The organism is Microcoleus sp. FACHB-SPT15, assembly GCF_014849525.1.
In the GTDB taxonomy this organism is placed as follows: Bacteria; Cyanobacteriota; Cyanobacteriia; order Cyanobacteriales; family Coleofasciculaceae; genus Symplocastrum; species Symplocastrum torsivum.
Genome location: NZ_JACJNU010000072.1, coordinates 1 through 115,114, shown reverse-complemented (window position 1 = coordinate 115,114; position 115,114 = coordinate 1). Strand labels below are relative to the sequence as shown.

The 115,114-nt window shown below is 46.3% G+C and carries 96 protein-coding genes and 2 pseudogenes; 46 read left to right on the top strand and 52 right to left on the bottom strand.

Annotation, left to right across the window (positions count from 1 at the left end):
* The 5 genes and pseudogenes from H6F98_RS32510 to cysK all read left to right on the top strand — a co-directional run.
* A pseudogene (locus H6F98_RS32510) lies at positions 1-261 on the top strand (photosystem II D2 protein (photosystem q(a) protein)); the annotation flags it as partial.
* 660 nt (positions 262-921) lie between these two features.
* Complete coding sequence (locus tag H6F98_RS32505; RefSeq protein ID WP_192222873.1) at positions 922-2,976, top strand: iron uptake porin; 2,055 nt, start codon at positions 922-924, stop codon at positions 2,974-2,976.
* 386 nt (positions 2,977-3,362) lie between these two features.
* The gene (locus H6F98_RS32500) at positions 3,363-5,420 is read left to right on the top strand and encodes an iron uptake porin (protein WP_192222872.1); all 2,058 of its coding nucleotides are present in this window, start codon (positions 3,363-3,365) and stop codon (positions 5,418-5,420) included.
* A gap of 168 nt (positions 5,421-5,588) precedes the next feature.
* Complete coding sequence (locus H6F98_RS32495; RefSeq protein WP_192222871.1) at positions 5,589-6,026, top strand: Rrf2 family transcriptional regulator; 438 nt, start codon at positions 5,589-5,591, stop codon at positions 6,024-6,026.
* A 90-nt stretch (positions 6,027-6,116) separates the two neighbouring features.
* A complete protein-coding gene (gene cysK, locus H6F98_RS32490; RefSeq protein ID WP_192222870.1) occupies positions 6,117-7,079 on the top strand; it encodes a cysteine synthase A in 963 nt (320 codons plus the stop codon).
* Between the two features lie 83 nt (positions 7,080-7,162).
* Here the strand turns inward: cysK and H6F98_RS32485 are convergent, their stop codons facing one another.
* Positions 7,163-11,206 carry a GAF domain-containing protein gene (locus H6F98_RS32485; protein WP_192222869.1) on the bottom strand — a complete coding sequence of 1,348 codons (4,044 nt, stop codon included), beginning with the start codon at positions 11,204-11,206 and terminating at the stop codon, positions 7,163-7,165.
* A 551-nt stretch (positions 11,207-11,757) separates the two neighbouring features.
* On the bottom strand, positions 11,758-12,621 hold the full coding sequence (locus tag H6F98_RS32480) for a ferritin-like domain-containing protein (RefSeq protein ID WP_242058800.1): 864 nt from the start codon (positions 12,619-12,621) through the stop codon (positions 11,758-11,760).
* 162 nt (positions 12,622-12,783) lie between these two features.
* Between H6F98_RS32480 and H6F98_RS32475 the strand changes: the two genes are divergently transcribed.
* Positions 12,784-13,602 (top strand): pentapeptide repeat-containing protein, encoded by an 819-nt coding sequence (locus H6F98_RS32475; RefSeq protein WP_242058799.1) that lies wholly within the window; start codon positions 12,784-12,786, stop codon positions 13,600-13,602.
* A 54-nt stretch (positions 13,603-13,656) separates the two neighbouring features.
* Here the strand turns inward: H6F98_RS32475 and H6F98_RS32470 are convergent, their stop codons facing one another.
* The 4 genes from H6F98_RS32470 to H6F98_RS32455 form a co-directional block, all read right to left on the bottom strand.
* The gene (locus H6F98_RS32470; RefSeq protein ID WP_192222868.1) at positions 13,657-15,186 is read right to left on the bottom strand and encodes a DNA phosphorothioation-associated putative methyltransferase; all 1,530 of its coding nucleotides are present in this window, start codon (positions 15,184-15,186) and stop codon (positions 13,657-13,659) included.
* 142 nt (positions 15,187-15,328) lie between these two features.
* Positions 15,329-16,408 (bottom strand): tetratricopeptide repeat protein, encoded by a 1,080-nt coding sequence (locus H6F98_RS32465; RefSeq protein WP_192222867.1) that lies wholly within the window; start codon positions 16,406-16,408, stop codon positions 15,329-15,331.
* 272 nt (positions 16,409-16,680) lie between these two features.
* Entirely contained in the window at positions 16,681-17,553 is an 873-nt protein-coding gene (locus H6F98_RS32460) for a 6-carboxytetrahydropterin synthase (protein ID WP_192222866.1), read from the bottom strand.
* Between the two features lie 127 nt (positions 17,554-17,680).
* Complete coding sequence (locus H6F98_RS32455; RefSeq protein ID WP_192222865.1) at positions 17,681-18,385, bottom strand: J domain-containing protein; 705 nt, start codon at positions 18,383-18,385, stop codon at positions 17,681-17,683.
* A 107-nt stretch (positions 18,386-18,492) separates the two neighbouring features.
* Between H6F98_RS32455 and H6F98_RS32450 the strand changes: the two genes are divergently transcribed.
* The 6 genes from H6F98_RS32450 (at position 18,493) to H6F98_RS32425 (ending at position 26,987) form a co-directional block, all read left to right on the top strand.
* Entirely contained in the window at positions 18,493-18,819 is a 327-nt protein-coding gene (locus H6F98_RS32450; protein ID WP_192222864.1) for a hypothetical protein, read from the top strand.
* Complete coding sequence (locus H6F98_RS32445; RefSeq protein ID WP_192222863.1) at positions 18,797-20,638, top strand: calcium-binding protein; 1,842 nt, start codon at positions 18,797-18,799, stop codon at positions 20,636-20,638. The genes H6F98_RS32450 and H6F98_RS32445 overlap by 23 nt, the downstream gene beginning before the upstream one ends.
* Positions 20,639-21,002: 364 nt before the next feature.
* Positions 21,003-21,263 (top strand): hypothetical protein, encoded by a 261-nt coding sequence (locus H6F98_RS32440; RefSeq protein ID WP_192222862.1) that lies wholly within the window; start codon positions 21,003-21,005, stop codon positions 21,261-21,263.
* Positions 21,264-22,028: 765 nt separating this feature from the next.
* The gene (locus tag H6F98_RS32435; RefSeq protein WP_192222861.1) at positions 22,029-25,196 is read left to right on the top strand and encodes an ATP-binding protein; all 3,168 of its coding nucleotides are present in this window, start codon (positions 22,029-22,031) and stop codon (positions 25,194-25,196) included.
* Positions 25,177-26,589, top strand: a complete 1,413-nt coding sequence (locus H6F98_RS32430; protein ID WP_192222860.1) for an adenylate/guanylate cyclase domain-containing protein — start codon at positions 25,177-25,179, stop codon at positions 26,587-26,589. The genes H6F98_RS32435 and H6F98_RS32430 overlap by 20 nt, the downstream gene beginning before the upstream one ends.
* Before the next feature lie 11 nt (positions 26,590-26,600).
* On the top strand, positions 26,601-26,987 hold the full coding sequence (locus tag H6F98_RS32425) for a response regulator transcription factor (RefSeq protein WP_192222859.1): 387 nt from the start codon (positions 26,601-26,603) through the stop codon (positions 26,985-26,987).
* A gap of 258 nt (positions 26,988-27,245) precedes the next feature.
* On the opposite strand, the gene H6F98_RS32420 is transcribed toward H6F98_RS32425, so the two are convergent.
* Positions 27,246-28,490, bottom strand: a complete 1,245-nt coding sequence (locus tag H6F98_RS32420; RefSeq protein WP_192222858.1) for an AIPR family protein — start codon at positions 28,488-28,490, stop codon at positions 27,246-27,248.
* Positions 28,491-28,874: 384 nt separating this feature from the next.
* Here H6F98_RS32420 and H6F98_RS32415 point away from each other — a divergent pair, with 384 nt between their 5' ends.
* Complete coding sequence (locus tag H6F98_RS32415; protein WP_192222880.1) at positions 28,875-29,576, top strand: Uma2 family endonuclease; 702 nt, start codon at positions 28,875-28,877, stop codon at positions 29,574-29,576.
* A 176-nt stretch (positions 29,577-29,752) separates the two neighbouring features.
* Here the strand turns inward: H6F98_RS32415 and metH are convergent, their stop codons facing one another.
* Complete coding sequence (gene metH / locus H6F98_RS32410) at positions 29,753-33,337, bottom strand: methionine synthase (RefSeq protein ID WP_192222857.1); 3,585 nt, start codon at positions 33,335-33,337, stop codon at positions 29,753-29,755.
* Positions 33,338-33,430: 93 nt separating this feature from the next.
* Between metH and H6F98_RS32405 the strand changes: the two genes are divergently transcribed.
* Positions 33,431-34,102, top strand: coding sequence for a Uma2 family endonuclease (locus H6F98_RS32405; RefSeq protein ID WP_192222856.1), 672 nt, complete (start codon positions 33,431-33,433; stop codon positions 34,100-34,102).
* Positions 34,103-34,167: 65 nt separating this feature from the next.
* Here the strand turns inward: H6F98_RS32405 and H6F98_RS32400 are convergent, their stop codons facing one another.
* On the bottom strand, positions 34,168-34,596 hold the full coding sequence (locus H6F98_RS32400; RefSeq protein WP_192222855.1) for a hypothetical protein: 429 nt from the start codon (positions 34,594-34,596) through the stop codon (positions 34,168-34,170).
* A 549-nt stretch (positions 34,597-35,145) separates the two neighbouring features.
* On the opposite strand from H6F98_RS32400, the gene H6F98_RS32395 reads away from it, so the two are divergent.
* From H6F98_RS32395 to H6F98_RS32380, 4 genes are all read left to right on the top strand, one after another.
* Positions 35,146-36,357 carry a M20 family metallopeptidase gene (locus H6F98_RS32395; RefSeq protein WP_192222854.1) on the top strand — a complete coding sequence of 404 codons (1,212 nt, stop codon included), beginning with the start codon at positions 35,146-35,148 and terminating at the stop codon, positions 36,355-36,357.
* Between the two features lie 86 nt (positions 36,358-36,443).
* Complete coding sequence (locus tag H6F98_RS33855; RefSeq protein ID WP_242058798.1) at positions 36,444-41,141, top strand: CHAT domain-containing protein; 4,698 nt, start codon at positions 36,444-36,446, stop codon at positions 41,139-41,141.
* Between the two features lie 148 nt (positions 41,142-41,289).
* Positions 41,290-41,634, top strand: a complete 345-nt coding sequence (locus H6F98_RS32385) for a hypothetical protein (RefSeq protein ID WP_192222853.1) — start codon at positions 41,290-41,292, stop codon at positions 41,632-41,634.
* Complete coding sequence (locus H6F98_RS32380; protein ID WP_199349155.1) at positions 41,624-42,076, top strand: hypothetical protein; 453 nt, start codon at positions 41,624-41,626, stop codon at positions 42,074-42,076. The genes H6F98_RS32385 and H6F98_RS32380 overlap by 11 nt, the downstream gene beginning before the upstream one ends.
* Before the next feature lie 19 nt (positions 42,077-42,095).
* Here the strand turns inward: H6F98_RS32380 and H6F98_RS32375 are convergent, their stop codons facing one another.
* The 3 genes from H6F98_RS32375 to H6F98_RS32365 all read right to left on the bottom strand — a co-directional run bounded on the left by H6F98_RS32375 (position 42,096) and on the right by H6F98_RS32365 (position 44,799).
* The gene (locus H6F98_RS32375; protein ID WP_192222852.1) at positions 42,096-42,881 is read right to left on the bottom strand and encodes a DUF3891 family protein; all 786 of its coding nucleotides are present in this window, start codon (positions 42,879-42,881) and stop codon (positions 42,096-42,098) included.
* 118 nt (positions 42,882-42,999) lie between these two features.
* Positions 43,000-44,406 carry a Rieske 2Fe-2S domain-containing protein gene (locus tag H6F98_RS32370; RefSeq protein ID WP_192222851.1) on the bottom strand — a complete coding sequence of 469 codons (1,407 nt, stop codon included), beginning with the start codon at positions 44,404-44,406 and terminating at the stop codon, positions 43,000-43,002.
* A 153-nt stretch (positions 44,407-44,559) separates the two neighbouring features.
* On the bottom strand, positions 44,560-44,799 hold the full coding sequence (locus H6F98_RS32365) for a hypothetical protein (protein ID WP_192222850.1): 240 nt from the start codon (positions 44,797-44,799) through the stop codon (positions 44,560-44,562).
* Positions 44,800-45,005: 206 nt separating this feature from the next.
* On the opposite strand from H6F98_RS32365, the gene H6F98_RS32360 reads away from it, so the two are divergent.
* On the top strand, positions 45,006-45,542 hold the full coding sequence (locus H6F98_RS32360; protein WP_192222849.1) for a nucleotidyltransferase family protein: 537 nt from the start codon (positions 45,006-45,008) through the stop codon (positions 45,540-45,542).
* 77 nt (positions 45,543-45,619) lie between these two features.
* Here the strand turns inward: H6F98_RS32360 and H6F98_RS32355 are convergent, their stop codons facing one another.
* Positions 45,620-46,714, bottom strand: coding sequence for a glutathione S-transferase family protein (locus H6F98_RS32355; RefSeq protein ID WP_192222848.1), 1,095 nt, complete (start codon positions 46,712-46,714; stop codon positions 45,620-45,622).
* 160 nt (positions 46,715-46,874) lie between these two features.
* On the opposite strand from H6F98_RS32355, the gene cax reads away from it, so the two are divergent.
* Positions 46,875-47,981 (top strand): calcium/proton exchanger, encoded by a 1,107-nt coding sequence (cax, locus tag H6F98_RS32350; protein ID WP_192222847.1) that lies wholly within the window; start codon positions 46,875-46,877, stop codon positions 47,979-47,981.
* 129 nt (positions 47,982-48,110) lie between these two features.
* Here the strand turns inward: cax and H6F98_RS32345 are convergent, their stop codons facing one another.
* From H6F98_RS32345 to H6F98_RS32310, 8 genes are all read right to left on the bottom strand, one after another.
* The gene (locus H6F98_RS32345) at positions 48,111-48,794 is read right to left on the bottom strand and encodes a Uma2 family endonuclease (protein ID WP_192222846.1); all 684 of its coding nucleotides are present in this window, start codon (positions 48,792-48,794) and stop codon (positions 48,111-48,113) included.
* A gap of 122 nt (positions 48,795-48,916) precedes the next feature.
* Positions 48,917-49,501 (bottom strand): DUF99 family protein, encoded by a 585-nt coding sequence (locus tag H6F98_RS32340; RefSeq protein WP_192222845.1) that lies wholly within the window; start codon positions 49,499-49,501, stop codon positions 48,917-48,919.
* A 29-nt stretch (positions 49,502-49,530) separates the two neighbouring features.
* The gene (locus tag H6F98_RS32335) at positions 49,531-50,733 is read right to left on the bottom strand and encodes a M28 family peptidase (protein WP_192222844.1); all 1,203 of its coding nucleotides are present in this window, start codon (positions 50,731-50,733) and stop codon (positions 49,531-49,533) included.
* Positions 50,734-50,759: 26 nt separating this feature from the next.
* On the bottom strand, positions 50,760-52,442 hold the full coding sequence (locus H6F98_RS32330) for an ATP-binding protein (protein WP_242058797.1): 1,683 nt from the start codon (positions 52,440-52,442) through the stop codon (positions 50,760-50,762).
* Positions 52,443-52,817: 375 nt separating this feature from the next.
* On the bottom strand, positions 52,818-54,200 hold the full coding sequence (gene mnmE, locus H6F98_RS32325) for a tRNA uridine-5-carboxymethylaminomethyl(34) synthesis GTPase MnmE (RefSeq protein WP_192222843.1): 1,383 nt from the start codon (positions 54,198-54,200) through the stop codon (positions 52,818-52,820).
* A gap of 79 nt (positions 54,201-54,279) precedes the next feature.
* Positions 54,280-54,975 (bottom strand): lecithin retinol acyltransferase family protein, encoded by a 696-nt coding sequence (locus H6F98_RS32320; RefSeq protein WP_192222842.1) that lies wholly within the window; start codon positions 54,973-54,975, stop codon positions 54,280-54,282.
* A gap of 601 nt (positions 54,976-55,576) precedes the next feature.
* Entirely contained in the window at positions 55,577-56,380 is an 804-nt protein-coding gene (locus tag H6F98_RS32315) for a PD-(D/E)XK nuclease family protein (RefSeq protein ID WP_192222841.1), read from the bottom strand.
* Positions 56,381-56,389: 9 nt separating this feature from the next.
* Entirely contained in the window at positions 56,390-56,974 is a 585-nt protein-coding gene (locus H6F98_RS32310; protein WP_192222840.1) for a PAP/fibrillin family protein, read from the bottom strand.
* A gap of 369 nt (positions 56,975-57,343) precedes the next feature.
* Here H6F98_RS32310 and H6F98_RS32305 point away from each other — a divergent pair, with 369 nt between their 5' ends.
* The 4 genes from H6F98_RS32305 (at position 57,344) to H6F98_RS32290 (ending at position 60,241) form a co-directional block, all read left to right on the top strand.
* Positions 57,344-58,549, top strand: coding sequence for an RNA-guided endonuclease TnpB family protein (locus H6F98_RS32305; protein WP_192222839.1), 1,206 nt, complete (start codon positions 57,344-57,346; stop codon positions 58,547-58,549).
* Positions 58,550-58,622: 73 nt separating this feature from the next.
* Positions 58,623-58,853, top strand: coding sequence for a DUF3134 domain-containing protein (locus H6F98_RS32300; protein ID WP_192222838.1), 231 nt, complete (start codon positions 58,623-58,625; stop codon positions 58,851-58,853).
* Positions 58,854-59,101: 248 nt separating this feature from the next.
* The gene (locus tag H6F98_RS32295; protein ID WP_192222837.1) at positions 59,102-59,611 is read left to right on the top strand and encodes a hypothetical protein; all 510 of its coding nucleotides are present in this window, start codon (positions 59,102-59,104) and stop codon (positions 59,609-59,611) included.
* A 207-nt stretch (positions 59,612-59,818) separates the two neighbouring features.
* The gene (locus H6F98_RS32290) at positions 59,819-60,241 is read left to right on the top strand and encodes a universal stress protein (protein ID WP_192222836.1); all 423 of its coding nucleotides are present in this window, start codon (positions 59,819-59,821) and stop codon (positions 60,239-60,241) included.
* Positions 60,242-60,405: 164 nt separating this feature from the next.
* Here the strand turns inward: H6F98_RS32290 and H6F98_RS32285 are convergent, their stop codons facing one another.
* From H6F98_RS32285 to purC, 8 genes are all read right to left on the bottom strand, one after another.
* On the bottom strand, positions 60,406-63,831 hold the full coding sequence (locus H6F98_RS32285; RefSeq protein WP_277927640.1) for an SMEK domain-containing protein: 3,426 nt from the start codon (positions 63,829-63,831) through the stop codon (positions 60,406-60,408).
* 191 nt (positions 63,832-64,022) lie between these two features.
* Positions 64,023-65,306, bottom strand: a complete 1,284-nt coding sequence (gene larA / locus H6F98_RS32280) for a nickel-dependent lactate racemase (RefSeq protein WP_192222834.1) — start codon at positions 65,304-65,306, stop codon at positions 64,023-64,025.
* Positions 65,307-65,429: 123 nt separating this feature from the next.
* Entirely contained in the window at positions 65,430-66,785 is a 1,356-nt protein-coding gene (gene lpxB, locus H6F98_RS32275; RefSeq protein ID WP_192222833.1) for a lipid-A-disaccharide synthase, read from the bottom strand.
* A 123-nt stretch (positions 66,786-66,908) separates the two neighbouring features.
* On the bottom strand, positions 66,909-67,718 hold the full coding sequence (lpxA, locus tag H6F98_RS32270; protein ID WP_192222832.1) for an acyl-ACP--UDP-N-acetylglucosamine O-acyltransferase: 810 nt from the start codon (positions 67,716-67,718) through the stop codon (positions 66,909-66,911).
* Positions 67,719-67,856: 138 nt separating this feature from the next.
* Positions 67,857-68,369 (bottom strand): 3-hydroxyacyl-ACP dehydratase FabZ, encoded by a 513-nt coding sequence (gene fabZ, locus H6F98_RS32265; RefSeq protein WP_192222831.1) that lies wholly within the window; start codon positions 68,367-68,369, stop codon positions 67,857-67,859.
* A gap of 114 nt (positions 68,370-68,483) precedes the next feature.
* Complete coding sequence (lpxC, locus tag H6F98_RS32260; protein WP_192222830.1) at positions 68,484-69,401, bottom strand: UDP-3-O-acyl-N-acetylglucosamine deacetylase; 918 nt, start codon at positions 69,399-69,401, stop codon at positions 68,484-68,486.
* A 126-nt stretch (positions 69,402-69,527) separates the two neighbouring features.
* Entirely contained in the window at positions 69,528-71,774 is a 2,247-nt protein-coding gene (locus H6F98_RS32255; protein WP_192222876.1) for a BamA/TamA family outer membrane protein, read from the bottom strand.
* A 130-nt stretch (positions 71,775-71,904) separates the two neighbouring features.
* Entirely contained in the window at positions 71,905-72,645 is a 741-nt protein-coding gene (gene purC, locus H6F98_RS32250) for a phosphoribosylaminoimidazolesuccinocarboxamide synthase (RefSeq protein WP_192222829.1), read from the bottom strand.
* Positions 72,646-73,219: 574 nt separating this feature from the next.
* On the opposite strand from purC, the gene H6F98_RS32245 reads away from it, so the two are divergent.
* On the top strand, positions 73,220-73,489 hold the full coding sequence (locus H6F98_RS32245; RefSeq protein ID WP_192222828.1) for a hypothetical protein: 270 nt from the start codon (positions 73,220-73,222) through the stop codon (positions 73,487-73,489).
* A gap of 69 nt (positions 73,490-73,558) precedes the next feature.
* On the opposite strand, the gene H6F98_RS33850 is transcribed toward H6F98_RS32245, so the two are convergent.
* The 4 genes from H6F98_RS33850 to H6F98_RS32225 form a co-directional block, all read right to left on the bottom strand.
* Positions 73,559-76,366 carry a GAF domain-containing protein gene (locus tag H6F98_RS33850; protein WP_192222827.1) on the bottom strand — a complete coding sequence of 936 codons (2,808 nt, stop codon included), beginning with the start codon at positions 76,364-76,366 and terminating at the stop codon, positions 73,559-73,561.
* Between the two features lie 448 nt (positions 76,367-76,814).
* A complete protein-coding gene (locus tag H6F98_RS32235) occupies positions 76,815-77,948 on the bottom strand; it encodes a glycosyltransferase (protein ID WP_192222826.1) in 1,134 nt (377 codons plus the stop codon).
* A gap of 31 nt (positions 77,949-77,979) precedes the next feature.
* Entirely contained in the window at positions 77,980-78,276 is a 297-nt protein-coding gene (locus tag H6F98_RS32230; protein WP_192222825.1) for a hypothetical protein, read from the bottom strand.
* A gap of 63 nt (positions 78,277-78,339) precedes the next feature.
* On the bottom strand, positions 78,340-79,491 hold the full coding sequence (locus H6F98_RS32225; RefSeq protein ID WP_192222824.1) for an NAD-dependent epimerase/dehydratase family protein: 1,152 nt from the start codon (positions 79,489-79,491) through the stop codon (positions 78,340-78,342).
* 206 nt (positions 79,492-79,697) lie between these two features.
* Here H6F98_RS32225 and H6F98_RS32220 point away from each other — a divergent pair, with 206 nt between their 5' ends.
* Both H6F98_RS32220 and H6F98_RS32215 read left to right on the top strand, forming a co-directional pair.
* A complete protein-coding gene (locus tag H6F98_RS32220) occupies positions 79,698-80,510 on the top strand; it encodes an AraC family transcriptional regulator (RefSeq protein WP_192222823.1) in 813 nt (270 codons plus the stop codon).
* Between the two features lie 188 nt (positions 80,511-80,698).
* Positions 80,699-82,807, top strand: coding sequence for a TIGR00300 family protein (locus tag H6F98_RS32215; protein ID WP_192222822.1), 2,109 nt, complete (start codon positions 80,699-80,701; stop codon positions 82,805-82,807).
* Positions 82,808-82,928: 121 nt separating this feature from the next.
* Here H6F98_RS32215 and H6F98_RS32210 read toward each other — a convergent pair whose 3' ends face one another.
* On the bottom strand, positions 82,929-83,195 hold the full coding sequence (locus tag H6F98_RS32210) for a hypothetical protein (RefSeq protein WP_192222821.1): 267 nt from the start codon (positions 83,193-83,195) through the stop codon (positions 82,929-82,931).
* Between the two features lie 597 nt (positions 83,196-83,792).
* Entirely contained in the window at positions 83,793-85,028 is a 1,236-nt protein-coding gene (locus tag H6F98_RS32205) for a tetratricopeptide repeat protein (protein ID WP_192222820.1), read from the bottom strand.
* A 117-nt stretch (positions 85,029-85,145) separates the two neighbouring features.
* Between H6F98_RS32205 and H6F98_RS32200 the strand changes: the two genes are divergently transcribed.
* Positions 85,146-86,369 (top strand): esterase-like activity of phytase family protein, encoded by a 1,224-nt coding sequence (locus H6F98_RS32200; protein WP_192222819.1) that lies wholly within the window; start codon positions 85,146-85,148, stop codon positions 86,367-86,369.
* Between the two features lie 10 nt (positions 86,370-86,379).
* Here H6F98_RS32200 and H6F98_RS34320 read toward each other — a convergent pair whose 3' ends face one another.
* The 3 genes and pseudogenes from H6F98_RS34320 to H6F98_RS34315 all read right to left on the bottom strand — a co-directional run bounded on the left by H6F98_RS34320 (position 86,380) and on the right by H6F98_RS34315 (position 87,288).
* The gene (locus H6F98_RS34320; RefSeq protein WP_277927639.1) at positions 86,380-86,511 is read right to left on the bottom strand and encodes a hypothetical protein; all 132 of its coding nucleotides are present in this window, start codon (positions 86,509-86,511) and stop codon (positions 86,380-86,382) included.
* 24 nt (positions 86,512-86,535) lie between these two features.
* Positions 86,536-87,138 (bottom strand): annotated as a pseudogene (locus H6F98_RS32195) (ADP-ribosylglycohydrolase family protein); the annotation flags it as partial.
* 15 nt (positions 87,139-87,153) lie between these two features.
* Positions 87,154-87,288, bottom strand: coding sequence for a hypothetical protein (locus tag H6F98_RS34315; protein WP_277927638.1), 135 nt, complete (start codon positions 87,286-87,288; stop codon positions 87,154-87,156).
* An 89-nt stretch (positions 87,289-87,377) separates the two neighbouring features.
* Here H6F98_RS34315 and H6F98_RS32190 point away from each other — a divergent pair, with 89 nt between their 5' ends.
* From H6F98_RS32190 to H6F98_RS34750, 3 genes are all read left to right on the top strand, one after another.
* Entirely contained in the window at positions 87,378-87,968 is a 591-nt protein-coding gene (locus tag H6F98_RS32190) for a chromophore lyase CpcT/CpeT (protein ID WP_192222818.1), read from the top strand.
* A 203-nt stretch (positions 87,969-88,171) separates the two neighbouring features.
* On the top strand, positions 88,172-88,909 hold the full coding sequence (locus H6F98_RS32185) for an IS4 family transposase (RefSeq protein ID WP_242058796.1): 738 nt from the start codon (positions 88,172-88,174) through the stop codon (positions 88,907-88,909).
* Positions 88,812-89,045 (top strand): IS4 family transposase, encoded by a 234-nt coding sequence (locus H6F98_RS34750; protein ID WP_396814319.1) that lies wholly within the window; start codon positions 88,812-88,814, stop codon positions 89,043-89,045. The genes H6F98_RS32185 and H6F98_RS34750 overlap by 98 nt, the downstream gene beginning before the upstream one ends.
* Before the next feature lie 23 nt (positions 89,046-89,068).
* Here H6F98_RS34750 and H6F98_RS32180 read toward each other — a convergent pair whose 3' ends face one another.
* From H6F98_RS32180 to H6F98_RS32160, 6 genes are all read right to left on the bottom strand, one after another.
* Positions 89,069-89,446 carry a PleD family two-component system response regulator gene (locus tag H6F98_RS32180; RefSeq protein ID WP_192222817.1) on the bottom strand — a complete coding sequence of 126 codons (378 nt, stop codon included), beginning with the start codon at positions 89,444-89,446 and terminating at the stop codon, positions 89,069-89,071.
* Between the two features lie 376 nt (positions 89,447-89,822).
* Entirely contained in the window at positions 89,823-89,999 is a 177-nt protein-coding gene (locus tag H6F98_RS33030; protein ID WP_199349151.1) for a type II toxin-antitoxin system RelE/ParE family toxin, read from the bottom strand.
* Positions 89,983-90,096 carry a type II toxin-antitoxin system RelE/ParE family toxin gene (locus tag H6F98_RS34745; protein WP_396814314.1) on the bottom strand — a complete coding sequence of 38 codons (114 nt, stop codon included), beginning with the start codon at positions 90,094-90,096 and terminating at the stop codon, positions 89,983-89,985. Before H6F98_RS34745 ends, H6F98_RS33030 begins: the two co-directional genes overlap by 17 nt.
* 1 nt (position 90,097) lies before the next feature.
* Positions 90,098-90,361 (bottom strand): hypothetical protein, encoded by a 264-nt coding sequence (locus H6F98_RS32170; protein ID WP_192222816.1) that lies wholly within the window; start codon positions 90,359-90,361, stop codon positions 90,098-90,100.
* Positions 90,362-90,549: 188 nt separating this feature from the next.
* On the bottom strand, positions 90,550-91,533 hold the full coding sequence (gene cofG / locus H6F98_RS32165) for a 7,8-didemethyl-8-hydroxy-5-deazariboflavin synthase subunit CofG (protein WP_192222815.1): 984 nt from the start codon (positions 91,531-91,533) through the stop codon (positions 90,550-90,552).
* A 72-nt stretch (positions 91,534-91,605) separates the two neighbouring features.
* Positions 91,606-92,241, bottom strand: a complete 636-nt coding sequence (locus H6F98_RS32160; RefSeq protein ID WP_192222814.1) for a helix-turn-helix transcriptional regulator — start codon at positions 92,239-92,241, stop codon at positions 91,606-91,608.
* A 462-nt stretch (positions 92,242-92,703) separates the two neighbouring features.
* On the opposite strand from H6F98_RS32160, the gene H6F98_RS32155 reads away from it, so the two are divergent.
* The 3 genes from H6F98_RS32155 (at position 92,704) to recR (ending at position 95,939) form a co-directional block, all read left to right on the top strand.
* Complete coding sequence (locus tag H6F98_RS32155; RefSeq protein ID WP_192222813.1) at positions 92,704-93,759, top strand: hypothetical protein; 1,056 nt, start codon at positions 92,704-92,706, stop codon at positions 93,757-93,759.
* 274 nt (positions 93,760-94,033) lie between these two features.
* Entirely contained in the window at positions 94,034-95,116 is a 1,083-nt protein-coding gene (psbA, locus tag H6F98_RS32150) for a photosystem II q(b) protein (RefSeq protein WP_192221405.1), read from the top strand.
* Positions 95,117-95,330: 214 nt separating this feature from the next.
* Entirely contained in the window at positions 95,331-95,939 is a 609-nt protein-coding gene (recR, locus tag H6F98_RS32145) for a recombination mediator RecR (RefSeq protein ID WP_192222812.1), read from the top strand.
* 80 nt (positions 95,940-96,019) lie between these two features.
* Here the strand turns inward: recR and H6F98_RS32140 are convergent, their stop codons facing one another.
* Complete coding sequence (locus H6F98_RS32140; protein WP_192222811.1) at positions 96,020-96,586, bottom strand: response regulator; 567 nt, start codon at positions 96,584-96,586, stop codon at positions 96,020-96,022.
* Between the two features lie 413 nt (positions 96,587-96,999).
* Between H6F98_RS32140 and lipA the strand changes: the two genes are divergently transcribed.
* The 3 genes from lipA to H6F98_RS32125 all read left to right on the top strand — a co-directional run bounded on the left by lipA (position 97,000) and on the right by H6F98_RS32125 (position 98,651).
* A complete protein-coding gene (gene lipA, locus H6F98_RS32135; RefSeq protein ID WP_192222810.1) occupies positions 97,000-97,950 on the top strand; it encodes a lipoyl synthase in 951 nt (316 codons plus the stop codon).
* Between the two features lie 130 nt (positions 97,951-98,080).
* Positions 98,081-98,272 (top strand): photosystem one PsaX, encoded by a 192-nt coding sequence (locus H6F98_RS32130; RefSeq protein ID WP_192222809.1) that lies wholly within the window; start codon positions 98,081-98,083, stop codon positions 98,270-98,272.
* A gap of 235 nt (positions 98,273-98,507) precedes the next feature.
* Positions 98,508-98,651, top strand: coding sequence for a photosystem I protein PsaX (locus H6F98_RS32125; protein WP_192222808.1), 144 nt, complete (start codon positions 98,508-98,510; stop codon positions 98,649-98,651).
* Positions 98,652-98,834: 183 nt separating this feature from the next.
* Here the strand turns inward: H6F98_RS32125 and H6F98_RS32120 are convergent, their stop codons facing one another.
* The 4 genes from H6F98_RS32120 to hydA form a co-directional block, all read right to left on the bottom strand.
* Positions 98,835-99,278 (bottom strand): SRPBCC family protein, encoded by a 444-nt coding sequence (locus H6F98_RS32120; RefSeq protein WP_192222807.1) that lies wholly within the window; start codon positions 99,276-99,278, stop codon positions 98,835-98,837.
* 99 nt (positions 99,279-99,377) lie between these two features.
* Entirely contained in the window at positions 99,378-100,847 is a 1,470-nt protein-coding gene (zds, locus tag H6F98_RS32115; RefSeq protein ID WP_192222806.1) for a 9,9'-di-cis-zeta-carotene desaturase, read from the bottom strand.
* 162 nt (positions 100,848-101,009) lie between these two features.
* The gene (locus tag H6F98_RS32110) at positions 101,010-101,576 is read right to left on the bottom strand and encodes a GNAT family N-acetyltransferase (RefSeq protein ID WP_313929981.1); all 567 of its coding nucleotides are present in this window, start codon (positions 101,574-101,576) and stop codon (positions 101,010-101,012) included.
* On the bottom strand, positions 101,566-102,975 hold the full coding sequence (gene hydA / locus H6F98_RS32105; RefSeq protein ID WP_192222804.1) for a dihydropyrimidinase: 1,410 nt from the start codon (positions 102,973-102,975) through the stop codon (positions 101,566-101,568). The genes H6F98_RS32110 and hydA overlap by 11 nt, the downstream gene beginning before the upstream one ends.
* Positions 102,976-103,505: 530 nt before the next feature.
* On the opposite strand from hydA, the gene H6F98_RS34310 reads away from it, so the two are divergent.
* The 6 genes from H6F98_RS34310 (at position 103,506) to H6F98_RS32080 (ending at position 108,711) form a co-directional block, all read left to right on the top strand.
* The gene (locus H6F98_RS34310; RefSeq protein ID WP_277927637.1) at positions 103,506-103,634 is read left to right on the top strand and encodes a hypothetical protein; all 129 of its coding nucleotides are present in this window, start codon (positions 103,506-103,508) and stop codon (positions 103,632-103,634) included.
* A gap of 380 nt (positions 103,635-104,014) precedes the next feature.
* The gene (locus H6F98_RS32100; RefSeq protein ID WP_192222803.1) at positions 104,015-105,184 is read left to right on the top strand and encodes an ABC transporter ATP-binding protein; all 1,170 of its coding nucleotides are present in this window, start codon (positions 104,015-104,017) and stop codon (positions 105,182-105,184) included.
* Positions 105,185-105,321: 137 nt separating this feature from the next.
* Positions 105,322-106,626: a PotD/PotF family extracellular solute-binding protein gene (locus H6F98_RS32095; protein ID WP_192222802.1), complete on the top strand. Its 1,305-nt coding sequence runs from the start codon at positions 105,322-105,324 to the stop codon at positions 106,624-106,626.
* A 124-nt stretch (positions 106,627-106,750) separates the two neighbouring features.
* Complete coding sequence (locus H6F98_RS32090; protein ID WP_192222801.1) at positions 106,751-107,599, top strand: ABC transporter permease; 849 nt, start codon at positions 106,751-106,753, stop codon at positions 107,597-107,599.
* A 3-nt stretch (positions 107,600-107,602) separates the two neighbouring features.
* Positions 107,603-108,418, top strand: coding sequence for an ABC transporter permease (locus tag H6F98_RS32085; RefSeq protein WP_192222800.1), 816 nt, complete (start codon positions 107,603-107,605; stop codon positions 108,416-108,418).
* A 107-nt stretch (positions 108,419-108,525) separates the two neighbouring features.
* A complete protein-coding gene (locus H6F98_RS32080; RefSeq protein ID WP_192222799.1) occupies positions 108,526-108,711 on the top strand; it encodes a PCP reductase family protein in 186 nt (61 codons plus the stop codon).
* A gap of 249 nt (positions 108,712-108,960) precedes the next feature.
* On the opposite strand, the gene cimA is transcribed toward H6F98_RS32080, so the two are convergent.
* On the bottom strand, positions 108,961-110,652 hold the full coding sequence (gene cimA, locus H6F98_RS32075; RefSeq protein ID WP_192222875.1) for a citramalate synthase: 1,692 nt from the start codon (positions 110,650-110,652) through the stop codon (positions 108,961-108,963).
* A gap of 140 nt (positions 110,653-110,792) precedes the next feature.
* Between cimA and H6F98_RS32070 the strand changes: the two genes are divergently transcribed.
* From H6F98_RS32070 to H6F98_RS32060, 3 genes are all read left to right on the top strand, one after another.
* Positions 110,793-111,131 carry a 2Fe-2S iron-sulfur cluster-binding protein gene (locus H6F98_RS32070; RefSeq protein WP_192222798.1) on the top strand — a complete coding sequence of 113 codons (339 nt, stop codon included), beginning with the start codon at positions 110,793-110,795 and terminating at the stop codon, positions 111,129-111,131.
* Between the two features lie 142 nt (positions 111,132-111,273).
* Positions 111,274-111,774, top strand: a complete 501-nt coding sequence (locus H6F98_RS32065; protein WP_396814362.1) for a hypothetical protein — start codon at positions 111,274-111,276, stop codon at positions 111,772-111,774.
* A complete protein-coding gene (locus tag H6F98_RS32060) occupies positions 111,732-112,538 on the top strand; it encodes an ATP-binding cassette domain-containing protein (protein WP_192222796.1) in 807 nt (268 codons plus the stop codon). The genes H6F98_RS32065 and H6F98_RS32060 overlap by 43 nt, the downstream gene beginning before the upstream one ends.
* Positions 112,539-112,713: 175 nt before the next feature.
* On the opposite strand, the gene H6F98_RS32055 is transcribed toward H6F98_RS32060, so the two are convergent.
* Together H6F98_RS32055 and H6F98_RS34740 are read right to left on the bottom strand one after the other, a co-directional pair.
* Positions 112,714-114,792 (bottom strand): FAD-dependent oxidoreductase, encoded by a 2,079-nt coding sequence (locus tag H6F98_RS32055; RefSeq protein WP_396814296.1) that lies wholly within the window; start codon positions 114,790-114,792, stop codon positions 112,714-112,716.
* Positions 114,793-114,922: 130 nt separating this feature from the next.
* Positions 114,923-115,015, bottom strand: coding sequence for a WG repeat-containing protein (locus tag H6F98_RS34740; RefSeq protein ID WP_396814293.1), 93 nt, complete (start codon positions 115,013-115,015; stop codon positions 114,923-114,925).
* Between the last annotated feature and the right edge of the window lie 99 nt (positions 115,016-115,114).

The window sequence follows — 115,114 nt, the reverse complement described above, 5'->3', positions numbered from 1 at the left end:
TTGCACTTCTTCATGCTGTTCGTGCCTGTAACGGGCTTGTGGATGGCATCAATTGGGATTATTGGCTTGGCGCTGAACTTGCGGGCGTATGACTTCGTCTCGCAGGAAATCCGAGCAGCAGAAGACCCTGAATTTGAGACGTTCTACACCAAGAATATTCTCTTGAACGAGGGCATTCGGGCTTGGATGGCTCCACAAGACCAGCCTCATGAGAACTTTGAGTTCCCTGAGGAAGTTCTTCCTCGTGGTAACGCTCTGTAAAAAAATAGCTGACTTTGACTTCAGGTTAGCGTTTAGTAAATTTGATACCTCTGCCGACTAGCAGGGGTATTTTTTCAACATCAGCCAACAACTTTTTACCTGTGCTATCTTGAATGAAGGTGACCGACATCTAATAAATAACGGGACAAAATGCTGTATAGGGATTATTAGGAGGTGATGCCCATGGTAGATAGTAGTAAATTCATGGGTCATCTGGTTGGAGTTAGCCGGCTGTGCGCCGGGGCTGTTCTCTAGCAGTCAGCTCGGTTCTCTTTCGAGAGAATCACGTTAGTTGATCTGCTGAGCTGGCTCGGAGATTCCTCCCGGCAGCCTGGTTTCAATCAGAAGACCCGCTAGACCGCTCCCACATTAAGTGTGATGGATGTAACCAAAGCACTTCCCGTGGGAGCGGATAGTTTTTTAGGGGCTTTTCTAAAAGTTTCTGTTTTGTTGAATGAGCTGGCTGAGCCACTGAGAAGCTTAATTTCTAAATTAATCGTCTGATCTTCAAAACCTTGCAGCTCATAGTCTTACTGACTTACGCATTTTTCAGCATCTACATTAAGTATAGATATGTAAGAGTTGCTACAGAAGACAAGGCACCATGTGTTGAAAAAAGAGATAAGAACTCTTTCTGCAAAGGTGTGAGGATAAGAGAAGATGTCGAAATTACTGTGGAAAACTCTGCTAGTCAGCCCAGCCATCTTGGGTGCAACCCTGGTAGTTTCTGTGGGTGCAGTACGTGCGGTGGATAGCACAAGTGTAAGCTCAGCGAATGAACTCAACCCAAAAGAAGCGGTACAACCTCTAACAGCCGAGGTTCAAAGTCCACAACCCCAATCAATTGCCATCCTGGAGGCACCAACCGTGCAACAAACACCAGAAGTGGCAACAACGGCAACAAAAGCTCCAGTGGAGGCAGGGACGGCTCAAGGTAATGTACCCGCTCAAGTGGTGATTCCTCAAAATCAGCAGCTAAATCTAGCAACTCCAGAAACGGAAGCGATCGCTCCTGTTTTGTCGGCACCAGCAGCTAACCCCACAATCGCTCAAGCCACGCCATCTGCTCCTACTGAATCCAACGTTTTAGAGCAGATCAACCGCTACAGCCGGGAAGGGAACAGTAATACCATCGATCAAGTGACCAACGTCACCCAATTAAGCGATGTCTCACCCGGAGACTGGGCGTATGAAGCGCTGCAATCGTTAGTTGAGCGCTATGGCTGTATCGCGGGTTATCCAGACGGAACTTATCGCGGCAATCGAGCTTTGACACGCTATGAATTTGCAGCCGGATTAAATGCGTGTTTGCAGCAAGTCGAGCGGTTGATAGCGGCAAGTGTGTCTGACTTTGTGACTCGTGAAGACTTAGAAACGCTACAACGGCTCGTTCAGGAATTTGAAGCGGAACTGGCAACATTAGGAACACGAGTCGATGACCTAGAAGGTCGTGTAGCGTTCTTGGAAGATAATCAGTTCTCCACCACAACAAAATTAGTTGGGGAAGCGATCTTTGCTGTCACTGACTCATTTGGGGATATCAATTTAGGCGGTCTAGTCGGTGACGATGATGTGCTTGATGATGATGATGACACAAACACAATCTTTGGCGATCGCGTTCGTTTAGAGCTACAAACCAGCTTTACGGGTCGAGATGTACTGCGGACTCGTCTGCAAGCGGGTAATCTTGAGGCGTTTAACGTCAGTCCCGGTTCTGCCGAGGGCACCCAGACCTTCAACCTCTTCGAGAATGGCAACGATATTACCCTAGACTGGCTGTCGTATACTTTCCCCTTCGGTAGCTCAAAAATTTATGTTGCTGCCTTTGGAGGGATTCATAGTGACTACGCTCCTACCCTGAATCCTTATTTTGAAGACTATGACGGGGGTAATGGTGCGCTTTCGACCTTTGCGACGGAAAGCCCGATCTATCGGATTGGCGGTGGTGCAGGTGCAGCCATCAGTCTTGGTGTCGGTCCCTTAGAAAGCATCTTGGGTCCAAGTACACTAACTGTTGGCTACTTGGCGGGAGATGCCGCTAACCCTGGCGAAGATGGTGGCTTGTTCAATGGTGACTACGGTGCCTTAGCGCAGCTCAATTTCAATATCGGTGATCGGATCGGCATTGGTGCCACCTATGTCCATGGTTATCACGACGCTTTTAGTCCCATATTTGGTCTTGGTGCTGTTGGGGATGCCTCAGCAACGGCTTTTAGCGATCAGTTCACAAATGGTGTCGTTGGTACCTTTTTTGCCAACAATCCAAGTGCAACGGGATCATTGCTATCAACAGGTGGTTTTGGCAACACCGTTCCTACGGTCAGTAACTCCTACGGGATTGAAGCCGCTTTCCGCTTGACTAACAATATTTCAATTAGTGGCTTTGGTTCTTACACCAATGCCATCCTACTTGGTCAAGGAGGTGCTGAAATCTGGAGTTATGGTGCTGGTGTCGCCTTCTCTGACTTCGGGAAAGAAGGCAACATTTTGGGCATTTTTGCGGGTGTACAACCCTATCTCGGTAGTGTTGATGCTCCCGGGGTCAATGATGTAGATATCCGTGACAGCGATCGCCCTTATCACATCGAAGCCTTCTACAAGTTCCAGGTATCGGAAAACATCTCAGTTACTCCTGGTGTTATCTGGCTGACGGCTCCTAACCAAGGTGATGATGATGCTGTCATTGGTACACTCAGAACCACCTTCCGGTTCTAGAGGGAACCATCGGCAGAAATTACCAAATAGCTAACCTCAAAAGAGGTTGATTGACTAGCCCTGCCTTTGGTGGGGCTATTTTATAAGAGCGAATATGTCTTTACCTATTGGGACTCTGAAAAAAGTGCCTCTTACCGTAATGTGAGTTTGGGATAACCTGGTGCAAGTACAATGACCAAAGCCGTAACATAGGTAGGCAGGCAACAGTAACCCCACAATAGGCATCCACTCGACGAAATTGAGTGCTTTCAGCTTATCTGTTCTGCCGCTTTTATTTGAACTCACATTAATTCGTAAATGTGTAAGAGTTGCTACAGCAGACAATGTACTATTGTTTAAGAAGGATGATAAGAACTCTTTCTGCAAAGGTGTGAGGATAAGAGAAGATGTCGAAATTACTGTGGAAAACTCTGCTTGTCAGCCCAGCGGTCTTGGGTGCAACACTGGTAGTTTCTGTGGGTGCAGTACGCGCTGTTGATAGCACAAGTGTAAACTCAGCGAATGAACTCAACCCAACAGAAGCAGTTCAACCTCTAACAGCCGAGGTTGAAATTCAACAACCGCAGCCAATTGCCAGCGTGACAGCCCCAACGGCTCAACAGACACAAGAATTGTCAACAACGGCAACAAAAGCTTTAGTGGAGCCAACGACGGCTCAAGTCAATGTACCCGCTCAAGTGGCGATTACTCAAAATCAGCAGCTAAATCCAGCAAGTCCAGAAACTGAAGCGCTTGCTCCGATTCCGTCTGTAACGCCAGGGGTTAACCCCACACTCGCTCAAGCTACGCCAGCCGCTCCCGCCGACTCGAATGTATTAGATCAGATCAACCGCTACAGCCGGGAAGGGAACAGTAATACCATCGATCAAGTGACCAACGTCACCCAGCTAAGTGATGTCTCACCGGGAGACTGGGCGTATGAAGCGCTGCAATCGTTAGTTGAGCGCTATGGCTGTATTGCGGGTTATCCAGATGGAACCTATCGCGGCAACAGAGCTTTAACTCGCTATGAATTTGCTGCCGGATTAAATGCTTGTTTGCAGCAAGTCGAGCGGTTAATTGCGGCGAGTGTGTCTGACTTTGTGACTCGTGAAGACTTAGAAACGCTACAACGCCTAGTTCAAGAATTTGAAGCAGAACTGGCAACATTAGGAACACGAGTGGATGATTTAGAAGGTCGTGTGGCGTTCTTGGAAGATAATCAGTTCTCCACCACAACAAAACTAGTCGGGGAAGCGATCTTTGCTGTCACTGATTCGTTTGGAGATATTAATTTAGGCAACGTGTTCGATGATGATGATGATGTGTTTGATGATGATGACACCAACACCATTTTCGGCGATCGCGTTCGTTTAGAGCTACAAACCAGCTTCACGGGTCGAGATGTACTGCGGACTCGTCTGCAAGCGGGTAATCTTGAGGCTTTTAACGTTAGTCCTGGTTCTGCCGAGGGCACTCAAACCTTCAACCTCTACGAGAATGGCAACGATATTACCCTAGACAAGCTAACGTATACCTTCCCCTTTGGCAGCTCAAGACTTTACGTTGCTGCCTTTGGAGGTCTTCATCATGACTACGCTCCTACCCTGAATCCTTACTTCCAAGACGAGGACGGAGGTAATGGTGCGCTTTCGACCTTTGCCTCAGAAAGCCCTATTTATCGGATCGGTGGTGGTGCAGGTGCCGCAATCAGTCTTGGTGTTGGCCCATTAGAAAGCATCTTGGGTCCAAGTACACTAACTGTTGGCTACTTGGCGGGAAATGCCGCTAACCCTGGTGAGGACGCTGGCTTATTCAATGGCGACTACGGTGCTTTGGCGCAGCTAAACTTCAACCTCGGCGACCGGATCGGCATTGGTGCCACCTATGTCCATGGTTATCACGATAGTTTGAACCCCATATTTGGTCTTGGTGGTAGTGGGAATTCCACACCAACAACCTTCAGCGATCAGTTAAGGAATGGTGTAGTCGGTACCTTCTTCGCAAATAATCCCAGTGCAACTGGGTCATTGCTATCAACAGGAGGTTTAGACAACGCGGTTCCTACGGTCAGTAACTCATATGGGATTGAAGCCGCTTTCCGCTTGACTAACAATATTTCAATTAGTGGCTTTGGTTCTTACACAAATGCCATCCTGCTCGATCAGGGCGGTGCTGAAATCTGGAGTTATGGAGCGGGTGTCGCCTTCTCTGACTTCGGTAAAGAAGGCAACATTTTGGGCATCTTTGCGGGTGTACAACCCTATCTCGGTAGTGTTGATGCTCCCGGTGTCAATGATGTAGATGTCCGTGACAGCGATCGCCCTTACCACATTGAAGCCTTCTACAAGTTCCAGGTATCGGAGAACATCTCAGTGACTCCTGGTGTAATTTGGCTGACGGCTCCTAACCAAGGTGATGATGACGCTGTCATTGGTACACTCAGAACCACCTTCCGGTTCTAAAGCGGTAGTTGTCAATCATTACTGAACAGCTAACGTTTATTACTCTACGTTGAGTCACTAGCCCTGCCTTTTGGTAGGGCGATTTTTTTTCTGATCCCAAATCTATCAATCACCAGTGGTTAACCGTAGTATAATAGCAAGAGTAGCCTTTCACACCTAATTAAACCTGTGGAACTTTCCTGCAAGACAGAGTACGCGCTTCTAGCCTTGTTAGAGCTAACTGGTCACTACAATGACGGAGAGCCACTACAAATTCGGCAAATTGCTGCCCAGCAGAATATTCCAGATCGATATCTTGAACAGCTCCTAGCTACATTAAGACGTGGTGGCTTGGTGCGTAGTCAACGGGGAGCTAAAGGAGGTTATGTCTTGGGGCGGGAACCCTGGAAAATCACACTTTTAGATATTATTAACTGTTTAGAAGGCTTAGACTCAAAAGCCTCTAAGAGCGATGCTCCACCAAAAACAGTAGAAAGCGCTGTCGTAGGCGAAGTTTGGCAGGAAGTTCACGATCGCGCTCACGATGTCTTGCAAGGATACACACTCCAAGATTTAAGTGAAAAGCGGGATGCCAGACGACAACTAGACATCATGTATTACATCTAGTCAATAGCCATTGGTTATTGGTCATTGACAAATGACAATAGCTCAAGGACAACTAACAACTAACAATTAACCTCTAACAATCAACAACTCATGCGAATTGCCCAAAACATTACAGAACTCGTCGGTCGGACACCCTTAGTACAGCTCAATCGTATTCCCCAAGCTGAAGGCTGTTTGGCTCGTATCCTCGTGAAACTAGAGGGAATGAACCCCTCTTCTTCCGTGAAAGACCGCATTGGTGTCAGTATGATTAATGTGGCAGAGCGGGAGGGTCAGATTACCCCTGGAAAAACGGTTTTGGTAGAACCGACTTCGGGAAACACAGGCATTGCTCTAGCGATGGCAGCGGCTGCCAAGGGCTACAAGCTCATTTTGACAATGCCCGATACCATGAGTACAGAGCGACGGGCGATGCTACGAGCTTATGGCGCTCAACTAGAACTGACACCAGGAATTCAGGGGATGAGTGGCTGTATTCAGCGGGCACAGGAGATTGTCGAAACGACACCTGATGCCTATATGCTGCAACAGTTTAACAATCCAGCTAACCCACAAATTCATTTTGAGACAACCGCTGAAGAAATCTGGGAAGACACCGATGGACAGGTGGACTTCCTCATCTCTGGTGTTGGTACAGGTGGCACTATTACAGGTGTCGCTGAGGTCATTAAACCAAGGAAGCCCAGTTTCCAAGTTGTTGCCGTCGAGCCTACTAGTAGCCCTGTTCTTTCAGGAGGGCGTCCAGGTCCCCACAAAATCCAGGGAATTGGAGCTGGATTTATTCCCCATGTTCTCAAAGTTGAGCTAATCGATGAAGTAATTGCAGTTACGGATGAAGATGCGATCGCGTATGGTCGTCGTCTTGCCCGTGAAGAAGGTCTACTTTCCGGTATTTCCACCGGAGCAGCCCTATGTGCCGCTATTCAAGTTGCACAACGCCCCCAAAACGAGGGGCGCCTGATTGTCATGGTTCAGCCTAGCTTTGGCGAACGCTACTTAAGCACGCCCCTGTTCCAAGACCCAGAACCACGAGTGCCTGCTGTCTTGAGTTAATGCAGCGATAAAAATGCCCTCTTAACATAAAGGGAGAGGGCATTTGAACTCAAATCGCAAGCTGACTTGTCGGCACAGGAGTGTCAACCTTCGCTTAGCTGCCTCAACGGAATCTGAATCACAAACTCTGTACCTTGCCCCAACTCACTCAAGCACTGTAGCTGCCCTTTGTGTTTTTCAACGACGATTTGATAGCTAATCGATAACCCTAAACCAGTCCCAACACCCACTGGTTTAGTTGTGAAAAAGGGATCGAATAGTCGTTGCTTAACCTGAGGTGTCATTCCAGGTCCATTATCCGCAATTCGGATGACCACAGAGTCGTCCTTGAGGAGTTCTGTATGGATTCGGATTGCACTAGGATTGGCTTCCATTTCTTCGAGTGTTCTTGCTTGGTCTCGCTCATCTAGAGCATCAACTGCGTTGGTGAGCAAATTCATAAATACCTGGTTGAGCTGTCCTGCAAAGCACTCCACTTTCGGGAGGTTACCGTATTTTTTAATTACCTCAGCCCCAGGATGCCCATGTACAGACTTCAGACGGTTTTGCAAAATTACTAACGTACTATCTAGACCTTCGTGAATATCGACTGCTTTTATTTCGGCTTCGGCAAGGCGAGAAAAATTACGCAAGCTACGCACAATTTCATAAATCCGCTCTGCTCCAACTTTCATTGAACAGAGGAGTTTGGGCAGGTCTTCACTCAGAAATTCCAGTTCAATTGCTTCAATCTCTGCCAGAATGTCTGACGTAGGATTGGGATATTGCTGCTGGTAAAGCTCGATTAAGCCCAGGAGATCTTGAGTGTATTCACTTGCATAGGTCAAGTTTGCATAGATAAAGTTGACAGGATTATTAATTTCGTGAGCCACCCCTGCAACCAACTGTCCAAGGCTGGACATTTTTTCACTTTGCACTAACTGCGCTTGCGCTGTTTGGAGTTCCTGTAAGGCAAGTTCCAGTTGCTGAGCCTGACTTAGGGCTTGTGCTGTCGCGGTACAACTTTGCTTGTAGAGTTCGGCTTGTTGAATTGCGATCGCAACTTGGTCAGCAACGGCACAGATTAACTCCACCTCCGAATCTTGCCAGCAATAAGGCCCGGTGTCCTTCCTTAGAGTAATACTTCCCCAAATTTCGGAGCCAAATTGTAGGGGAACCAGCAACCAAGCTCCTGGAAAAGCTTGCGCTAAGCCTTGATTAACCTCGTCTTCAAAAGTCTCGGTATTATCAATTCTGACAACTTCTAGGCACTTCAGTCGGTCGGTAATTGGATTATTTTCATCGGGAATTTCTCTTCCTAGTGCCGCTGGGAGGTCTGGGTATCTACCATACTCTGATACATGTAACCAAAGCTTTTGTTCTGGTAAATATTGCACGATGTGAGCGCGGTCTACTTGTAGAAGTTCGCCAATCTCACGCACAGTTGTGGAAAAAATCGTATTTAAGTCCAAAGAACTGCGAATCGCTTGAGTAACCTGATTGAGTGCCTGCTCTCGTTTTGCTAGGGATTGAGCTTGTTCATATAGCTGGCTTTGCTGAATTGCGATCGCAACTTGGGAGGCTAAGGAACAAAGTAAGTCTATTTCATAAGGCTGCCAATGTCGGGGTTCTGAGCAGTGATGGGCAATCAATAGCCCCCACAACTTCTCACCGTTCAAAATTGGTACCACCAAGTTGGCTCTAACCTGGAACCGAACTAGTAAATCAAGATGACACTGCCCTAACTTAGCCTTGTAAATATCCTCGATTGCCTTCACCCGACCCTGTTGGTAAGGCAAGACATACATTTCCTCAAAACAGGGGTCGTAAATGTTCGTTCCCAGAATGGAATCACAAGGAGAATCAACAGATTCCACAACTACGTTCCCACTCCAGTCTGGCTCAAAGCGAAAAATGATCACTCGGTCGGTAGCAAGGACTTGTCGCACTTCTGCCACAGTCGAGGTGAGAATGTCATCTAAATCCAGCGACTTGCGAATCCGTTGAGTAATTGCCCCAACTAGCTGTTCCCTCTGAAACTGCTGCTGTAGTGCCGCTTCTGCTTGCTGGCGTTGAATGATTTCAGTTTGTGCCTGCTGATACAACTCAGACTGATGAATTGCAATTCCCGCTTGCGTCGAGAGAGATTTGAGCAAATCAATGTCCAAGGGTTGCCATTTGCGTGTTTCCCCACACTGCTGAGCAACCAGCAGTCCCCATAATTTTTCCTCTTGTACAATCGGTACTACCAAGTTGGCTCTTGCCTGAAACTTAGCTAAAAGATCAACGTGACATTGGGTTAAACCAGCATTGTAAATATCCTCGACTGCCTGAACTCGCCCCTGTTGGTAAAGTTGAACATAGCTTTGTGCAAAGTAGCGGTCGTTGATAATGGTTCCTGTAATGGGTATCCAGTTTGAGTCAACCGACTCAACGACGACAACACCACTACCATCCCCATTGAGGCGGAAGATAACGACGCGATCGCAAGCGAGAAATTGCCGAACTTCCGCTACTGTAGTGTTTAGAATCTCCTCTAAATTCAAAGATTGGTGAATCCGTTGGGCAATTGCCCCGACTAGCTGCTCCCGGAGAAATTGCTGTCGCAGTGCTTCTTCTGCCTGCTGGCGCTCCATTTCTGCTTGATGAGCGCCGATAAAAATACCAATACTTTGAGCCATCAACTCAATCACTTCCTGTTCGTAAGCCTCGAATTCTGGGCTTCTTACTTGAGTTGAAGAAAAATTTATTGTTCCATAAACTTGACTATTTACAAATATAGGAGTGCCTATATAAGACTCTAGTTTCAGATTTTGATAGAGTGGATAGTTTCGTAATGATTCGATGGCGCCAACATGATTGTAGGCAATAGTCTTCTGTTCTTGAACGACTGCTGCACAATAGATATCTTTTAATTCCAGCTCCAATCCAGGAACTAACCAGTCAATATCAGATTGTACAGAACGAATGATGCACGACTGACCATCAAGTTGATTAACAATACCAATGGATAATTGTAAGATTTCACATCCTGTTTTAAGATAATCAGAAAACAGCGGCTCAAAACTGTTGTATCGTGTTGTGTTAAGCCGATGTAGTTCTTTGAGATTGGAACTGAAGTTTGCTAGCGCTTGGGTTTTGTGGAGTAATTCTTCTTCAGCAAGCTTGCGATCACTAATATCTTCAAGCACTGCCACCAAATGCTTTGGTTCACCTGTTGGCTCAGACACCAGCGATACAGTCTGATGTCCCCACAGGATAGTACCCTTCTTACAGACATAGCGCTTCTCTATCGAGTAATGGGCAGTCTCACCAGTAAGAAGCGATCGCACTCCATTAATACTAACTTCTAGATCATCTGGAAAAGTAATATCTTTAAAGGTTCGTGTTAGTAATTCTTCTGAGGTATAACCTAGAATCTCGCAAAATTTTTGGTTGACTCGGATAAATCGACCATTTAAATCGCAATGACTAATCCCAACAGCCGCTTGTTCAAAAGTGACACGAAAGCGTTCTTCACTCTCTCGTAGCGCAACTTCAGCTCGCTGATGGTCAGTTAAATCAGTAATATTAGTGCTATCTGTAATGAAAACTTCATCGGAAGTATTTCTAAACTTACTCCGAGGTAGCTCTTGTGAGTCCCGTTGTTCCTCCTCCATCCGTTTTAGGTCAGTAGTATCTTCACAAACTAGGAGGATGATTGGATTCGATTCCGTGTTTGGAACTAAACGTGCGATCGCTTTTACCCAGATAATCTTGCTATTTTTGTCAATAAGACGAGCTTCCCATTGACTCACTTGTATCGGCTGTTGCTGTAAGCCGATTAGCTGCGATTGAAAGTCGTCTCTATCTTCTACATAAACAATGTACTCAACTAATTGCTTAACTAAATCCAATGGGTCAAAACCTAAATAAGTCGCACCAAATTCGCTAACCGAAAGAATTACCCCCCTTACGTTAAGCGTCAAGCAAATGCAAGGAAGGCTTTCATATAGCGTGTGGAGATAATTTAATTTGGCTTGGTTATCTAGCGATTGACATTTTTCAATCTGTCCCTCTTCACCATGAGAATTAACCAATTGAGATTGTGTTAAGTTAGCTTTTTCTTGTCGTGACTCATGCAAATTAGGTATAGGATATGAGTTCATTTTTCAGCTCTTATCCCTCAATCAAGTATTTTTTGAGAGCTAGAGTAAGTATGTTTTATTTTTTCCCGGTTTCCTGTAGATGCAAAAGGCTACCGACAATAAGGTAGTATCAACTCAATCTTAACCCAATAGCTAAGGGAACCTTACCGCTAATTCCTTGAAAAAAGGTTTTTTTATCTAAGGTTTGCCTCTTTGAACGGTGCCTACAGGTTGCGCCTGAAGTTCTCAATGAACGAGCTGAAGTTGAGAGTTATTACTGAATCATGTTGACCTTTACAAATCTAAAAATAATCTAAAATTCTAAGTAATGTGACTAGTATGTCAAGAAATTAAAGATTTGTTTAAAAAATCAATACAAAGAGTATTGTCTACTTCAAGAGAATAAATCCTCCTTTACAAAGACTTAGGACAGATTAGAGGTAGCAATTCGCAAGCCCCTGGCTACTTCATGAGGAAGGGGATGAGAACCTGGGAAAATCTAGCGAGAACTCTCCTCAACTCCCCATTCCCCTACCAAATAGGTAAATCGGCAGCTAACCTAAACTAACGTTCTATGCCGCAACGGGTTCTGGAGCATCCTTTGGCATTTCTTCTGGAACACCATCTTGTACAAGTGAGGGAGATTTTCCGCCTTTCTGGACGAGATTACCAACCATAGCAAGCATTGCATTTACCTTACGAGTCCGCCACTCATCAATCAGTCGTTCGACAGCATCAGCAGGCAAACGACGTTCCAATGCCTCTCGAAGATAAGCAGCGTGTCCGGTTTCATCTTGAGCAACGCTGAGGATACTTTTTTTGAGGTTGCGGCTAGTGGGTTCGTCTTCGGGTAACACGTTAGCCATGCGAACAAAGTCTTTGCTAGCGTCTAGTTCCAGAATGTAGGTACTAGCCATGAACGCAATCCAGTCAATGTTCTGCGGTTTCAAGTATTCTTGGGAGTAGCCCTCAAAGTAAGTGGCAAAGAAGGGACTGCGTTGGCGTTCATTTGGCTTGCCATCTTCAGTGGTTTTGGGCAAGTTCTTGAAGTCAATGACTTGTTTGTTGAGCTGTTTCAATCCGTGGGCAAAAATTTGACCGTGGCGTTCTTCGTCTGACGCATGACGAGCCAGTTTTTCTGCAAGCCAGGTATCGCCTTCAGAAGCCGCTCGCTCACTCAGGGTTTTCAGGAAGGGAACCGAACCCGATTCTGCTAACTGAAACCCAGCAAGAACATTAGGGCGCGTTTTGGGGTCACGCAGACTGCTAGCAGAGTAGTAAGCAACGGCGCTTGACCCGACTAAGTGCAGAATGTGAGTTAAGAAGTTCATAAAATACCGATAAGCGTGTATAAAGCTTACAAATCTAATGCTAGCTTGGTTTTCTGGTTGCGATCGCCCAGACTGATACAGTTGAACAGCACGAAAATTAATCAAATTTCCGCTTTTACAGCAGAAAGCCGTCAGCTATCAGCTTTTTTGTTTTCCTTGGTTTCTACGCAAGTTTCACACACCTCTGCTGTCCCTAATCCAACTGAAAACCGCTATATTTCATTAAAACTTCGTAATACCCTATAAGTATTCACCCATGATGCTCTCATGGCAGCGCGTAGCTCATTCCTTTCTGTGATGGTTATGAATATTAAACGCACCCTCCTCACCACAACTGCTCTTTTAACCACAACCAGTCTGGGTACGACTGCCTATGCTGAAAATCTACAACATACCCAACAGTTACTTTCAATTAAGCAATGTTCCCAATGTGACCTTACTGGTGCTGGTTTAGTTTTGGCTAACTTAGCCGGGGCAGACTTGAGTGGAGCAGACTTAAGTCGTGCTAATCTCAGTGGTGCGAATTTGACAGGGGCTGACCTTAGCGGTGCAAACCTTACTGGTGCTTCTTTGAATGGGGCAAACCTCACTGGAGCGAATCTGAGTGGAGCAAACCTCACTAGCACCGACCTCAGAAATGCCTTGCTCGTCAATGCCCAGTTATTCGGTGTCAGTCTGAGTACCGCTTATGTGCAAGGAACCGTTGGCATCCCTCAATATGCTGGAACAGCGGAAGATTTCTATGCTTGGGGTGTCGTTGAAGCTGAACGAGGCAATTTCGCTGCTGCGATCGAGAATTATAATCAAGCGCTGATTATCAAACCCGACTTTGCTCCAGCATACCTCGGTCGTGGAGTTGCCTATTTCCGCCTCAGAGATGTAGCGAAAGCGACTGAAGATGCAAATAAAGCAGGTGAACTCTTTACTACCCAAGGCAATACAGAGGGCTACCAGACATCACAGAATGTGATTCAAGCGATTGAAGTTGCCCAGAACCCTCCCAAAGCCCGAAGAGGGGGCTTTTCTTTAGGGGGAGCTTTAGTCTCTATCGGTTCGCTGCTGTTTAAGTTAATTTCGCCCTTTTAAGCGTTCAGCTATCAGCAGTTACCTGATAGGAATACTCTCTTTGCTTCGCCTCCCCTACTCCCTACTCCCCTTATTCCGGTTACGGGCAGAGAGTAGAAGTTTGACTCGGTAAGGGTCAGCATCTTTACGCCAGTAAACGCGATGCCCCTTAAGTTCAGCGCAGTGTTCTTTTAAACATTTTTGCCAACCTTTACGGGTGCCAATCGTGCTGGTTTGGTTGAGTAGTCCCCAATTTTCTTCTTGATGAGTGAGTCGGGCAAACTTCTCATAGAGTGGGTAGTCGGGTGTTACAAAGGTTTCTTTGCGGTGCAAGATTGGGGGATTGTCTGATGTGTCGTAGTCACGATAGCTTACTTGTAAATCCCGCAGGTCAATCTGCATACTGGTTTGCAATGCCGGATGAGGGTCTGTGTCGAAGTCGGGATAGAACAAGTAAGAGATTTTCGGCACGTTGATGTTGAATTTGACTAAGGTTGCGCCATCCATTCTCCCAATCGTGCGGCTAGCGCAACCTTCATAAAGCCGCAGTTGAGGATTGAGGTTTTCTAGTGCTGAAATATGGACGTAGAGTGCGCTAGGTAGGAGTTTGCCGATATTGCTGCGTTTACAGCAGTTGGCAATGAGGCGGTTATCTCCCACACTAATTAGCATCAAGTCGGCAGCGGCGCAGGCTTGCTTGTAGTTGCCGAAGAGGGCTTTGATGTCATTTTGAACGGTACTGTCGAGATTGCTGAATCTGGGACGGCGGCTGAATTGTGTTAGTGCAAGGTAAACCAGGAGGTCTTGACGGCGTTTTTCGGCGATCGCATCCCATTCACTTTCGTCGGTAGCTTGTAAAATGACTTGAAACGCACGGCGCAGGGTGGAAAATTCCGAGAGAATGTCAGGAAAGTTCGCCAGTTCAGTGCTAACAGGGAGGCGTCCGCGTTCTGTCACAAATGCCATTAAGGGAGCAAGAAGTTCCTGGTAGTCCTCAAATCGTTTAATGTTGGCGCGGATTCTGGGAGTGGTAGTGCGGGAACGAAAGCGAGATGCCCGAAAGTTCTCCGCTTGCGCTTCGTCTCGAAAAACAAAGTAGATACCCAAAGCAACGGGAATTGCATCGACACCAAGAACTTGGTCAATATAGGCTTTGAGTTCTTCTTGTTCGTAATACTTCTGAAAGGTATTGCGACGGGTCACGATGCCATCACCATAGGCAATTTGACCGCTACTGCGTTCGTCAATCAAGACTTGGGCAGACACAATCAAGACTTTTTGAGTAAGTTCCCAAGCCTTGCAGAGGCTCTCACGACGCTCGGTAGGGTTTTCGATAACGTTGATGACGTAGCCCAGGTTGACGATATCGGCTGGACTTATACGAGTGTTTGGTTGGTAATAGGGGTCCCAACCTGCACTGATATAGCCTTGGTTTGCCGTGCGCTCAACATCACCACCGTGACCACAGCCATAGTCAAAAAACGTGGTATCTTTGCTTAAAATTGCACTTTCTATTGCCAATCGTACCGGCTTAGAAAGGTCAGTTCGGACGATTGCGGCTCTGTGGCGTTCGATTTCAGGGGCTTCTGGGAGTGGAGCAACCATAGCTGAATCCGAAGCATTTCAGATAATATACCTGCTAACAGAATTCATCGCTAGATGAATAGAGGCAGTGGGAAAAATATATTTTTTCACTGCCTCTATTGCTCGATTCATTTTTTGATTCTGTAACCCGTTGCCTTCTGTCTTAGCGGTTACGCATCGCTAAACCTTGCTCGTGGTATTGTATAACCTTGGCATAATCTCCAAGAGCATAGTAGGCGACCCTCAAACTGCCTAGTGCTTGCGCTTCTACCCTTTGGTCAGGAATAGCACGGGCAACATTGAGGCGTTGTTCATAGTATTCAATGGCTTGGGCGTAATCCTCCAAGGCATCATAAGCGACTCCTAGGCTACCTAGTGCTTGTTCTTCTGAGCGGCGATCGCCTACTTCTCTAGCCGTTAGCAGCCGTTGCTGACTATACTCAATTGCTTGAGGATAATCACCTAGGGCATAGCAAGCATTACTGAGGTTTCGGAGAATTTGTCGTTCTAGGCGGTAATCACCCAATTGGCGTGCGATCGCTAGTCGCTGCCTATAATACCTGATCGCTTTGGGATAATTCCCCATGGCATAGCAAGCATTACCAAGATTTCTGAGAATTTGTTCTTGAGTCTGATGGTCGCTCAACGTCTGAGCAATTTCCAAACTTTGCTCTTGATAAGCGATCGCGTTTGGCAAATCGCCCAACGCCTTATGAGCAAGCCCTATGTTGTTCAATGCCGCAACTTCTCCGGGTTGGTCTTGGAGTTGCCGCATAATTAGTAAGCTTTCTTCACCGAACGCGATCGCTTGTGGCAAGTTACCCAGATGACGGAAAGAATTGCCCAAAATCCCCAACACTTGCCCTTCTAAGCGTTTGTCATTCACTTCACGGGCAACCTCTAGGCTTCTTTCGGCATACGCGATCGCTTGGGAGAACTCGCTCAACGAATAAACCGTTAGACTCAAACTGCCTAACGCTCTTCCTATTCCTCGCTGGTTTTGTTGTTCCGTATAAACTTTTAGTGCGTTGTTAAACGATTCGAGTGCTACCTCAAACTGATGATTCTTTTGCTGCTCAATACCTTGCTCTAGTAGCTGTTCGGGTTGACTACCACAAGCTGGTATTTGCTTTAAGACTTCGTCCTGATTGTTGTTGTCTTGCAGAGGAACCACTGTTTGGCGCTCCTCTTTTAATAGACAACCGTCATGTTTGCCGTCATAGTACGGCAACCGGTTTTCCATACCTATTGCCTCTCATGCTCTTCGGATGTCTGGCTGCGATTTTGTTTAGATGCCAAGGGAGCTGTTTCTAGCGCCATGGCGCTAAATCTATCTCCCACTCGCGACTATTTCTTCACCAGCACCTGTTAGTGAAATGTCGCCAAAAGCTGCACACCCTGAAACAACAAATAGGTTGGCATTCCTAGAGCTTTTTTCCTAGCTCATCAAAACTCTAGCATTAGTAATACCGTTAGTGTCCATTACTAATACTGCTAGTGTTAGTCGCTATCCCTCTATACAGAGGTTAGGATCGGTTCGCCTACCTGCGTTGTTGCTGAATTAGAAGTCGTTTGGTTGCAGTAAACTTCGCAAGAATTATTAGGACTTTCAATTAATTTAACTTTATAAAGGCTTGCTCCTAGTTCTTGAATTGGCTGTTGCAACAAGTCACGAATGTGAATGGCAATGTTTTCAGCAGTCGGAACCACCTTCGCAAAGTAGGCAATATCCTTGTTAAGGAATGTATGATCAAACGGTTCTACAACATAATCATCGATGACCTTTTGCAAAGCCCCTAGATCAACAATCATGCCAGTGCGTGGATCAATTTCACCCTTAACGGTTACTTCCAGGTGGTAGTTGTGTCCATGACCGTTGGGACGAGCGCATTTCCCATAGATTTCGCTATTTTCTTCGTAGCTGAGGTCAGGATGAGCGAGCCGATGAGCGGCGCTAAAGTGAGTACTAATGGTGAGATGTGCTTCCATACCGTTTCCTTGATAGTCAGCCCAAAGTTCTGGATGTTCAAATAGCTGAATGTGTACGAGTGGCAGGTGAGGAGCAAGCCGTTGCCAAATCACCCGTGCCATGTTTTCTGTGGTGGGTAGGGTCTGTTGAAATTCTGGCCAAACATCGTTGAGATAGGCAAAGTCCAGTTGGCTAGTGACTTCCCGTTTAATCACCTGCTTGACTTCAGATAAGTTAAGCACCATGCCATACTCATCCAGCTCCCCCCCCAGAGAGACATACAGAACATAGTTATGTCCGTGTCCAGGGAACTGAGTGCAGGCACCAAATTGCTGAACATTCTCAGCTTCAGTCAACTCTGGTAACCAATAGCGGTGACTCGCTGAGAACTGAGAGCGGCGGTTAATGATGCATTCCATTAGTTCTATGGTTAATCAGAGAGTGTGAAGTTCCGTAAACTGAAGCTGTTTCCAGGATAAACGAATTTTGCTGGCAATTTCTAGTAGTTCACAAGAAGGAGAGGAGGTTTTAGGCTTTGATAGCTTACTAATAAGCGATGTCTCTAACCGCATCTTTAGCTTCATAGCGCAGACTTGCTGCGATTCGGAAGAGTTCTTGACCTGTGTGTAGATAATGGTCGTCGTAGTTGAGGGTGAATAGTGATAGATCTTCTATGCCATCTCCCAATTGATTAAGGCAGTAGTAGAGACTAGCTGCTACCCCTGCAACGGTGGGAGGATTGGGTTGAGAACGAAAAGTAAGCTGAGCCTGATTGAGGTAATGACGACACTCTTCTAGATAGGCTTGGAACTCTTCCATCAGCTCATCATCAAAGGGATCTGCGGACAGGTCATCGAGTTGAGCGTCTAGAGGATTAAGGATACGGCTTATCAGACGGTTGACGGGTTCATAAACCTCGTGTAACCACTCGTTGAGCTGTGCATCTGCATTTCTTGCGCGTTGCCGATGACGTTGATAGTGTTGTTGGGCCTTAGCCGTACGCTGTTGGCGATTTTGGAATTCTGTTTGGGGGTAAAAGTATTGTAGCTGTTGGTCGTAAGAGCGGCGGCGCGTCGGGTCACCTAGAACCTCGTAGGCAGCATTGACCTGAATAATTTTTTCGGGATCAGCAGTTTCACTCTTACTATCTGGATGAAAGCGCTTGGCTAGGCGTCGGTAAGCCTGTTTAATCTCCGATGGTGTAGCTTTGGGGCTGACATCCAGGGTGTGGTAGTGGTTAGAGTCTGACATTTGAATAGTCTTAAAACGTTCAAAGGATAAAGGTTTACCTGTAGCCAGGTTTATCAATTGTTCGCTGTACCTGCACTCCTATGTGCAGGCTACTGAGTGGAAACTAGTTGTCAACTTTCAAGCTAGCGCATTACCTGTTCTCACAACGGGTAAAACGTTTCGGTTCGGAAGGAAATGTAATAACGGGACAGCGATCGCGTTTCTCCCTAAATGCTCATGTCTCTAACTGTTCGTCTAGTTCGTTAGAAAAGCGATCGCTCTTTTTTTCAAAAAACTGCATAAGGGGTACTAAGTCAGGAGATACAGACATACAGCAGCACCGCCTAGAAGACTTTCCTCTTTATGAAAGCTCGCTCTTCAAGGCATTCTGCACAACCTCTCACCTCTACCTGAATTTAAGAGCAACTGAAAATGGCAATCTATCTTCTAACTGATTTCGACGACACCGTACAAGGCTCTGCTGCTGACGACTTCCTCGCTGGCTACGGGGGTAACGACACGATATATGGAGGTAGCGGGCTTGACTCCCTGCTCGGTGGAGATGGGGACGACTTTTTAGACGGTGGTCTTCCAGGTTCTTTTGTTGACGATCCTAACTATATTGATGGTGGTAATGGCAACGACACGCTGATTGGGAACAGTAGCAACGACGTTCTGCTAGGCGGTGATGGTGACGATACTATTTATGACTACGGTGCAGTTGGTACGAGTGACTATATTGATGGCGGCAATGGCAATGACTTCATAGACTACAGCTCATCTTCTGGTAGTGGCGTGATCTATGGCGGCTTAGGAGCTGATGTCCTGGTCGGTGGAAGTGGAAATGATTATATCAATGCCAATGCCGTGGATGTCGCGGACTTTTCCTCTAACGCTCTCGACGGTGGTGCTGGCGATGATTTGATGTACGGAGGTCTTAGCAGCGACTTCATGCTGGGCGGCAGTGGGAATGATAGCGTCTTTGGTTTCGGTGGTAACGACACCATCTATGGCGGCTTAGGAGCTGATGCCGTATACGGTGGAGATGGAGATGACTATATCAATAGTGATGCCCCAGATGCCGCAGATTTCTCCTCTAGCTATCTTGATGGAGGTAATGGGGATGACACCATACTCGGTGGATTTGGCATTGACACTCTGCTCGGTGGTGATGGCAACGATGGTATTTATGATGTGGGTACAGTCGGTACGCTTGAGTTCATTGATGCTGGTAATGGCAGTGACATCGTCAATGCTAGTTTGTCTTCTAGTAACTACGATATTTATGGCGGCTTAGGAGCTGATCTCCTGATCGGTGGCAGTGGAAATGACATTATCAATGCTAATGCTATTGATGTCGCAGACTTTTCCTCTAACACTCTCGATGGTGGCGCTGGCAATGATGTGCTGTTTGGGGCGATTGGCAGCGACTTCATGCTGGGCGGCAGTGGGAATGATAGCGTCTTTGGTTTCGGTGGTAACGACACCATCTATGGCGGCTTAGGAGCTGATGCCGTATACGGTGGAGATGGAGATGACTATATCAATAGTGATGCCCCAGATGCCGCAGATTTCTCCTCTAGCTATCTTGATGGAGGTAACGGGGATGACACCATACTCGGTGGATTTGGCATTGACACTCTGCTCGGTGGTGATGGCAACGATGGTATTTATGATGTGGGTACAGTCGGTACGCTTGAGTTCATTGATGCTGGTAATGGCAGTGACATCGTCAATGCTAGTTTGTCTTCTAGTAACTACGATATTTATGGCGGCTTAGGAGCTGATCTCCTGATCGGTGGCAGTGGAAATGACATTATCAATGCTAATGCTATTGATGTCGCAGACTTTTCCTCTAATTCTCTCGACGGTGGCGCTGGCAATGATGTGCTGTATGGGGGTCTTGGCAGTGACACCCTACTCGGCGGTACGGGTAACGACATCCTCTCAGGCTTTGAAGGATTTGACATCATGACAGGTGGAGCCGGAAGTGATTCTTTCGTTCTGGGTGGCTTAGGGAATGCTTTCTACCTGGGAGCTGGCTACGCTACGATCACAGATTGGAATCCGTTTGAGCAAGATACCATTACAGTTGATGCCGCTTTGTTCAATGCTAATGCCTACCAGTTTAGGGTTGGAGATTTTGGGACTGGCAGTTCGACTCTCGATACCGAAATTCTCTGCTTAGGTGACAGAGTGGCTGTGGTGTCAGACTCGGCTGACTTATTTGTGGCGTTAGCCTTTAGTACTAGTGTTTTACTAACCCCAGTCTAGTGAACGTACACCTTCTGCACTAGGACTGGAGTTTAGACTAGTTTCCGGTGCAAAACGCAGAAACTCTCACCCATCAAAGCTCCTAAAGAAACTGGATAGGTTGCCAATCGATAATCATTTGAGAGAGTGGGGAAGTAGCGCCTCAGGGCGCTACTTCCTTTTATTACACTGATTATCATTAGTTATTTCGTAATTAGAGCGCGGGACTTGCGAAATGCTATCACTATTGAACAAGCTAACGAGCAAATTACCCGTGCCGAGAAACTTTTGGAGTTAGCCCAAAACTTGATTGGGACGATACCACCCAACTCCTAATCAAGAGCGTTAATAATGAAATAAGTACATTTGCTTAAGAAAATAAAAGATGCCAAGACCCACACAAGCCCAGATGTCCCGAACCCTGAGAAAAAGCCAACCTGATGTAGCAAAGGACATGACAAAACGGCAGATGGAGTACTACATGGGTGCTAAGCTAATTGAGGTTGGGGTTAACCCGAACTCAGCTATTTATCGATGGTCGGTAGAGACAAAGGGTAACAACGAAGTCTGGACTTACAGTGCCTACTGGGGCGATTCCAAAGAGCAACTGCTAAAACAGGAGCAGGAATCACCAAACAATTCGTAACGCTCCTACATCACATAACAACAACTCATAAGTACCAGAGGAGCAGGGTACAACAACTGCCAGCCCTCATCTACCTGATAGCGATGGTCAACCAATAGCAGACTACTCTATTGCTTGCCAACGCCTCTAGCTATTTGTATTAGTCTTTTAGATTCGGACAAGCTGCATAGCCAAAACTATACATTAAGCTACGATTGAAGACCTCTTCAACCGCAAACTTGTCCGGATGCTCTCCTAAAAGCACCGTATAAACCAATAATAGCGACCTGATATTTAATTGGAGTCGCTAAACTCTGTGAAAAAATTAATAGCTCTCAGTCAGATAGAAAAAAGCACTTAATGATTGGGATTCTTTTGGTTTTATTCTCCAGTCAAGGGTGGTTCAGTAAAATCTAGAAAACTATATTTCTCTAATAAAAACAACACAATAAGTCTATAAAATAGCATTAAATTCTATTGATTGGCAACCTTAAATTTACAAGTGTAAGTAGCACTTGATGAGGTGATATTACCTAAGGCTGTAGTTCACATTAGGTGAAAATTTACTTAAGGGTGAAAAATCATCTACCTCATTTGTTTAATTAAATTTCTTTATTAATTCAATAATTTCAAACACCGAAATCCTGTGGATTAAAAACTCGAAAGCTGGGAGGGATAATAATGTTTAGTGAAAATCAGCCAATACGAATCGTTCGATCAAGTAGATTTGAACCGCAGAAAGTTCGGCGTTTTCCCAAAAAATTTATCTCCTTCCTGGTAGGAACTATGGTTCTGGCTGTAGGTGCTACTGCAATAACTAGTTATTGGGTTGTTCGTAGTTTGATCATTGACAGTTTGAAGGCAAATGCTCTCCTGCAAGTCGGGAATGCAGGGAATGAAATTGATCGGCAATTAGCAACCCTACTTGCTCAGGTGGAGGCTTTGGCTAGTACTGATAATGTCAGGAATCTGAATTGGTCAACGAGTGAACCCTACTTGCTGCGAGAACTGAATCGGCTGACAGACTTTCAGATGTTTGTCATGGCGAAATCTGATGGCTCCTACTACGCAACAAATACTGGTTTATCAAAAGCCAATCTCAGTCATCACACCCACTTTAAGCAAGCCCTAGAAGGAAAAACCTTTGTCGATGATCCAGTGGTTTTCCCCTCCACTGGAGAGCGGTTCGTTAATATCGTCGCTCCGATCTGGTCTATCCCTGGTAGCGATCGCACTCAACTGTCTTCAGAAGATAGCTCTGAAGTTTCTCCAGAAGATAGCTCTGAAATCTCTCCAGAGGATACTGCTCAAGGCACCGATAGCCTCACTTCTGAGCTTGACCAAAAGAGTCAACCGATTGGAGAATTTGCGGGTCCCGTTTCAGTGACGGAGCTATCAAATGTTGTGACCAAAACACGCTTGGGTCGTGAGAGTTACGCTTTTGCCCTTGATTCTAAAGGAACCCCCTTTGTCCATCCTGATCATGACCTTATTAAAAAGAGCAGAAGTTTCTTAGAATCTACAGACCCAGACTTAGTGAAAATTGCACAAGCAATGGTGAACCGTCAACAGGGGGTTCAGCAGGTGCAAATCGGGGGAGAGTCGGTTTACGTTGCCTACTCGCCACTGGATAAGGCTAATTGGTCTCTAGGTTTGGTTATTCCCCGTGCCAATTTGGAGGGGGAGCTAAGGGGGCTGAATCTGCTGGCATCGGTTGTGGGAGCGATCCTGGTGGTGACAGTGATTATCGCTTTGTGGCAAATGCAATCCCTTGAGCAACTCCGCATCCGCGTAGCGCAAGAGGCACTGCTTAATCGGATAACTGCTCGTATTCGGGAGTCTATCGAACTCGAAACCATCTGGCAAACTACTGTTGATGAATTTGCAGCTCTGTTGAATCTCGACCGAGCGATCTTCTGTTGGTATCACAGAGACCGACAGGAGTTGGAGGTAGTCTGCGAAAATCGGCGGGAAGACCTGCCAACACATCTAGGTTGTATCTCGATCGCATCCTTTGGCGACTTGGGCGATCGCCTCAACCGATGTGAATCAGTGCGCTTGGACAATGTTGCCAAAAACCGCAACTTACCTGCCGATGTCAAACAGGCGTATATCGAGATGGGGATAGCTAGCTATTTGGCTATGCCAGTGTTAGTTCAAGGTAATACTCCTGCCTATTTTATCTGTGTCTACAGCAAGCCCCGACGCTGGAGGGATCGAGAAATTGAATTGCTCGATTCCATCGCTGACCAGTTAGCGATCGCTATTCATCAGACTCGCCTACATACTCAAACCCAGGAACATCTCCAGACTGTCAGTGAGCAAGCTGGACATCTTGCAGAAGCTACTGTCCGACAGCAGGAGACTCTTGCTTATCTAAGTGCGATTATCAACAATCTCGCAGATGGCTTACTTGTCACTGACACTAGGGGCAAAATTAGTCACTGGAATCCTGCCTTGTCAGCCATGTTTAGTCTGGAAGGAATCAACCTGATTAATCTGGATTGCAAAGATATTTTTAGCCCTAAATTGGCAGAACTGGTAGTAACTACTAGGGAATACTTAACAGAAGTCTTCACCGCAGAAGTAGAGCTTGTTGGTAACCGATTTGGTAAAGCTGTAGCAACAGCAATCCTCAAAGAATCAACATCAAATGGTCTGGACAAAACCTGTATCGGTTCGGTCATTCTAATTCGAGATGTCACTTTAGAGAAAGAAGTTGACCAAGTGAAGACCGATTTCATCTCTACTGTCTCCCATGAGTTGAGGACACCCCTAACATCAATACTCGGATTTGCCAAAATTGTCAGCAAAAAACTTGAAGATACAATATTTCCCAAAGTTCAGGCTGAGGAGGCAAAAACTCAGCGCACCATCAAACAAATTGGTCAAAATATTGACATCATGGTGTCCGAGGGCGAGCGGCTGACAAAATTAATCAACGATGTCCTAGATATCGCCAAGATGGAAGCTGGACGGGTTGATTGGAATATGCAGTATTTTTCAGTTCATGAACTGATAAAACGGGCGACATCTGCTACGTTTGCACTGATTGAACAGAAGGGACTAGAACTGATTGTCGATGTGAACGAGGATTTGCCACAGATTCTAGGCGATCGCGATCGCTTGCTTCAGGTAGTGATTAACCTAATTTCTAATGCTCTCAAGTTCACTGACGAAGGCTCTGTAACCTGCAAAGCTACTTGTATCGATAATGAGATTACGATCAGCGTGATCGATACGGGAATCGGCATCCCTGAAGTTGACCAACCGAAGATCTTTGAGAAATTTAAGCAGGTAGGAAATCCTCTAACAGATAAACCCAAGGGTACAGGTTTAGGACTGTCCATCTGTCAACAAATTGTCAAGCATCATGGTGGCAAAATCTGGGTAGAGAGTGAGTTAGGTCAAGGGAGTACTTTCTCATTCACGCTACCCATTAGTTGCTCAGCAGTGGATGAAGTCAAAACTATTGATATAAGTATCCCTGGCAAGCAATTGCAATCGGTAGCCAGTATAGAATCATCTCCTGCTGACCTTAATAAAACCATCCTCGTCGTCGATGATGAAGCTCCTCTGCGCGAACTTCTCAGACAGCAACTTACTACAGAGGGGTATAAAGTCAGGGAGGCTAAAGATGGAAGAGATGCTATTGCACAAGTTAACCAAGAACTTCCTGATTTAGTGATTCTTGATGTGAAGATGCCAGAAATGAGTGGTTTTGATGTAGCAGCCGTGCTGAAAAATAACCCTCAGAGCATGAGTATACCGATCATCATGCTGTCCGTAGCAGAGGAACACGAAAGGGGTTATCGTCTTGGGATTGACAGATATTTGAACAAGCCGATCAACACACAAGAGCTGATCAATGAGATCAGATACCTCCTCTCCCAAGGAACTGCCACAAAAAAAGTCATAGTAGTTGATCGAGAAGATGGCAAAAATCAGTCTTAAGAGGCTTCTGGCTAAAAAAGAAGTTTCGTCTATTTTGAGTGACTTACTCAAGGCGATCGACACTTCTATAAATATTCAGGATGCAGAGGGCAAGCTACTCATAGATAATGACAAAACTCAACTCTTGGAGAAATATCCTGTTGAGCTTGCTGGTGAGGTAATTGGATGGGTAATTGGAGACGATAAAGCCTCTCCTGTCGCGTCCCTCCTTTCCCATTTAATCAAGAATGAGTTTGAGAAAAAGACCCTTGCTCGTGAAACCCTGGATAAATATAAGGAACTCAACCTCATATACAACATTTCTGAAAAGATAACTGCCAGTCTGGAACTCAAAGAGGTGGCGAAATTAGTTATTGATGAAGCCAGAAGGTTGATATCAGCAGACAGTGGGTCTCTTATGTTACTAAATAAAGAGACAGGAAAATTTGAAGTTATAGCAGCCTTTGGTCAAAAACATGAAACCAAAGCTCCTATAGAAATGGGTCAGGGTATAGCAGGCAATGTGGTACTTACACGTAGAGGAGAAATTATTAATGAAGTAAGCTCTGACTCTAGGTTTGTTAAAGGTCACAACAGAGTTAATTCCCTAATTTGTGTACCTTTGCAGATTCATGAGCAGGCGATTGGTGTAATTAATATCAGCAGCGAGGAACCCTTTAACTATACAGCCGCAGACCTTAAACTCTTCATGGCGCTAGCCTCTCAAGCCGCCTCTGCTATTGAAAATGCTATTCTCCATGAAAATAAGCTTAAGCAAGAACGGATTAAAAGTAATCTGGAACGATATGTAAATTCACAGTTAGTTGAAGCGATTTTAAATGAGCAAGGCGATATTTCCCTAGCTCCTGCCAAGATGGATATTACTATTCTTTTTTCTGATATTAGAAACTTTACCAGTAAATGTGAGGAACTCGAACCAGAGAAAATTGTCGAATATTTGAATGAGTATTTTACTCACATGGTAGAAGTGATTTTTAGCCATGGAGGAACAGTCAATAAGTTTGTTGGAGATATGATTGTTGCTATGTTTGGTGCGCCTTCAAGGCTGGTTGATAGTGAACGACGAGCTATCGAAACGGCTATTGAGATGCAAAACCGGATTAAGCAAATTCCTGTACCCTGGATTAGGCAGAATTTTATTACAGGCATTGGCATAAGTTCAGGAGAGGTGGTTGTTGGTAATGTTGGCTCTCCCCAGCACATGGACTATACAGCAATAGGAGATAAAGTGAATGTAGCGTCTAGACTGCAATCGATTGCCAAAGGTGAGCAGATTCTTGTCAGTCGTAGAATTTACGATGTCACGAAACACTTATTTGAATTTAAAGAAATTGGTAGTATTAAAGTTAAAGGTAAAAAAGAAGCTATAGAAGTTTTTGAAGTAGTTTATTAAAAAAAAAGTTCATGAATAAAAAAATATTGATTGTGGATGATGAACCTTATATAAGGCTTCTGTTGGAGCAAACCCTTGAAGATCTCGAAGATGAGGGAGTGGAATTACTGACGGCTGATAATGGGGAAGAGGCTCTTGATGCTATTAAGACAGAAAAACCAGATCTGGTTTTTCTTGACGTAATGATGCCTAAAATGAACGGATTTGATGTCTGCAATGCTGTGAAGAATGAACTCAGTATAAAGGGTGTTTACATCATCATGCTGACGGCTAAAGGTCAAGAGTTTGATAAGCTCAAAGGCAAGGAAGTTGGTGCTGATTTGTATATGACAAAGCCTTTTGACCCGGATGAAGTGGTTAAAAAATCAATGCAGGTTCTTGAGATTGCAGTCTCTTAATTCTCTTTTCACAGAGGCTTGAGGAATTTGGCATAAAAGCGATCGCACTGACTTTCATCCATGTGGAGGTTGATGCGATCGCTTAGTGTTGAACCCGATCTGGATGATGAGGTTTAGTAGTTTGAGGGGAAAGTGCGATCGCTGAGAAAAACGTCACAAACATCCATCAGGTCATTTTCACCATCTGTACAACATCAAGCTCTACCTGTATGAGAGGTTAACCCCTAATAACAGGTAGAGTGTAAAGGCTCAGGTGGATTAAGTTACGCTAGTTAGCTTCAATTGCATGGGAACTAAAAGAAGGTTAGACCATGTTGAAGCAGAACGACCAAAAGCAGCAGGATTTCCCCGCCCTTCATTTTTATAGGTGTTTAGCAATCTGTTAAGAAGGTTGCTTCCCATCTCATCCCATAATTGCTCGACAGGCTTCTCCCACGCTCCATCTTTTACAAAGACACGGAAGGCTGCGAGTATGGGGAATACGAAAGTGATAGGAAGGGTGTGATTGAATTGTCTACCTGTGATGAATGGATAGGGCTTTTTTTCAACACCGTTAAGCTTGCTAAGCCCTTTTTGCTGATCGTACTCCTCCCGGAGGCGCTCCTCAAGATAGAGGACATCCTTTAGTAAAGGCACAAACTCACTGAAGTCGTCTTTTGTCCAGTTTTTAATGAGACTGCCGTAGGCAGTGCATGTTGCACTGGGATTCTTAGGTGAACCGTCTGGTCCCGACCAAGGATACACCTTGTTGTTAATGCAAGCAAGACGACGAACTAAGTCAGTTACATCGTATGGCTTATTTTCTCCGTCCCGGAAAGCAACATAAGGTTTGCACTGGGGAGGAAGGTGTTCTGCAATGATGTCCCACTCGCCAGCGAGATTTTTTAAGCTAAACTCTTCAACTTTCTCGCTGGTATTACGATACCTGCTGATGTTTGAGATTTCTTCTTGGTTAATGTTGACCAGCACAAATATTTGTACGCTAGCCTTTTCAAACTCTAAGTAATCAGCCTTCCCTGTCTCCGGATTAATTTTTGGTTTAGCTCGTTTGGATTGAAGTTTCTCGTAATTATCGAGAGCTTTCATGATGGCGGTGTAGGTGTGTCCGCCATTCACAATACCGTTGCCGATAAACTTTTCTTCCTGATCTTCGTCAGGACTAACCAAGACAAGCTCAACATCGAATCCGCCACCAGAACCACGACCCTTGACCTGGATGGAGTCTGCAACAATTAGGATGCCATTGTTATAGAAAATGAACTCCTCTGGCTTCTCTGCTAGAGTCTTAACCATACTCTTGACAGTCCGCCGCGTTTCGTTCGCTAGTCGCGCATTAGGATCTAGAGGTAAGTCTTTGGGAACTTGGGAGACGGGAACTGTAAGATTCCAGATTACCCTACTTGTTTGTTTACTTTGCTTGTCTTCTTCTTTACTCTGCTTGTCTTCTGTGTATGCTTTACAAGCAGCCGTAGTAAAAAATGGAGCCTTAACAGTTGTAGGCATTTGTTTCTCCTGCGCTCTACAGAACGCTTAAATAGTTTACGTGCCCAACGGGACACCCTTCTAAGATACATCGGCAAAAGCCCGATAGCAAGCTATCGTCAAAAATTTACAGCCAGTAACAAAACCTGTGTCTGCTTGCTGATTTTGATAGAGGTATAGATATAGCCGCACTTCCACTTTCTGCCAAAATGTAATCGCCTCTACAGTGCAGTTGCTTTGTATGAGTGAGAAATTAAAGGCAATCCTAGCTGAATTGCGATAGCGAAGCGCTGCTGCAAAGCAGATCGCGCTTTGAGGAAATTTACAGCGCTCGCTTCTTCTATGTGATGAGATTGAAAGAGCGATCGCTACAATATGACCACTACTTTAGAAGCGGAGAGCAGCATGGTACAACAACTGCCAACCCTCATCTACCCAGACAGCGACGGTCAACCAATGGCAGACAACACCAAACAATTTCGCTGGATTGTCGTTATTAAGGAAAACTTAGAACTGTTATTTGCTGCTAACCCTGATGTATTTGTCGCGGGTGATTTACTTTGGTATCCCGTTGAAGGAGATAACAAGACTCGCCAAGCACCCGATGCGATGGTTGTCTTTGGTAGACCAAAAGGAGACAGGGGTTCCTACAAGCAATGGGAAGAAGATAATATTCCACCACAAGTGGTATTTGAAATCTTATCTCCTGGCAATCGCCTCAAAGGAATGGCTCATAAACTCAAATTTTATGAACGCTATGGCGTAGAAGAATATTACATTTATGACCCTGACAACCCAGAAATAATTGGCTGGCAGCGCTCTGGAGAGTATTTGGAGATAATCGACGAGATGAATGGTTGGGTTAGTCCTCGACTGGGAATAAGCTTTCACCCAACATCTGACAATCTAGAAATTTTCTCACCTTCAGGAGAAAGGTTCCTTACCTATGTTGAACTGGCTCAACTTATGGAGCAAGAACGCCAACGCGCCGAACAAGAACGCCAACGCGCAGATGAAGCACTTGCCCAGTTAGAACAGGAAAGACAGCGCTATCAAGCTTTAGAGGCGCTACTGCGAGAACGAGGGATTGCTCCAGAGCAGTTGTAAATTACAAATTACTCCTCAAGCACTGGAATAGACCTCTTGCAAAAGTCGATTTTTGCCCCCTAGCCCCCCAATTCTGGGGAAACCGGATTTCTCGCGTCCCCCAATGCAAGGGGGATTTAGGGGGCATTCCAGGATTTATGCAAGAGGTCTAATGTATGGTTGCCAATTCATATATCTCAAGCGCTGAAATACCTAGCCACTGGATGATAAGCAATAATTGCCGTTGTAGACTGTTCGGGATACAGTTGTTCGCTTTCATCCATGTGCAGGTTGATGCGATCGCTTCCCAACAACTCCAATTGTTTATACTGGTCTTGCATATTCGGACAAGCGGGATAGCCAAAGCTATACCGAGAACCCCGATACCGTTGCGCCAACACATCCCGAATATTATCCGGCTCCTCAGCACTAAATCCCAATTCCCGACGAATCCGGGCGTGTGTCCACTCCGCCAAAGCTTCTGCTATCTGCACTGCTAATCCGTGGAAGTAGAGATAATCTGTATACTGGTTGGAGTCAAAAAGCGACTTTGCATACTTAGTTGCAATCTCCCCTACCGTCACTGCCTGCATTGGGAAGACATCCACAATCCCAGACTCCTTCGGCGCATAAAAATCAGCAATGCACAAACGACGCATAGAGCGCTGTCGAGGGAAATCAAACGTTGCTATGGGTTTTTGTAGAGGCGCAAGGCCTTGCGCCCTAACATTGTCATCTATTGCAGCAGGATTGTAGATATACAACGAATTCCCCTCAGCCTGACAGGGGAAATAGCCATAAACTATTTGAGGATGCAGCAAGTTTTCTTGGATAATGCGCTGCTTCAAGTCTTCAAGAATTGGGTAAACCTTCTCTTGTAGAAACTCATCGTACTCTTCCCGCGATTGCCCTTGGGGTTTGCGGAACTGCCACTGTCCAGCAATCAAAGCTTGTAAATCCAGATACCCAAACACCTCTTCTATAGGGATATCCTCTGGTTGCAGTATCTTGGTTCCCCAGAAGGGAGGAGTCGGACGCTCAATATCTAACGTGACATCATTAGAACGGCGCGTATCTATGGGTGCTGGTTCAGCAACCTCCGCTTCTTGTACGGGTGCAAGGCTTTGTGTCCCTAAACCGTTTTCTTGATCACCATTCGTTGATACCTCAGAAATTTCATCTACTTCATTCAAAAAGCCCTTTATATCATCCCACTCACCTGCCGCTTTAGCAGGCATTAACTTATCCATAAAATGCAAATCAGAGAAGGCATCTTTGCCGTAGATTACCTTACCTTTGTAAGTATTTTGGCAATCCTCGTAAACAAACTTAGGTGTCAGCGCAGCACCCCCCAAAATCACGGGGACTCTTATGCCTCGCTCATTGAATGTCGCCAGATTATCTTTCATGAACGCTGTAGACTTCACCAGCAATCCACTCATTGCAATGCAATCTGCTTTGTGCTGTTCGTAAGCATCAATAATGTTATCCACTGGCTGCTTGATGCCTAGGTTAATCACCTTGTAGCCATTGTTGGAAAGGATAATATCGACAAGGTTTTTACCAATATCGTGAACGTCCCCTTTAACAGTGGCAATGAGAAATGTACCCTTGGCGTTATTACCGCTGTCTGCTTTTTCCATGAATGGCTCTAAATACGCCACTGCCGCTTTCATGGTTTCCGCTGATTGCAATACAAAGGGAAGTTGCATTTGCCCGGAACCGAATAGTTCCCCAACGACTTTCATGCCATCTAAGAGAAAGACGTTGATGATTTCGAGGGGTGGATGTGTTTCTAATGCTTTAGCTAGCTGTTCTTCCAAGCCAATCCGTTCGCCATCAATAATGTGGCGCTTGAGGCGTTCTTCGACGGGGAGTTGGTCATCTTGGGAGCGATCGCGTTTTGTCGTTTTCCCTTGAAACAGCGTGGTAAGCTCTCCTAATGGGTCATAGGTGCAAATATCCCCATCAAACTGCCGTTCATCAAAGATTAACTTCCGGCAGACTTCCTGATGTTCTGGCTCAATCTTCGCTAATGGCAGAATCTTGCTAGCGCTGACAATCGCAGCATCCATCCCCGCTTCCATTGCGAAGTGCAAAAACATCGAATTGAGGACTACCCGCGCTGCCGGGTTCAAGCCGAAGGAAACATTAGAGACACCCAAAATAACGTGACATCCCGGTAATTCTTCCCGGATGCGGCGAATCGATTCAATCGTCGCTTTACCATTTGCCCTGTCTTCTTCAATACCTGTGGAGATGGGGAGGGCTAGGGTGTCAAAGAATATTTCGTGGGGGGGGATGCCATATTCTACAGCTTGGCGATAGGCGCGTTGTGCGATCGCAAATTTCTTGTCTGCCGTTCGCGCCATCCCCTCTTCATCAATCGTACCGATGACTACACCCGCACCGTACTGCTTCGCCAACTCCAGCACCTTTAAGAAACGCTCCTCCCCATCTTCATAGTTCGTGGAGTTCAGTAGACACTTACCACCCGCAACCTTTAAACCGGCTTCCATCTTTTCCCATTCCGTGGAGTCCAGCATCAGCGGCAAAGTAACATTTGTTACCAAACGTGACACCACTTCGTGCATATCCCGCACGCCGTCACGTCCCACATAATCCACGTTCACGTCTAGAACGTGCGCCCCTTCTCGTACCTGCGACTTCGCTAGAGAAACCAGTCCATCCCAATCTTCCCCATTCAACAAATCGCGGCACTTCTTAGAACCACTGGCATTTAAGCGTTCCCCCACAATTAGGAACGAGTTATCCTGCTCATAAGGTTGGGCACTGTAAATCGATGCTGCCGACGGTTCAAACTGGGGATGCCGTTCTTTCGGCTTTAGAGTTTGACCAATCTCTGCTAATTGTTGAATATGCTCCGGGCGCGTACCGCAACAGCCACCAATCACCTGCACGCCCAAATCTTCTACAAAATGCATCAGCGCCATCCGCAGTTCCATCGGCGTCAGCTTGTAGTGGGCATGGCCCCCGACGTTTTCCGGTAGTCCGGCATTAGGGATACAGGAAACGACAAACGGCGAATGCTCTGACAAGTATTTAATATGGTCTACCATCCGGTCTGGGCCAGTAGCACAGTTAAGACCCAGGATGTCAATCGGATAACGCTCTAAAATCGTTAGCGCTGCATTAATTTCTGACCCCAACAGCATTGTGCCTTGGGCTTCCATCGTCACTGACACCATCAGCGGCAATCGTGCGCCTTTGTCTTGAAATACCTCTTCAACAGCATTCAGCGCTGCCTTAATTTGCAGAACATCCTGACACGTTTCGATAATCAACAAATCAGCCCCACCGTCATACAGCCCTGTGGCTTGCTCTGCAAACGAGGCTTTCATCGTGTCGTAGTCAATATGCCCTAGTGTCGGCAACTTAGTCGTTGGTCCAATCGAACCTGCAACAAATCGGGGCTTTTCGGGCGTGGAATACTCAGCCGCCACACGCTTTGCCAATTCGGCTGCTTTCTTATTCAGAATATAGGCTTGGTCTGCCAGGTCATACTCTGCCAGCACAATTGACGCACCACCAAAGGTATCCGTCTCGATGACATCCGCCCCAACTTCCAGAAAGCCTCGATGCACTTTCTCCACAGCTTCTGGCTTAGTCATAACCAGGTACTCGTTACAGCCTTCGTACTGCGCTCCACCAAAGTCTTCTGCTGTCAGGTCTTGCGTTTGGAGAGAGCTTCCCATTGCACCATCAAAGACTATAACAGGGCGATCGGGGCTATGGAGGTGAGTCAGGAAGGGGCTGTTCATAGACGGCTGTCTTTATAGAAAGTTGGGTTACGCTTTGGATGATTAGCTTAATATATTGTGCAAAATTTAGAGCGATTAGGAGCGCACAAAACGATGAATGTGCAGACAGCAACTACCTCGACTCCCTGGCAAGAGTTAGTTCCCGCACAGGTAGGAGTCGTTTTGAGAGGTGTCAGTTGGTCAACCTTCAAAGCATTAATGGCAGATATCGGAGAAGACAGAGCCTATAGAATTGCCTATGACCAAGGAATGTTGGAGATTATGGTTCCATACGAACAACACGAAGAACCCAAAATCCTAATAGCGGAGTTTGTCACAGCGACTGCGGATGAGTTAGAAATCGAGATTAGACAACTTGGTTCCCTAACTCTGGAAAGGGAAGATTTAACTCGTGCTGTAGAACCTGACACCTGTTTCTATATTCAAAATGAATCTCAAGTCAGAGGCAAAGAAATCAAGTTACCAAATGTTCCACCGCCAGATTTAGCTGTAGAGTCAGACTACACCCGTTCTTCTTTAAATAAATTCAACATCTACTCTTCACTTGGGGTTCCCGAACTTTGGAGATATCGCAAGCAAACTCTTCAGGTTTATCAACTTGTTGAGGGAAAGTACGAGCAGAGTGATAAAAGCATTGCTTTTCCTTTTTTGCCTATTGCAGAAATTCCTAGTTTTATCGAGCAAAGCAAAACAATTGGACAAAGAGCATCTGTGCGTTTATTTCGGGCACGAATTCGAGAAATATTACAAAGTTCTAGTCAGTAATATCAGTAATAAATAAAGAATTGCTCCTAGTCAGGCTATATCAACAAGGTTGAAAATTTATCATACTATTTAGAGTCATCCTTCACCCAAATATAACGTGTTGGCTCAAAGCTCATCACTTTTTTGAAGTCATGGAGACAATCTCGCATTTCCTCAAAATTGAAGGGCTTCTTCATACTGCGCCGCCAATCAGCTTTATCCAACGTACCGATTACTAGATAATCATTGCCAATCACTTCTGGTTGTTGCTGCATGAATAGGACGGCTAGCTGCTGCTCAATCTCATCTTGATGGGCAATGATCAAATCACAGTAGGGACAGTAGCGGCAGCTTTTGTTCAGTACAACTGGCTGTAGTGGATTTACATGGATGAAGAGAGGAAACTTCCGCAGTTTGGTCTTACCATCGCACTTCGGACAGGAGGTAAATCGTGCATCCTGGTGGGGGTTTAAGAAAAATTTGTGGCGGGCAGGCTGCTTACCAAAGCGGGTCATGACTCTCTCCTACAGCATCATAGAGTCAGGTTATCATATGCCCACTACTCTACGTTGCCTGTCGTACCTCTAAAAATTGAACAAAGCGATCGCTTTCTGAAAACTCCTTCAATTTATGCCATGCTTCCAGTCAGGATGCCGGAAACTTACCTTTTAAAGTTTTTGTTTAAAGAGCTAGCTTAATCAAGCAAGCTTTGTCTAACTTACAACTTGAATCCGTAATGTTTAAAGCTTCAAGTTGTATTCCTTGTATAACGCCATAGCTCTCTCGAAAAGAGGTTAGGAGTTAGCAGAGAGAGGTAAGAGGTATAAAAATTTTCAGCGTTGTGCCTCCCGGACATGAGGTCTCCTGTTGCCGAGGCGATCGCATTTAAGGAGGTAAGCTTAAAGTAGGCTGAGAAATACATGGATTACTCAAGTGCTGAGCGTGCGATCGCATTTTCTTCCTCTTGATAGCGTTTTAGGGAGTCAATGCCGCATCAGCAGTCTGGCGTAATCGCGATAATTGTTATGGCTCTTCACTAGACTTCTTTAAAGATTGAAACAACAATGGTCTCTACATTTCCTACTTCTCATTCTGTTGACTTATCTCAGATCAGACTAGCTATCCGCTCCTTACAGCCTCAGCTAGTGGAGTGGCGTAGGCATCTGCATCAACGTCCAGAACTAGGCTTTAAAGAGCAGCTAACGGCTCAGTTGATTGCACAAAAATTACAGGAATGGGGAATTGAGCATCAAACTGGCATTGCTCAGACAGGCATTGTTGCGACAATTCCTAGCAACCGTCCAGGCCCGGTTTTAGCGATTCGGGCAGATATGGATGCGTTGCCTGTTCAAGAAGAAAATGATGTGCCTTACCGATCGCTGCATGATGGCTTAATGCACGCTTGTGGCCATGATGGGCATACTGCGATCGCATTAGGTACAGCTTACTACCTCTCCCAACATCGAGATGACTTTGCAGGTACAGTAAAAATTATCTTCCAACCCGCTGAGGAGGGGCCAGGCGGCGCTAAACCAATGGTTGAAGCAGGTGTCTTAAAAAACCCTGATGTCGATGCGATTATTGGCTTGCATCTGTGGAACAATCTTCCCCTTGGTACGGTAGGTGTCCGGAGTGGGGCATTGATGGCAGCCGTTGAGTGTTTTGATTGCTCAATTTTAGGTAAAGGCGGACATGGTGCAATGCCTCACCAAACTGTTGATTCAGTGGTAGTGAGTGCCCAAATTGTCAATGCCTTACAAACCATCGTCGCTCGTAATGTTGACCCCATTGATTCAGCCGTTGTAACCGTTGGTGAACTCCATGCAGGTACAGCACACAATGTCATCGCGGGTACCGCACGGATGAGCGGCACAGTACGATATTTCAACCCAAAATTTGAAGGGTATTTTGGCAAGCGATTGGAGCAAGTAATCGCGGGTGTTTGCCATAGCCAGGGTGCAAGTTATGAACTAGATTATTGGCATCTCTATCCACCTGTAATTAATGATGTAAAGATAGCTGAACTAGTTCGCTCAATTGCGTCTGAGGTTATAGAATCGCCAGTAGGAATTGTGCCAGAATGTCAGACTATGGGCGGTGAAGATATGGCATTTTTCCTTCAAGCTGTACCAGGATGCTACTTCTTTTTGGGGTCTGCTAATCCTACGAAAGATTTAGCGTACCCCCATCATCATCCAAGATTTGACTTTGATGAAACAGCTTTAGGAATGGGTGTAGAAATCTTTGTCCGCTGCGTAGAAAAGTTTTGCCGCTGAGCTTTAAAACCTGGGATAACTGACAACCATCTTGGGGCGAAGTTAGTGGTAATCCTTTGAGGAATTCCCTCGCTCCAAGGTGTCAAATGTCAGTATCTCGCCCCCTAGTTATCACGATCAATAACCGAACGCCTCAGTTGAAAGTAACTAACAAGAGGATTCGGGTCGATACTAGGGATGTTGTAAAAACCGAGCAGTTGAGTGGGGACGACTACTCCTTAAAAAATAGCCCTATAGGTTGGGGATGGGGTGCTGTCGGAGCTTGGGGTTTATTTCCAGGTACGGATGTGCATCTGAAGGAAATATTGAATAGAAATGCGATCGCAAAAAGATTCTGCCAATTCCTAACACTACTGCCATTACTGGGTGCGATCGCAACTCAATCCGCGATCGCACAACCCATCACTCCAGACGGTAGTACCAATACAATTGTCACTCCTGATGGTAACCGCCTCGACATCACAGGAGGACAATTATCCAACGATGGCACTAATCTTTTTCATAGCTTTAGTCAGTTTGGACTAGACGCAAACCAGATAGGAAACTTCATTTCCAATCCTGAAATTCTCAACATCCTCTCTCGCGTCACTGGGGGTAATCCCTCCATCATCAACGGTTTATTGCAAGTAATGGGTGGCAACTCCAACCTATTCTTAATCAACCCAGCAGGGATTATTTTTGGCTCGAATGCTCAGCTAAATGTCACTGCCTCCTTCACCGCCACCACTGCTACAGGTATCAGCTTTGGCAATCACTGGTTTAGTGCCACTGGTGCTAACGACTACGCCGCACTCGTCGGAACACCGAATAACTTTGCCTTTACTACCTCTATGCCTGGGGCAATTCTCAACGCTGGGGAATTAACTGTGCAACCAGAACACAATCTCACCCTTCTAGGTGGCACCGTCGTCAATACAGGTAAGCTTACTGCACCTGAAGGCAACATCACTGTGGCAGCAGTACCAGGTGAGAGTTTGGTACGCCTGAGCCAACCTGGAAGTGTTCTAAGCTTGGAGGTGCAACCTTTAAGTGCAGCGAATAGTCAGCCTAATGCTTGGACATTACCCGTTGTAGCATTACCCCAACTCTTAACGGGTGGTAGTGACACGAATGCGACAGAGTTAACAACTAACAGTGATGGAACGGTTGCACTCTCAGGTTCTGGAATTCCTATCGCCGCAGGGGATGTAGCCGGAGGCAATGTTACAGGAGAAGCAGCAACCCTCTCGGCAAACCACAACCTGACGCTGGTAGAAAGTCAGTTGCAGACGACTGGGGACTTGCAGTTATTGGCACAGGATACCGTCCAGGTGCGGGATAGTGTCAGCACTCCTTTTTTGGCACAAGCGGGCGGTAATCTTTACATTCGGGGCAAAGAGAGGATTGATATCCTTGCCCTAAATCATCCCCAAACCCCTTTTCAAAGTGGTAATCAACTCAGTTTAGTCAGTAATGGTGATATCTCCGGAGATGCCCACTTTACCAGTGGTAGCAGCTTCTCAATACTTGATTTATCCGGCAATCCTGGTAGCTTTGTCAGCCTCTACGACCCAATTATCAGTTCCAATGGTGATGTCGTTTTTGGCAATTATACAGGTGCAGCGCTTAAGGTTGAGGCGCTAGGAAGCATCAGTGGAGGAAATATTACCATTACTCAGCCAGATACATCTGGTGCGATTCCTGCTACCGACGAGCATTTCGAGATTTTGACCACAACTCCAAGCTTGGTGTTGCAAGCTGGGAAAGCGGCATTAGAGTATCCGCCTAATGTTCCTCAACTGGGAATTGGTACGCCACCGATTGACTTTACAGGTGATGCTGCTGGATTGACACCGGGAAGTATTCAGGTTGGCAGAGTTACAACGTCATCCGGTACAGCAGGGCAAAATGCTGGCACTGTTATTATGGAGGCGACTGGCGATATTCAGGTAGCTCGGATTGTTTCGGATTGGAATGGTTTAACGGGTACTGGTAATGGAGGTGATATTAGCTTAACGGCAGGTGGCAATATTACTGTTTCGATTCCCCCTTTAGAGAGTGTTCGCTCAACGAGTAATAACGGCGATGGCGGTGATATTAGCCTGATTGCAGGTGGTGGTATTAGCCTGCTAGATGTTCTCTCCACAGGCAATAACGGCAATGGTGGCGATATCACCATTACAGTGGGTGGCGATGTTAACGTCGATGACATTCAAACTAGAGGCACCTTAAATGGTGGCGAGGTTCAGGTAACGAGTGGTGGCACGATTGACACGATAACAGCAAATCAAGACAATGCAACTGCTACAGGGATTATTGGCTCTTGTTCAACAACCGTAATTAATGTTTGCACAGGGGATGGAACGGGTAGGGGTGGAAACATTACACTGCAAGCGGCTAACAGTATTGTGACGGAAAGCGTTGATGCTAGCGGGCTTGCAGGGGGTGGCGATATCACACTCACGAGTAATGAGATTGACTTTGTTCCAGTTCAAACAACTCCTCCGCTGGTCAGAAGTAGTGGTGCACTTGTACTTCAACCGTTCACATCTGGGCAAGATATTGAAATCGGGGGAACTGGTGATACAGGTGCTTTGAATCTAAGCACAACTGACCTTGCTGCATTGGAAGATGGCTTTAGTCTCCTCACCTTCGGAGGTTTAGACAATACGGGTAACATTACGGTAAATGCCAGTACATTTTTTGACCCCGTAACAATTCAGTCTGCCACAGGTGCGATCGCAGTTAATGGAGCGATCATCGGGTTAGACAACGCCTCTATTACACTACAAGCAAACCAGGACATCACAACCGAAGACATCACTACAAATGGTTCAGCCATCACTCTGATTAGTGAGGCAGGTTCTGTAGAGAGTGGTAATTTGATTTCTTCAGGGGTAGCTGGGGGTGGAGATATTACCGTTTCTGCCCTAACCCAAATTACAACAGGCATTATTGACTCCAGTTCAACTCAGGGCGATGGTGGTGATGTAACCCTTGACCCGGAAAATGACATTGATGTTGTTTCGATCAATGCTCAGGGAGGAGTTGCAGGGACTGGTGGCAATGTTGATATTACAACCGAGCAATTCTTCCGCGCTTCCGGTACGTTCACCGACCAAACAGACACAACGGCTAGCATCTCTACGGCGGGTGGTATCGCTGGCGGTTCTGTAATCATTCGGCATGACGGTGGTGCCACTGACACGCCTTTTACAGTGGGGGCAGATTACAACGGAATTAATGGTACAGCAGGTGCGATCGCAACCGGAATCGACAATCAAATCCTCTTTGGCGTATACCCTGAACTCTACACCCAAGGCGTTGCACCAAGCGATATTCAACTGATTACCTCAGCAATAGATACTCCTGTCGATCCGATTCCTGTCGATCCGATTCCTGTCGATCCGATTCCTATCGATCCGATTCCTATCGATCCGATTCCTATCGATCCGAACCCGGTCGATCCGAATCCTGTATCACCTGATTTACCAGTAGATGCAACGATACTCCCGCAGCAAAATCCAGTATCCCAACTCTCTACCGATGTAAGTCTTCCCTCTGTGGCAATTGACCCGGTATTGGCTCCAGTCGATGAAGCCTTCACTCGCCAGTTTGAAACGTATTTAGGACTTCCTAATAATGAAATCCGCACGCTACCTGAGGCACAAGAGATTTTACAGGACATAGAAAAAGCAACAGGTGTCAAACCTGCGCTCATCTATGTGACGTTTGTACTTCCTGATACGTCACTCAATGCACAACCTGACAGGGACAACGACGAACTTGAACTGTTATTGGTAACCTCTACAGGGAATGCGATTCGTAAACGAGTGGGTACGAAGCGCCCAAAAGTTCTGAACGTTGCAGATACATTTCGCGAGAGTGTTACTAATGTTAGAGACAAGCGTGATTACTTGTACCCGTCCCGGCAACTTTACCAGTGGTTAGTTGCTCCATTAGAAGAAGATTTACAGAAGCAAGGTATCCAGAACTTAGTTTTTATCATGGATGTTGGTTTGCGATCGGTAGCGGTTGCAGCACTCAATGATGGGAAACAATTTCTAGTAGAGCGGTATAGTGTTGGACTAATGCCTAGTCTCAGCCTCACCGATACCCGCTACAAAGACATCAGAGACTCTCAAGTTTTGGCGATGGGTGTTGAGGAATTTCCTGATAAAAGACCCTTACCAGCCGTACCTTTAGAGTTAAATGTCATCACAAAGCAACTCTGGTCAGGTAAATCTTTCCTAGACGGTGCCTTTACCCTAGATAATCTCAAAGCTCAACGCAAACAAGAACCGTTTGGAATTATCCACCTGGCAACTCATGCTAATTTCCTACCTGGTGCGGCAAGCAATTCTTATATCCAACTATGGAATAGCAAGCTGCGCCTTGACCAGTTGCCACAACTCGGATGGAATAAACCACCTGTAGAATTATTAGTACTGAGTGCCTGTCGCTCTGCTTTAGGAGATGAGGAAGCAGAACTCGGCTTTGCGGGGTTGTCAGTGCAAGCTGGGGTAAAGTCATCACTCGCAAGTTTGTGGTATGTCAGTGATGAAGGCACACTAGGCTTGATGACAAACTTCTATCAAAAGCTGAAGACAGCTCCTATCAAAGCGATAGCCTTACAGCAAGCACAGATAGCAATGTTGAACGGGGAAGTTCGAGTGGAAGATGGTCAGTTGTATACACCAGGCGGAGTACTGACTTTACCACCAGAACTAGCGCGATCGGGAAATCGACCGTTGACACATCCTTATTATTGGGCAGCGTTCACATTAGTAGGCAACCCTTGGTAAAGTGATTGCTCGTCCTGATGCGAGGGGAAGATTTGAAGTCGGCGATTTTTACCTTAATTAATTCTCAACTTGCAGCCAAAAGTAAATGCTGTTCAACCCAACTTGAGGATTTGTAAAACTTAGATAAACCGACTGAAGTTAAAAATTGATGCCGGATGAATCTCCTGTTGATTCCTTTTTAGCTCAGCTATGTGAAGGATACAGCAAGGCAGAAGTTGCCGAAATAGAGCAGTACATAGCTGAGTGGGATGCCTTTACCTATATCAGTGCAGCTCAGAGCATTTTAGACCATGCTTCAAGAAAAGAATTCGACCCCTTGAGATATCTACGAAAAGCGCATAACTTCAACAAGAAAGGAGCAGTACGAGTCCCAAAAACTGGATATCGTCGGGATGGTTCAGCAGTCTATCGGAAAGGGAATGAATATCTAATTGTACGACCCGATCGATTTGGGGTTGAAAAAATAGTCACTTATGGAGTTAATGATGACTGAAGCAACGCGCACAATTCAAAATCCTGAAGTTACAAGAAACTATATCAATCATCTTTTAAAGCAGTTAACTTTCGATTATCAAAATACTAAACAAGAGCGAAAAGAAATTGCTTTTCTATCTCCGGCTTCTGGGGAAGAATTTACGGTTTTAGAGGAGATCGAACTGCTAACGTCGGATATCCGAGGATATGCTAGCCAAATTCAAGCACGAGGTTGGATTGAAAATGAACAGGAAGCAATTGAGCGATTGCAGACGATGCGAGTCTTTGATGTTCCCGCGATCGCAAGAGTTTACTTCGCAACCGATGGAGACTACCAGCATATGAAAGCTTATATTCGGATGCTGGATTACTTGCGCTTGCTGATTCTTGAATATCTGCCTTCTGCACAAAGTGCAGTGGCGAAGCCATCGCACCAAGGCTCACAACAAGAATCCGGTTAAGTTAAAAGGGAGAAGCAAGTTACTCTGGCTTCAGGATAGTGCTTAGAGTTACCCAGCGATCGCTTGTAAGTGCCTCTCGCATTGCTGCCTCATCCGTAAACGTTTCTTGTAAAAGCCGTCCTTCATAAACCAGCCTTACTTCACTTTCCTGAAACGGCCAAGGAGATATCGTTATCTGGTGAGGGTCATCGCTGATGTGGGTGAACTTTAGTACGGTTTCGCCATCAACTGTAGGCACCTGCTCAAGCTGCTGAAAATCCGTTAATTTCTGACACACAATTAGTGAAAGAGCATCCCAGGCTCTCACCAGCTTTTGATTGTGCTTGACGACTGCTGGTGTTGCATAAGGGGCATAGTAGGGGTCTTTGTTCAGACTAGCAATGAGCTGTTGTTGAAAGGCATACTGACTATCGAGGAATTCCTGTACAATTCGGCTAGATTCTACCGAGTTCTGCCAACCTCGATATCGCTCGTATAGCCCAGTGCCGTGTAGTGAGATAAGCAATGACGCATACCTTCCTAAAGGCATTGCTAGCTGTCTGGCACCTGACCAAATCTCGATATGCACTGGTGTCGGCAGTTCAGTAAACCGATAAGGATAGCCAGTTTGAGGGTTGAGAGTGGGTGCTTGTTCCCAAAAGAGCCAGCCAATATCATGTTGCTCTGCGGCTAGACAGACTTCAGACGTGGGGACAAACTGCCCAAACTGTTCATTACCCCAAGCCCGTGCCAACTCACCCGCAACCCAAGCATGTTTCGGTTGTGTGATGCAGATAAGTCCCTCTGTGGATGAACGATGCAGCATGAAGTGAGGTGTTTTCCTCTATGATACTTCCGGCTGGGGACTGGGGATTGGGAAAAATTCTTGCCTTATGGCAAGTCGGGTACAATCCTCACTCTTTGAAAGTCCCAATCCCTAATCCCTAATGCCCAATTGACTTTTTCTCAGGTAAGTTACGTGGAGGCACGTCTCGACCTTCATAAAACTGCCTCTCTAGCTTGCCCAGTCCTCCCCACACACCAAGGCTTGCAAGGCTCACTGCCGTCGAAAGGGCAGCAGCGAGGACACTTGTTTGGTTAAGCCAGAGAGTGAGAATCGGAGTACTGGAAAACGCGATCGCCGCCGTGACAAGGCAGCCAATTCTGACTCGCCTGATGTTGGCAAGTGCTTTTGAGCAGCTAGAACACTTCAGGGTGTGGGAGTAGTAACGATCCAGCAGCTTTTCCCTCGGCAACGTTGGTGGCAAAGTTGCTCCTGGAAATGGGTCGTCACTGTACTTGTTCACCCAAGAGCGCAACTCAATCACAAAGCGGTCTGCTAAAGTCGGCAAGTAGAATGCCTTGGCAAAGTTAGCACTGCCACCAGACTCTTCAAGAATTCGCTCCTGATGGTGCAGAAAAATTTGGTCATCTTCCAAAACCCCATTTTGTCCAATGTGGGAGAACCAGCGCGGTGTCAGCTTCATGAACAAGCCAGGTACTTTGGAGGAAAACTTGAAGGGAAAGCGTGCAAAGATGCGGCAAGAACCCTTGCGAATTGGGGTAGCGTAAACGACGGTCAATGTTCTACCAAACTGCTTGGATGTCAGGTCATGCCACATCAACCCTGGTGCAAGGAACGTTGTATCCTGTCGCCCCAGCGTTCCTAGCCGAGGCCCAGATTCCCAAATCCCTTGAAAACCCTGTTTTCCTGAATCTTTCACCTCAAGCTCAACGGAACCAGCAAACGCTCTATTCCCGACTGAACGATGGTGTGTATAGGGAATATGACTAGCATCAATTACGTTTTCCAAGAGCGTAAGAGCGTCATAAGGAAGGTCTCTAAACGTATCAATACAGACCCATTCAGAAGGGGATTCTTCTAGTGCTTCGATGATTGGAACTGGAGTTCTAGAGGCATTTTCTGGCAAACCCGGATAGGCGAACAACAGTCCCTGCCTTTCGGCTGTAGGCAGACTCACCACACAGGCTCTCGAAGATGCCTGCGCTGCTAAGTTCTCAACCTGCTGCGGGATGCGATCGCACTGACCCTCCCCAGAGAAAGCCCAACCGTGATAAGGACACTCCAACAGACCATCATCAGCAATCCTACCCTCTGAAAGAGGCGCAAGGCGGTGAGGGCATTTGTCCTCAAACACTCTCCAACAGGAGGCAGTTGAGTCCCACCAGATGACAAGGTCTCTACCGAGCAGGGTGAAGGGTGTAGGTTTTGACTTATCGAGGTCAGAGACATAATAGACTGGGTACCACGCCTCCTTCCAGTCAAACCTCAAGGGGTCGGAACCACCAGCGGGTAGAGACTCAACATCGCTAGGTGATAGGGTTTTCATAAAGTTATCCACAAGGAAAGCAGCTTTTTTTGGTGATAACTCTAGTCTGACGAATATAGAAAGTACTGGCTTGTTTGAGAGCGATCGCACTCGATAAAACAAGCCCCCAGTTAAGACTAAAACGGGGGCTTTGTTTTGAATTCTAGTTACTACTTAACGAGAGTCAGTTCCTTGATTCGGCGCACCAACCACCTTAACTTCACCTCCAGGAGCTTCAGGTTCGGCACCGGGATTAACATCAGAACCAGATTCTTGACCCGTCATACGATATCTCTCGTCGAGCGGAGTGTTACCCTCTTCTGTGGTTGGGATGTGTGTCTGGGTTCCAGGATTATCTTCAGGGTCATATTGAGCGTTATTATCCCGATTATCTTGAGAATTAACTGATGTCATAATTTGTATCTGTTATGGTTATTCCACAAGGTTATTAACCAATTAATTTGGGGTGTTCTATCCTCAGACAGGACTAGCTCTATCACTAATTCTGGAGGAATCTTGATTGGATCAGATGTATTTTCGCTTCTCCCTCACCGAAACCAGCTCTACAATGTTCTCCAGATATTGAAGCGGGTAGGTCAGATAATCTCTCAGGGATAAGTATGGATAGTGCTACTCGCCTTCAGACGATTCTAATTGATTCGCCTATTGGAGCTGTACTACCTGCGATCGCACTTCTCAATCTTCCCGACTGGTGGTTGGCGGGTGGTGCGGTGCGAAATACAGTTTGGCGATCGCTGTTTGGCAACGACTGTCAGTTAGTGATCAATGACTTTGATATTGCCTTTTTTGATGCACTTGGCAATCGTTCCCAAGAACTCGCTGCCAAAGCTACTCTCACGGCACAGTTCCCTGACTACAAATTTGATGTCAAAAATCAAGCAAGTTTTGCTCGTTGGCGTGCTGGTCGAAGACCTTACAGTAGCATTGAAGATGGAGTTACTGATTGGCTGCACACGGCGACGGCTGTAGGTGTTCGGTTAGATACTCAAGGACAATGGCAGTTCTTCACTCCTTATGGTTTGGATGATTTGTTTAATGGCATCATCCGACCTACTCTAGCGCATATACACAACCCGGATGCTGAGAGTAAAGCGACTTCATTTTTACAAAAATGTCCTTGCCTGCGGCTAGTTTGAAATATGTGGCTATTTTATATTACTCCCCTGCAATCTCTAACTCAGCTTGCTGCCCTCATCCTCTTTGACTTTTAACGTTAGCTAATCACCACACCTGAAGTATTGCCGATGCTTTGGCGACCATGGGGTTCTAGTAGGCTAGTCATATCGGGACCGGAGGGGATGATTCCACCAGGATTGAGTGGGAATAGGTTTCCGTAGTAGTCTTGCTTCACACTCTCTAGGCTACAGGTGCTAGCAACTCCGGGAAGCTGATACAAGTCGCGAAGGTAGCCTCCTAGGTTTTTATAGTCCTGAATTCTCCGGCGATTGCACTTGAACAGCCCGTAGTACGCCACATCAAAGCGGAACAGCGTAGTGAAAAGACGGACATCTGTAAGTGTAACCCTGTCCCCACAGAGGTATCGACTCGTCTCTAGTGCTGCGTCAATTTCATCTAGAGTTGCAAACAGTTCATTGCAGACTTGATTGTAGGCTTCTTGGGTCTGAGCAAAGCCGCAACGATACACGCCATTGTTTACTGAGTGGTAGATTTTTTCGTTCCACCAGTCAATCTTCTCCCTCAGTTCCTCCGGATAGAGGTCTAGTGTAGGATTCTTAGCGAACTCATTGAACTGAGAATTCAGCATCACGATGATCTCAGCACTTTCATTGTTGATGATCGCTTTCTTCTTCGAGTCCCACAGCACAGGTACCGTAGAACGCCCACTATAGTCAGGTTCTGCTAGTTGGTACAGCTCAGCTAGTGTACGACAGCCTTCCTCCTCTTGGTTTAGCACCCAACCCCCCTCAGTTGGTGAAGGAGATACTACGGACACTGATATTGTCTCTTCAAGTCCCTTGAGTGCCCGAACGACGAGGGTACGGTGTGCCCAAGGGCAGCCAAGTCCAACGTAAAGGTTGTAGCGCCCTGCTTCTGGTTGATGGGGGTTCCCGTGTTCTGTTCCAACGAAGTTCCTGAACTGACTACTTGGACGAATGTATGCGCCCTCCTTGTTGCGTGGGGCGAGATTGGACATCATGATGTGCCACATGGTTGTCCAGACAAACTTACCGAGTTTGATGATTAGCTTCGGAGGGAGCGACTTGCCCTTCTTTTTAGGTCTGGGAGTTTCTGTCTGTGGTTTGGAGAGATTTTCGTCCCCTTTTGGAGAAACACTAGGTTGTGACATGACCGCTGAGCTTATTTGGACTGAAGTGGAGTATTGGTTTCCATAGTAGGGCGATCGCAACAATATAGTTTTTGCTGTTTACATAGCTTTCAAGCTCAGTAAATAGTGGATAGTCTACTAACGCATTATCAGGTAGGGTAAGTCTATTGTGCAGAAGGCTATGACAATCAAAAACCTTATTCCACTAGTTCTTTTAGTCTTCATACCCATTTCGCTGGCGGCTGATTTATTGAATTGGGGTGAAGAAGCTATTTTTTTGACTTCCACACTCGCCATCATTCCCCTCTCGATTTGGCTTTCCACGGCCACGGAGAAGGTAGCGGTAGTCACAGGTCCGTCGGTTGGAGGATTAGTTAATGCCCTGTTTGGTAATGCAACGGCACTAATTATTGCCCTAATGGCACTACGCAAAGGGCTAGTGGATATTGTTGAAGCGAGCATCACGGGCAGTATTCTGAGTGCGCTACTCCTTCTATTAGGGTTAGCGATGCTGACTGGGGGGCTGCGTTACAAAGAGCAAGAGTTTAAGCCGATTTTGGCAAAGGTTAATGGCTCATCAATGACGCTGGCAGTAATTGCGATTGCACTGCCGACGATGGTAATTGACACGTCAAATATTGTTGATGCGATCGCAATTCGCAATCTCTCGCTGGTGGTTTCGGCAATACTAATTGTCGTCTATGGATTGACGCTCCTTTTCTCCCTCAAAACCCACAGCTACCTCTATGAAGTTGGATTAGCTGATGAAGAAATTGATGGAATCCCCTCTTTCCCAGAACCGGAACCGTCCTCAAAACAGAGCTGGTCTAAATTATGGGTGTGGATTGTCGTCCTATTAGCGTCTACTGTCGCCGTTGCCTTTGAATCCGAGATGTTTGTCGCTGTCATTGAATCTCAAACTCAGCGCTTTGGACTCACTCCCCTATTTACCGGAGTGATTTTGCTGCCGTTGATTAGTGATGTCGCAGGATATGTCATCGTTGTTCGGCTTGCCCTGAAAAATCAAATGGATTTAACCGTTTCTACGGCAACGGGCGATAGTTTGCTGGTTGCTCTATTTGTTGCTCCAGTTCTAGTATTCGTGGGTCAGGCAATTGGTCAGCCAATTGATCTCAACTTCAATACGTTTGAAGTAATTGCTTTAGCGATCGCAGTTATGGTCACCAATCTCATCAGCTTTGGTGGACGGTCAAACTGGCTCGATGGCACCCTCCTCTTAGCCACCTACCTGATTCTTGGAGTCGCTTTTTACTATCACCCAGCTTGAAAAAGTTGCTTATTTATGCTTGCTATTCAGAACGAGTAGCAACATGAATTTGTGTCGTTCTAGAACAGGATGAGGCGATCGCTTATCTAGACAAGAGCTGATCAAAAGCAATTACCCCAGCACCTTAGGCTACTGCTGTTGGTTCAAACGCTCCACAAACGCCTGATGCTCTGTAGTCTGTAGTCCCTGCTGTAGAACCGCTAATACCTCAGGCAGGTTTCCATCCCGCAATGCATTTACGGCTAGCCATAATCCAGGGAAAACAAAAGAGCGAATCACACCTGCCTCATCCGGTTGCAGCGAAACATATCTCCCCTCTTGGAGGCTGAACCAATCTAAGCGATTCTCATAAATTTGCCAGACAATATACTCTTGCACCCCATTACGACGATAAGCATTGAGCTTGTCGTTGAGGTCATAAGATGCACTACTAGCCGCGATTTCTGCAACTAGCTCTGGTGCCCCTTCAATATAATCATCATCACTGATACGAGAGTTACCACCCACCTCTGGCTCGATTCGCAATAAGGCATCGGGTTGAGGTTCGTTATCAAGGTCAAGGCGTACAGTAGTGTTATCGCCCATATCCACACCTGATGTTGCAACCCAATAGGCTGTTAGCCAAGCCATAAGCTGAGCATGGGGTCTACCATGATTGGTCATCCTCACAGGTGAAGCCACGTACACTACTCCTTCAATTAATTCAGCTTTTTTAATCTGCGGCATTGCCTGATAGCGCCGTTCAAATTCGTGGCGTGTAAGGCGATCGCCACTTTCTAAAGGAGGAAGGTGAGTGGTAGGACTAACTAACATAGGGGGCTGCAACTTCTACGCTTTTAATTAAAATTTACCTCTTCGCCTTCCATACGACGAGCCACTTGGTTCGTTGCAGTAACCTCAAAAAGGTGTTTGCGATCGCATCCTCTTCCAACAAGCTAAGCCGTACTTCCACTCTCGCCCTTAATCACCGCTGCACCAATTAAATGAGCGAGACGCAAGGCTTCTGGCACTTTTCCACAGTCCGTTAGACGTTCTAGTACCGAGAACGTTACCTTAGGGCAAGCTCCATAGACTTGAAAGAAAAAGGGCGGATAGGCATAGATAATTCCAGCTCTTCGCAACCGCTCAAGGCGTTCCTCTGGTTGAGGTAGACGCCGAATCGCTTCTTCTACAGCCACTAGATTCGGCATCCGCCGCATGACAGCGACACAAGGTAATTGCAGTTGCTCCGAAAGCTTGGGTAAGTCAATGACATTAAATCCACCGAACGCTATGCCATCAAAAAGGGCAACATGAAGTTGTGGCAAGAACTTTCGCCCCAATAGCAACTCTAAAATCACATCCGTTGCATCCCAACCATCCTCCTCGACTTGTCCCCAAACCATCCCCTCAAAGCGAGTCCCTGCACAAACAACACCAGCAATTGATACACTTCCACCTGCGTTGCGGATAAAGGGAGCGTCATCAAAGCCAATGACGCGAATCACGCGATTGAGTCTGAGCAGAGAGGCGAGTTCCATCTAACAAAGAAGGGTGTCGCGACGGGGAACTAGGGATTGGAAACTGACTCTAACTGATAGCGTATAACTGATTGTGCTACCTGAACTGTTGCTTCTAGGAGTTTGGGGTCTACTACTTTGTCACCTGGTGCGTGGTAGTTCGGGTCTTGCCCTCGATAGAAGAAGGCGACAGGAACCCCCGCAGCGGAAAAGGGTTGATGGTCACTGTTTCCTGTATCGCGAATTTTGGAAATCTTCGGGTCAGCTTTCTGAGCTAAAGCTGTGAGTGACTCAGAACCCCCGACAAAAAGCTGGTCATTGACACCAACCATATCAAAGTTTAGCATTGCTTGAAGATTAGGCAGAAACTGAGGTTCGGCTGTGTTAACAAGTGCCTTTGAACCTCTTAAACCGTCTTCTTCACCATCGAAAGCGACGAACCAAGCTTGATGACTCTGTGGGGTAGTTGCAAGGCGACGAGCGAGTTCAAGGACAACGGCTGTACCAGAAGCGTTGTCGTTCGCACCGGGAGATTTGGGTACTGAGTCGTAGTGAGCGCCAAGGAGTATTTTTGGCTGCTTGACATCCGGGAGATGGGCAATGATGTTGTAACCCGTAACAGTATGTCGGCTGACATTGACGTTGAGATTTGCTCGAAGTGACTCTGTAGCGGCTTTTTGCAGCAGTGGCTCCCCTTGTTCACTCGATAGCCCAAACACAGGAATGTTTACGTCATCACCTAGCATCCCAAACAACGGCTTTGGGCTAGTGTTGACAATCACTAGCCCAACTGCACCTGCTGTAGCAGCATTCTTTGCTTTTTCCAGGAAAGGAATTTCACCACGGCGTACAATTGCGATCGCACCTGTCACATCAACATTGGCAAAATCATCAGGTTGCCCAACGCTAGGGACGACAACGAGAGGCGCACTCAGTTTACCTGCTGCTGAACTCTCAAGCGCCCGACCCTCAAAGGCCACATCTTCAACGGTAAGAGTTGAGCCGAGGTCTTCAAACTTTGGGTAGGTAAAGCTTCCCAGTTCAGTCGTATAGCCAGCTTGACGGTATTCCTCGATCAAATAGGTACGGGCTTGCTCCGAGGCGGGTGTCCCAGCGACACGCGGCCCAAAGGCGACGAGAGCAGCTACGTCAGATTCAATAGTGTTGGGAGTAAGGGTACCCAGTGTTGGTAGACAAACCAAGAGCAATCCGAGAATTGCCCACCACCAGGAGCGAACAGAAAATAACTTCAAGCGCGATAACCTTTAAAAATTTTCTTCTAGGTTTGCCTCAGGTTCAATGGTAACTTGACCGTAAAGGTTGTCCCCACTCCCACTTCGCTGTCTACTGTGATTTTACCCTGATGCAACTCTACACACTTTTTGGCGATCGCTAAGCCGACTCCTGTTCCCGCGATTGTACCCGTATTACTGGCTCTATAAAAGGAGTCAAACACTGGCTCTTGCTCGTCTTTTGGGATGCCAATGCCCTTATCTCTAATACAGAAAATCGCCTGATCTTCCTGACACACTAAATCGAAATGCACAGTCTCTGTTTTGGGAGAAAATTTAACAGCATTGGATAGTAAATTCGTCACAATCTGCCGCAGCAGCTTCTCATCGAGATTTGCCTGAGTGGCATTTCCCTGAACCGAAACGATAATTTGAGGAGAAGCCTCACCTGCCTGGTTCCCTAAACTTACTTGCCAATCGTCAATCATCTCGCGACACCAATTCTCCAAATCTAGCTGAGTTGGGTTGAATTTCAGTTGTCCGGCTTCGGCTTGACCAATGAGGATGACATCACTAAGCAAATTGCTCATATGTTCAACAGCCTCCTCAATTCGCTGGAAATGTTTTAACTTTTTCTCCTCTGTCCAATTCTGGCTATAACATTTGAGTAAGTCACTAGACGAGCGAATCGTTGTCAGTGGAGTGCGGAACTCGTGAGAGATGGTGGTGATAATCTGAGATTGGAGTTCAGCCAGTTCTTTTTCCTTGGAGAGAGCGTTGCGAATCACGTTCTCTGTGCGTTTGCGCTCGACGATTTCAGTCTCCAGCTTCAGTTTCTCTCTCTCTAAAGCTTCCGTATAAATCCGCTCCGTAATGTCTCTGATGATGCCGGAGATGCCAGTCAAACTTCCATTCGCCGCATGTGTAGGATGGGCATGAATTTCCACCCAACGAGACTCTCCTGTATGGGTCAAATACCTGATCTCTTGCAGACAAGAGGCTTCTTTGCCTTTGAGGAGTGACTGCCATAGTTCCTGATGTAGTTGCTGATCATCTTGATGAACGTACTTCAGGAAATTGGTTCCCACACTTTCTGCAACTGCAAAGCCAGTGAGATCTGTCCAAGCCGGATTGAGGAATGTCCAGGTACCAGCCGCATTAGTCTGGAAGATTACTTCTTTGACGTTTTCAACTACAGAGCGATACTGTCTCTCCCTCTCCCGCAATGACTTCTCTGCCCAACTTGCTTCGAGAAGACGACGGACACGCCGCATTAATACGGGAGGGTGAATTGGTTTAGTCACTAAATCAGTCGCACCAGCTTCAAATGCCCAATTAACCGAGGCTTGGTCGTTGAGTCCAGTGATCATCAACACAGGAGTACGTAGAGCGGAGCTATCGCCAAGGGAATCGCGTTCCATAAGCGTTTGCAGTTGGGAGCAGCAGGCAAAGCCATCCATCACGGGCATCATGGCATCCAGCAGCACCATATCAGGTTTGTATTGCTCATAGGCAGCAAGACATTGCTTTCCATCCACCGCCTCTTCCACCTTGTATCCTTCGGTTTCCATGACTTGCCGAAGCATCATTCGTGTGAATCGATCATCATCTGCAATCAGGATGAGGCAAGAATCTCGATCGCTAGAATTTGTCATACCTAAGCCCCCTGACGCTTGAGTTGCAGCGTCGCTTTGACTTTTTTTGTACTCGTCGTATTGAACCTGTGACATAATTGCTGAGGCACCTGTTGTAGTCTTAGGGTTCCCAATTCTTTCAAGATTTGCACAAAAATTGTCCTCAAGAGATTGTACTTTTCAAAAAGAAGTGATGATTTGTGCTACGCGATCGCACCCAACAACAACCAATATTGGCATTCAAATCAAGAAAAGACTTATTCTAACGACCCAATCCTGTCACTGGATCAAGACGTTAGTAAGCTTTTCACGCTTTCAAAATGTTTGCCTTCCAAATGGATTAAGAGCAGCAAGCATTTTAGCTTTTCACTACATACAACTTGAATCCCTATTAGCTTAGCAATCAGGGTTAGAAACATAATTTTTGGCTGTAACCGATTGGTGGCAATCGGCACCATAGGATTGCTGAAGCTACTTCCCAATACAAAAGCGACTGAAAATTCGATCAAGAACGGATTCAGTAACTTCCTCTCCTGTAATTTCTCCCAGTGCTTGAATTGCACCTCGAAGATCGATTGTCCAAAAATCTAAGGGTAATTGCTGGGTGATTGTCTCTTGCACTTGCTGAAGTGATAGTTTTGCTCTGGTTAAGGCAGCAGCTTGCCGTTGGTTTATTGCTAAATCTAGATCAGCGGCTTTGAGCTTGTCTGTGTGTACTGCCTGAAGAATGGCTTTTTCCAAGCCTTCAATACCTTGGTTGTGAGCAGCAGCGGTTGTAACACTATGGTTAATGCTATTTGGGAAGGATACTGTATCAGAGGGAGCGAGGTCGGTTTTGTTAATGACTAGTATCAGAGGGCGATGTTGCACCTGCTCATAGATTTCCTGATCAGCGGTTGTCCAGCCAGTTGTTGCATCAATTGTGAGTAATACTAAGTCAGCCGATTGAGCCGCACGACGCGATCGCTCTACGCCGATTTTCTCTACTTGGTCAAGTGTTGGACGTATTCCGGCTGTATCCAGCACTTGTACAGGTATCCCCCCAACCACCAACTGTGACTCAACCACATCACGGGTAGTGCCAGGAAGTTCGGTTACAATAGCGCGATCACTTCGACTCCAAGCATTCAATAAACTCGATTTCCCAACATTTGGACGCCCAACAATAGCAACTTTTAAACCTGTGCGGAGCAGTTCTCCCTGATCAGCGGTTGCCAGGATACGAGTCACTTCCGCCAAAACTTGCTCAATTTGGGCAACAACAGTAGCTTCATCTAATGGTGGCAAATCCTCCTCAAAATCAATTCGGGCTTCAATTTCTGCCAAGATATCCAGACAAGTCGCTCGGAGTTGGCGAATTGGCACGGCAAGCTTCCCTTGTAAGCCTGCAAGAGCCGCTTGTGCGGCTTGGGGTGAGCGAGAACCAACTAAGTCGGCAATACTTTCTGCCTGAGTTAAATCCAGACGCCCATTTAAAAATGCCCGCAGTGTAAACTCGCCTGGTTGTGCCAACCTTGCTCCCTGCTCGATGCACAACTGCAACACCTGCTGAACGGGCATGATACCACCATGGCAGTGGAACTCCACAACATCTTCACGAGTGTAGGAGCGAGGTAATTGCATAATCAGCAACAGAGCTTCATCAACCAGTTGTTGCGTTTGGGGATGATGCACATATCCGTAGAGAATCCGGTGACTTTCCCAAGCCTGATGCCCTGGTGCGTGAAATAGGATACGAGCGATCGCGATTGCTTCTGCACCCGATAGCCGTACAATCCCTACACTCCCCTGTTGTGGGACAACCGCAGTTGCGATCGCAGCAATTGTTTCGCCTTGTACGAACATCTGGGACATCTTCGCTCTACCTACCTTACTTATCCCAGCCTATCAATAGCCTGAGTAAGAAGGGATTGATGACAAAGGATAATTTTGACTAAAGCAAAATCTCTTGCGAGGAAGTACGGTTACGCAGAAGTGTTTCTGTCATTGTCGCTAGCTGCTCTAGTTTCGCTTTTATCTCGGTGGCTTGTTTGCGATAGTTTAGCTTTTTCTTAATCGCCGCACGCGCTAAGTCTTCCCGATTTTGAGAAACGGCTTGTCGTGCAACCTGATGCCAAGCGTTCATCTCAGAAACAGCTTTATTGTACTGGGGTTGGATGCTGTCCCAAACAACTTTAATATCTGCTAGTGCCTCGTTCAACAATGGTATAGCATCGTCTGGGTTAGCGTCCTGAAGGGCTTGTTTAATCGGTTCAGCCAGGGTTTCGGTGTTGATATGGCTGAGTACTGGCAGAAAATCTTTGACTTGCTGACTTTCACTTCGTCCCGTTTTGCACCAGGTAGCAAAGTGTTCGCAGTTATTAAATAGTAGGTTGTAGTGTCTTTCGCCTAATCGACTCATCGCCCGTTGAACCACTACATCGGGAATATAACAGACTGAGTAAGACCGCACATAGACTTGAGACTGTGAGCGAGAAGTAAAGGTAGCCAACGTTGTACGCTCAATGGTGTCAGTCCCCTTACGCCAATGGATAACGGTGCCGTCTCCACAGTCAATACCATGGTGTTCATAGACACCCTGAATGTTGAGAAATTCTTTGATAACGTAGATTTGATCGCCACGCGCCATAGTTCTAGATTGTAATTTTCATATTCATTTGTGACTCCGCCCCTGTATACCGAGGGTGGAGTCTTGCCTCAGTTGGTTGAACTGATAAGGTAAATCCGCTTTCTTAATAGAACCCTACGTTATCTGAGATTTCATTAGATCTGTCGCTGGATTGGATTAGCGATCGCTTCTTTGTAGGAACTTTCCTCCACAATTTCATCCAGTATCTGATCGAGAACATTAAGCTTAGTTGCATTTAGTTAAATAACTTGTATTTTTCTCATTTAACTCCAGGAAATCCTGTTATTGTTCATAATCTACATTCACAATAAAAATAAAAAAATGAAAGCTTCACAAAACCAAAAACATCTGGGTCAATCAATTGGTTTAGGTATTGTCTTAGTGGTAATGAGCGTGAGTGTTTTTGTCTTAATGCTCGTGCAAAGCGGTGCCTTGCAATAAAACAACTTAATATCAATTCAGCAATTCATCCACTGCTTTTAGTCGTGGATGAATTATTTTACAGATTTGATTGTTGTAGTAAAAAAGTTTATTGCTTGGACAGAGTAAAAGTTTTAGGTGTTCTCATCTTGCTGGCTCTGTACCTTCCCTACCTTCTGAATTAAAGTGACACTTCTTGGATATCAGCCAAATTTGGGAGTAAATCTTGACTACGGCTTGGCAAATCTGACGTTCGTTGACAACGTACCCCAAAGCTGCAATCGTGACAGCGTTTCCTAGATTCTGCGATTTGAGGAAAAGGAATGCGATCGCATTGATAGCGTTGCAGCCAACCTGTTAATTGAGCGAGTAGCGTCGTTAAATCCTGTCTAGTTTTTTCGTGTTGTACGGCATCGTAGGTAAACTTAAGGCTTTGTGGCTGTGGATTGGACTTCACAAACCAGTAACTCATCGAAAGTTGTTCAGGGGCATAATCACTGGTTTCTGCCATAACGTAGAGATAGAGCCGTGTCTGCCAGTCTTTGGCTAACCACTGACGGTCTTTTGGTTGAGGGTATGTTTTCCAGTCCAAAATTTGGGCACTGTTTTCGTCCTCAATCAACAAATCGTAGATAACAGTTAGCAGGAAACTTTGAAAGTTTAGTGTACGGCAGTGTTCCGATTCACGAAATGTTTGAGGAGCAGGTGTCAAAATTTCTGGAGCTGCATTCACCAAAGTCGTAACATAATGTTGCAGTTGAGCATCTTCTTCGACTAAGGAGTCTACGGGTAACCCTAGTTCGCGTTGTTGCATCAGCAAGTGAAAGCGACTGCCCCAAGTTACACGTTCTTGTTGTTCTGGAGAAATAGGTACTCCTAGCTGGTCAATATAAATATGTTGAAATTTACGAGGGCAGGTTTCTAGGAGATTTAGCTGCCCTTGGGATAAGCGAGTCAGGGGTAAGAGTGCAGTTTCAGCGTTCATCCTCGCATCCTAACGTTTTGTCAGTACAAACACACTTCCTTCATTGCCACGCCCAATTCTTAAATCATTATCGAGATACGTGATATCTAGCCAGCCCTGTTGCTCACGGCTTTCGATGCCAAAGTCAAGTGCTGGAAACTTCTTTCCTGCTTCGATTTGCTGGATAAAATTACTGGGCGACTGATAGCCGATTAAGCGTTGTAAACCAGAGATTGACCGCTCAAATTTCACATCAACCCGGCGCTCGTTGACGGGTGTGAACCGTGCGCTGACGCTGACTAAACCTTCAAGGTAAGGCAGATTGGAAACTTCCGCAATATTGTAAATTTTGGCAGTCGCGGTGCGAACGCATTGGTAGATTTGACCGAGTTGTAAGAGTGGAACTCGACCCAGGTTTAATAGACTGTTACTGGTAGTGTAGAGCAAACGCCAGTTGCCTTCGAGGAGGTCGGTAGCTTCAATGGGTCGAGGAGTCGGGTTGTAGTCTTCCAGCCGGGAAACCGCTGCGAGAATGGCTGTTTTATCGGTGTCAGTTGCTAATAGTCCTCGATTCTTACCTGCGATCGCTTCTAATAATTCCGCTTTGCTAATCATCCACTCACCTCTATTACAATGCGCCAATGAAGACCTGACTTTTACCACACTACTGACAAAATACTCATGAAAAACTTCAGTGCCTCATCGGAGTATCCTACATCCCTCAATTTGCCCCAGATGTTAGCCTAGAAATGGTTAAGTTTCTTGACAGAAAACCTGTGAGTGCAAGCAAGTTAGGCAGTTAGCCATGCTTACTCGATAGCTAGGGACGGTTTTCCTCTCCTACCCAACTCGGATAGCTCACATTTACGGTGCGCTCTGGCGTAAAGCCCCCGCACTTCAGTCGGGGGATATAAGCGAATAGCCAAATTTATTTGGCATTAATTGCTGTACAATAAGGATTACGTTCAATACTTTAACGTAACCATGTTGGTATTTGAGAGCAAGTTAGAAGAGACAAACGAGCAGTACGAGCGGCTAGATGAAGCCATTCGTACTGCCCGTTTCGTTCGTAATAGCTGTATCAAATACTGGATGGACAACAAGGGAACTGGACGATATGAGTTGAGTGCTTATTGTGCTGTTCTTGCTCATGAATTCCCTTGGGCAAACAAGCTCAACTCGATGGCTCGACAAGCCTCAGCTGAGAGAGCCTGGTCATCTATTGCTCGGTTCTACGACAACTGCAAGAAAGGGAAACCCGGAAAGAAGGGTTTCCCTCGCTTCAAAAAGCACGAGACACACGGTTCTGTTGAATACAAAACAACAGGCTGGAAACTTTCAGAAGACAGAAGAAGTATCAGCTTTAGCGATGGCTTCAAAGCTGGAAGCTTTAAGTTATGGGGAACTCGTGACTTGCATTTCTTTCAGTTAGAGCAGATTAAGCGAGTACGGGTAGTCCGTCGCGCTGATGGTTATTACGTCCAGTTCTGCATTGATACAAAACGAGTAGAGAAGCGGGAACCAACCGGAAAGACTGTCGGGTTAGATGTGGGACTCGCTCATTTCTACACGGATTCTGATGGGACTTCTGTTGAGAATCCACGCCATCTGAGAAAGTCTGAGAAAGCTCTTAAGCGACTCAACCGCAGACTTTCCAGAACTCAAAAAGGCTCTAAGAATAGAGCTAAGGCGAGAAATCGTCTAAGTAAAAAGCACCTCAAGGTAAGTAGGCAACGTAAAGACTTTGCTGTGAAATTAGCAAAGTGCGTAGTCCAGTCTAACGACTTGGTAGCTTATGAAGACTTGCAGGTGCGTAATATGGTTAAAAATAAAAAGCTGTCCAAGTCGATCTCGGATGCGGCTTGGACAGCTTTTAGAAACTGGGTAGAATACTTCGGTAAAGTATTAGGTGTTGTTACTGTTGCAGTACCTCCTCACTACACCAGTCAGAACTGTTCTAGTTGCGGAAAGGCGACAAAGAAGTCACTTAGTCAGAGAACTCATCGGTGCAATCACTGCGGCTTTGTCTTAGACCGTGACTGGAATGCAGCTCAAAACATACTTGAACTCGGACTGCGTACCGTGGGGCACACGGGAACCTCTAACGCCTCTGGAGACATCGACCTCTGCATTGGTGAGGAAACTCCTCAATGTAAGTCGAGTCGTAGAAAGAGGAAGCCCAAACAGTGATGTTTGGAATCCCCCTTTTTATAAAGGGGGGAGGATGTCAAAATCTGCGTTAAATTACTAGCTGAATTGCCCTATGTACAATCCTTCTTTGCGTGAAGAACCCCGTGAGCAACTTGCTGATGTTATTCCAGTGCAGCAAGAAACTTCACTTTTAGATTGGTTAGAAGCTAACAATCGCCTCTTAGCGCGTGAAGTCCAAGATGATCCTTTCCGTGAAGATGAACAGGAGATTTCTGAACTGATGGGTGTTGATGATAGCGCTTATGACGACGACGATCTGGATGATGATCTGGATGATGACTAGTTAGCTAGCTGCTGGAAGCCTATACAGTCGAGGTCAATTGTATAGGCACGGTTAGCAAAAACTATTTTGCTTGCCTAAAGTTCTAGTTCTCTGTAGAGACGCGAGGCGATCGCGTCTCTAATAGTTTTTAGTGAAAAACGACGGAACAATTTTTTTTTGGCGTAGGTCATACCTTACATGTAGGATGCTTTTGCATTCACATCTTGGAAAAATTAAGGGTGCGTTTTGACAATATAGAGGACAGACCCATGATGAACCTGATAAGACGGATAACCTTAGCTACACTCTTAGTCACAGTTGCCAGCAGCAGTCTAATCACAGTAGCAAATGCTCAAGGTGGGTATCAAAATCGCGATCGCAATGAGCGTCGCAATGATCAACGGGAGGAATTTCGCGAACGAGTTGAAGATCTTTTAGGTCGCATTGAAGACGGCACAGATAGACTTCGTCGTAGTGTTGATGATTCACTTGATGATAGTCGTATCAACAATACTAACCGGGAAGACGAGATCAATGAATTCTTTCGAGAGTTTGAAAAAGCTACGAAAGATCTGAAGAATCGCTATAGAAGTGAGCAGTCTGTTCAGACTGAAGTCCGGGAAGTACTCGACAGTGCGCGGAGCATAGACAATTTCATACAGCGCTACGACTTAGACGATGCCCAAGATGAGTGGGAAGCCATGGAAAGAGACTTAGAGCAATTACAGCGCATCGTTACTGCAGCTGAGCGCAGAAACTCAAACTCCATCAGGCGCTAATCTGATACCTCAATTTGACTGCTAAATTTGTTAGCTTGTTAGCGCGATCGCGTTCCCCCACTCTCTTACCGAAGAGAAATTGGGGGAATTTATTTTTTTAAGCCGAAAACACTCCCTGTTCCAGTAGACAAAAGCTCTCCTCAAGGGTGAAAATCCCAATAGCTGAACGCTGAGCGCTCAAGCTGTTAGCTAACAGGAGGCATTTTGGTGCTAGAGACAATTCTTGTAGCCCTTGACAGTTCAGATCTGTCACAACGGGTAATTCAAATCCTCGATCAACTTCAAATCAAGCCAGCTACCAAAATAATCCTTGCCCATGTCATTTCCGCGCCGGAACCTGATGTGGAAGTGGCAGTTGACCGACCTCAGGCTTCAGAGGAAGTGCTTTATCGACACATTGAAAAGCAGCTTCAAACCTACCAAGCTGACTTACCCTGCAAGAGTGAGCTAGAGATTGTTGTTGGTGACCCAGCCAGCGAAATTGTCCGTCTTGCTCATATTCACCATGCTGGCTTAATTGTAATTGGCACTCGTGGTCTCACAGGTCTTAAGCGCATCTTGGAAGGTTCTGTGAGTAGTCAGGTAGTTGCTGAGGCGCCATGCTCTGTGCTGGTAGTCAAGTCTGAATAATAACTCAAGTTGTGAGCAAGAGATTCTCAGTAGACCGAAAATTTTTGCGATCAATCAACTTTGCGATCGCACTCTACCACTCCAACTCAAGAACGCGATCACACCCAGCCAGCCCAACCCCTCAATTCAACTCACTTACCACTTTTACTAAATCCTCTGCCTGTTCAGGAGCTAGCCGTGCCTTCCAAGCGCAGGAAATGCAAGCGTCCCGATGCTTCTCCAGCAACAATTGTTAGTTTATCTGAGGCTATGGCGCAGCATTTGATTTCACTTTCTCCAGTGAAATTGGCAATGAATTGTCTTGCTGATACATCCCACACTTTGAGCGTTTCATCCCCTGAAGCCCAAACTTGAAGGTTTCCATCTTCAGTGGTAGCCATCAGAAGATGTAAAGTGTTACGGGTACTATGAAGAAAACAGTTAACTTCACCTGCTTCGAGGATAAAATATTTTTGCCTGTCATAATCTCCTATAACGTCTGCTGATTTGCTCTGACCTTTGAATGTAGCGTTATTCTCCCAAGTTCCCACTTCCCAGCTTTTGAGAATTCCATCTTTGGAAGCAGAAATTACTTCCTTTCCGTCAGGGGTGAAAGCAATTACTTCTACAGAGTTACTATGACCCTTGTTTGGATCGCATTCATTATTAAATGAGAACTGTTTTATACACTTTTCAAGGTTCCAGATCTTAAGAAGGTATTCATTGGAAGAAGGATCATTGCCTGATGCAGAAATTATTTGGCTTCCGTCAGGAGTAACCGCAACGGAAAGAACCCACGCAGTATGAGCTATGAAAGTAGCTTCATTCTCCCAAGTTCCTACTTTCCAAATTTTGAGAGTTCCATCACTTGAGCCTGAAATTATGTGCTTCCCATCAGGAGTGACAGCAACAGTAAGAACTTGGCTATGACCTTTTAAGGTACATTCCTTCTCCCAAGTTCCAACTTTCCAGACGGTGAGAGTTCCATCCTGTGAAGTAGAAATTACCCGCTCTCCATCATGAGTAGCTGCGATAGACCATACCATGTCACTATCACCGAGAGGCAATTCTTCTTTTCCAGTTTCTAGGTTCCAGACCCTAATAGTGTCATTATATGAACCAGAAATCACCCACTTTTTATTGTTGGAAAAGACGCTTGTTACTGCTTTTACCGAGGCGCGATGACCAACGAGTGTGTGCGGCAACTCCCTAGTTTTTAAGTTCCAAATTTTAAGAGTTTTATCATCTGAACCAGAAATTACCTGTAAGCCATTAGGACTGATGCTTACTGCTTTAACAGAGCGCTCGTGATCAGTGAGAGTGCATACGCACTCTCTGGTTTTCAAGTCCCATACTTTGAGAGTTCCATCCAGTGAACCAGAAATTACTTGTAAGCCATCAGGAGTGATGCATACTGCATTTACAGAGTCGTCATGAGCAGGGATGGTGTCTACTTTTCCTGTGTTCAGGTTCCAGATTTTGAGAGTTCCATCCAGTGAACCAGAGATTACTTGTTCTCCATCAGGGGTAACAGCGACAGACCATATCGAGCCGCTATGACCAGTTAAGGTGCGTATTAAGGGTTCATTAGGAGAAGTCAAGCTAGGAGTCAGGGGACGCAACCAAGGTGCAGCTTTCCACTGTTTTGCCTGCGACAGCAACCCCTGAATCACTGGCGCGTCAAAATGCATCAAATGTCCCAACAGTCGTCCTGGTAGTTGCGTCTTATCCTGCTCCAAAACGTGTGCAGACAACCTAATCGCACCTTGAATTAATTTCAGACAGTCTGCCTTACGCTGCAATCCCTCCTCAAAGGTTATGAGGTCAGGATTGAAAGCTAAGTCGTAATCTTCTATTAGTGGCTGTGACCCCAAGGCAGAAATCTTAGTATCTATAAACTCAAACTCAGTCAGTAAGTTATACAACTCCTCCCACCGCTTCGCCTCACTCAAATGTTCTGCATAATGCCGCAACGCATAACAACTCTGATGTTTCTGCCACTTGGCACAGTATTCAATCAAAGCATCCTTAGCATCCTTAGCATCGTCCTCCAACTTTTCGGCAAATGTCGTAGCTAGCAACGGGTGAGCAAAAGCATAGAGCTTAGTTTCGGTAATTCGCATCCAGCGCGTTACCTGCCAGCAGAGATGTAGTTGCCGTAATTGGCGATCGCCCATTCCCGTCAGCGCTTTAACATCCTCTTTTTCAAGTACCCCTTTCGCCACCGCCAGCAGAGCAAAAAACTGCCACCTCTCATCCGGCAAGTCCAGTTCGTCTAAGCGCCTTAACTGCTGCTCGACATACCGCTCAAACCCTTTAGGCGTCTGTTCTAATACTTCCCGCACATCCTGTCCCTGTTTTGCCGCATGACTCAATTCCTCAGCTAGGTAGCGCAGGTAAAGCGGAAATCCTTCAGTAGTCTCATCAAGTTGGGCAACAAAATCGGTATCCTCGGCAAATGCTGCCAACTCATCTGTGTTTCGTAACCATTGTGCGATCGCTCCACGAAGCAAACGGTTAAGACAAATTGACTCTGCACTGTCTGTCCAATCCCGCAAGTATTCTGGCTCCTCCCCTTCTTCAGCTCTTGCTGATGCAATGACAAACACGTTTTCAGGCAAGGGAGTGGGAAACGGTGGTGAGAAAGGACGTTCTGCTTCATCTAAGCCATCTAGAGCAATGACCAGAGGTTTGTCTTCTCGTGCGCCGCGTTCTCGTAAGATGCTATAAAGCGCCTCGCGTACCTGATTTTCATCGTTGGGCGGCTGTTGGTAGCTGAGTTCATAGTAAATATAAAGTTGCCGTAGCAGATTGCGATAAGCCCTAGCAACAGAGCGAGTGACATCATAGCGCTGGCTGAAAAAATGGTAGGCGATGAAACAGTTTTTGTCTCGCTGTGCCTTCACCCAGTTTGCTAGCAGCGCTGTTTTCCCAAAGCCAGCACCAGCCTTAACGAGCATTACATCCCTGGATTTCTCATGCAAAAACTTGTCTAATTTTTGACTCTCTTCCTCGCGCCCCACAAACAACTGAGTGTATTCATTGATAACTTGCTCAACCTTATCAACAACCTCCCACTCAGGCAGCCTTTTTCCTTCACCAAAGTTTGCCTCTAAGATGCTTTCAACTTTGTGTGCTTGATCAATTTGAAATTTATTAACCTCTCCTAGGATATTCCGATAATCCCAAATATCTTGTTTCGTATCAAAATTAAACTTGCTCTTGATTATCCTCTTAATCTCTGTATCCGAATAAGATTTTTGCTTTTTTGTTAAAATATAAATAATTAATCGATTATATTTTTCGTATAACTTATATTCAATAAACTTAGTCAATGTATGTTTGACTTTTTCAATACCCGGCGTTGCTGTAATTTGAAAAGCAACTTTTGCCGTTTCATCACCTAAATCAATACTGGGGAAGTTACTCCCTTCCGTAAAATTCAAATTTTTCAGGTTTTTATAGCCAGAAACTTCAGCAACGAGAGGGATTAATACATTTTCAGACACCTTATTAATATCTGTTTGTTGCATAGATGCGGCACCCTCAATCTCAGTCACAAAAAGTGACATCAAGTACCGGATTCTCTGTAGCGTTTGTTCAAGATTCATGCCCAATCTAACTGAAACGACTGATACATCTACTTTTAACTCACATTTGACTGATCCTAGTAGCCTGCTACCGCCTCATCCTCTTACTAACTGGAGGATTCACGGGCGGTGCGATCGCATTTCATTGCTACTACCTACGCTTAAGCTTATATGAGTCAATAACGAGTAGTTACTGGTTAGTAACCATTAATTCAAGCTTGAACAATCGGTAAGGTAAGCAAAGCATGAGGCACTACAAGTACGTCTAATTCCATCCCTAACTCAGCTTGTGCGATCGCCAATGCCTCATCCATTGTCGCTACTGGCAGCATCTTGCATTCCGCAACAAGCTCCGGATATTCACTACCGACAATAATGACTTTGTTCTGCTCCAACACCTTCGCCATCACAAAAGTGCGTTGTTGTCCTGGTGGATAACCATTCTTTCTCGCATCATCAAGAATGAATTGTAAATCCGGCGCATCCCTCAGCGCGGTTAGAAAGCGCTGTTCTCCCACCCCTTCACCTGCCCCTTCCTCACAACGAGCAGGAATAATCAGATAGCCCCCTCGTCGCACAACTGGAGTGGGAGCAAAAAAGAGATAACTCGCTGCACGGCTGGCTTGGTAGAGGTTGGCATCTTTGGGGAAGCCTGCGCCACCGATGACGACATCATACTGGTGTGGAATCGGAACCTGGTAAAGCGATCGCGCTTGTTCCACCAGTTGCCGATGAGTTTCAATCGGCTCACCTGCCATCACGTACACCACCCGCTTTTCATCATCCAGAACAACGTTGATGATGAAGCCCAATCCAGCCCGTAACCCTGCTTGTGCGATCGCTTCCTGAAAGGGATTGCCTTCAATTTTGCCCAATCGGGTGTTAGGGTCATCTATGAAGCGTGAACCATGACTATAAGCAATCAGTGGTTCTCCCGCCGCACCAACGGCTACCGTCTTGCAACCACCGGAATACCCAGCATACTGGTGTGGTTCAACAATTCCAGTAGCAATCAGCAGATCAGCTTCGTAAGCAACCTTGTGTACCGAAAGCGGAATATCATGGACAACTCCCAAATCCACCAAGGCGCTAAGGTTTTGTGGTTCGTTGTCTATCACACGATACCGCTCAACGATGCTCCGTCCCAGCTTAGCCACCTTTTCTTCCCGCGTACTAGGACGATGCAAACCGATACCACAAAGTAGCGTAATATCCTCGTCACGCACACCAGCTTGCTCCAACTCTTGCAAGATAGGCGGCACTAGAAGCCAGTCAGGACTAGCACGGGTAATGTCAGTAAATACAATACAAACGCGATCGCCCGGATGAGCAAGTTCGTGTACAGGTGGTGAACCAATTGGATTTGCAAGTGCCTCGGCAATCGCTCCATTTACGTCACTCAAAGGTTCTACCGATTTGGATGCCACTACTGTGCCGCGCATACCTTGCGGAAGGTCGAATTCAAGAAAAGTCTTGCCGTAAGGAACGCGGTACATAAACTTGTAGATAGAGACACCAAGCGCTTTAGCAGTTAGCTGTTAAATTACCATTTATAGCCGTTTTCGGTTGGATGCGGTACACTCTGACCTCTCTCCTACTTTTGAGTGAGGCTTTGATTCTTACTCCCCTTCCCTTGTAGGGAAGGGGTTGGGGGTTAGGTTATTCTGATCTACTTCACGCAACTGAGAAACGCTATAGCCGAATGATGGAGATGAGAGTTTTTGTTTTTGCTTCTTACTGTCGGCTAGTTGGAGGATTTCACGAGCCGCGCGATCGCACACTCCGACTTCTCCTAATAATTGGCGCATTTCCTGATAGCCTAGCAAGGTTTGCTGACGCTTTTCAGAATTTAAAAGGAGTTCTAAAGCTTCTTTAACAAGATTTTCTGGCGTTGCTTGCTCCTGTAGCAACTCTGGGACAATCGGGCGCATCACCACTAAGTTTGGTGGCGACATAAAGGGAATAGAAAACTTCAAGAGGCGACCAATTGAGTAAGTTAGACGACTGACTCGGTACAAAACCACCTGTGGCACATTCAACAGTGCCAATTCCAAATTCACCGTGCCAGATTTAGTTATTGCTAAATCAGCAGCAGCAAGCACTTCCTGAGTTTTCCCAGCGACGAGAGTAGCATTTAGACCATAATGCTGAATTGCTGCTTCAATTGCAGGTCGGTAAGCTTCCAGAGAAAGAGGAATCCAAAATAGTGGCGCTTGGTAATTGGTGCTTGCCGCAGAATTCTCCAATTCCCAATTCCCAATTCCCAATTCCCAATTCCCTCCTAACTTCGCCTGAAGTTGCTGCGCCGCTTCAAAGACTATGGGCATCATGTACTTGAGTTCTTGCCGCCTAGAAGCTGGGACAAGTGCGATCGCTATTTGTTCTGGTGCAATCCCCAATGCCGCACGCGCTTCCTCCCGCGTTGGGCTTGATTGCATTCTGTCCACCAAAGGATGACCAATCCAACTGACAGATGCGCCCTTTTTCTCAAAGTAGCGGGCTTCTTCTGGGAAAATTGCCAATATCTGGTCTGTCATCTCCACAAGCGTCATCGTGTTGCGGGGAACAATGGATGATGCCGACCAAACCCAATCCTGTGGGGCAATGTAATAAACCACTGGCACCTGTGGTAGCTGACGCCGAATAAAACTGCCGATGCTCAGATTCGGTCCCATGTAGTCAATCAGAAGTACCAAATCCGGTGGGTGTTGACGGAGGTACTGTTTAGCGCGACGTTGGATTTGGAGAGTGGGCAATACAAAAGGTAACGATTCGAGCAGCCCTACAGAACCAATGCTAGTCGTATCACCCAATAACGTTGCCCCAGCCTCAGCCATCCGAGAACCGCCTAGCGCGACAATCTTTAATTCCACCCCTAATGCCTCTGCCTGACGTTTGAGGGCATCAATTAGTAGCGCCCCTTGCAAATCACCAGAAACCTCTCCGGTGCTGATAAAGATTGTTTTAAGAGTCATTGGTTAATACTGAGGACTGGGGGAAAGAGACTTTCTTCTTGAGATTTGGTGTAGGGCAGTTCCTGGAGCCTCTTTACCGACAAGTTTATGTTGCCAACTAACAACTAACAACAAACAACTAACTCATTCCTCACGCTTATTACGACGAGCGAAAATTGAACCTCGGCGTCCTTCCATTTGAGACAGTTGTAAGAAGCGGCGTAAGTGCTGCAAGTGTTCGCTTTCTGGCAGTAAGTCTAGATGTTCTAGGGCTGCATTCAGCGTGTGTTTAGAACGATAGATCGTTCGGAAGGCTTTTTTGAATTGTCCCATTTCGGCTGTGGTGATTCCTGCCCGTTTGAGACCGACCAGATTGAGCGATCGCACCCATGCAGGATTTCCTTCAACGAGCATATAGGGGGGTACATCCTGAACAATGCGACTACACCCCCCAATCATTGAGAGACATCCAATGTGGACAAACTGATGAATCCCCACCATCCCGCCAATGACTGCCTTTGACTCAATCTGAACGTGACCTGCCATTGAAACCGCGTTGGCAATCACCACAGACTCTTCAATCACGCAATTATGAGCAACGTGGACGTAAGCCATCAGTAGATTGTTATTGCCAATCAGTGTTGCCTCACCTGCACCTGTCGCCCGGTTAATGGTGACATACTCGCGAATCCGGTTATCATCACCAATTTTGACCCAACTCATTTCCCCGTTGTACTTGAGATCTTGAGGTTCTAAGCCAATCGCTGCGCCAGGAAAAATTTGATTCCTGGCTCCAATTTCTGTTGGTCCCTCGATCACCACATGAGCGCCAATCGTTGTTTGGGGTCCAACCTTGACATTCTCCCCAATTACTGCATATGCCCCAATCTGAACTGTTGGGTGAAGTTCAGCGCCAGGGTGAATAACAGCAGTAGGATGAATCAGTGTTGCCATAGGAGTGCGTGAGTTTGGAATTTTGTAGGGGTTCCTGCCCCTGTGACCGAGAGACAATTTTGTAGGGGCGAGTAGCCCCTGTGCCCGCCCTGAGTAATTTAGGCTCAGCACTCAACACTGCATGACTCAATGCGCTTTTTAGTCTACAAGAGAAAACATGAGTTCACCTTCTGCAACTCTCTGTCCATCAACAACTGCACGAGCCTGCATCTTCCCAAAACGACGCCGCTTGAGGGCTATCAGTTCCGCTGTCATCACCAGTTGGTCACCGGGAACTACGGGACGACGGAAGCGAACTTTGTCAATTCCAGCAAAGACAAATAATCCTCCTTCTACTTCAGGTAACTGCCGTAGGACGATTCCGCCAACCTGAGCCATCGCTTCCACAATCAGCACTCCAGGCATCATCGGTCGTCCGGGAAAATGCCCTTGAAAATGCGGTTCATTGAAGGTGACGTTTTTGATTCCGACAGCTCGTTGCCCTGGAATATATTCGATAATTCGGTCAACTAGAGCGAAAGGATACCGATGGGGTAGGATTTTTTGAATGTCTTCAAAGGTAAAAATCGGTTGAGTCGATGGCGCTTGGTGATGATTCGGGACAGTTTCTGTAGATTCATCGTGGCTGTTAATGTCGGTCAGTATAGACATGAGTGTGCTTAGGTTGGAGGCTGGGGGATACTGCACAGAGGGTTTAGGCTTTTTAGTCCTTTGTTCATTGTCCGTTGCTACTAACAACTGCTCACTGACAAGTGACTCCAAAACCTAACCAATTTGTTGAGCCAGCTTTTTGGCAAGTTGGATGTGCAGAGTGTGGCTGGCTTTGTAGGCAAGGAAGTGAGCCACAGGAAAAGTTCCGAGTAAACTTAAATCCCCTACTAAATCTAAAAGTTTATGACGCACTGGCTCATTTGAAAATCTCAAAGGTGGATTAAGCCATCCAGAGTCGCCGCAAACCAACGCATTTTCTAAGCTTCCGCCTTTAATTAAACCGGCTTGTCTGAGTTGCTCAATTTGGTGAGCTAAGCCAAATGTCCTAGCAGGTGCGATCGCTTCTGCAAAACTCTCCTCTCCAGGTATCCAGCTATGCCATTGCTTACCAATTGCGGGTAAATCAAAGTCAATTCCGTAGGTAAATCGGGTTGTTGGTGCTGGGAATGCCGCCACAAAAGCATCCCCTTGATGCACCCAGAGCGGTTCTTGTAGGAGAAATCCAGAAGCGTCGCTTGGCTTTGAGCGAGCAACACCCACTTCGAGAATTGCCTCAACCCAATTTCGCGCTGAACCATCTAGGAGAGGAACTTCTGAGCCATCAATCTCAATCCGGGCATCATCAACGCCACTACCTGCGAGGGCAGCTAATAGATGTTCTACTGTCCGTACACGGGCATCTTCAGACGTTGGGGTGGCTATTGGTGTCCGGAGTTCTGTGGACAGTGTGGTCTCGTGAACAGCCTCCACCCGTGCAGGAATGATTGGTGTTCCAGGTAGATCAACCCGCACAAAATAGCGACCTTCCCCCGCTTTGGCAGGTAGCACCCGCACGTTGGTAAAGCTACCACTGTGCAGTCCTCTGCCTGAACGTTCAAACGCAGTTTTTAGGGTGTGAGGATTTGAAATCGCTGATTCATAAAGGCGTTGCTGACCTACGCTGGGTAAACGCTGGCTTTGGTGGTTAGTCATTAGTGATTAGTCACTTGGTATGGGACAAAGGACAAGGGAATCTCGCTACTTCCCAGTCCCCAAATCATGGACATAGGACATCAGGACAAAGGAATCTCCTCAGCCCCAATCCTGATCCCCAACTTCCTAAAAGCGTTCCCCAATCCCAAAGTGGATACGGCTATCACCCTCATCATTAAGACCATAGTCCACCCGAATTGGACCGAGGGGCGATTGCACTCGGACACCGACACCAAAGCCAAAGCCAGTACCTGGCTTATCCCGTACACCTGCTGGGTTACCGGGAACGTTGTCGCCTGTACCAAGGTCGCTGGCAAAGTCAACAAATAGAGCGCCACCGACCACTGAGATAATTGGGAAGCGATATTCGGCGGTTGCCTGGATAAAGCTACGCCCAGCTCCAACATCTCCCTCGTCGTAACCCCGCACTGAGCTAGAGCCACCCAGAGAGAAGGCTTCGTAGGGTGGTAAATCACCGAGAACTGTTCCAGCTTGAAGATTAAAGGCAAGCGCTTGAGGTCCTTCGGTAAAGTTGGTGAACTGTACCGGAATGTAGTAGCTGTAGCTTCCTCGTAAGCGTGTCAGGAGGATGCTGCCACCACCAATAGGGATGGATTGTTCAACACCTAACCGTAGTAGGGAACCGCTAGTGGGGCGTAGAGCATTGTTACGCTGATCGCGTACAGCACCCAACTGAACAGTAAATAGGTCGTCACTGCCATCCTCGCTGAAGCTCAACAGGTTGCCTAGTTCATCTTCTGGGCTGAGTTCACCATCACTATCCCGAATCGAAACACGTTGATACTGTAAGCCTAGCGATGCTGTCCATTCGGATGGGCTAAAGACATCTCTAGAGAGAGGACGAGTAAAGGTGACACCGCCACCTGTTCTGGTGACACGGGGGCGATCGCCATTGGGGAGTTCCACTTCCTCTTCACCACCATCAAAGATGAGTGAGATTGAACGCCGTCGGAAGGCATTGACGGTGTAGGACGTTCGGTAGGGGTCGCCAGCAATCCAAGGGTCAGTAAAGCGCACATCAAACAATAACTCCCGCACACCAGCTTGAAATTCTGCCCCTAGGGTTTGATTATTGCCCCCCAGATTTTGCTCTTGATAGCTGATGGTGCCAAATAGTCCACTCGCGGAACTGATACCCGCTCCAGCAGCGACAGAGCCAGTATTTCTCTCAATCACGTCTACAACGACAACAACCTGGCGCGGGTCAGTACCAGGAGCAAAGGAAAGCCTTACATCCTCAAAAATTCCCAGACCAAAGACTCGCCGCAAATCCCGTTCGGCGGTCTGCCGATTGAAGACATCACCGGGGTTTAACTGAACTTCTCGCGTGATGATAAAGTCACGGGTACGACCGTTAACGGGTTGACCTTCTTCATCTGTTGCCTCTCCCTCGTCATTGAGAAAACGGACGCGAATATCTTCAATGACTCCTTCAGCTACCACTAAGACGACTCTGCCATCCTCAGTCACTTGCTGAGCATCAATCACCTGAGCTAGGTCATAGCCGTTTTCTTTGTACCACTCGTTCAATTGCTGGATGCCGTTTTGAAGGTCACGCAGGTTCAGGATTTGACCATATTGTTCGCTGAAGATTTCATTGACGACTTCCTGAGGCAGAACGCGAGTGCCCACTCCCGCTGGCTCTGTATTCACCACAACCTCACGCAATACGGGGTTAGCCTGCACAGCGAAGGTAACGCGCACACCCAAGGGAGTATCTTCGGGTATTACGTCAACACTGGAAAATAAGCCCGTTGCGAAAACAGCGTTTACATCCGCTTGCAACTGAGTACGAGTTGTCGCTTGTCCAGGTCGTGTCGTAATCACTCGAAATACTTCATTTTCTAGTGCGCCTTCTGCACCAGTCACGACAACTTCCGCAACAAGTACCCGTGCTTCTGCTGCTGCGGGTGCTGTCTGTGTTGAGGGAGTTTCTGGTGTACTGGGTTGAGACGGTTGGTCGGGTGTAGCGTTTTCTTGGTTAGTGGGCGTTCCTGAAGGAATGTCAAATTCTATAGTGTTTGGTGTTTCTTGTTGTGGCGTTGATTGGTCGCCAGTTGTGGGAACTACAGGCTCCGGCTGCGTTTGTATCTGGGCAAGAAGGTCTAGTACGGATGCCGCCTGTGAGCGTTTCGCTGGCACAATTAAGTGAAGTTGTGCCTCACGGCTCGGTGACGGGGGTAGGGGAATCGTATTGACGGTTATTGAATTAGGAGTAGGAGGCGTAACCTGAGTGGGGTTGCTTTCAGGGGCATCTGACACGGATTGACTTGTTTGCCCACTAGTTGGCTTAGCGAGACTAATACTAGCAGTTGCGGCGATCATTGCCGCTAATAAGGGAGATAGGCGCATTTCTTTGAGATTCTTTGGCACTTCCACACACCACATTTGTTGCAAGTTAGCAATCAGCTTTTGATTCGTTGTCCATTGTCCATTGTCTGTTGCTCGTTTTAGCGATTTGCCCAACACTAATCGTTAATCATCAACCATTAGTTGCTGTATTCGTTGCTAAAACTCGCTCTAGCACTTGCTGATAGGCAGATTCCACATTTCCCAAATCCCGGCGAAAACGATCTTTGTCCATTACTCGTCGGTCAGGGTCTGTCTCAGCTTGGTTCCACAAGCGGCAAGTATCAGGGCTGATTTCGTCAGCGAGTAGCAATTGTTGAGTGGAGGTTACTCCAAACTCCAGCTTGAAGTCCACCAAGGTAATGCCGCATTGATCGAAGAAAGCCGTGAGAATCTTGTTAATCTGCAAGGCTTGCTCTGTTAGTTGGTCAAGCTGTTCAGGCGTTGCCAGTTCTAGAAGTAATAAGCGATCGCGTGTTAACAAGGGGTCTCCTAAAGCGTCGTTCTTGAAATAGAATTCTACCAGTGGTGTTGGAAGTACCTTACCTACTGGTAATCCTGTTTGTTGACACAGACTTCCGGCGGCAATGTTCCTGACGACGACTTCTACAAGCAAGATTCTTACACTCTTGACGAGCATTTCGTTTGGTGCGGGTCGGTCGATGAAGTGGGTGGGAATGCCTGCGGCTTCTAGTAATTTGAACAATTGAGTTGCGATCGCGCAGTTCATCTCGCCTTTGCCAACAATCTGACCTCGCTTTTGAGCATTGAAGGCAGTTGCATCGTCTTTAAAGTGGGTCAACAGCACCTCCGGGTCATCGGTCGTGTAGAGAATCTTCGCTTTGCCTTCGTAGAGTTTTTGATGGACAGACATAAACAATACTCTTTAGTTCTGTAGAGTAATTTGATGAGAAACCTCGCTGTACAGGATACAGCGTTCAATCGATAGATAATGAAATCTACTGGGTTGACATACTTACAATAAAAGCAGTTGCCACAAGTTCTCTTACCACATTGAGAATCTTTAGATAAGCTAGAGCCTATGTAGCAATGATACTAAGGGGCATTCTGTTGTACCAAAACGATGACAGCCGGGTAACGGGAAAGGCAAAAGAGCCGAGGAACGATTAATTCTACTTCCTCCTGAGGTCAGTAGGATCTTTGAATACAGTTTTTTATTAAATAGAAAGATATTTGGGAATTAGTTCTTTCGCTCTTGAGCTATTTCCCAAATAAATATCCGTAAAAGTACTGTTGATTGAGTCGCTTTTTAAGGGAAAGATATAACTAGCAAGGCAGTACACTTTTACCTCATCTTCCTCTACTCAGACTATCTGATAATAGTGAGACTCTTTCGCTTTGATAAGAACCTAATGTTGCTGATATTCAAGATAGTCAGTAGTTAGTTTATTTTTTAGTCAGGATGCAAATTTTAAAAGGAGATAGCTATGGTCGATCAATCTAATTTTCTATACCCTCGCAGTCGCTATCATGGTCAGGTCAAGCCAGAAAATCTAGTGTTTAACGCTAATCTACAAGAGTTTGCACAACGGGTTAGCTACATTTGTAATCTAGAAACGGCTGGCAAGCTTTCTCCAGAAGAGTCCTACGAGCAAATTAAAAACCTTTGGAAACAACTAAAACGTTCCAAAAAGGAACTTGCAATTGGTGAAAATCCTTTCCAAACGGAAAAAGATGGGGAAGAAGGAAAGGGATGAGATGTGTTTAGCATTAACTGTTGAGTGTTGATTGTGCCCGATCAACACTCAACAGTGAACAACAAGTTCTTACTTCATTGTCATTGTGTGAACTCCATCCCAGTAATCTGGAGGTGGATTTTCTAGAAAGTTTTTGGAACGTTCTAAGTGAGCCATTACAGCGCGATCGCTTGGTCTAAGCTGATAAGCTTGCTCAAAATAAGTCAATGCCTCAGAGAAATCTCTGTTGATGTAAGCCTGACGCCCCGCATGGTAGAAGTCCAAAAACTGTTTTGTTGAATCGTTGAGCGGGATGTCAGACTCACCAATCAACTCGTAAATATTGACAGCTTGGTTTTTGCCTTTGACCTGAATGCGATCTAACTCGCGTACCCAAATGCGATCGCGACAAAGGTTATAAGTATACTCGCTCAATATAATGTCGCAGCCGTACTCTTTAGTAACGCTTTCCAGTCGGGAACTCAGGTTAACCCCATCTCCAATTACGGTATAGTCCATTCGCTTTTGCGAACCGATATTACCGGAAACCACCTCCCCCGAACTAATCCCAATGCCAATCCGGATTAAGGGTTGATTCGTCAGGATACGCGGTTGGTTAAACGCGGCTAAGCGCCAGCGCATATCCAGTGCTGATTTAACAGCCATCAAGGCATGATTTTCTGTTAGTGGCAGTGGCGCACCAAACACCGCCATCAAGGCATCCCCAATAAACTTATCAAGAGTGCCTTCGTGGTTGAAGACTGCCTCCACCATCGTTTCAAAGTATTTGTTCAGTAGCGACACCACCTCTGAGGCTCCCAGATTCTCTGTAAGTGTCGTATAGCCCCGGATGTCAGAAAATAGAATCGTTACATCCTTACGCTCACCCACCATTAGAGCATCTTCACCCAACGCCATAACCTGCTCAGCAACACCTGGAGTCATGTAGCGATACATGGTGGTCTTCATCCGCTTTTCACGGCTAATATCTTCCAAGACCACTAAACCACCTCGCACAGTCCCCTCAGGGTTGGTTAGAGGATTAACAGTGAGGTTAATACTGCGTTCGATATCCTGAACTTCCTCATGGCTTATATAGGTTGAGGATTGGGAATCCCAAGGGGTTTCGTTCCAGGGAATATAAACCTCTGGGTTATCACTCTTCGGGATTGCCAGAATATAGAAACAATTCTCATCGGTTGAGTTGGAGTTAGGCGATTGGCTTGGCTCGGAGATTGGGCTTTCTTCAGGTAAGAATGGGGTAGATGGTGTTAGTGTCAGCGTACCGTTCCCATTAACAATATTAGAATTGTCAGCCGTTCTAGAGGTGTTTGCGGTAGCTAGCCTAGATGCTCCATTGAGGTTTGGTAAATGAGCATCGTTGTTACTGGGGAATTGGTCTGGATTCTCTTTTTTCTCCTCAGAACGTTCCCGGTTTCCTATATTATTGGGACGTTTAAATAACCCAACGGTAAGGTTTTGCTCTGGGACGTAATGCTTAGCACCTGTTGCGAGGCTATTTTGTAAACGCCCTTGGAGATTTTCAATTGGCACTACTTCCCAAACGTAGCGACCTGTAAGTTTGTAGTCCCACAACTGGCGATTTTTACTATCATTTTGCTGAAGCGGACAACCGAGCAGTGACAGTGCAGCGTCATTGATCGTGACAATCCTACCCTGCATGTCGGTTGAAATTACGGCATCTGAGAGGCTTTGTAGGATATCCTTCTGATATTGCTTTTCAATGAGGACATTTTCAAAGAGCCTAGCATTTTCCAGAGCAATCCCTGCCTGTATATTGAACGCCCGCATAAACTCTTCATCGGACGTAGTGAAGCTGCCTTGGTGCTTGTTGATTAGCTGTGTCACACCAATTAAATCCTTGCTGGTGTTGAACACAGGCATACAAAGAATGTTGCGAGTTACATAACCTGTGCGCTTATCGGTACTAGGATCGAAGCGTGGGTCTTTGTAGGCATCGGGAATATTGAGTGGCTGACCTGTTGAAGCAACATAACCCGCTATTCCTCGATTGGATGGAATGCGGATTTCCATAAGAGTTTTCCCGTCTGCTGTTGCTACCTTGCTCCACAGTTCGCCTGTCTCTTTACTGAGCATAAACAAGGTACTGCGATCGGCTTGCATCAAATCACGAGCCTGATCCATCACTAGACGGAGGGTTGCTTCTAAATCCAAGCTTTGACCCAGAGAGGCTGTCGCCTTGAGCAGTGCTGCTGCTCCTCGTTGGTTTCGAGCCGCCATGTAGAAGGATTGGCAGGTTTCTAGGATAATGCCAATCGAGGCAGCAAAGTCACGAAATCGCTGTTCGTCTTCGCTATCAAACGGCACCCCATTGGCTTTATTCAACAACTGCACGACAGCAACGACCTGGTTACTACTGCTCAAAATCGGCATACACAGGAGCGATCGCGTATGATAACCAGGGCGTTCGTCTACGTCTTTATTAAATAGAGGGTGGTTGTAGGCATCTGGGATATTAAGATACTCTCCAGTTGTAGCTACATGACCAGCAAGACCAACATTTAAGGGAATTCGGAGTTCAATCGATTTGCTGGTTTCCGTTTGAGGGATTTTTGCCCAGAGTTGCCCTTTGTCGGCATCTACCAGGAAAATCGTTGTGCGATCGGCTTGCAAGATTTGACCAATTTTCAGGGTGAAGGCATCCATCACCTGCTCTAGCATGGTTTCTAGAGCTTCGTTGTTGATCATATCGATCGCCCGCAGAAATTGCTGAAATTCAGCGGTGATGAAATCCAACAAGCAGATAAATTCGGGAACGGATAGGTCTTTGACTCGGTGAGTCAAGGCACTTGTCCGGTTAAGCTGGGTTAATTGAGTGAGTGTAGCCAGAACGCTACCTGTGTTGGAAAGTGTCATAGTGATGACTGTTCAACAGCTATCGTGTGATCCGGCCTGTAGAAGCTTGTGAAAGCGTGCCCTTGGAAAGTAGCTAACTATTATGTTGAGGAAGTTCCCGAAACCTTGGAGTGAGAACTCCTCAGCTTATTTCGATGCGTACCTTGTCTAAAAACAGAGTTGGTGATTGGCGACTGGTGCCAATTAGCGCTTTCGTCCCTTCTTGTGAACCAATGCCGAGTATTGAAAAACTATAGATAGCACACCAACGGGTGAAAGGTGATGCGAGGCATAAAAAAGCTCGCTGATAAAAAACTAGAGAACGCTAAAGCAATCAAAATTGGTTCAGATACTAAAAATAGTCCTACCTATGAATGTATCCACTCATTCTGAGTAAAACAAGGGTGAATTCCCTCTAGTCCGGTAGGACTTGTCACTTCCAGGTTATTTTTGTGCCGCTTTTTGAGAATTAAGCTGCCGATGACATTGACGGAGATAGGGCGACTGATCTGTAGTAATTTTGCAATTGACGTGTTGCTGCTGCCCAGCCCCAGCGTTCGGCTTCCATCCTCGCGTTTTGACGTAGGGTTTCTCGTTCTTCTTGGTTGTCTAGGAGGCGCTGAGTTGCCTTAATTGCTCCTTCCTCATCGGCTGGGTCAAATAGGTAGCCATTGACACCATCGGTCACAATATCAGGAATACCTCCAGAACGGGCAGCAACCACAGGACAACCTGCTGCCATCGCTTCGAGCAACACTAATCCTAGCGTTTCTGTACGAGAGGGGAAGATAAAGGCATCAGCAGAGGCAAAAGCCGAGCCGAGTTCTTTACCCGTGAGGTAGCCAACGAAATGGGTTGGTGTTCCAGCAAAGTGTTTTTCTAGAGCGTTGCGGTTTGGCCCATCACCAACTAGGGCAAGACGAGCACCGGGGATCGCATCGAGTACCAACTTGATGCGATCGATCTCTTTTTCTGCTCCCAGCCGCCCAACGTAGAGGAGGAGTGGGCTTTCGGGATGTCCTTGGGAGAGGTGCGATCGCATTTCAAGAGAGGCAAGTTCTGGATAGAACGTCTCAATATCTACCCCCCGTTGCCACAAGTCCAACCGTTCAATCCCATGCTCTCTCAATTGCTGCACCATCGCCGTCGAGGTACACAAGTTTAGCTGCGCTTGATTGTGACTTACCTTAATCAACTCCCACATCACCCCTTCCAGCATCCCTAGTCCGTAGTGATGGAGGTACTGGGGAAGATGGGTATGGTAAGACGCGACTAAGGGAAGTTGCATCATCTTGGCATAATACAACCCGCCCAGCCCCAAAACAGCCGGATTGACCACATGAATCAAGTCGGGCTGAAACTTTTCTAGAGCAACACCAATCGAGGGGCGTGGTAGGGCTAGCTTGAGTTCCGGATATAGAGGTAAAGGGAAGCCAGAAACTCCGTAAATCTTCGCTCCCTTGTATTCTGTCAGTCCGCCATCTGGCGAAACAACCAATACTTGATCCCCATTACGCTGCAAATGTTCGACGGTGTGACGGAGGCGTGTAACAATCCCATCAACTTTGGGCAAAAAAGTTTCGGTAAATAGAGCAATTCGCATAGTTTAGTGGTGCGTGCTGAGTTTAGTCAGCTCAGGATTTTTTCTGAGGTAAGGTACACATGCCATGAATCCCGATTGAGAAGATAACTGCACCAAGAAGTACTCCCACTCCCTCGGCAAAGCAGTTAATTCTGTGAATATCCTGTACTGTTTGGGTAATTAACACATCTTTCTGAGTTGAGGATGGCGATTCAATCACTTGACGGTAGCGTTGATAAGCAGCATCCAGTGCTGCCCACTCAGGGAGCAGGTAGTATCCACTTAGGGCAGACGCTCCCAAACCAGGCAGCACAACAAAAAGTAAGAGGATAATCTGTCGGAGGTTCATGGGATACAGCCTTCTTGACAAGAGGTAATCAGTAGAGTATTGCTGTTACCTCTTGCCTTCAACCTACCGACGCCAAGAAACTTGAGGCAGGATTTGATTTTTATCGGCGCGGTTCTGATACTTACTAGCAAAGTTGAGTAAGGAATCGAGCAAGGAATCTGAGAGGTAGTGAGGCTGCAAGCCAAGATCCAAGAGATTTGTGTTTTTCGCGTAGAAGTAGTGTTCTTCTTTCTCAACTCTTGGGTTATCAATGTGATCGATGGCAACATCGAGTCCCATAGTCGTAGCTGCGTTTTTCACCATTACTGCCAAGTCACCAATGCTGAAGAGTTCGGTGAATTGGTTGAAGACGCGGAATTGTCCGGGATCGGCGGGATTTGCGATCGCTAATTCCACACAGCGCACGGTATCCCGAATATCCAAAAATCCGCGAGTCTGACCACCTTTACCATAAACTGTCAGCGGATGACCAACTGCCGCTTGAATACAGAAGCGGTTGAGGGCTGTGCCAAAAATTCCGTCATAGTCTAAGCGGTTAATCAACAGCTCATCCATGCCAGTTTCTTCGGTCAGAACTCCATACACAACCCCTTGATTTAGGTCTGTAGCGCGTAACCCCCAAATCTTGCAAGCAAAGTGGATGTTGTGGCTGTCGTGAACTTTACTGAGGTGGTAGAAACTACCGGGTTGCTTGGGATAGGGTAGGGTATCCTTCCGTCCATTGTGTTCAATGGTGATATAGCCCTCTTCAATGTCAATATTTGGCGTCCCGTACTCACCCATCGTTCCCAACTTCACCAAATGGCAATCGGGGAAATCTTGACGCATCACATACAGTAAGTTCAGCGTCCCCACAACATTGTTCACTTGGGTCAGGACGGCGTGTTCCCGGTCAATCATCGAAAAAGGAGCTGAACGCTGCTCACCAAAGTGAACGATTGCTTCTGGCTCAAATTGGCGCATCGCCTTACTAAGAAACTCGTAGTTGGTGATATCACCAACTAGCAAGTCAATAGATTTTCCCGTTAGATCCCGCCAACGTTGTAGCCGTTGCTGGATCGGGGCAATCGGTGTGAGGGTTTGAACACCGAGTTCCAAATCCCAGTGACGGCGCACCAGGCTATCAATGATGCCGACTTCATAACCTTTGTTGGAAAGATAAAGCGCGGTTGCCCAACCGCAATAACCATCACCACCAATAACCAGGACTTTCATACTTGCTCTATAAATCTTGCTTACCGATACTCGGTCAATTTATCAGGTTTGGGTACCCTCTAGACCATGTAATGTAATGCGAATTACACGCCCTATGTAATCCACGCTACTTTTACGAAATAGCGTAAACCACAATAACTATTAGCATCAATACCTAAGTTATGGCTTCCTCCTTAAGATAGGAGGAAGTAATTTGTCTAAAAGCAATGCGAGAACAGGTGAAGTTCTGGCGAGAGCCACAGTTTGGCAATCTGGAGTTATTGCACGCCAGATACATTACTCATGCCTTTAGCCGACATACACATGACACTTATGCGATCGCAGTGATTGAGCAGGGGGCAGAAGAATTCGCCTATCGGGGAGAAACTCACGTTACCCCCGCAGGGGATATTGCAATTATTAACCCTGGAGAAGTCCATACAGGACACGCGGCTGATGAGACAGGTTGGACATACCGCGTGTTGTACCCCGATCCCAGCATTCTTGTACAAGCCGCTTGTGAAGCCTCTGGTCGAAAACAGGAAATTCCTTACTTTCCAACACCTGTAATTCAAGATCAACAAGTCGCTCAACTGCTTTTGAGACTGCACAAAGCTTTGGAAGGTTGGAACTCGAAACTAGAGCAAGACTGCCGCCTTTTGTGGACACTGGCACAACTGATTACAAGACACGCTGACTCAGGTTGTCCTTTACAGTCTGTCGGCAAGGAATCTCAGGCAGTTAAGCAAGTCCGAGATTATTTAGACGCTCAATATACAGAGAATGTCTCACTAGAACACCTCGCAACCGTCGCTAATCTCAGCCCTTTTTATCTACTTCGCACGTTCCATAAGCAAGTGGGTTTGCCACCTCACGGGTATCTCAATCAAGTGCGTCTGGTTCGTGCTAAAAGCTTGTTAGCCCAAGGGTGTCAGATTGCTCAAGTGGCTCACCAAACAGGTTTTGCTGACCAAAGTCATCTTACAAGGCACTTCAAACGGATGGTAGGAGTTACGCCAGGGCAATACCAGATGAAATGATCTGCCTTTGTTAGCCAAGTGACGGAACCATCATGATGTGCTATGGCATTCTAGAATAGAGCATTAGTCTTTGAAAGCGCCCATCAGCCCCTGCCTCCTGAACGGCTCAGGAGTCACAACTGCCGTGAACTCTTTTCAATTGCTTGCTAACTTTGGCTTGTTGGCGTCTACCTTATCTTAAATCGATTATGACTGATTCGATTCGCTTCCTCATGTGTGCTCCTGACCACTACGACGTGGATTATGTGATTAATCCCTGGATGGAGGGGAATATTCACAAGTCCTCACGCGATCGCGCCGTTGAACAGTGGCAAAAGCTTCATTACATCCTCAAAGACCGTACACTCGTTGATTTAGTTGAACCTCAACCCGGTTGGCCGGATATGGTATTTACTGCCAATGCCGGGTTGGTCTTGGGTAAAACGGTTGTACTCAGCCGCTTCTTCCATAAAGAACGTCAGGGTGAAGAGCCATACTTCAAGCAGTGGTTTGAGTCACAAGGCTACACGGTGCATGAACTGCCCAAAGACCTACCCTTTGAAGGTGCAGGTGATGCTCTGCTCGATCGCGAAGGACGCTGGCTGTGGGCAGGCTATGGCTTCCGCTCAGAACTTGATTCCCACCCTTACCTAGCAAAATGGCTGGACATTGAAGTGGTATCGCTGCGGCTAATGGATGAGCGGTTCTATCACCTAGATACCTGCTTCTGTCCCCTTGCAGGTGGCTATTTACTTTACTATCCACCCGCTTTTGATGCCTACTCCAACCGTTTAATTGAGATGCGGGTGCCACCAGAGAAGCGGATTGCGATTGAAGAAGCGGATGCGGCAAATTTTGCCTGCAATGCGGTCAATATTGACCAAGTTGTAGTGATGAATAAAGCCAGCGATAACCTCAAAAAACGCATGGCGGCAGTTGGCTTTGAAGTGGTTGAGACACCACTAACGGAATTCTTGAAGGCGGGTGGTGCGGCTAAGTGCCTGACGCTACGAGTCACTGAGCCAGTACGCACCGAAGTCCATGCCAATGTATCAGTAGAAAGTCGCATCGTGCGGATGGATGGACATCTACTCGACTCTGGCATCATTAGCCGTGCTCTAGACACAATTGTCGAAGGTGGGGGCAGCTTCCAGATTCTCAACTTCAACCTGGGAGAACAGCGGCAAAGTACCTCAAGCGCTGAGGTAAAGGTGTCGGCACCTTCCCACGAGGTCATGGAAGAGATGATGACTCAGCTCATCGATCTGGGTGCTGTCGCTCCTCCGCAAGAAGTCTGTGATATCAATCTGGAGCCTGTAGAGCAAAACGGTGTGGCTCCGGATGACTTTTATGTCACGACAATCTACCCAACTGAGGTACGAATTCAGGGCGAGTGGGTAAAAGTGCTTCAGCAGCGCATGGATGGCGCGATCGCCGTTATCTTTACTCCTGAAGGCCCAATTGCTCGTTGCAAGCTGCTGCGGGATTTGGAAGTTGGGGAACAGGTTGTTGTTGGTGTTGATGGTATCCGCACGGTGCGGAAGACTGAATCGAGAGAGCAACGCAATACTCAAGAATTTAGCTTCATGGGTGCTGGTGTCTCTAGTGAGCGTCGGGTGGAATTGGTTGTCGAGCAAATTGCCTGGGAACTGCGCCAACTTCGCGATCGCGGCGGTAAAGTTGTCGTAACAGCAGGCCCTGTGGTGATTCACACAGGCGGGAGTCAGCATTTAGCGCGTCTGATTCGGGAAGGTTATGTGCAGGCGCTACTAGGAGGAAATGCGATCGCGGTTCACGACATTGAGCAATCCTTAATGGGAACCTCTCTTGGTGTGGATATGAAACGCGGTGTCCCGGTTCGGGGTGGACATCGACACCACTTGAAGGTAATTAACCTGATTCGTCGCTATGGCAATATTGCTGCTGCCGTAGAGCAGGGTGTCCTCACCAAGGGTGTGATGTATGAGTGCGTCCGTAACAACGTGCCATTTTCTCTCGCTGGTTCAATCCGCGATGATGGCCCCCTGCCAGATACTCAGATGGATTTGATCAAAGCGCAAACTGAGTATGCCAATCTGCTGGAAGGGACAGACATGATTTTGATGTTGTCCTCAATGCTCCATTCCATTGGGGTTGGCAATATGACCCCAGCAGGGGTGAAGATGGTTTGTGTGGATATCAACCCAGCCGTGGTGACAAAATTGAGCGATCGCGGTTCAGTCGAATCGACTGGTGTTGTTACCGATGTTGGTTTGTTCCTCAGCCTCTTGGTGCAACAGTTAGATAAGTTGACCAGTCCTTACCTCAAGGCTGTCTAGTCTCAATACACTCACAAAGAACAAATCGTTTTTAGGCAAAGGGGAAAGGTAAAAATAAGAACCTTTCCCCTTTCCTTTTAACCTTTTCCCCATCGGTTCCTCTAGTCCAACATGCGATCGCTTACGCACTTTGGGCTAACTTGCTGCTACTAAGTTCTTCACACTGACTAGCCGTTTCCTCCTGGCTAGATACCAAAACCCAGCCAGCTTGTCTTAATTTCTGATAGGTTGCCCAACCCTTAGAACCTCTTGGTATTTGATAGTCTGGGGCAGCATACTGAGGAAATGCTGTGTAGGGACGCCAAGCTTCATGAGGGGAAGTCCGCAAATGCAAAATTTTTTGCTCATTGCCTCCAAAACTCGCTAACCAGCACATTTGTCGTGGCATGGGAAACTCCTTTATTCAGTTCAGGTTTGTTGGTTCCGGTTGCTTAACAAAGGGTTGGAAACTGAGATTTTGTATCTTTTAGTACTTCTAACCCTTCAATTGTCACGCTTGATTTTTTCTGTACTTCAAGGCTTTATCTATTAGTTCCGGATAGTTTTACCAGTTAATTGGCTGGAAACTCTGAAAGTAGCTTTCTTTTATATTGGCAAAGTCTTACGAGCAATTACAGTACCCTTAAGAGGTATTCTTGACTTGTTCTCCTTGAATCTGGAAAACAATCTATTATTAAAATCAATTAATTTTCGTATTATTAGCTACTATTTAATTCTTAAGAAAATCGTTAAAAAAAGTTACCTGATGGGGATTACAAAAAGCGTACTAGCCTTAACAAATAAAGTATTTAGCTGTCTCAAAGCTCTCATAAAAGCATTGACTCCGATGATTGGTTTATAAAGTTTAGTGAATTACTATGTCTATACAGGCGCAATTGATTGCGCCCATACAGGATGAGAGAGCAAGGGCGAACAGGTAAAAAGCGACAACTTATATAGGTAGCGATCGCGCTGTACTTGCTCGATTGATGGTTTGAGTAAAAGCCTACTGTGAACTCTGTTGGTTGACTCGCTCAATTTGAGTCGAAAAGTAACTTTCTTGATACTGCAACGACTTAGCTAATTCCAAGCCTTGTTGAAACGCACTTAGGGCTTGAGCGTAGTTTTTCTGCTCTAGATAAATCTGACCCATTTGGTCATAGGCATTCATCAAGCCATAGTAGTTGTAGGACTGCTGCTCTACTTTGAGGAGAACATCGTAAACCTGCAAAGCAAAGTCCGGTTGGCTATGAGAACGATAAAGGTTTCCTAGCTTTAGCAGAGCATCACTGGCGTAGGCAAACTGCTGTGAGGAGAAAGCGAGAGTATAGGCTTCCTGGTAGTTTTGACTCGCTTCTTCAGGTTGATTCAGCGCTTCATAGTCAGCCGCGATCGCAATTTTTAGGGCTGGGATCTGGGTAAAGTCTTGTTCATTGAGGTACTTTTCTACCAGTTGTTGCTTCGTCCGCAAGGCATTTTCGGGTTGCTTCGATTTGTCGTAGATGTTGATTAGCTCTTTGAGGTAAACCAGTTGATTAACGCGATCGCCTTTTGCCTGTGCCGTCGCTAGCAATTCCTCATAAGCCGCCGCTGCCTTCGGGTAGTCAAACCAAGCCAAGTGCAATTGTGCGATCGTCTTTAGCGTTGTCTCAACTGCCGCCGGATCGTTCCTCTGACGCTCGGTTGCCAGAATTTGCTCGTACACCTTCAGCGCTTGTCCCGGCACTCGTATCTGCTCATAAGCTCTACCCAACGCCCTCAAAAGTGGCTCATCTAACGTTTTCTTCGTCTCTGCCTCTTTCTGAATCGTTTCCAGGCGTGCCGTAATTAGCTGCACCTCTGGTTTGGAATTTTGACTCCAGGCAATCTCCCCAACTCGACCTAAAGCTTGCACCTCTTCGAGTGGCCCACCTAGCACTCGCCGCAGACGAATTTCCCGATACCAGATTTTATAGGCTTCTATTGGATTCCCTGCGCTCAGTTGCGCCGCTGCCTGTTCGTTCAGTTGATCCAACGCCTCCCTGAGGTTTGCCTGTTCCAAGGCGGTTAAGGCACGTTCTAGAGGCGGATTGGGCAGCAGAGGGTCAGGAGTGGTAATTTCCAGAGGGTTGGGAGGCTCAGCCTCATTGGGTTTGGCGACAGCAACAGCACTGAAACACAGCAGGAACGTTGCTGTCCAGAATGCTGCCTTGCCCCATTTCAGAAGTTTAGGTTGTAAAAGATTAAATATCACCTTAGTCATACTACTCACAGTCGAATTGACGCTTAAATTAAACCCAGAGTTTCTGGTCACCCCTGTACGGAAATACTTTAAATTACGACGGTACCCACTCCTCAATCGGCTTCCTAACAACTCCTTATGAATCAGTTGGTAAACCTTAACAACTTCAGGGTACGCGCCTCTGGCAGGTTGTTTTCCCTACTATTGGTTTTGGTTACGATACTCCTAAGTTTTCTAACAACGGCTTGTGATCCCTCTGAAGCGATTACGGCCGAACAGCGAACATTTCTTAATCTTTCCCTCGACTTCTTAGGGGAGTACCAGCTACCCAAGCAGAAGTTTAAGGATACACCTGTTGGCGGGTTGTCGGCATTGACCTATGATCGACAACGCGATCGCTTTTATGCCCTCTCTGATGACCGTTCTCAATTTGCCCCAGCCCGGTTTTACACCCTAAAGCTCACTCTCGATCCTCTCTTAACTGAGAAGATGAGCTTAGAAAAAGTAGAAGTTGAAGACGTTACCTTCCTCACCGATAAGAACGGCGAACCGTTTGCTAAGGGCAGCCTTGACCCCGAAGGCATTGCTCTTTCTCCCAAAGGGACTGTCTTCATCTCCAGTGAAGGCTCTCCCAACCAGGGAATTGCTCCGTTCATCGAAGAATTTGATTTAAAAACAGGACAGCAGAAACAAAGTTTACGAATTCCAGAACGCTATCTCCCCAATGATCCGACGAAGGAAGACCAACCTCCTCGTGGCATTCGGGAAAACTTAGGGTTTGAGTCCTTGACCCTTGAACTAGGAAGCTTAGCCGCTGCTGGTGGCGACCCCTACCGCCTGTTTACCGCAACTGAGTCTGCCCTCTTCCAAGACAACTTGCCACCCACTTCGATAGAGCAAACTCGAATTCGTTTGATGCACTATCTGATTGGAGGTTTTGCGCCACCGACGCTGGTTACTGAACATGTTTACCTACTTGACCCTCTACCGGATGGTGCTACGGGCAACGGTCTGACTGATTTAGCCACAGTGGATACTGGCGGTCACTTTCTCAGCCTTGAGCGCAGCTATGGTTTGTTGTCGGGTGCAGGGGCAAAGATTTTTCAGCTAGCAGTAAGTGCGGCAACAGATACCTCAGGTATTCCTACGCTCAAGGGTGACTTATCCAGAATTAATATTGTGCAGAAAAAGTTGCTGTTGGACTTGAGTAAACTGGGTATTTACCTGGATAACTTGGAGGGAATGGCTCTTGGGCCGCGTCTGCCTGATGGCACACAGAGTTTAGTTTTAGTGAGTGATGACAACTTTAACGATATCCAGATCACTCAGTTTCTTTTATTCCGACTCAATCGCGTGCGGTAAGGGTTGGATTTCAGCGAGGAGAGGGAGTGGCAAGAAAATCATCTGGAAAAGGTTCTCGCGCTTCAAGCCAAGCGACGGGGATTCCTCGTTGACGGGCGGATAGTGCGACAATACCACAGGCGATCGCACAAGTTGTGTCCATGTCACCCAAACCACTCACTGTTGTTCAAAACGCTTCCTCGTAGTCTTTCAGATAGTGTACGGCACACCATAAGGCAAATGGCACCGTATCTTGAGCAGAAACTTTATAGCCTGAACCAAGTTGTCTCGCTACCTTCATAGCAGGCACGGTGATGGGGATTTCTACAGCTTGCTGAATACCATTACGAGTTTCACTTTCAGGCACATTCTCGATGACCTGTTGGAGAAATTGTACAGGCTGCATAGACTCACCTTCACCAACCCGAAACGCTAACGCCGCCGCAATAGCAACGGCAACCGCCCCAGCAATTCCTTCCGGATGGGTATGTGTTGGTTGCGCTGAGAGAATTGCATTTTCCCGAACTGCTTCCAAGTCGTCAGCAAAATAAGCACCTAGTGGTGCTACCCTCATCGCAGCACCATTGCCATATGAACCCGTACCTCCAAACATCTGCGAAGCTTCAGTTCGCCAGTTTGCTCCTGATTGAAGACTAGTCAATAGCCGATACGCCCCTGCACCGTAGCCTCGCCAAGAGGTAAAGCGTCGGGCAAACCCTTGTGCCAGTTCATCCGGATCGATTCGCCCATAGCGCCAAAGCGTTTCCACGATAGAGAGAGACATCTCCGTATCGTCTGTGTAGCGCTACACTCCTGGGGGAACCTCACGTTGCTTGATTCGGTTAACAAGTTCTGAACCAGCCCCAAAAAACGTTTCTCCAAGTGCGTCTGCGACTGAAAGCCCAGTCAAAGACAACTGCATCCGTTCCAGAGAATTCATAGTTTCAATACTTCCTCATTCTCCCTTCGGTTGGGATCAGCTTGAGTTTTACAATTGATGGATATCTGATGACAATTTTTAATTAGTTAATGACTCATTCTACTGATATCGCAACCTTAGCCCGCTGGATGGCGGCTGACTTTAGCAACCAAGAGCAAGCATTTGAGAATCCACCGATATTTGCTCATATCCGTGTCTGTATGCGCCCTCTGCCTCAGTCATTCCTCGATGGCACCAGTTTTTTTGTCGAACAAGCCTATGACTATATGCTGAATGATCCCTATAGGCTACGGGTGTTGAAGTTAATTAACGCGGGTTCACATATTGAAATTGAAAACTATACGGTCAAGGATGAAAAACCCTTCTATGGTGCTTCCCGTAACCTCGAACGGCTGCAAGCGTTGAAGGTTGAGCAACTGGAGAAACTTCCTGGCTGTAACATGGTTGTGGAATGGACAGGGCATAGCTTCAAAGGTCATGTAGAACCGGGGAAAGCTTGTATTGTCGTTCGTAAAGGTCAGACAACCTACCTCGACAGTAGCTTTGAGATTGACCAGGATAAATTTATCAGTCTTGACCGAGGGCGTGACCCAGAAACGGACGAGCATATCTGGGGTTCAGTCGGTGGCCCATTTCACTTTGTCCGTTGGGCAAGTTTTGCTGAGGAAGTGAAGGTTTAACGAATTAGCTGCCTAATCATGAATTAGCCCTGCTGATCAAGCTATGCATTAATCGCATCTTTCTTAACAAAAGATGGAAAGCAGAGCTGACAAGGGATGCATCGTGCAGGTCTGAGGGGAAGAACCGATGAAACCGGAGATGGAGGTGAACGGAATCAGTGAGGTAGTCCAGAGCCAGTAATCTAACAGTTAATCACTTGAGGATGAGTCATACCGGAGCAACGATGAGTAGTTGGGCAGCGACAGAACTTCAAACCACTGACCTGGGAGATGTACGCCGCAACCGACGACTAGTTCACCTGGTCGAAGATTTGGCGGCGCGACCCGAAAGCAGTGTACCTCAAGCTAGTCGAGATGCAGCATCCACACAAGCTGCTTATGACTTTTGGCAATCGCCTCATGTCAAGCCACAAGATATCCTAGCTGGACACCGAGACAGCACAGTAGAACGAGTCAAGCAACAATCAATCGTGTTGGCAATTCAAGACACAACAGAGTTTAATTTCACTGACCACCCCAAGACTCAGGGCTTGGGCTACCTGGACAATGCCAACTCACGGGGACTGAAGATGCACTCAGTACTGTGCGTCAGTACACAGCAGGTGCCACTAGGAGTAATACATCAAGAAGTTTGGGTGAGAGACCTAGCCCAGTTGGGTAAGAAACATCAGCGCCACAAGCGACCCATCCAAGACAAGGAGAGTCAGCGCTGGTTAACGGCGCTACTGGCAACAGAGCAAGCCATTGAGCAAAGCGTCAGGGTGGTCACTGTGGCTGACCAAGAAGCCGACATCTATGAGTTGTTTGCTCTACCCCGACGCACCAACTCAGAATTGTTAATTCGTGCTTATCACAACCGCTCGGTCAAATCCTTTGCCGACTTTGCACAATTGCGTTCGTTGGATTGCTCAACTTGGCGGCTTCTTAGGGCGCAAGCGTGATGGAGACCCTGGGGTCAAGACCCTTTGGCGAGGTTTGCGACGTTTGCATGACATTGCTGTCACTTGGCAACTCTCTCATCCTTCTCTTCCTGTTGTCAACTCCCCAACTGTTAAGAAAGATGCGATTAATGCATAGCTTAATAAGGGGGGAACAATAGCTTAAAGCGTTGCCTCTTGTGGAATGAGTTGCTTAATGGTGTCTACTAACTGTTGAGGGCGGCAAAGCTTGGAAATATAAGCATCAGCACCTTGCTTGTTACCCCAATAAAAATCACATTCTTCTGTTTTGTTGGAATACATCAGCACAGCAGGCTTGTAAGTTGTTGCCTCAGCTTTGAGTTGACGGCAGACTTCATAACCATTCATCCTGGGCATAACGATGTCTAGGACAACAAGTACTGGGTTATGAGTCTGAACTAGTTCTAGTGCTTCGATGCCATCACCAGCAAAAATCACATTTAGCCCCATTTTCTGAAGGATCTTAGAGATTATTAGCCGTTGTGTATGATCATCTTCGACGACTAGAACTGTACCCATGAATATCTCCTGTTACACTCACCTCTTAAATATTTCCCGCTAGAGAGGGATTTTCAGCAAAAGGGATGTGAAGAAATACATGAAGAAGTATGAAGATTATGCGATCGCATTCTAAAACCGCCTCCCCACGGAGAAACTTAAACCAAGCATAAGCAATGCCTAACCTTGACCAAAGAAAATCTTATGTAGTGGCTAGACATCTTTAAATACCTCAAACACCAATGAACCTCACTGCTTTTAGCGCTGAGGTTTCTTTTTATAGACGGAAGGTTAAGACGCGATCGCTTTTTATCTAAGTTGTTACTGCAAGTGCGATCGCTTCTGTAAAAATGCTACTGAGAGTGAGGGCGATCACAACGTTCTGCTGCAAGCGCGATCATCCCTTGTAAATGTTTTTCCGGTGTCCTGCTTTGATAATGACAATGATGAGCTGATCTGCTTCTACTCGATAGATTACTCGGTAATCTCCCACACGCAAACGCAATCGTCCTTCGCTATTCTTCAAAGCTTTTACACCAGGCGGATAAGAATTTGTTTTAAGTTCGTTCGTCAATCTTAGTAGCAATTCGCTGCTGTACTTCCACTGGCAGTTTAGCGAGTTCTTTTAGGGCTGTACGCAGAAATTCAATCCGGTAATCTTCTTCTGACACCTTATAGCCCTAGCTCTTGTTTTACCTGTTCCCAAGGAATCCGCTCTTGATTTTCAGGATTGGCTTCTGCTTCAAGTGCATCCTGCCAATCTAGATAATCTTCTATGTCTTCCGGCTTAACAATTTCAAGAAGTCCGCAACCAATCTGCTCAAAAAGCTCAGATACTGATAAGTTAAGTTTTTTCGCGGCTGTTTCTACTCCAGCCCATGCTTCTTGGGTAAGAGTAACTTCGTAGCGTGTCTTAGTTAAATCGGTTGGGTTCACGCCTTTTGCCTAATTTGTTGATTGGCATTACAGAAGAGCGTACTCTCAGGAGCCTCATTTTCAATTTTAGAGATGGGGAGAGCGATCGCTTTTTTATCTAAGTTGTTACTGCAAGTGCGATCGCTTCTGCAAAAATACTGCTAGAGATGTGTGTACACGGTCGAGTGGATGAGTGGTTCGGTACAATATCAAACTTTTAGCCCAACTGCTCTAATAGCATTCCGCCACTGCTCAACAGCCTCTTGCAACCTCGGTGACAACCAACTGTCATAGTGAGGATAAATAGGTAAACGCGGCACCAGTTCCCATCCCTCTGGCTCTAAAATTTCTCTAAGCTGCCGTGCATCAGGATGCGGATAATCAGGATTCACTTCATCTTTCGGCCCAATTCCTCCTAAATCCCTGGCACCAGCATCCAAACAAGCAAGTAACCAATTAGAATCTGGAACTAAATTAGGCGGAATTTGGATAGCGATATCCGACGGCAGAATCTGACGCGCTTTGGCAATCACCTCTGGCAATTGATGAGGGTTAAAGGCGGGAGCATCCCAAGTTTGCTCACTTCCTGGACTATGGGGTTGTAAGATGACTTCTTGGATATGACCATAACGAGCATGAAGCTGCGCGATCGCATTTAGTGTTTCCCACCAATCTTCTTGAGTCTCCCCAATCCCTAGCAGTAACCCAGTTGTAAACGGAATCTGCAATTCTCCCGCCCATTCCAGTTGTTGTAGACGCACCTCTGGTACTTTACTGGGAGCATGACGGTGAACGGTTTGTAGCAAATGGGGTGTTAGCTGTTCTAACATTAACCCCATTGAAACATTCACGGATTTGAGCGATCGCATTTCCTCAAAACTCAAAGGGCCTGCATTGGTATGGGGCAAAAACCCCATAGACAGCGCTAGTTCAGCAATATCATAAATCCGCCCAAACCATTCCTGCCGACGTGATGAGTGGGGATGCACCTCACCACTGAGAATAAGGATTTCGCAAACACCCTGAGATTGAAGCGGCATTAGCTTGCTTTCGGCAGCTTCTAACGACAACCAAGAGCTTTTGCCAGGATCGACACGAAAATTACAGTAGGTACAACGATTAAAACACTCGTAAGTTGGTACGAGTGTGTAAGCAGGGCTGTAGGTAACGGTTCGGGAATCAAAACGTTGCATGAGAAACGGGAATCACAGGCTCTATTCAAGAGTGTGACCGATCTGGCAAAGTCTTGCTGCTAATAAGAATCCTTATTCTTCCGCCCAGAGGTAGGCTTCTTGCTTAGCGTGAATATTCTTGATATGCTTCTTCACTGTGTTGAGCGTAATGTACAACCGATCCGCAATCTCTTTGTAGGAGTGGTTGGCTCGGCGTAGTAACCAGACTTCTGCCTCGCGAGCAGTCAAACCATACTTTTTGGCATCAGTAATCGCGACATTTTGAGTAGACTGTTGCCTATCTTCTATTGTTATTAACAGGTAAGGGTGAGCGCTTTCCTCTAACACTAACCACCTCGCTCGGATGCGAAATGCACCTAAATTATCGGCATCAATTTCTGACTCGATAATCAACTTTTGATCGTAAAATAGATCTTTGCTCTCAAGCAAACACTCGTAAACCCGCCAAACTTCCTCAATCAACGGGCTAGTTTGTGATGCACCCTGTAGTAGTTGATCGAAAATTCGACGCGCACAGTCATTAGCATGAACTAACTCTCCTTGATTGCTCAAAATCAAAACTCCATCAACAAAGCCTTCCATAACGGCTTGTAGTAAAGATGGTTGTTTGGAATGCTCAAAATGTGAGTTTTTGAGCTGTTTTTCCAAGCCGCTTACTCTCTCGAAGCATTCAATGTGAGTGTTCAGTTGATGAGCGAGAACGACCATGTTGAATCTCCTTCAGGCTAGTCAACTGAGAAGTCAAGTTCTTACAAGTCTTATCAGTTGAGGGTTAAAGTCATTCTTACGTTTGAGTTTGTGTAGCTACAATGAGCAAACTGTAAATTTCCAAAACTGCCTGAATTCTGTTTTGTTAGGTCGAGGAAAGGTGAAAGGCTCTGAAGTAGGGTGAAGTTTTTCTACATTTTTTCGATTTGCTAAGTAATTACGAAATCATAGTATTTCAGGGTGTTTATCTAGATTACTCAGCCGTGTAAGTAAAGCGCTACTTTGTTTTACTTAGGCAAATAGTAGCCGTCGTGACAGATTAGTACCTAGTTATCTGTAGTTAAAGGTGCTTATGCACTTAACTTCTTGCATAAAAAGCAAGGCAAAGGGTGATAGATACTATGGCTAGGCGGCAAAGCTGACTTTTAGAAAGGCTTTAATTCGTTAAACAACCCGTAGGATATGAATCCAGAATTTGTCGATGAGTGGTTCCCTATCGAGCAACAGCGCAACTATATTTCAATGCTCATTGGACGAGTGGGTTTGACTCGCCGTCGAGCTGAATGTTTTGTGCGATTGTGGATCTATTTACTACTTAAGCAACAGCAAGAGTTAGGTAATCGTTTAAAACAACCCTTAAACCAATTACAAATACCAGAAGGATTTGTTGCTTGCACCCATCGGGAAGCCGCAGAACTATTCTATGCTCACAAAGACCGAGGAAGCGATCGCGCGGCTGGCATGATGATCGATAAACTGCTAGCTCTGGGATTAATTGAAAAACAATTTGATGGCAATACAGTATGTATTCAAATTCGGTCTTTGCCAAATCTTAAGGTATCTCCCAAGGCAAAAGAGTCAGTACAACTCAAGGTTGATGACTTCAATCCCCGAACCGATGCCGTTCCAGTTGCAGATTTTCTCGCTCGGAACTACAACTGGATGAACAAAAATACGACAGCGGTTCCGCATAAAATTTCTAAGCTACTGCGTACTTGGGCAGGCAAATATTCTACTGGAATGCGAGTGTTGCGTCGCTGTGACAACTCTCGTCCTGTGGGATTCTACCTTCTTTACCCCACCTCAACGGAGTCTGAGAAAAACTTCTTTCTTCCCCCAAGCAAAAGCCTCCATTTGAGTTCTGTATCGGATATCGACCCTCTGGAAATGGCGATTCCTGGCGATCCTGATTGCACCTCACTATTGGTGCGTAGCTGGATGATCGATACTCCTTACAAGAACCAGGAGAATGTGTGCCTCTTTGTGGAGGATGTACAGAAAACCATTGTGCGGATGCAAGCCGATTTTCCAAATCTCTGGGATTTCTATGCCATGAGCATCCATCCTACATATGAAGAACTATGTATGGCTCTGGGATTTCAAAAAATTGGTGGCGATCCTAAATTATCGGTTTACTGGGTATACACCGCAGTAGACCAATTTTTGGCGCTAGATGTTAAAGAAGCGATCGCAACCCTTCATTTTGATAGCCATTGCCCAGTACTTGAGGCAAGTTAGACCGACTCTTGCCATTGCTTTTCTTCAGTACCTGTCTTTCCTCCGTGTTGGAGTATGAGCCTTTAGCTACGTCCTCCACCACGTTTTTTAATCAGCTCCGGTCAGAAACCTCTCTGGCAAAGGGATTTAGCTTAGAAAAGATAGATAACTTAATAAATATGAAAGCAATTTTGAGAATGTGCTTTACAAAAATCAATAAAAGCCTTAATGTAATTACAGACAGACAAAAAACGTCTGCCTAACCTAAAAAACAAATCAAGCAATAATAAACAAAATGACAACCACATTACAGCGCGAACGCAGCGCCTCCGTGTGGGAACGGTTCTGCAACTGGGTAACCAGCACCGACAACCGCCTATATGTAGGCTGGTTCGGCGTGTTGATGATTCCTACACTGCTAGCCGCTACCACTTGCTTCATCATCGCCTTCATCGCGGCTCCCCCCGTAGACATCGATGGTATCCGTGAGCCTGTTGCGGGTTCCTTACTCTATGGAAACAACATCATCTCCGGTGCAGTTGTTCCCTCTTCTAATGCGATCGGCTTGCACTTCTACCCAATCTGGGAAGCCGCTAGCTTAGACGAGTGGCTCTACAACGGTGGTCCTTACCAGCTCGTAATCTTCCACTTCCTCATCGGCGTATTCTGCTACATGGGACGTGAGTGGGAACTTTCCTACCGCTTAGGAATGCGTCCTTGGATTGCCGTAGCCTACAGTGCACCTGTTGCTGCTGCTACCGCAGTATTCCTCATCTACCCAATCGGACAAGGTTCCTTCTCTGATGGAATGCCTCTGGGTATCAGTGGAACATTCAACTTTATGTTCGTGTTCCAGGCGGAGCACAACATCCTGATGCACCCGTTCCACCAGTTAGGTGTAGCAGGAGTATTCGGTGGTTCCTTGTTCAGTGCAATGCACGGTTCCTTGGTAACCTCATCACTGGTACGTGAGACAACTGAAACCGAATCACAGAACTACGGTTACAAGTTCGGACAAGAAGAAGAGACTTACAACATCGTTGCAGCTCACGGCTACTTCGGTCGCTTAATCTTCCAATACGCTTCGTTCAACAACAGCCGCAGCTTGCACTTCTTCCTTGCGGCTTGGCCTGTCATCGGTATCTGGTTCACCGCTCTAGGTATCAGCACGATGGCGTTCAACCTGAACGGATTCAACTTCAACCAGTCAGTTATCGACTCACAAGGTCGTGTGATTGGAACCTGGGCAGACGTACTCAACCGCGCCAACCTGGGTATGGAAGTGATGCACGAGCGTAATGCTCACAACTTCCCTCTCGACTTGGCTGCTGGTGAAGCGACTCCTGTTGCTCTGACAGCTCCAGTTATCAATGGCTAATTCTTAAGCATCTAGCTTATTAAGAAGCGCCTCCTTAGGGAGGTGCTTTTTTATTTTTGGAGTTCTTGGCACAAGCCCCTTGCAATTCTTTCCTTTCTGCCATCTGCCTCTTGCCCTCTACCTTCTTCAACGCGAAGTTGCCCCAGGTTCTCGTTTGCTAGAACGCCCTGCCTTGGAGAATGGCATTATATAGAAGATACACAGACACGGAGAAATGACTACGGTTTACACAAGACCCTTAGCACGTTTAATTGAGCAACTGCAACGTCTGCCTGGAGTAGGCCCTAAGACTGCTCAACGCCTAGCACTGCACATCCTCAAGCGTTCAGAAGCAGAAGTACAGGCACTCGCTCAAGCCTTGGTTGAGGCGAAAAAGCAAGTGGGTTTGTGTCAGGTATGCTTTCACCTCTCTGCTGAACCTGTCTGCGAAATCTGCCGTAACTCTAACCGGGACAATAACACTATCTGTGTGGTAGCAGATTCCCGTGATGTGATTGCCCTAGAAAAAACGCGAGAGTATCGCGGCAAATATCATGTCCTGGGTGGTGTGATTTCGCCAATGGAGGGAATTGGTCCTGATCAGCTACACATCCACCAGTTGGTGCAACGAATCAGCCGGAGAGACAAAGAGATTCAAGAAGTAATTTTGGCAATTAGTCCTAGTGTGGAAGGTGAGACTACAACACTGTATGTCGGGCAACTGCTAAAACCATTTACACGAGTAACCCGGATTGCTTTTGGGTTACCAATGGGTGGAGATTTAGAGTATGCCGATGAAGTGACCTTAGCACGAGCTTTAGAAGGACGACGGGAACTAGATTAGAGATTGAGGATTAGGGATTGGGAAGATTTCAGCATATATTGCTTCAGGTCTACCCAATCTCTAAGTCTCTAAGGCAAGAGCTATTTTAGTTTTTGTTTGATGAACGTTACTAGCTGAGTTAGCTGTTTCTTCAAACCATCAATTTCCGTCTGCATCTTGGCAATTTTTACATTCAGCGCTTCAATCTCTGCTGCTGATACAGAAGCCGCAGGCGAGTCAGCCGTGGGTGAACTTACTGCCGCTGCAGGTGCTGGGGCAACTGGGCGGGGTTTTTTCGCCTTGCCCATCGCTTCTTTGATTGCATCAACTAGCTGCTTCTTCTCAAATGGCTTTTCAACAAAGGCAAAATACTCAAAAGGCTCTATGATTTTCTCTGCTACTTCTTCCTTACGACCTGACATCAGTACTAAAGGGATTGTTTGCAGGTCACTATGAGTTTGAATTTCCTGAAATACGTCCCAACCACTCATCTTGGGTAAGAGGAAATCTAACATAATTAAATTTGGGCGTTCCTGGCGGATTAGATTAAGCCCTTCAATACCATCTTTCGCTTCCAGAACTTCAAAGTTACCCGGAGGTAACATTTCTCTAACCCGCATCCGGATGACTTTACTATCATCAATTACCAGGATTTTATGACTTGCCACGACTGACTCCTTTAGAGAGGTAATTTAAAGAAAAACTACAGTTTTTTGAAGCGACTGCCGCTGACTCTAGATGAGGAATTCAACCCTGAGTCAAAAATTTAGTTACTGTTAACGCTGCCAACTCATATTTAATGGTGTAGCGTCAGTGTGTCTAGGTCTGATCTACAAGTCACTCTATACCCAATCGACATAAACCAGTACCACCCACGTAAGACGGAATTACTTCTGTCCATGTGTGATACGGCTACTGACATTACATCCTCAACTCTTGCCCTTCTGAGCTTAAGCCCAAGAGCAAACGGTGCGCCTGACTCTAGATTAATCTGGTCTGATGGATCAGAGCAAAAAACTGGGTAAAACAAGAGCGGGAGTTGAGTGCTTTAACATTCTTATCGTAGAGGTTATCACCATAGATGGATTTGTCTACAAAAATCGACCAGTCTGTGACTACTCCACCCACTCAGAAGTTATGGCAACCGCCAGTTGAACCACTTCCTACTTGGTTACGACGTCCAATTGGCAAAGCCAGCGAAATCTCAGCCGTGCAGCGCATTATTAAACAACGGCAAATCCACACGATTTGCGAAGAAGGGCGTTGTCCGAACCGAGGCGAGTGCTATGCCCAGAAGACAGCGACATTTTTACTAATGGGACAAACTTGCACCCGGTCTTGTGCCTTTTGTCAAGTAGACAAGGGTCATTCGCCCATGCCCCTTGACCCTGAGGAACCGCAAAAAGTGGCTGACTCGGTACATCTGTTGGGCTTGCGTTATGTTGTGCTGACCTCGGTGGCACGAGATGATTTACCTGATCAGGGCGCAGGTTGGTTTGTCGCAACGATGGAGGCAATTCGTAAGCTGAATCCAGAAACAGAAATAGAGGTGCTGACGGCGGATTTTTGGGGCGGTAGAGGTGAAGGAGAAGAAACACTTGCCGACCTACAACACCAACGGGTAGCAACAGTTGTGAAGGCTCGTCCAGCGTGTTATAACCACAATGTTGAGACGGTGCGACGGCTACAGAGACGAGTGCGGCGGGGAGCAAAATATGAGCGATCGCTTGATGTCCTGCGCTTTGTCAAACGGCTTGACTCCACTATCCCCATCAAGTCAGGCTTGATGCTAGGGCATGGTGAAACCCAGTCTGAAGTGATTGAGGCAATGGTTGATTTACGCAACGCCGGATGCGATCGCATCACACTCGGTCAATATATGCGCCCCTCCTTACAACACCTACCCGTCCAAAAATATTGGACTCCAGAGGAATTCGACGAGTTGGGTGCGATCGCACGAGAGTTGGGTTTTGCCCATGTCCGTTCAGGTCCTCTCGTTCGCAGTTCCTACCACGCCGGGGAGAGAGTCTAGAGAGAGTATCGGCAAATATTTCCGACTTAAAGCGGATTGGAGATTAGCCAATAATCCCTCTAAAGAACTTTATCAAGCCCATGCTTTTTTCGGTATTTATTAAGAAACTCGTAGAATTAGCGTCTTTAAAATGCCGACTGAAACCACAAGAGAAACTAGAGAAACACAAGAAATAAAAGAACAAAGAGAAAATAAAAAAGGTTCCGCTGTTCTCACTCCCGATGAAACGCCTTCGTTCCCGGTGGGCTTAACCCTTGGAGCCGTCTTCCTACTGGTTAACCTATTGGTTGCTGCAATTTATTTCCACGTTATCAACCCCTAAACTGCTGATTCAGCAATCAATAAACTGGGGAGATGATTGGGAAGAGTAGGTCTTTAAGGCTCTCCCTACTTCATCCGGCGATGAAACTTCAACCTCTCTCAACCCTATGGATTGTCTACTAGGCAAGTAAAAGGTGCAAGAATCTTCACAATAAGTCATACCTACAGGTATGGCTCTTTGGTACGGTTTAACTTTACTATTTTTTAAGAAAGTCTCTTTATAAGGAGCGAATCCTATGACGGCTCAAACCAAGAAATATAACGCCCCAGTTGCAAAAACAGGTGCTAAGCCCCCATATCCATTCCGCCTATTCTGGGCACTAGTCCTTTTGTTAGGCAACTTTGTAGTGGCAGCCTTCTATTTTCATATCATTGAATAGTTCCAGCCACTTGGTCTAAATAAAGCTTGCGCTGCTCAATCGTGCCCTGGAGCAAGCCGAGGGTACGGGTGAGCAGCTTCAGGAACTTGCCTTAAAGCTACACTTGCCTAGAGAAGACGCTTAATGTCGCTTAGGGTGTAAAGCTATACCATTCCTGCTAAGCTTCACTTAGACGAAGGTTTGTTATTGAGCTTTAACGTTGAGAGCATATTCACGAAATCGCTCTAAATCAGCTTGGATGGTTGACTCAACAACACGACCCAAAAACAGGTTATCCATCAACTGACCCAGAAAGCCAGGGATCGCATAAGACACAGTCATTTTGACAATACTGCTGCCATGCCGATCGTAGAAGCGGATAGCACCACGATTCGGTAAGCCATCTACTGATTCCCACTGAATAATTTGCTGTGGCACCAACTTGAGAATGCGGGAAAGCCAAGTGAACTCCAAGCCACCCGTTGCAAGTTTCCAACGGGATAACTCAGGATTGTCTTCAAGCACCTTCACCGAGTCAATCCACTTCATCCAACGGGGCATTTGCTCTAAATCTGACCAGAGGCTCCACACGGTTTCAATGGGAACATCTACTTCGACCTGTACACTGTGTTCTAGCCAATTGGACATGGGAATTGGGAGTTGGGAATTGGGAATTGATATTAGTCATTAGTCGTTGGTTTTTCCGCGCTAAGGACTAACGACTAACGACTGGGAACACTGATAAACTCAACCTGCTGTTACGGGGGTTCGCTCTACAAATTCTTGAGCCTTCTCTAGAATTGCTTTAGCCGCCTGACGCCCCGACAAAGTTGCTCCTTCCATACTATCGATGTAGTCTTGCTGGGTGTAGCTTCCGGCAAGGAAGAAGTTGCTAATAGGTGTCTTTTGCTCAGGACGATAGGCGTCCATGCCAGGGGCTTCCCGGTAGAGAGACTGGGCAAGCTTGACAACACTGTACCAGGTCATGTTCAACTCTCGTGAAGAGGGAAAGAGTTCATGGACTTGCTTGAGGACGTGTTGCGCGATCGCTTCATTATTCTGCCGGATAAACGGATCGCCTGGAGTGAGGACTAATTGTAACAGTGAGCCTTGTCCCTCACGGTAGTAATCACTAGGACTTGTTAACGCTAAGTCAGCAAAGCACGAGAAGTCAGCATCAGGAGTGTAAAGTAAATTATCCAGTCCTGCCGCTTCTACTAGCTGCTTACGCTTCTGGGCATCATGGAGTTCAGTCACCCAGCCATCAAACCGTAACTGCACGGTTGCGACTGGCACTGCATCTAGCTTGTAGATATTGTCAAACTCCGACCACTTGCGCCATTCTTCTGGTAACAGGCGTTGCACACCAGGGATATCACCAGCGCAGACGTAAGCATCAGCCGTGATGGTTTCCTCAGTCTCGCCGTTAGCAATCACCAATCCACTGACTTTTGTTTGTTCTCCCGCCTCAGTATAAAGAATTTCCCGAACTCGCCGTCTGGTGTAGATTTTTGCGCCTCGCGCCTCTAGGTACTCAATAATCGGCTTATGAAGATACTCATAGGGGGAACCTTCCAGCATTCGCAAGACCGAGGCTTCTGAGCGCACGGCAAAAAACTGGAAAATTGTAAGCATACAACGGGCGGAAATATTCTCCGTGTCGATGAAGCCAAGGGCGTATGCGATCGGGTTCCACATCCGCTTCAAACTGCCATCATTACCACCATGACGGCGAAACCAATCAGCAAAGCTGATTTTATCCAAGTCACGAATTGTTCTCATCGCCCCGTCAAAGTCCACTAAACCGCGAACAATGGGACTGGTGCCCAGAGCAAGAGAATTTTGTAGTTTATCCTGTAGCGATAGCTGGGAGGTTGTGAAAAAGGCTTTCAGCCCATTGAACGGCGCACCTGTAAAAAAACGAAAATCCAGTTCACCGATGCGTCCCCCTTTATTGATGAACGTGTGGGTATGCTCCTTCAGGCGCAAGTTATCCAACGCCCCTACCTTCTTCATCAAGTCAAACAGCTGGTAGTAGCAGCCAAAAAAGACGTGCAAGCCCATCTCAAGATGGTTGCCATCAGCATCTACCCAGCTACCAACCTTCCCTCCAACAAAGGGACGAGATTCAAAGATTTCTACCTCATGTCCGGCATCGACTAAGTCAACTGCTGTCGCCATCCCAGCTAGTCCTGCCCCAACAATTGCAACGCGCATTCAGCCTTTCCCTCTCACTTTCTTTACAGATTTTAATAGAATTGCGCCTTGGGATGCAGCAAACGTTTGCTTAATCTTTGTTGTTTTCTACCAAATCCTGTTCTCAAGCTGATAGGCGTTGCACTAGTTCCTTTTCAGAAGGGTTGAATATTAGTGTTAATACTAAAAATAAGATTCCGGCATTGGCTTTTCTTCAACTCGGTAAACTTTGAAGCCGCGTTTGATGTAGTTATTGAGGGCATAAGGCCCATCTAAATTACTGGTATGTACCCACAAGCGTTGAGTACCTTTATTCCAGGCGTAGGCGATACCATGACTGAGTAAATGCTTGCCTAAGCCGCGACCAATGTAGCTGGGACGTAGACCAAAGTAGTCAATCTTTGTTGAATCAAAACGACCACCTGCGCCTTCTCGACGCTGCGCTAGTTCTATGTATCCAGCCGGGACACCATTGACATATAGAACATGAACGCTTGTTCCTGGTGCTTTTAGCAATGCCTCAATTTCTTCATCCGAATGGGAGAGTCGATCGCGCCAACCCCACGGCTTACCCACAGAAGTGTATAAGAATCGATAAAAAGCGACATCTGGCGTATCCATGCACATGACTTTGATTCCATCATGGTAGTAGAGATACGCAGGACAAAACTCTGAACCATCCGTCATCTGGAGATAGGTCGTCACCAGAGTATCTGATACAGTGCCTAGAGGGGACACTTTAGAAGACACCGGAGGCTGAACGTTTTTGATACGTTCCTCCGCCTTTTCGACCGAGCCAATGATCACCATCTACAATTAACTCTCCACGCAGAAACACCTTTTCAACTTTGCCGATCACACAGCGCCCCTCGTACAAACTGTAATCCACGTTTGAGTGATGGGTACTCACGCTTATCGTATGTGGTTTATCGGGATCAAATAACACTAAATCGGCATCTGAACCAATAGCGATCGCACCCTTACGAGGAAACAGTCCAAACATCTTGGCGGGCGCTGTGGAAGTAAGCTGGACAAAACGATTGAGTGAGATTTTCCCGCCTTTAACGCCACCATCGAAGAGTAAGGGAAGGCGCAATTCTACCCCCGGTGCGCCGTTAGGAATTTTCTCAAAGTTACCCTGCCCTAACTGCTTGGAGCGATTTAAACCATAGAGGTTTTCATTAAAACAGAAGGGACAGTGGTCAGTGGAAACAATTTGCAAGTCATCAAACTTAAGTCCTCGCCACAAAGCGTGTTGACACTGATGGTCACGCAAAGGTGGTGTCATTACATATTTTGCCGCTTCAAATCCTGGTCGTTCGTACTCGTCGCTAGTGAGAAACAGGTAGTGGGGGCAAGTTTCAGCAAAAGCGGGTAAACCGCGATCGCGTGCTTCCACAACACTCTCTAATGCCTCTTTTGCTGAGAGGTGAACGAGATAAACTGGGACTTCTGCAAGTTCCGCCAGACGAATTGCTCTGTGGCTTGCCTCCGCTTCCATAATCGCAGGTCGTGTTAGGGCATGATACTTCGGGGAAGTGTTGCCCTGTGCCAAGGCTTCTTCAATCAAAACTTGAATAACACCACCATTTTCCGCGTGTATGTTGACCATCCCACCATGGTGTCCAACCACCCGCATCGTTTTGAAGATGTCAGCATCACTCATCATCAAAACGCCAGGGTAAGCCATGAACATTTTGAAACTGGAGACACCTTCGGTATCAATTAAGTCTGGTAGTTCCGTCAGTACCTCTGGTCTAACGTCAGTCAGAATGATATGGAAGCCATAATTAACACTAGCTTGCGGTTCTGCTACAGCTAGCCGTTGTTCCAGGGTTAGCTTGGCACTTTCACCTTGTTTTTGCAGAGCAAAGTCAATGATTGTTGTTGTCCCACCAAACGCCGCTGAACGAGTACCGGACTCAAAGGTGTCGCAGGTTTCAGCGTCACCAAGAGGAAACTCCATGTGGGTATGGACATCAACGCCACCCGGCATCACAAGTAAACCAGTTGCATCATAACGCTCAGCAGATGGCGCTTCTATTACTCGCCCAATTGTCTCGATTTTGCCGTTGCGGATCAAAATATCTGCAACGTAATCATCGACTGCTGTAACAATCCGTCCTCCGCTAATTAATACATCGTCCATGAATTGATTGCTCCCCTGGTCTAGTCGTTTGTCTAGTCTGAGAATAGGTTAGCGGTAAGACAGTAGAGGTTAGAGGTTGTAAATTGTCATCAGGTTTGTTGTAGACCTTAGAGTACAGTGCTACCCTTCTCCTAGTCCTTTAGAGAAGGCTTCGCCAACGGAGAGCGCTTCCGCGAACGGAAACCACTGCCGGGAACGCACCTGAAAACCGGGAAGCATAAACTGCGTGTCGGCATCTAGTGTTTGACACCCAGCGGGTGTTTACTTCACATTCCTTTACAAACATTAATCACACTTTCTTTCCATGTCTCCCTACCTAGGGATGACAAATGCAGCAAGGCTCTAATGCTAGAATTCCCAGGACTCACAACAAAGGAACAACTTTTGCTCCACTCAAAAAAATTCTGACAAAGGGAGCAGGGGTGTATGAGGCATAAGCGATATTTGTAGTGGTTAATACATATTTTTTTGTTGAAGTATGAGCTTCAAGATGTTTTTATAAGGCAGATTTTCATCGTAGTATTCACATAGTGACTGCCATAGCGCTAGATGCGGTCTTGCCTGTGGGTGTTTGGCTAGAACTTGCTGAAATGCATCGAATAGTGCCAGGTGTTCTTATTCCTTTAATGATGCGATCGCAAACGCAACTGAGCAACTAATTCCCGCTAGGACAACAATCAATTCACAAACTACGCTGTTGAAGGCATCTACTGTCATCTTTCCCTAACAGCTTTGGCGACTGCTATATCAGAGAACACTAAGGTGGGCAGTTTGAGCAGTTAATTTCACTGTAAAAAAGTATAGAAAAATACAGTTCACGAACCCACAGACACTTTTAATGACTAGCTAATACTGAAGTTGTATTTTCAAGATGCCACTGATGCGCTTAGGCAAAAAGGTGAGGGATGAAAAGGCAAAGGAATGAGTCGTTCGTTTCCCCCTTAGCTTTTTCTTTTTCTCCTACTGTTATCGCTCTGGTACAACAGAATTCAACTTGGGATAAAGCGGATTCGCTCAATACTCTACTAACGCAACCAAGATGACCATCGGCACAAGCAACACTGAGGCGCAAACCAGTCATCCCACCAATCTACCTACTCTGCCTCAAGCACAGGGCGTTGCGCTGAGGTCTGTGACAAAGCAGTATGGCTCTGTGGTGGCGGTCGAAAATCTGACATTAGATATTCCGGCGGGTTCTTATTGTTGTCTATTAGGACCAAGTGGTTGTGGTAAAACTACGACACTACGGATGATTGCGGGTCACGAAGACATTAGCAGTGGCGATATTTTGATTGGGAATACTCGTGTCAATGATTTGCCGCCAGCAAAGCGGAATACAGCAATGGTGTTTCAAAACTATGCGCTGTTTCCCCACAAGACGGTTTGGCAAAACGTTGAGTTTGGCTTAAAAATGCGAGGCACACCAGAACGCGATCGCCGCGATCGGGTTGATGAGATGCTTGAGATTGTGGGTTTAAATAACTTTGCCAAACGTAAGCCAACTGCCCTCAGTGGAGGTCAACAGCAACGTGTAGCACTCGCAAGAGCCTTAGTAACCCGTCCCCAAGTGCTGCTTTTGGATGAACCTCTGAGTGCTTTGGATGAGTCATTGCGTGTTAAAACACGAGGCGAGTTGCGGAAGTTGCAGCGTCAGTTTGGGATGACGTTTATCCAAGTCACTCATGCTCAGGATGAAGCCTTTTCGCTCTCTGATCAAATTGTTGTCATGGATCATGGTCATATTGACCAAATTGGCACACCGCAAGAAATTTTCGTCGCTCCCGCCTCTCAGTTTGTTGCCAAGTTCGTTGGTGATAACAATATTTTTACGGGCAAGGTGAGTAATGCGATCGCAGATACCAACGGTTATGTCATCCAGTTAGAGGTTGAAGGCATTGGAACGCTGCTGTGTCGAGGACAATTTGCCCAACCTGGAGACAATGCGGCTTGCTGTGTACGTGCCGACAGAATGCACTTAGAGGTACAGCCAACTGCGGAAGGGCAAACGGTTCATAACCGAGTTTCGGCGCGAATTGTCTTTGTTGAGTTTACGGGTTACGTCACGCGAGTACGGCTTTTGGTGGAATCAACGGGTGCTGAGATTCTTTATAAAGTGCGATCGCATGATTGCATATCCCAACCTCTTCAGGAAGGACAAATCGTTACACTCAATTGGTCAACGGATGACTGTATTTTCTTACCCCATTAGGTCAAAAAGCTTGCCGCTTTTTCTTAGTAGCTGAGCTTGCCAAGAAACATCTTAAAATTCCATTTTTCACGACTGCTGATGTAGGCTAGCTGCCTCCTACGAAACCCTCCCTTCTCTTCATCCAACGTTCTACAACCATGCCTAAATTTACTCGTCGCGAACTAATCAGAGCCGGACTAGCAACTGGAGCTTTACTTACGGCAACTCAGTGTACTCGGCAGCAAACCACTCAACAGTCGAGTGGCGGTCCTACTGTTAATACCAATCAAATTAAAGATGTAACACTCCGGTTTATTGGTACGGGTGTCTCCCAAATCAATGAGATTTCTCAAAAAGCTCAAGAAGATTTGGGTTTTAAAATCACAACACGGGCTTTAAGTACTGATGAGAATAATCAAATCGCGATTACTCAGCCGAAGTCCTATGACATTTTCGATGGAGAATATTTCAGTTTGCCGTTAGTTGTTCCTTCCGGTAACTTGCAGCCAATTGATGTCAATAAAATCAAACTTTTTGACAAAATTGTTCCCTATTTCACAACGGGGAAATTTCAGGAAGGAGCGCCTGTTAATACATCTCAAGGAACGGCTCCTTTTAAAGTCATGTTCTTGAAAGGGCAAGACTCAACAGAATTCTCCCCCACTCCAACTGATTTCGCTACCCTAATTCCCTTCCAGTACAATGCCGATACGCTTGGCTATCGTCCCGATTTAACGGGTAAAAAAATTGAATCTTGGGGAGAGCTATTTGACCCAAAATACAAAGGCAAAACCTCAATTCTTGATATTTCTTCTATCGGCATTATGGATGCCGCTATGGTAGTTGAAGCCCTTGGCTTGATGAAATTTGGCGACAAGGGCAACATGACGAGGGAAGAACTAGATAAAATTACAGCAATTTTGATTGAACAAAAGAAAGCTGGACAATTTAGAGCCTTCTGGAAAGCATTTGATGAATCAGTAAACCTCATGGCATCTGGTGAAGTCGCACTGCAATCTATGTGGTCGCCTGCCGTCACGCAAGTGAAAGCTAAGGGAATTAACTGCATTTATGCCCCACTTAAAGAAGGATATAGAGGTTGGGGAGGCGGTATTGGGTTATCGAAGAACCTCTCAGGTATTTCACTAGATGCGGCTTATGAATACCTCAACTGGACTCTAGACGGCTGGTTAGGAGCTTTCTTAGGACGGCAGGGTTATTACAGTGCAGCGCCAGAGACAGCGAAGAAGTTTATGAAGCCGGAAGAATGGACATTTTGGTACGAAGGAAAAGCGGCTTCTGCTGATATGGTTGACCCGTTTGGCAAAACACTGGAGAAGAAAGGCTCAGTGCGTGATGGTGGTTCCTTTGAGGAACGCTTCAGCAAGATTGTCTGCTGGAATTCTGTAATGGATGAGCAGAAGTATCTTGTTCAGAAGTGGAACGAGTTTATTTCTGCTTAGAAGTTAGTGAGCATCCCGTGGTAACCCGTCTTTTAGGGGTGCAATTAATCAATGCTAAGATTCCCGACTTCTTGAATCAGTCGGGAATTTGAACAGCAATCTTTACTCTTAAATTCCAAGAAAAATGAAGTTAAAATCCCTACAACAGTATTTATTAATCACTCCACAAGTTTTAGTCTTACTATTGTTTTTGATATTGCCAATTATTACAATTTTTGTTATAAGTTTTTGGGACTTTAATGGCTATACAATGACACCAAGCTTTACCTTGGTTAATTATAAAGATATTTTTAGCCCAACTTATTTCGCCACGTATCTAAATAACTTTAAATTTACAGCGCTAGTTTGGTTATTTACCTTAGTGATTGGCTTTCCGGTTGCATACTTCCTTGCTTTTTATGTTAAGAGCTTGCGCTGGCAGATAATCTTGTTCTTGATTTGTACAATTCCCTTTTTGACCTCTAATATTATTCGGATGATTTCTTGGATTCCTTTTTTGGGAAGAGAAGGAATTCTCAATAAAGCTCTCATGTCTTTGAACTTAATTGATGCTCCTCTAGATATTTTCTTATTTTCAAATTTTTCAGTGGTCTTAGCAATGGTGCATCTTTATGTACTGTTCATGATTGTGCCAATCTTCAACAGTATGGTGCGGATTGAACCTTCGTTAATTAGTGCAGCACGAGATGCTGGGGCTTCTGGATTTCAAGTGTTGAAAGAAGTGATTGTACCTCTGTCTGCTCCAGGAATTGCGATTGGTTCAATTTTTATAGTGACGTTGGTGATGGGAGAGTTCATTACTGTGAGGCTGATGAGTGGTGGACAAACATCTTCAGTTGGATATTTGATGAGTAATCAAATTCGGAGTTTGCAGTATCCTCTAGCAGCTGCTAATGCTGTGATTCTACTAGTTATTACCTTGGCAATCGTTGTGGGGATTTTACGAGTTGTTGATATTCGCAAAGAGTTATAAGTAATGCGATCGCAAAAACGTTCTCTGTCTTTTTACCTACTTGCAGCCTTCTTCGGGTTGTTTGTCCTATTTTTGTATGGACCAATGCTTTCCATCTTCATTCTGTCGTTTCAAGGAGAAGAGGGAGGACTAACGTTTCCCATGAAGGGATTTAGTCTTTACTGGTTCTCTTCGGTATTTCAGACGCAGCGGATTGGAAACTTTATCGAACCCTTTAAGCGATCGCTTTTACTCGGATTCATTGTAATGTCCTTAACTGTCATCATCAGCGTGATGGCAGGACTAGCGTTCCGGCGCAAGTTCTTGGGTTCACGAGCGCTTTTTTACCTAACAATTTCTAGCCTGATTGTTCCTAGTGTTTTGATTTCCTTTGGCATTTTAGTTATCTTTAGCCAATTTGAGCTACCAACCCAGTGGTACTCATCTGTCTTGGGTGGGCATTTAACCTGGACAATCCCCTTTGCCTTTTTAATCATGATTGGCATTTTCAACCGTTTCAATCCTTCGTATGAAGAAGCAGCTAGAGATTTAGGGGCTACAGATGTTAAAACCTTTTGGGAAATAGTTTTTCCCTTGATTACTCCTAGTGTTGTAGGAGTAGCACTACTAGGCTTTACACTTTCCTATGATGAATTTACTCGTAGTGCTTTGATTTCTGGAGAGAACAACACCTTGCCGCTAGAAATTTATGGCATGACGACCAATGTTACTTCTCCGGCCTTGTATGCTTTAGGAACATTAACGACAGTGTTTTCATTTGTTGTGATTGCTGTTGCCGTTGTAGCGATTCAATTCTTCTCCCGTCGTCAACAGGAGTGAAAGAACCCAGCTTAATCGTTGGGATAAGAGACTGGGGATCGACGCTAAGAAGAAGCAGTAAAATTAAATAAAAAGGTGCTTGAAATAAAAGCCGAGGGCGGGGAATTATGGAAAGACGTGAATTTACAGACACTCTAGCCTGGACACCTGAAGCCAAAGCTAAGCTGAAAAATATTCCCTATTTTGTTCGTTCTCAAGCTCGGCAACGGATTGAGCATTTAGCTCGTGAGGCTGAGTTAGATGTGGTGACAGTGGAAATCGTCGAGCAGGCAAGAGTTGAGTTTGGGCAATAAGCGATCGCCCTAATCCTAAGGAATTTCTATGCAACGAGTTTAATACGAATGGCACTGACTTAAGAGTCTGGAAATAAATTTCCGGCTCAAGCTCAAGTGAGCTAAAGCTTATTGGGAAAGTCTTTCAACCCGTTTTAACGGGTTTTAGCTTTTAGCCCGTTCGCGTAAGCGTTCCTGAAGGGTAGTTTAGTTCAAGGCTTAAGATAAGTCGTAGAGACGTTCCAGAGGAACGTCTCTACAAGGTTATATTCAGCCAGCAGACGTAGAGTTAGCTTGTTGACGTGCCACCTCACCCATCACATCTTCTGGAGACTGCAACAATAAACCATACTCAATCCCCTCTACCACCGCCTGATAGGATGCCTCAAGGATATTAGTCGAGACACCCACCGTTGTCCAACGTTGATGCCCATTGCTGGATTCAACCAACACACGAGTCTTTGCCAATGTCCCAGCGCCACTATCGAGAATCCGCACTTTATAGTCTGTCAATTGAAATTGTGCAATCTCTGGATAGAAGTTTTGGAGGGCTTTTCGCAGCGCCGTATCCAGTGCTGAAACCGGGCCATTCCCTTCCGCCGCTTCCAGAATGTCTTCACCATTTACAGCAACTTTAATCGTGGCAACAGCGTTATTGTATTGAACGTTAGTTCCTCGCAGCATATCGCAATGAACTTGAAAGCCTTTTAGTTCAAATGGCTGTTTCCGATGTCCCAGTGCTTCTCGCATCAACAAGTCAAAGCTGGCTTCCGCTGCCTCAAATTGATACCCTTCACTTTCAAGATCTTTAAGGCGATCGAGGATTTGGCGACAAGTCGGGTCTTGTTTGTTGAGGTCATGCCCGAAGCTACGGGCTTTTGCTAAAACATTGCTCAACCCAGATTGGTCTGAAATCACAATCCGACGCCGATTCCCAACCTGTTCTGGTTCAAGGTGTTCGTAAGTTAGTGGATTACGTTCAACGGCTGAAACATGGATACCCCCTTTATGAGCAAACGCTGAGCGGCCAACAAAGGGTGCATGGTCATCGGGGGCAAGGTTAACCACTTCACTAATCAGTCGGCTAGCTTGGGTTAGTCTCCCTAACTGGTCATCCTCAATACATCTGTAACCTAGCTTTAACTGCAAATTAGGAATCAACGAACAGAGATTCGCATTACCGCAGCGTTCACCGTAGCCGTTAATTGTTCCCTGCACCATCCGCACCCCCTCCATCACCCCCGCTAAAGCATTGGCAACGGCTGTCTCCGAGTCATTGTGTGTGTGAATACCCAATTGAGGAGCAAAGGCTGATGGCTGGTTGCTGATAGCTGAAGCCTGAATCCCTACTCTCGTCTTCTCAACAACATCTCGAACAATTGGACCCACTTCATGAGGTAGAGTTCCGCCGTTGGTGTCGCACAGGACTAACCATTCTGCACCCGCATCCCTGGCGGTAATGAGAGTCTTGATTGCATAGTCGGGATTGCGTTTGTAGCCATCAAACCAATGTTCTGCATCGTAAATCACCCGACGACCTTGGCTACGCAGGTACTCAATCGTATCCTGAATCATCGCCAGGTTTTCTTCCAAGCTTGTATTCAGCCCTTCAGTGACGTGCAAATCCCAAGACTTGCCAAAAATGGTCACCCAGCGAGTTCCTGCTGCAAGAATAGGTTGCAACATTGGGTCAGTAGCAGCAGTAGTGTTAGGTCGTCGAGTCGAGCAAAAGGCGACAACTTCTGCCTGAGTCAACGGTTCTTCTTTGAGTTGCCAGAAAAATTGCACGTCTTTGGGATTTGCCCCTGGCCATCCCCCTTCAATAAAAGGAATCCCCAACTGATCTAGTTGCTTCGCTATTCGCAACTTGTCTTCTAGTGACAACGACAATCCTTCACGCTGGGAACCATCCCGTAGTGTTGTGTCATAAATCCAGAGGGGGTTTGATTCTTGCAAGGTCATGGGCAGGGAAGAAGAATGGAGTTCGGCACCCGTCATAGTGGCTTTCGTGGCTATTCAAAGAAGTCAGCTTTCTTGTTCACAGTTTGTAAAGAAATATAAACTGTAGAATGAAAGCAAAAAAGGAATTGGGAGATTAGTGAATGCCTAAAGTAACAGCTCAAGGGAAGACATTTGAATGTGATTCAGGCAGTAATCTCCGTAAAGTTCTATTAGAGCATGGCATTGAGCTTTATAACGGCAATGCCAAAATCATTAACTGTATGGGTATTGGTACCTGTGGCACTTGTGCAGTTCAGGTAGAAGGGCAAGTTTCAAAACCCAATTGGAAGGATAAGGCAAGGCGATCGCTTCCTCCCCATTCTCCCACAGCCAATCGTCGCTTAGCCTGTCAGACGGAGGTTCTTGGCGATATCAAGGTGACGAAATTTGAAGGCTTCTGGGGGCAAGGCACACAGACGGTGTGGACACCAGAAAGCTAATTTTCCTTTACTCATGAAAAGCTCTAGAAATAATAAAGAAAAGAAGTTTTAAGCCGTGTCACCAAATCTTCAAATTCCATCAGAATCAAAGCAACCTAACTTATCAATTTTTCGTATTTCTCCTCTAATTCGCCTCACGTTAATGGCGCTTTATCTGGCACTAACGATTCCTTTACCCTTTCTCTCGCAAGTATCATCTTCACCTGTACCTCCAGTAGTACTGTGGGTAGGAATTGGGTTGGGAGCAACAGCGCTTTTTGGTGCCTTAAGTGAACGGGTGATTGTGGATGAGGAAAAAATTCAGGTTGCTTATCCCCGTTGGGTTCCTCGTTTCTTTCGCAAAGGTTGGTCGTTAGCCTGGGCAGATGTGAAAGATTTGAAAATGCGAACGACGGGTCAAGGGGGGATGGTTTACTACTTTATCAGCCAGTCCTTAGAAAAAGCCTACTTGCTGCCGATGCGTGTGGTCGGGTTTGCACGGCTAGTCAAGCTAGTGGAAGTGCATACTGGGATTGATACAACAGATGTTCGTCCTTTGGCACAGCCTTGGATGTATCTGATTCTGTTGGGATTTACACTGTTGCTGTTTCTCGTAGATGGATGGACGATTTGGACAGCTTTGACTCAAGGTTTGCTGACGTAAAAAGGGCGGACTCCTCGCAATTGCAGCTAAAGCAGGTAAGCCTTGTAACCTTAATTGGAGGCAAGATTACAGGCTCACCTATATTAACGGATATTTCTTTTGAGGTTTTCGGGGGCGATCGCATTTGTCTGATTGGTCCCTCTGGTGCTGGCAAAACCTCACTATTGCGGCTCTTGAATCGGCTGAGTGAACCGACAAGTGGAGCAATTTATCTAGAAAATCAGGACATTAAGAAAATTCCTGTCATCCAGTTGCGACGACAGGTTATGCTGGTTCCTCAAGAACCAAAGCTCTTAGGAATGACGGTTAAAGAGGCACTTGCTTACCCTTTAATGTTGCAGCAGTTACCCAAACAGGAGATTTCGCTGCGCTTAGAGGCTTGTCGGGAACAGGCGCACATCCCCGCCGATTGGCTAGAGCGAACCGAGTTACAACTTTCTGTAGGTCAACGACAACTTGTTGCGATCGCACGAGCTTTAATTACTCAACCCAAAGTTTTACTACTTGATGAGCCAACATCTGCTCTGGATGCTGGCATCGCCTCTCATGTTCTGGCTGTGTTAACTGACTTAACCCTTCAGGGCAAGATGACAATTTTGATGATCAATCATCAGCTAGATATGGCTCAGCTATTTTGTACACGGGTATTGTATTTGCAGGAAGGTCAGCTACTTCAGGATGCTCCAGTTACCCAGATAGATTGGAAGCAGTTGCGAGAAACCCTAGTTCAAGCAGAAGCTAAAGCCTCCCAAGAGTGGATTTGAGAGGTTGGTTGTTAGTTGTTAGTTGAGCTTCCACTTACAACAACTACCTTCCTACAAAAGATTACCAATCCCTTATAAAGCTACGGCACATCTAATTGGCATTCAGGTAGCCGTCAAGAGCCTACCATGAACGGATTTTCCCTTTTTGACTTTTGACTTTTGACTTTTGACTTGCCTAACGCCACTCATCCCAGTTTTCATTGAAAATTGAGGTGTCTGGAAAAGCTGTGGGATTGCCTGTCTTTTCCAAGCGTTGCCGCAGAACTCGCAGTTGGGGTTCTTGTTGCGGAAGTTGATCAGTTAGCTGGTAAGGTGCTATGCCTGTCTCCAAAGCAAATGCTGCCGTAGTTCCAGCCGCCGCGCCGGATGACCATTCAAAGGAATGCACTCGATAGGCTGCTGCTGCGATGTGACTCGTGGCGATACTCTTTCCAGCAACCAACATATTGTCGATTTTCTGGGGAATCATCGCTCTGAGGGGAATTTGGAACGGATAGGCTTGTCCTGCGCCCTGTCGCTCCCCTTCACGCTCTGTATTATTAGGAGCTTCAGGTGGAGTTTGGGTCATGCAGGGGTGAAAGTCGATCGCATAATGCCCAATCCCCACAGAATCAGGATAAATCGAGGAGCGAGTACGCCTCATCACCTCGTCAGGTTGCTTCTGTCCGCCAATAATTGAGAGGGCTTCGCGTCCAGCTAAGGCTGTCCGTAAGTTGCGATACATTTCAGGGGAGAGCGTCTGACGGTAATAATCTTCCTTATAGTCACGCCGAGAGATGTCGATTTCCCAAACTGTAAAGCCTTCAGGATAACCATAGGCTGGGCGTCCAATAATCCGCCGTCCTTCTCGCATATAAGGGTACTTAGACAAACCGTGGACTGTTCCCATTGGGGAATCTAACCCAGATAAGTAGCGGTTGTTGGGCTGCGGCTTTTTCACGCCATCACCCAACTGGGAATCAGTCGTTCCGGCGACAAGCCAGTGAAAATAGCCTTGGGAGATTTCTTCACCTTTGCGTAGACTGTCTGCGCGTAAGCCACCCATCCAACCACCAGGGGACAGTTGACCTGTGGCTTGCAACTGTTCGCGAGTAAAAGCTAAGTTATCCTCAGCATTGCCGGGACGATAATCATTACCCCAAGTCCAGTTTTGCATTGAGATGTCTCTGGGTGCCGGAGCGGTGAAATTCACACCACCAAATTTTGTTGGTTCACCCTCTCCAGGACTCCAAATGCGGCGATAGGTAAATACCAAGCCAAAGTCAGCTAGTCTCTGTAGTTCATAGCTGTAGTAGGGTTCATATTGAGGATAAAACGAAGGCATTCTGTGTGTCTGCGGTTCCTCGGTGGCTTCCATCGCAAAGGTATAGGTAAAGCCTTGTGTGCAATAGGGATCATTTGTGGTGCTAGAGGAGGACGGTTCCAGGTGAGAGCGGGGATCTATACCAAGACGGTAAGGAACGTCAGCTAGAGCAATCATTTCACCCGTTTCAGTTGCATCAACAACGTACCAGTTCGGGGCATTTCCTTGCCCTTGCTGTTGCCTTTGGGGAACGAAGCGAACAATGCTTTTGTCAAAGCGGGATGAGTTTTCGTACCGATACGAATCTTCAATCGTTTGAGAGAGGGATTCGGTGTTGAGGGGAGGCGCACCCGCAGCAGGTTTATGCTGAATTGCAATTGCGCCTTCGATTAAATTTCCGGTTGAGTTGATATTGAGTTCCTTGACTACAGTTGAGGGGAACCATTTGAGTTGTCCTTTCCCTCGCTTCGCTGCATCCTGCAAGGTATCAAACAGTAGGTTGTGAGCATCACGAGGAAGAAAGCAGGATTCACTTACCCAACAGTCTCCAGGGTTGAGTTCCCCATATTTACGTTGAATTCGTTCTCGCAATTCTAGGTAGCCACGGGAGTAAAATAAACGCGATCGCTGAGTTGGTCGTTCATCGAGTGCGGAGGTTCCCTGAGATGAGATTTGTCCACCTACCCAGTCAGTAATTTCAGTTAGGCAAACCGTTCGTCCTGCTAGCAAGCCTTCGTAGGCAGTAGCCGCACCTGCTAGTCCGCCGCCAACTACTAAAATTTCACAGGTTTCTTCTTTGTCTGGATTTCTCGGTGGTGCAGCTAGAGTAACTGGAGCAAGGGATGTTAGAGTAACTAAGCTTAGAGTAAAGCTAATAAGCGATCGCTTCATAAGTTGAGAATAGACAGTCGTATCTTTTGCTACATTAAACAAGAGTGTTGACGCTGCCATCCTCCAACAAGTTCATTCTGGTGTAGAAAATTGAGGACTGGCGTATAAAGCTACTCTTGACAGTACTGGCTTTCTTTGCACCCTTATCTAAATTTCCTTCCTGATACCCGCTTTACTAGCTAATTAGAGCCTATCGACTGATGTAGCCCCACTTGTCGCCAACATTAACAGCGGCTAGCCCTTCCGAAAAGCTTCTTGCATCTCTATATCCCTCTTCTGTCACTCTCCGAAATACGAAGTAACAAGAAAGCCAAACTATCCATCAGGAAAAAAAGGTTGAAATTGATTCATGGCATGAATTAACTCGTGAAAGCCGAGCAAC

Bases quoted from the DNA above. Each gene is read 5' to 3' on its own strand.
- H6F98_RS32505 (WP_192222873.1), top strand. From the start codon at position 922: ATGTCGAAATTACTGTGGAAAACTCTGCTAGTCAGCCCAGCCATCTTG.
- H6F98_RS32500 (WP_192222872.1), top strand. From the start codon at position 3,363: ATGTCGAAATTACTGTGGAAAACTCTGCTTGTCAGCCCAGCGGTCTTG.
- cysK (WP_192222870.1), top strand. From the start codon at position 6,117: ATGCGAATTGCCCAAAACATTACAGAACTCGTCGGTCGGACACCCTTA.
- H6F98_RS32485 (WP_192222869.1), bottom strand. From the start codon at position 11,206: ATGAACTCATATCCTATACCTAATTTGCATGAGTCACGACAAGAAAAA.
- H6F98_RS32475 (WP_242058799.1), top strand. From the start codon at position 12,784: ATGGCAGCGCGTAGCTCATTCCTTTCTGTGATGGTTATGAATATTAAA.
- H6F98_RS32470 (WP_192222868.1), bottom strand. From the start codon at position 15,186: ATGGTTGCTCCACTCCCAGAAGCCCCTGAAATCGAACGCCACAGAGCC.
- H6F98_RS32465 (WP_192222867.1), bottom strand. From the start codon at position 16,408: ATGGAAAACCGGTTGCCGTACTATGACGGCAAACATGACGGTTGTCTA.
- H6F98_RS32460 (WP_192222866.1), bottom strand. From the start codon at position 17,553: ATGGAATGCATCATTAACCGCCGCTCTCAGTTCTCAGCGAGTCACCGC.
- H6F98_RS32455 (WP_192222865.1), bottom strand. From the start codon at position 18,385: ATGTCAGACTCTAACCACTACCACACCCTGGATGTCAGCCCCAAAGCT.
- H6F98_RS32445 (WP_192222863.1), top strand. From the start codon at position 18,797: ATGGCAATCTATCTTCTAACTGATTTCGACGACACCGTACAAGGCTCT.
- H6F98_RS32440 (WP_192222862.1), top strand. From the start codon at position 21,003: ATGCCAAGACCCACACAAGCCCAGATGTCCCGAACCCTGAGAAAAAGC.
- H6F98_RS32435 (WP_192222861.1), top strand. From the start codon at position 22,029: ATGGTTCTGGCTGTAGGTGCTACTGCAATAACTAGTTATTGGGTTGTT.
- H6F98_RS32430 (WP_192222860.1), top strand. From the start codon at position 25,177: ATGGCAAAAATCAGTCTTAAGAGGCTTCTGGCTAAAAAAGAAGTTTCG.
- H6F98_RS32425 (WP_192222859.1), top strand. From the start codon at position 26,601: ATGAATAAAAAAATATTGATTGTGGATGATGAACCTTATATAAGGCTT.
- H6F98_RS32420 (WP_192222858.1), bottom strand. From the start codon at position 28,490: ATGCCTACAACTGTTAAGGCTCCATTTTTTACTACGGCTGCTTGTAAA.
- H6F98_RS32415 (WP_192222880.1), top strand. From the start codon at position 28,875: ATGGTACAACAACTGCCAACCCTCATCTACCCAGACAGCGACGGTCAA.
- metH (WP_192222857.1), bottom strand. From the start codon at position 33,337: ATGAACAGCCCCTTCCTGACTCACCTCCATAGCCCCGATCGCCCTGTT.
- H6F98_RS32405 (WP_192222856.1), top strand. From the start codon at position 33,431: ATGAATGTGCAGACAGCAACTACCTCGACTCCCTGGCAAGAGTTAGTT.
- H6F98_RS32400 (WP_192222855.1), bottom strand. From the start codon at position 34,596: ATGACCCGCTTTGGTAAGCAGCCTGCCCGCCACAAATTTTTCTTAAAC.
- H6F98_RS32395 (WP_192222854.1), top strand. From the start codon at position 35,146: ATGGTCTCTACATTTCCTACTTCTCATTCTGTTGACTTATCTCAGATC.
- H6F98_RS33855 (WP_242058798.1), top strand. From the start codon at position 36,444: ATGTCAGTATCTCGCCCCCTAGTTATCACGATCAATAACCGAACGCCT.
- H6F98_RS32385 (WP_192222853.1), top strand. From the start codon at position 41,290: ATGCCGGATGAATCTCCTGTTGATTCCTTTTTAGCTCAGCTATGTGAA.
- H6F98_RS32380 (WP_199349155.1), top strand. From the start codon at position 41,624: ATGATGACTGAAGCAACGCGCACAATTCAAAATCCTGAAGTTACAAGA.
- H6F98_RS32375 (WP_192222852.1), bottom strand. From the start codon at position 42,881: ATGCTGCATCGTTCATCCACAGAGGGACTTATCTGCATCACACAACCG.
- H6F98_RS32370 (WP_192222851.1), bottom strand. From the start codon at position 44,406: ATGAAAACCCTATCACCTAGCGATGTTGAGTCTCTACCCGCTGGTGGT.
- H6F98_RS32365 (WP_192222850.1), bottom strand. From the start codon at position 44,799: ATGACATCAGTTAATTCTCAAGATAATCGGGATAATAACGCTCAATAT.
- H6F98_RS32360 (WP_192222849.1), top strand. From the start codon at position 45,006: ATGGATAGTGCTACTCGCCTTCAGACGATTCTAATTGATTCGCCTATT.
- H6F98_RS32355 (WP_192222848.1), bottom strand. From the start codon at position 46,714: ATGTCACAACCTAGTGTTTCTCCAAAAGGGGACGAAAATCTCTCCAAA.
- cax (WP_192222847.1), top strand. From the start codon at position 46,875: ATGACAATCAAAAACCTTATTCCACTAGTTCTTTTAGTCTTCATACCC.
- H6F98_RS32345 (WP_192222846.1), bottom strand. From the start codon at position 48,794: ATGTTAGTTAGTCCTACCACTCACCTTCCTCCTTTAGAAAGTGGCGAT.
- H6F98_RS32340 (WP_192222845.1), bottom strand. From the start codon at position 49,501: ATGGAACTCGCCTCTCTGCTCAGACTCAATCGCGTGATTCGCGTCATT.
- H6F98_RS32330 (WP_242058797.1), bottom strand. From the start codon at position 52,442: ATGTCACAGGTTCAATACGACGAGTACAAAAAAAGTCAAAGCGACGCT.
- mnmE (WP_192222843.1), bottom strand. From the start codon at position 54,200: ATGTCCCAGATGTTCGTACAAGGCGAAACAATTGCTGCGATCGCAACT.
- H6F98_RS32320 (WP_192222842.1), bottom strand. From the start codon at position 54,975: ATGGCGCGTGGCGATCAAATCTACGTTATCAAAGAATTTCTCAACATT.
- H6F98_RS32315 (WP_192222841.1), bottom strand. From the start codon at position 56,380: ATGAACGCTGAAACTGCACTCTTACCCCTGACTCGCTTATCCCAAGGG.
- H6F98_RS32310 (WP_192222840.1), bottom strand. From the start codon at position 56,974: ATGATTAGCAAAGCGGAATTATTAGAAGCGATCGCAGGTAAGAATCGA.
- H6F98_RS32305 (WP_192222839.1), top strand. From the start codon at position 57,344: ATGTTGGTATTTGAGAGCAAGTTAGAAGAGACAAACGAGCAGTACGAG.
- H6F98_RS32300 (WP_192222838.1), top strand. From the start codon at position 58,623: ATGTACAATCCTTCTTTGCGTGAAGAACCCCGTGAGCAACTTGCTGAT.
- H6F98_RS32295 (WP_192222837.1), top strand. From the start codon at position 59,102: ATGATGAACCTGATAAGACGGATAACCTTAGCTACACTCTTAGTCACA.
- H6F98_RS32285 (WP_277927640.1), bottom strand. From the start codon at position 63,831: ATGAATCTTGAACAAACGCTACAGAGAATCCGGTACTTGATGTCACTT.
- larA (WP_192222834.1), bottom strand. From the start codon at position 65,306: ATGTACCGCGTTCCTTACGGCAAGACTTTTCTTGAATTCGACCTTCCG.
- lpxB (WP_192222833.1), bottom strand. From the start codon at position 66,785: ATGACTCTTAAAACAATCTTTATCAGCACCGGAGAGGTTTCTGGTGAT.
- lpxA (WP_192222832.1), bottom strand. From the start codon at position 67,718: ATGGCAACACTGATTCATCCTACTGCTGTTATTCACCCTGGCGCTGAA.
- fabZ (WP_192222831.1), bottom strand. From the start codon at position 68,369: ATGTCTATACTGACCGACATTAACAGCCACGATGAATCTACAGAAACT.
- lpxC (WP_192222830.1), bottom strand. From the start codon at position 69,401: ATGACTAACCACCAAAGCCAGCGTTTACCCAGCGTAGGTCAGCAACGC.
- H6F98_RS32255 (WP_192222876.1), bottom strand. From the start codon at position 71,774: ATGCGCCTATCTCCCTTATTAGCGGCAATGATCGCCGCAACTGCTAGT.
- purC (WP_192222829.1), bottom strand. From the start codon at position 72,645: ATGTCTGTCCATCAAAAACTCTACGAAGGCAAAGCGAAGATTCTCTAC.
- H6F98_RS32245 (WP_192222828.1), top strand. From the start codon at position 73,220: ATGGTCGATCAATCTAATTTTCTATACCCTCGCAGTCGCTATCATGGT.
- H6F98_RS33850 (WP_192222827.1), bottom strand. From the start codon at position 76,366: ATGACACTTTCCAACACAGGTAGCGTTCTGGCTACACTCACTCAATTA.
- H6F98_RS32235 (WP_192222826.1), bottom strand. From the start codon at position 77,948: ATGCGAATTGCTCTATTTACCGAAACTTTTTTGCCCAAAGTTGATGGG.
- H6F98_RS32230 (WP_192222825.1), bottom strand. From the start codon at position 78,276: ATGAACCTCCGACAGATTATCCTCTTACTTTTTGTTGTGCTGCCTGGT.
- H6F98_RS32225 (WP_192222824.1), bottom strand. From the start codon at position 79,491: ATGAAAGTCCTGGTTATTGGTGGTGATGGTTATTGCGGTTGGGCAACC.
- H6F98_RS32220 (WP_192222823.1), top strand. From the start codon at position 79,698: ATGCGAGAACAGGTGAAGTTCTGGCGAGAGCCACAGTTTGGCAATCTG.
- H6F98_RS32215 (WP_192222822.1), top strand. From the start codon at position 80,699: ATGACTGATTCGATTCGCTTCCTCATGTGTGCTCCTGACCACTACGAC.
- H6F98_RS32210 (WP_192222821.1), bottom strand. From the start codon at position 83,195: ATGCCACGACAAATGTGCTGGTTAGCGAGTTTTGGAGGCAATGAGCAA.
- H6F98_RS32205 (WP_192222820.1), bottom strand. From the start codon at position 85,028: ATGACTAAGGTGATATTTAATCTTTTACAACCTAAACTTCTGAAATGG.
- H6F98_RS32200 (WP_192222819.1), top strand. From the start codon at position 85,146: ATGAATCAGTTGGTAAACCTTAACAACTTCAGGGTACGCGCCTCTGGC.
- H6F98_RS34320 (WP_277927639.1), bottom strand. From the start codon at position 86,511: ATGGACACAACTTGTGCGATCGCCTGTGGTATTGTCGCACTATCCGCC.
- H6F98_RS34315 (WP_277927638.1), bottom strand. From the start codon at position 87,288: ATGAATTCTCTGGAACGGATGCAGTTGTCTTTGACTGGGCTTTCAGTC.
- H6F98_RS32190 (WP_192222818.1), top strand. From the start codon at position 87,378: ATGACTCATTCTACTGATATCGCAACCTTAGCCCGCTGGATGGCGGCT.
- H6F98_RS32185 (WP_242058796.1), top strand. From the start codon at position 88,172: ATGAGTCATACCGGAGCAACGATGAGTAGTTGGGCAGCGACAGAACTT.
- H6F98_RS32180 (WP_192222817.1), bottom strand. From the start codon at position 89,446: ATGGGTACAGTTCTAGTCGTCGAAGATGATCATACACAACGGCTAATA.
- cofG (WP_192222815.1), bottom strand. From the start codon at position 91,533: ATGCAACGTTTTGATTCCCGAACCGTTACCTACAGCCCTGCTTACACA.
- H6F98_RS32160 (WP_192222814.1), bottom strand. From the start codon at position 92,241: ATGGTCGTTCTCGCTCATCAACTGAACACTCACATTGAATGCTTCGAG.
- H6F98_RS32155 (WP_192222813.1), top strand. From the start codon at position 92,704: ATGAATCCAGAATTTGTCGATGAGTGGTTCCCTATCGAGCAACAGCGC.
- psbA (WP_192221405.1), top strand. From the start codon at position 94,034: ATGACAACCACATTACAGCGCGAACGCAGCGCCTCCGTGTGGGAACGG.
- recR (WP_192222812.1), top strand. From the start codon at position 95,331: ATGACTACGGTTTACACAAGACCCTTAGCACGTTTAATTGAGCAACTG.
- lipA (WP_192222810.1), top strand. From the start codon at position 97,000: ATGGATTTGTCTACAAAAATCGACCAGTCTGTGACTACTCCACCCACT.
- H6F98_RS32130 (WP_192222809.1), top strand. From the start codon at position 98,081: ATGCCGACTGAAACCACAAGAGAAACTAGAGAAACACAAGAAATAAAA.
- H6F98_RS32125 (WP_192222808.1), top strand. From the start codon at position 98,508: ATGACGGCTCAAACCAAGAAATATAACGCCCCAGTTGCAAAAACAGGT.
- H6F98_RS32120 (WP_192222807.1), bottom strand. From the start codon at position 99,278: ATGTCCAATTGGCTAGAACACAGTGTACAGGTCGAAGTAGATGTTCCC.
- zds (WP_192222806.1), bottom strand. From the start codon at position 100,847: ATGCGCGTTGCAATTGTTGGGGCAGGACTAGCTGGGATGGCGACAGCA.
- hydA (WP_192222804.1), bottom strand. From the start codon at position 102,975: ATGGACGATGTATTAATTAGCGGAGGACGGATTGTTACAGCAGTCGAT.
- H6F98_RS32100 (WP_192222803.1), top strand. From the start codon at position 104,015: ATGACCATCGGCACAAGCAACACTGAGGCGCAAACCAGTCATCCCACC.
- H6F98_RS32095 (WP_192222802.1), top strand. From the start codon at position 105,322: ATGCCTAAATTTACTCGTCGCGAACTAATCAGAGCCGGACTAGCAACT.
- H6F98_RS32090 (WP_192222801.1), top strand. From the start codon at position 106,751: ATGAAGTTAAAATCCCTACAACAGTATTTATTAATCACTCCACAAGTT.
- H6F98_RS32085 (WP_192222800.1), top strand. From the start codon at position 107,603: ATGCGATCGCAAAAACGTTCTCTGTCTTTTTACCTACTTGCAGCCTTC.
- H6F98_RS32080 (WP_192222799.1), top strand. From the start codon at position 108,526: ATGGAAAGACGTGAATTTACAGACACTCTAGCCTGGACACCTGAAGCC.
- cimA (WP_192222875.1), bottom strand. From the start codon at position 110,652: ATGACCTTGCAAGAATCAAACCCCCTCTGGATTTATGACACAACACTA.
- H6F98_RS32070 (WP_192222798.1), top strand. From the start codon at position 110,793: ATGCCTAAAGTAACAGCTCAAGGGAAGACATTTGAATGTGATTCAGGC.
- H6F98_RS32065 (WP_396814362.1), top strand. From the start codon at position 111,274: ATGGCGCTTTATCTGGCACTAACGATTCCTTTACCCTTTCTCTCGCAA.
- H6F98_RS32060 (WP_192222796.1), top strand. From the start codon at position 111,732: ATGGACGATTTGGACAGCTTTGACTCAAGGTTTGCTGACGTAAAAAGG.
- H6F98_RS32055 (WP_396814296.1), bottom strand. From the start codon at position 114,792: ATGGCAGCGTCAACACTCTTGTTTAATGTAGCAAAAGATACGACTGTC.